The following is a 112,231-nucleotide window of genomic DNA, read 5'->3' as shown; positions in this document are numbered from 1 at the left end:
CAGGTTGAGCGACTGGAGCAATTGCCGCAGCTCTTGCCGCGCAACCAGGTGGCTGGTGCCGAGTTCGCCCAGGTGCCCCTTGTCGAGCAGGGTCAGGCCCGAAGGAAACAGTTCGCGGTAGATCACGCGTTCCGACAGGCCCTGCGCCACACGGAAACCCACGCGCTTCGACAATTCGCGAAGCGCCTGCTCGATGCGTGTCATGTTGCGCGCTTCGACGTGGCCGGTGCGGTTGCGCACGACGACCCAGTCCATTTCCCGCCGTTGCTGCTCGATCGTCGCCCGGCTGCGCTTCATCCGCGCTTCCCAGATCAGTTCGGCATAGAAGCTGAGCCGCTTTACCTTGAAGGTTTCGCCCTCGACCTGGCCGATGAGGTCGAAATCGACGAAGCTGTCGTTCATCGGCGTGACCAGCGTATCCGCCTCGGTCGCGGCGTGACGGGCCAGTTCGTCATCGCGGCCGGGCGTGTCGTAGATGATGAAATCGGCGTTCTCGCCCAGTTTCGCTGTAAGTTCTTCCAGCCCCGCAACATCGCCTTCGTAAACCGCGAAATTCGCCGAAGGCAGGTCGATACCGCGGCGCGCCGCCGTTTCAGCACGGTTCTCGAGATAGCGAGCGAAGGTGCGTTGACGCGGATCGAGGTCGATCGCCGCAACCCGCGCACCCTTGTAGGCGAGCGCCACCGCGACATGGACCGCAGTGGTCGATTTTCCGGTCCCGCCCTTTTCATTGGCGAATACGATGCGGTGGGGGCGGCTTTGCGACACGGTGATCCGGCTTTCCAATAACTTGTAACGCCCGTCATTCGCGAGCTAGGAGTGCGGCAGATTGTATCCAAGGGGCGCATGCCGTGCAAACAGCCAGCACACTCGAAATGTTGAGAAAAGAGTTAGCCGCGTTGCGCAACGAGGGCGCGACAATCGGCCTGGTGCCGACGATGGGCGCGCTCCACGAAGGGCACCTGACGCTGGTGCGCGAGGCGAAGAAGGCGTGCGATCATGTCGTTGCCTCGATCTTCGTCAACCCGACGCAGTTCGGCCCGAACGAGGATCTCGACGCCTATCCGCGGCAACTGGCAGAAGATTCCGCCATGCTGGAGGCGGAAGGCGTTTCACTGCTCTGGGCCCCGACGGTGGACGCCATGTACCCGCAGGGATTTGCCACGAGCATATCGGTCGAAGGGGTCAGCGCACATTTCTGCGGTGCTTCGCGCCCCGGCCATTTCGATGGTGTCGCGACTGTGGTGTGCAAGCTGTTCAACCAGGTCATGCCTGACAAGGCGTTCTTCGGCGAAAAGGATTACCAGCAGCTGGCCGTAATCCGCACCATGGCGCGCGACCTCGACCTCGTCAGGCCCCATGTCGATGCCATCGTCGGTGTCCCCACCGTGCGCGAAGCTGACGGGCTCGCGATGTCGAGCCGCAACCGTTACCTCTCCGCCGAGAATCGCGAACGCGCTGCCACTTTGCCGCAGGCGATGCAGGAAGCAGTCGCCCGATTCGAAGACGGGCAGAACGTCACGCGCACTCTGGCAGCACTGGAAGACGAACTGCTCGGCGCCGGCTTCGAGCGGGTCGATTACGCAGATCTTGCAGACGCCATGTCTCTAGAACCCATTGAAACACTTGGAGAAAAACCTGCACGCCTGCTCGTGGCGGCGCGGATTGGCGGCACTCGCCTGATCGATAACCTCGCGGTAGCGCCTACAGCTTAAATTGCCCGATTTGGCGGAAACCGTCGTTGCGCCTATGGTGGGGCGACGATCGAACGCAGCCATATGGTGGGCATGGACGAAGAAACGATCGACTACTGGGATGCACTGGCGCTCGCTGCGGAAGCCGACAGCGTAGTTTCCTTCAGGCGTGCCATTCACAAAATTCTCGAAGCGATCGATTTCGGCGCGGTCTATTTCCTGGCCCCCGTCGTGGCCGACAAACGCGTCGGCAGGGTGTTATGGAACGTCGGTTTCCCCAAGGATTGGGAGAAGCAGTACAATGCCGAGGACCGCGATCACGACCCGCTTCCCGGTATCGCACTGGATCGGAACGTAAGCTTCAAATGGTCCGATGCCCCACGCCTTGCCAAGCTGAGCAAGGGCGAAAGGGACTACCTCGATCGCATGGCGGATCACGGTATGGGCGAAGGGATTGCGGTCCATTGCACCGCCCCCAACGCGCGTTCGGGCTTTGTCGGGATCGGCCTGCCCGAAAATCCCGAAGCCATCGACGAGGCGGTCGTGCGCAAGGTTTCGGTTGCCGCCCAGCTCTGCTTCCAGCGGTACTGCGCGCTGGTCGGATCGTTCGGCGCGCAGCTCCCTGATCTCTCGCAGCGCGAACTCGATGTCATTCGCTGGATCGGCGAAGGAAAGAGCAATGCCGTGATAGCCGACATTCTCGGCATCTCGAAATATTCGGTCGACAGTTACGTGAAGCGGATCTTTGCCAAACTGGGTGTTTCCGACCGCACCGCGGCAGCCGTAAAAGCGGTTGCACTGGGCCTGATCGCACCTGGCCGCCATAGCAAGAAAGCGGCCCACAGACCGCGCTGGAATCCCTGAGCGCGACCCCAGCCGGTTCCCTTATCAAAAGCCCCCTCAGTTGGGGGACAAGCCAAGATTAGAGGTTGCTGATATTGGCCGCTGCAAGATTGGCTCGCTGAAGCCTTTCGGGTCACGCCGGGTGCGACGGTCAGAACCGCGCGCCCGGCACACCCGCCTTCCCTTCACTATGAATCATGAAACCAAGCGGCGGTGATCGGGCGCGAGCGGACGCGGGCGGCAACAATGCATCAAGCGGCGGTTTTCAGAGGGAAATCCTTGGAGCGGGTAAGGGGAATCGAACCCCTCTAGCTAGCTTGGAAGGCTAGAGCATTACCACTATGCTATACCCGCTCGAGGGGCGCGCAATTGCCACGGAATGCGCGCCTGCGTCAACTGGTTTGAGTTACCGAAGTTGGCCCGGCGGCTCAGTCGGCCTGTGCCTTGTCCGAAGTTGCCGCAGTCTTGTCCGTTTTCTGCGCATCGGCCTTTGTCGGTAGCCTGACGGTCACGTCCACACGGCGATTGGCAGCACGTCCCTTTTCATTGGGCGAGCCATCGGGAAGCGCGTTCGGTTCGACCGGGTTCTGCTCCCCGAATGCGATGATCGTGATGCGGTCTTCGGCAACGCCCATTTCGACCAGCCATTCCTTCACCGCCTCGGCGCGCGCGGTCGAAGCGCGCATATTGGCATCGTCGCTGCCACCGGCGTCGCTATGCCCGCGCAATTCGATCGGACCACCTTCGGCAAGCTGCGGAGATTCGCGAACCGTCGCGAGTTCGGCCAGCGCCTCTTCCGACAGCTCGCTGCCGCCATCGGCAAACGAGATTCGCGTTTCGAGCTTCATCATCTCGTCGATCTGGGGCGGCTGTTCCACGTCGGGGCGAAGGATCGAGACCGGCGTTTCGCCGCCGGTCGGCGTCGGAGTTGGCTCGGGCGCCGGCGCGTCATTGCTGCATGCAGCGAGTGCCAGTGTCCCGGTGGCGATCATGGCGGTGATGGTCTTGTTCATTTCAGCGGCCTCGAGATATTCGTGACGGTCATGCCGTTTGCGGCTTTTCGCCGCCCTTGTCGGAATTCTTCTCCGCGCTTCTTTCGGCGCGGCGAGCGGCCTTTTCGGCCGACCGGTCCTGTGGCGGGGAGAAGGAGATGATGGTGTCGCCGGGACGCGGTTCGGGGCGTGCGGCGTGGGTGAAGAAGCGCAGGCGTCCACCCGCCCTCACCAGTAGCAGCATGTGAGCGGATTCGGGCAGCTTCTGCTGCGCATCGGTGAAGTCGAATTCCTCGCTCAGCTTGGTCTTGCGGAAGATCCAGCCACGGGCCTGGCGCTCGTTGACGTCTGTCACGCCGAAACCGCTTTCGAACAGGGCGCGTCCCCTGATCGACGGAGGCAGGGCATGGCGATCGTCATCCTCGACGTTTTCGCCTAGCTGGAAGACCATGTCGCGGCCGATCTCGTGCGCGAATTCATTGCAGACCAGTGCGTTGTATGCCTCGTTGTCGGTAGCCGCGACGAGCACCTGATAGGGCGCGAGGTCGAGATTGTGTTCGGTCGCCTCGTTGAGGATCTCGCCGTGATAGAAGGGCAGGCCCTCCCGCCGTGCAGCACCCAGCCTTTGCCAGCTAGGGTCGACAATGAGGACAGGCGTCTTCAGCGCCTTCATCTCCTTCGCGAGCGCGATGGTCCAGGGCGTCGAACCGACGATCAGCAGGCCGGGGCGCGATGATCCCTTGATCCCCAGCAGCCGCGCAGCGATGTCGATGGTGAAGCCGTGTGCGACCACGGTCGCTACGACGACGGCAAAGCTCAATCCGATGAGCAATTGCCCGCCCTCGATGCCGAGATCACCGAGGCGCAATGCGAAGAGGCCGGAAATAGCCACCAGAACGATACCACGCGGGGCGACCCAGGCGATGAACAGCCGCTCGTTCCACGGCACGGAGGATCCGAGCAGGCTGAGAAGGACCGTCAACGGGCGAACGAGGAACAGCAACGCGAGCAGGAATGCCAGCGGGCGCCAGCTGGTCTGGAGATAGGCCAGCTCGTCCCATTGCAGGCTGGCCGATAGCAGAATGAAAATGCCCGAGACCAGCAGGACCGCGATGTTTTCCTTGAACGGGTGGATGCTGCGAAGGCTCGTCACGCCCATATTGGCAAGCGCCACGCCCATGACCGTCACGGCAACGAGACCGGCCTCGTGTTCGATCTTGTTCGACAGGACGAAGACGAAGATCACGCTGATGAACAGCACCGGGACCTTGAGGTATTCCGGCACCGCGCCGCGCGGGAAAAGGAATGCGATGACCCTGGCCGCGGCATAGCCGATCAGGCCGGCGAGAACGGCGGCAATGATCAGCGGCGGGACGACCTCTAGCAGCGAGGCGTCGGGGCTTTCGGTGACCTTGCGGAAATATTCGTAGGCGATGACGGCGCACAGCGCGCCCGTGGGATCGTTGACGATGGCTTCCCACTTGAGGATCGATGCGGGCCGCGTCTGCACGTTCGATTGTCGCAAAAGCGGCAGGACGACCGTCGGTCCGGTCACGATCAGGATGCCGCCGAACAGGACCGCGACCGGCCAGACGAGGCCCGCGATATAGAACCCGGCCATTGACCCGAGGGCCCACCCGATCAGCACGCCTACCGTTGCAAGACGCCAGACGGCATCGCCCGAATGACGCAACTCGCGCAGGTCGAGGCTGAGCCCGCCTTCGAACAGGATCAGCGCAACGCCGATACCGATCATCGGCTCCATCAGGTCGCCGAACGATTCTTCAGGGTTGATGAAGCCAAGCACCGGCCCGGCCATGAAGCCTGCGAACAGCATCAGCACGATCGCGGGCCAGCCAGTGCGCCACGCGACCCATTGGGCACCGATGCCCAATACGCCGATAGTGGCGATTACAAGTGCCTGCGATTCCATGAACTAGTCAGCCGTCCCCGTTTTCATGCCCAGCCATACAATGCCTGTTGCCGCAAATATATCCCGGCCCAAAGCGGAGCCCCCATAGCCGCCGCGAGTGCAAAGGTGTTCAGTCGCCCTCGAATTCCATCAGGCAATCGACCGCGATGCCAGCATCGCGCAATTTCCCTGCCCCGCCAAGGTCGGGCAGGTCGATCACGAAAAGGGCATTCTGTACCGAGGCCCCGGCCATGCGCAGCAGTTCTGCCGCAGCAAGCGCGGTGCCGCCCGTTGCGATGAGATCGTCGACGATCACGACCTTCTGCCCCTTGCCGACCGCGCCAGGGTCGATTTCGAGCCGGTCGGTCCCGTATTCGAGCGCATAATCGACGCCGATCGTTTCTATCGGCAGCTTGCCCGGCTTGCGCACGGGGAGAAAGCCCAGCCCCAATTGCACCGCCACGGCCGCGCCGAAGATGAACCCGCGCGCTTCCATACCGGCGATCGCCTCTGCCCCCACTGCGGCTGCGCGTTCGGCGAGGTGCTGCACACTCGCCTTCAGGCCCTGTTGGTGACCGATCAGGGTCGTGATGTCACGGAACTGGATACCCGGCTCGGGAAAGTCGGGAATGGTCCGGATCAGGGCGCGCAACTCTTCTGGGGTCATTTTCTCGGCCTCAAATGAAAAGCGCCCCCTCGTCCGCGTGGACGAAGGGGCGCCTTGTTGTTCGGTTATACCGGATAGCCGGTCGATCCCGCTTAGTCGTCCTTGCGCTTTGCAGCAGACCAGACCTGCTTCTTGGCGAGGAATGCAAGAACGGTCGCAAAGAGCAGGAAGCCGAGAACCGGCCAGCCCGTCTGGTTGCGCTTTTCAAGCTTCGGTTCCGCCGTCCAGGTCAGGAACGCTGCAACGTCGGCTGCCATCTGGCGGACGGTCGGTTCCGGATTGCCTTCGGCATAGGTGACCTGGCCGTCGGTGGTGAGCGGCGGTGCCATCGCGAGGTTCAGGTTCGCGAAGTACGGGTTGTAGTGCAGGCCATCGGGCGTCTTTGCTTCGGGGAATTCCTTGAGCAGTTCAGCCGGCTGCGCCTGGTAACCGGTCAGCAGCGAATAGACATATTCCGAACCGTTGTGACGCGCCTTGGTGATCAGCGAGAGATCCGGCGGGATCGCGTTGTTGTTCGCTGCGGCAGCGGCAACGGCATTCGGATAAGGCGACGGGAAACGATCGGTCGGAAGGCCGGGACGCATGGTCGCTTCGCCGGTGTTCGGATCGATACCCGGAACCTGCTTGCTGGCAGCGAAAGCCTTAACCTGGCCTTCGGAGTAGCCGAGCGCAGCGATGTCGCGGAACGAGACATACTTCAGGCTGTGGCAGGCAGCACAGACTTCGCTGTAAACCTGCAGGCCGCGCTGGAGCTGCTGCTTGTCGAATTTGCCGAACGGACCGGTGAAGCTGAAGCCTTCGTCCGGTGCGTGGGCGTGCTCGTGAAACACATGCTCTGCAGTTTCGGGCTTGAGTTCGCCGTCGGAAATCACGGTCGCAAGACCGGTGCCGAAAGCGATCAGCACTACGAGAGTGAAGCCGAGGCCGATGATGATGCTGATAAGACGGATCATTGCGCTATCTTTCTTTCGTCCTCAAACCGCAGGCTCGGCGTTTTCGCCGAGTACGGCCTTCTTGTCCGATCCGAGCACGGCCTCGGTGATCGAGAACGGCAGCGGTTCGGGCCGCTCGATCGACGAAACGATCGGCAGGATCACCAGGAAGTGCAGGAAGTAGTACGCCGTGGCGAGCTGGCTCAGCATGACGTAGGGTTCTTCGGCAGCCGCGCCGCCGCAATAGAACAGCACTGCCATGGTCGGGATCAGGCCGAACCAGAAGAACTTGCGGAACAGCGGACGGTAGTGACCGCTGCGCACCGGCGACTTGTCGAGCCAAGGCAGGAAGAACCACACCAGGATCGCGCTGAACATGGCGATCACGCCCCACAGCTTCGCCGGGAGGATGAAGTCCACGGTGAATGCACGCAGGATCGCGTAGAACGGCCAGAAGTACCATTCGGGAACGATATGCGCCGGGGTCGAGAGCGGGTTCGCCTCGATATAGTTGTCCGGGTGGCCGAGATAGTTCGGCAGGAAGAACACCATGGCGAAGAACAGCAGCAGGGCGACGCCCAGGCCGAAGCCGTCCTTTGCAGTGTAATAGGGGTGGAACGGAACCGTGTCCGATTCCTGCTTCACTTCGACGCCGGTCGGATTCGACGAACCCGGGATGTGCAGCGCCCAGATGTGGAGGATGACCACACCGGCGATCACGAACGGCAGCAGATAGTGCAGCGAGAAGAAGCGGTTCAGTGCCGCATCGTCGGGCGCATAGCCGCCGAGCAGCCAGATCTGCAGCGGTTCACCAACCAGCGGGATCGCGCCGAACAGGCCGGTAATCACCTTCGCACCCCAGAAGCTCATCTGGCCCCAGGGAAGGACGTAGCCCATGAAAGCGGTCGCCATCATGAGCAGGAAGATCACGACGCCGAGCAGCCAGATCATCTCGCGCGGGGCCTTGTACGAGCTGTAGAACAGCCCGCGGAAGATGTGCAGGTAGATGACGATGAAGAAGAAGCTGGCGCCATTGGCGTGCGTGTAACGCATCAACCAGCCCCAGTTCACATCGCGCATGATGTGCTCGACCTTGCTGAAAGCGACGGTCGCGTCGGCTGCGTAATGCATGGCCAGCACGATGCCGGTCACAATCTGCAGGACGAGGAAGAAACCGGCGAGAACGCCGAAGTTCCACATGTAGCTGAGGTTGCGCGGGACCGGATAACCGGCGCCGATCGCGTTATAGACGAGACGGGGAAGCGGAAGCTTCTCGTCCATCCACTTCATGAAACCGTTCTGCGGTTCGTACTGGCGTGCCCAGGGAAAGCTCATAGATCGTCTCTCAAACCTCAGCCGACTTGGATGACCGTGTCGGAGGTGAATTCATATTCCGGAACCTGCAGGTTCAGCGGAGCCGGACCCTTACGGATGCGGGCAGCGGTGTCGTAATGCGAACCGTGGCACGGGCAGAAATACCCGCCGAACTCGCCCTTCACTTCGCCTTCTGCAGCACCCAGCGGCACACAGCCGAGGTGGGTACAGACGCCCATGGTGACGAGCACGTCTTCGTGCCCTTCCTTGGTACGCTCTGCCAGCGTCTGCGGATCGCGCAGGCTGCCGACATCGACGTCGTTCGCGTCCTTGATTTCCTGCGGCGTCAGGCGCTTCACAAACAGCGGCTGCTTGCGGAACACTGCCTTGATCGCCTGGCCGGCTTCGATCGACGAAATATCGACTTCGGTGCTGCTTTCCGCGAGCACGTCTGCCGAAGGGGCCATTTGCGAAACCAGCGGATAGACGACCGCGAGGCCGCCTACGCCTGCCGCGCCAATCGCGGCGATATTGATGAAGTCGCGCCGCCGGACCCCGTCATCACCGTGTTCGGTGACCTCTGCGGGTACTGCGGTGCCAGTCGTTTCAGCCATCAGCCTTAACCTTGCTCGAGCCAAAAGCCCCATTGCCGGATGGCGGGGCGAGAAATGTCTGTAGCCAGCAAGGTGTTCGTAAGCCGGACCCCCTGCGTCAGCTACCCGTCGATGGGCGCCGAACGGCACCTATCCCCGGTTTGGGCGCGCTGATAGACGCAATGGGCGGTAAAGCCAACCGTGTTTTGAGAACCAACTGTGCAGTTTCATGCAAGAGCGATGATGCTCAGCTGCCTGCCGTAATTGGGTTCCCCGCGATGGGTCGCGCGGCGATAGGAGTAGAAGCGGTTTTCGAGCGCACAGGTGTCGAGCGCCGTATCCTCGATTCGCGTCAGCCCGGCCCCCTCCAATCTCGCCGCAATATAGGCCGGAAGGTCGAATTGCCAGTGACCCGCCCTGCCCGATGCGAAGAATCGCGAATCCTGTTCCTGGAATTGGTCGCGAAAGGAATCGTCGACCTCGTAACTTGGCTGCGCAATCGTCGGCCCGATGGCCGCCGCTATCCGCGATCGGTCCGCGCCCAGACGCTCCATTGCATCGAGCGTGTTTTCGAGCACGCCTCCATGCGCCCCGCGCCAACCGGCATGCGCCGCACCGACCACGCCGGCCTCGATATCGGCAAACAGGACCGGTGCGCAATCTGCGGTGACGATCCCGAGCACAAGTCCGCGAGTGTTCGTGACGACGGCGTCAGCGATCGGACGCCCTTCGACAGCATCCTCCCAGGCTTCGGATACGGAAATGACATCGGGCGAGTGGACCTGGTGGGGCGCGACGAGCGCAGCCCCTGGCACCAATGCGTCGGCCGCCAGCCAACGCAAGTCGCGGATCGCGGCCGGATCGCCCTCCCCGCCATAACCGAACTGGTGGCGCAGGCCGCCATGGCCGAGGAAGCCGTGCGGCACCCCCGACAGGTTATCCGCCGCAGCGAGGTCTAGCGCTCCGGGGATTTCCCGATCAGCCATCGAGGCTGCGGGCCACCTGCTCGTATGTGTCGCGCGACAGATTGCCTGCATCTCGAATCCGCTCGAGCTGTTCGCGCATCAACTTGCTGCGCCCCTCCTCGATCTTGCGCCAGCGGCCCAGCGAAGGGACGAAGCGGGCGGCAGTCTGCGGGTTGATCGGATCGAGCGCGAGGATCAGGTCGGCGATCATGCGATAGCCCTCGCCATCGGCACGGTGGAACGCCTGCGGGTTGCCCGCAAACGCCATGTAGAGTGAACGCACGCGGTTCGGGTTCTTCAATGTGAAGTCCGAATGATCGGCAAGCGCCTGGACATGCTCAAGCGCATGCGGGTGGAGCGACAGCGCCTGCAGGGTGAACCACTTGTCGATCACCAGCGCATTGCCGCGATAGCGATTGTAGAAATCGAGCAGCTTGTGCGTGCGTTCTGCCGTGTCGAGACCGCACAGCACCATAAGCGCGCCCTGCCGGTCGGTCATGTTATCCGCCTTGTCATATTGATAGGCAGCGAGCTCGGCGGCTTTTTCCGGATCGCTGGCGGCGGCATAGGCAAGCACCTGTGTCTTGACCTTGCGCGCACCGCGAGCCCCCTCGCCGTCGTAGGGGATTTTCTCCGCGCGGTCGTAAAGGGCGTGGAATTCGCTCGCCAGGCGCTGGCCGAGCATCGCCTTCAACCCTTCGCGTTCTTCGGAGATAGAGACCGGATCGGCTTTCTCGACCTGTTCCAGCAGATAGGTGACGCTGGGCAGGATCAGCAATTCGCCGCGCATTGCATCGTCGAGCGATGTGTCGGTCAGGATCGCGCGCATCGCCTCTGTAATTGCAGCTTCGCCTGCGGCGCGCGCTTCATCGGGAAGGTCGCCCTTCGCCGCGGCGACGAGGTGGCCGACAACCAGTTCCTGCATCGCCTCGTAACGGGCGAACGGATCGTCGTCGCGGGCGGCGAGCAGGACCAGCTCGTCGCGGTCGATCTCGCGCTGGATCGTGACCGGCGCGGTAAAGCCGCGATTGATCGACAGCACAGGCTTCGACGCGAAACCCTGGAAAGTGAAGCTCTTTTCCGCTGCATCGAGCATGACAAGCTGTTCGCCATCATGGGCGCCCGTCTCGCGGTCGAGCAAGGCGATGCGCAGCGGGATCGGCATGGGCTTCTTGTCAGGCTGGCCCGGGGTGGCGGGCACATGCTGCTTCAGGGTCAGGGTAACCGTCTCGCCTTGGTGCGTGAGCGATACCTCAACCCTGGGCGTCCCTGCCTGGCGATACCACAGCCGGAACTGTTCGAGGTCGAGCCCCGCGCCATCCTCGATCGCCTTGACGAAATCCTCGCAAGTTGCGGCCTCGCCATCGTGACGGTCGAAATAAAGGTCGGTCCCTTCGCGGAACTTCTGCGGCCCGGCCATGGTCCGCATCATGCGGATGACCTCTGCACCCTTGTTATAGACGGTAGCCGTGTAGAAGTTCGAGATCTCGCGATAGCTGTCCGGGCGGATCGGGTGCGCCAGCGGCCCCGAATCTTCCGGGAATTGCGCAGCGCGCAGGATGCGGACGTCCTCGATCCGCTTCACCGCCTCGCCCTGCATGTCCTGGCTGAACAGCTGGTCGCGCAGAACGGTGAAACCTTCCTTCAGGCTCAGCTGGAACCAGTCGCGGCAGGTAATGCGATTGCCTGACCAGTTATGGAAATACTCGTGCCCGATGACGCCTTCGATCGCGTCGAAATCGGCATCCGTCGCGGTTTCCTTGTCCGCCAACACGTATTTCGTATTGAATACGTTGAGACCCTTGTTCTCCATCGCACCCATGTTGAAGTCGGACACGGCAACGATGTTGTAGAGGTCGAGGTCATATTCGCGGCCGAAGGCTTCCTCGTCCCACTTCATCGACTTGCGCAGCGATTCCAGTGCATGGTCGGTGCGCGCAAGGTCTTCTTCCCGCACCCAGATGTTGAGAGTGACCTCGCGGCCATTCATCGTGGTGAAGGTGCCGCTGTTCGCAACCAGATCGCCAGCGACCAGCGCGAAGAGATAGCTCGGCTTGGGCCACGGATCGTGCCAGTCGGCCCAGCGCATCCCGTCATCTGTTTCGCCGCTTGCGACCTCGTTGCCGTTGCACAGCAGGACAGGGAACTGGTCCTTCGGTCCGCGCATCGAAACCGAATAGACCGACAGGACATCGGGACGGTCGGGGAAGAAGGTGATGCGGCGGAAGCCTTCTGCCTCGCACTGGGTGCAGAGCATGCCGTTCGAGGCATAGAGCCCTTCCAGCTGGGTATTGGCAGCCGGGTTGATCTTCGTCACGATCTCGAGCTCGTGATTGCTACCCGGAAGCGGAATGATCAGGTCGTCCCCGTCCATCGACCAGCTGTTGGTTGCCTCGCCATCGACCTTGATCGAAACCGGTTCCTGCCCGTCGCCGTTGAGGCGGATCGTGTCGCTGGCTGCAGCATCGGGATTGCGCTCCACCTGCATGGTCGAGGTAACCCTGGTGTCTTCCGCCCCCAGGACGAAATCGAGCGCGATTTCCGGCACCCGCCAGGCGAAGGGCTGGTAGTCCTTGCGAAAGATGATCGAAGGTTCGTGCGGGTTGGGCGCGGCATCCGCCAGTTCGGGGTTGCCTTCGGGCGTTACGGGGGTCGTTGCGATATCCATGGCTCACGATTTAGGTTGCTTTGCAGGGGTGTCCAACGGTTAGAACGCGCTGCATGCCACATTTGTTCATTTTCGGGCTCGGTTACACGGCCAGCCGCATTGCTGACGCGTTGAAGGCGCGCGGCTGGCAGGTCGATGCCACCGGCAGCGCGGGCAACATGGATTTCGGCGATTTCGACCGGGTACGCATGGCGCTCGACCATTCATCGCACATCCTTTCTTCCGTGCCGCCGGAAGATGTGACCGGTGGTGACGATGTGCTGATGACCTATGGCCACACCTTGAAGGCGGCTGCGCAAGGCGGGCGCTGGGTCGGCTACCTGTCCTCTACGGGGGTCTATGGGGACCAGAAAGGGGCCTGGGTGGACGAGAGCGCACCTACCGGGATCGGACGCCGGACCGCGCGCAGCGATGCCGATGCAGCGTGGATGGAACTCGGCGCACGGGTTTTCCGTCTGCCCGGGATTTATGGCCCGGGGCGAAGCGCGCTCGACCGGGTGCGCGAGGGAAAGGCGCGCCGGATCGATATGCCGGGCCAGGTCTTCAGCCGGGTCCATGTCGACGACATCGTTTCGGGAGTTCTTGCGGCAATCGACACCGATGCGCCTTCCGGTGCCTACAACCTTGCAGACGACCTTCCCGCGAGCGGCAATGCCGTGACCGAAGAAGCCTGCCGCATGCTCGGCCTGGAACCTCCCCCGCTCGAAACTCTTGAGGAAGCGAACCTCAGCCCGATGGCGCGCGGCTTCTATTCGGAGAACCGCCGGGTCGCGAACGGAAAGGCGAAGCGCCTGCTCGGCTGGAAGCCTGCCTATCCGACTTTCAGGCAGGGGCTGGCGAACCTGGTCTAGGCGCCCTTCGCGACCTGCCGCGCCCTCAATGCGATCACCAGCCCGATCATAGCCAGAACCGCGCCTGCGCCCGACAGGGCGGTCCAGCGATAACCTTCGAGCAGGGTCGAGATGATCATCGCGATCACCACCACGAGCACGCCGTTATACGCTGCCCGCCCTGCGCCGAGCGTTCGGACCAGGCCGTAATAGATCGGGAAGGTCACCACCGATCCGACAATCGCCAGCCAGGCGGTGCCGAACCAATAGGCCTGCGTCCGCGGAAAGACGGGCGAGCCTTCTATGCTCCATGCCAGTGCGGCGTCGATCAGCGTGCCGTAAAGCATCGACCATGCAAGCAGGGCGGTAAGCGGCACGCTCTTGCCGGTGGGTCCGGCCTGTATGACATTGGCGATTGAGGCCGCCATCATCGCGACCAGCGCCAGTCCCGCACCAAGCAGGACATTTCCGCCGAGCGGTGCGACCTGCGCCTCGTTGAGCAGCAACAGCCCGATCCCGCCGAGCGCGACAGCGCTACCCCACATGAAACGATGCGTGATCGGTTCGCCCAGCAGGAAGCGGCCGAGGATCGCGTTGGGGACCAGCATCATGCCGATCAGCAGGGCGACGATGCCCGAAGTAAGGTGGTGCTCCGACCAATAGACGAAATTGTAGTTGCCGCAGAACTGGAACAGCCCCATCGCCAGCGCCAGCAGGTGCACCCGGCCGGGCATGGCGAGGCTATGACGCAGCGCCAGGGTCAGCGCGAACATCGCCGGCGTCGCCATCGCAAAGCGCCAGGTGACCGACCACAGCACCGGTACTTCGGCGATCTGCGTCGTGATGACGAACCAGGTCGATCCCCAGATCAATGCGGTCAGGATGAAAGGGATCGCGATCTTGGGCCGCAACAAGGCATGCGGCGGAGGGGCTTCGCTCATAGGCCGGCGATCGCCTTGCCCAGAGCGACCGCATCTTCCGCTTTCGTATTCCACGCCGCGACGAACCGTGCAGCGTCGGCGCCCCAATCGTAGAAGTCGAAACCTTGCTGCCGCAAAGCCTCACGCTCTGCTGCGCTCAACCGCATGAAAACCTCGTTCGCTTCTACCGGATACATCAATCGCGCCTCTGCCGCCGAACCGATCTCGGCCGCAGCGGCATTGGCAGCGCGCGCATTTTCGAGCCACAGATCGCCATCGAGCATCGCGAGGACCTGCGCGGCGAGATAGCGCCCCTTGCACTGAAGGTGCCCGGCGCGCTTGCGGCGATATTTGACGAGCGCCGCCTGCTCAGGATCGAACAGCACCAGCGCTTCTGCGCTCATCCCGCCATTCTTGATGCAGCCGAAGCTCAAAGTATCGACGTGTCCGGCAGCCTCGACAGCCTTGCCGCCAAGGAAGGCCGCGGCATTGGCAAACCGCGCCCCGTCCATGTGGATGCCCAGCCCGCGCGCCTTCGCAAGTTCGGTAATCGCGTCGATCTCCGCCCTCCGATACGACAGGCCATATTCGCTCGCCTGGGTGATCGCGATTGCATGCGGCTGGACCTGGTGCACGTCGTCGCGGATCGGATCGACCAGCGCAGCGATGTCATCAGGCGTCAGCTTGGCGCCTTCGCCGCTTGCCAGCATGAGTTTCGCGCCATGGAGAAAAAAGCCCGGCGCGCCGCCTTCGTCCACCTCGATATGCGCTTCCTCGTGGCATACGACACCGCCGTGGGGCTGGCACAAGGTGGCAAGGCCGAGGCAGTTCGCTGCGGTCCCGGTCGCGACCCAGATCGCCGCGCATTCCCTGCCGAAAAGGTCGGAAAAACGCGCGTCGAGTTCCTGGCTCAGGGCATCGCCGTCATAGGGTATGTCGGCGCTGTCGGCAGCCTGCATCGCCTCCCAGATCTTCGGGTGGACAGGGGCCGCGTTGTCGGACAGGAATGGTTTTTGCGAATTCATCAGGGGAACGGCCTTAATGCGTGGCCATTGATTGGCAAGAAGGAGCTTTAGCGATGACTGCCGACAATCTCGATCTGACGATCACCCATCATGTCCAGGGCCAGGGCGGAAAGTACGTCGCCCATATCAAGGACGAGAGCACGACGGGCTATCTCGAATGGGAACCGGGGGACCCACGCGACGGCATGGAAGTCCGCATCGCGACCCATACCGTGGTGCCGAGGGCAATCGGCGGCCGCGGGGTTGCCGGGCATCTGGTTCGCCGGCTGGTAGAAGACGCCAAGGTCGAGGAATTCCTGATCGTGCCGCGATGTTCCTACGTCGCCGCCAAGTTCGAGGAAAATCCCCATTGGGAAGACCTCAAGGCGGGCTAGGCCAATTTCGAGAAATCGGTCGCGCTGATACTTTCCATGATCGACCGGCGAAGCTGGCGCGCGCGTTCCAGCGGCACGCCTGACATGGCAAAGGCGCCACCCGCCAGCCCGAGGTTCACGGTCGCATAGCCGCGCCGCTGCGCGATGGGCCCTTGCACGATCTCTACCGAATGCAGCTTCACGCGCGAGGCGATCTTGACCGAGGGTGACAGATAGCCGTCCGAGCTCAGCACCTGGCGCGCATCGAGTGCGTGCTTGTGGAACTGCCAGCCATAAAGATTGCCCACGATCGTAAGCGCCGCGCCAATCAGCGGGAGCAATCCGAACCACACGACCGGGGCGGCCACTGCAACCACGATTGCCACGAGAACGAAGGGCGTGGATTCTATCACCATCCTGTCGAACCGGTGACGCTTGCTGGCGCGGTGCCAGTCGAGCGAATCGGCCGGTGGCTCGAACCCGGCCGCCCTGATGATCGGCGCAATTTCCTCTGCCTGGGCGAATGGCGCGACGACATGGCTCGACGAGCCTGCATCCTGCGCGAGGCTGACGAACTTGAGCGCACGCCAGCCGAAGCGGTAGCGGATCATCTTGGTCACGATTTCGAGCGCCTGCACCCGATGCACCGGCATCACGACGTCGGTCTTCGTGAACAGCCCGCGGCGGCGACGGAAGCCGCGCGGCGTCTTTTCCAGCAGGAAGCCCCACTCACGGGTTAATGTGCGGATGATGCCGGTGGCAACTCCGACCGCTAGCAGTGAAATGCTGGCCAGCACCGCACCCACCACTTGCGCCATCGGCCCGAGGGCCGCAAGCCAGTTGCCCGGTCCGGCGAGCAGTTCCTGCCATTCGTCGAGATCCCAGATGTCGAACGGCAACAGGAAATCGAGCTGCTGCGTTATACCGAAAACCACCGCGACGACCGCCAGCGAGAATTCGAACATGCCGAACTTCAGAAGGCGCGGCGGCTTCATTTCAAACAGCGGTTCGCCCGGTTCGCTGCCCGCTGCTTCCGACTGCACCGGGTCGCTGGCATCGATGTCGCTTTCGGCAGCAGCCGGAATCGCAGCGGTTTCGCCGGCGTGGATCTCGCGCACGAGTTCGCGCAGCCGCTCGCCTTCCGCCTCGGGCAAATAAGACAGCTTCAGGTCCTCGCCGCCGCCCGATCCTGTCTCGAACTTCACTTCGACAAGGCCGAACAGGCGCGGGATCAGCGCCTGTTCCAGGCTGACGTCCTGGATCCGTTCGTAGGGGACCGAGCGTGCCGCCCGGCTGACGATGCCCTGTTCGACGCGAATATCCTCTTCACCCACGCGATAGGTGAACCGCCTCCAGCCGAGATAGGACATGAGGCTGCTGATCGACAGCACCGCGGCACCCGCCACGATGGCAGTGAACAGGCCGAAACTTGTGTCGCGCATGGCGAAGAACGCGGCGACCATCGGGAAAACCGCATTGCGCAGGCTCATCACCCCGCGGACGACGAAGCTCTTGGGGTCGGTCCGGCGAGCCTCGCCATCCTGCATGGAGAATATGCGTTTCACAGCGTCTCGCGCTTGATGTGGCTGCGGATTTCCTCGCGCATTTCCATTGCGAGTTCGTGGCCTAGCCCTGGCAGGTTGACCGAGGCATTGTGCGTGCCGGCGGTGTGGAGCGTAAGGGTGGCGATGCCGAAGAACCGCTCGATCGGGCCCTGGTTCACGTCGATGTGCTGGACCCTGCCGAAGGGTACGATCGTATCCGAACGAAACCAGATTCCGCGAACGACGCGCAGGCGGTCAATGCTCATGGCGTAACCACGTGCGAGATGGCGGCGCAGCGGCAGGCGCAGGATGGCGAGCAGCGCGACCAGCGCCACGGGCCCGACCACCACTGCCGGTGGCAAGACGTCGGCGGCCTCCACGATCAGCGCCGCGATGACGACCGGCAGGGCCGCAATCGTGGTGGTGACGCGCAGCGCCTTGATATGATTGGGGTGGAGCGGCGTCAGCGCCCCGTCTTCGTCGCTTGCGGTTGTCACCGCGGTGCCCTGTTCGTCCATAGCGTATTACATGACTAAGACGCTTAATTCCTGCAAGTCCAAATCGCGATGCGAATTGGCTGGCGCTTTGGTCGTGTGCTGCCTAGCAGTGGCGGCATGCCATTGCTGGGTGCGATCTTGGCCGGAGGACAGGCCCGCCGTTTCGGCAGCGACAAGGCGCATGCGCGCTACAACGGCTGGCGTTTGATCGACCTCGCCGCAGATGCACTTTCCGCGCAATGCGACGGGCTGGTCGTCTGCGGGCGCGAGGAAGCCGGATTCACCTGTATCCCCGACCGGCCGGGAGCCGACATGGGGCCGCTCGGCGGCATCAATGCGGCTCTTCATTATGCGGCAGCGAACGAATACGATCGGGTGCTGAGCGTGGCCTGCGACATTCCCAACATTCCCGCCGACCTCGCCAGGGCGATGGCGGGGGATGGCGCTGCGATCGTCCAGAGCCAGTCGGTCGTCGGCCTCTGGCCGGTCGAACTTGCAGGGACACTGGACGAATTTCTCGCGCAGGGCGGACGGAAGCTGTTCGACTTTGCGGGGCTCGTCGATGCGCGGCTGGTCCGGTTCGATCCGCCCCTCCTCAACATCAACAGGCCCGAAGACCTGCCGGAATAGGATGGGCCACGACCCGAACGGGCGGCGCGCCTGTCGGCGTATGTCGAATTTCGCGGGAAATGGTGCTGCTGGGGAGGATTGAACTCCCGACCTCACCCTTACCAAGGGTGCGCTCTACCACTGAGCTACAGCAGCGCCTGTATCGACGTGGCGGTCGAGGTGGCGCGCCTATCGTCATGCTCGCCCGCAATGTCAAGCAACACTTGAGCGACGGGCGTAATAGTTCCAAGGCGTTTCGCATGGGTGAAGATCACGGCAACAAAATGTCGCGCGAAGAACGGCTCGCGGCAAAACTGCGCGAAAACCTGCACCGCAGGAAGGCGCAAGGACGCGCGATGGAGACGCAATCGGGCGAATCGGGTGGAGAAGCTCTTTCCAAGCCGCGCGACGATGGCTAACGAAGCGCGCTCCTAGGATTTGCCGGAGCCAATATGCCCAAGCTCATTCTCGTCCGCCACGGCCAGAGCCAGTGGAACCTCGAAAACCGTTTCACCGGCTGGTGGGACGTCGACCTGACCGACAAGGGTGTCGAAGAGGCGATGGCCGCTGGCGTCTTGTTGAAGGAAAAGGGCGTCCTGCCGACGCGCGCCTTCACCTCGGTCCAGACCCGAGCGATCCGCACTCTGCACCTCGCGCTGCACCAGTGCAATCGGCTGTGGATCCCCGAAACCAAGGACTGGCATCTCAACGAGCGGCACTATGGCGGCCTGACCGGTCTCAACAAGCAGGAAACCCGCGACAAGCATGGCGACGAGCAGGTGCACATCTGGCGTCGCAGTTTCGATGTCCCGCCGCCCGAGCTCGAGAAGGGCAGCGAGTTCGACCTGTCGGACGACCCGCGATACGCCGGGATCGACGTGCCGCAGACTGAAAGCCTGAAACTGACGATCGAGCGCGTCCTTCCGTATTGGCAGGAAACCATCCTGCCATACGTCAATGCGGGCGAAACCGTGATGATTTCGGCCCACGGCAATTCGCTGCGCGCACTGGTGAAGCACCTGTCGGGCATTTCGGACGACGACATCACCGGCCTGGAGATTCCCACCGGCCAGCCGATCATATATGATTTCGAGAATGACGGCGTCTCCGGACTGGTGCCGGGCGAACGCTATTACCTCAAGGACAGTTGAGTAAGGACAAGGCAATGGGGGGCAAGGTAGCCATCGTAATGGGGAGCCAGTCGGACTGGCCCACCATGCAGTGCGCCGCGCAGGTGCTGGAAGAACTGGAAGTCGAGCACGAGGCGCGCATCGTTTCCGCCCACCGCACTCCCGACCGGATGAGCGCCTTTGCCAAGGGTGCAGAGGGCGAAGGGTTCGATGTGATCATTGCCGGTGCCGGCGGTGCGGCGCACCTTCCCGGCATGATCGCGGCGATGACGCATTTGCCGGTCCTCGGCGTGCCGGTTCAGTCGAAGGCGCTTTCGGGCATGGATAGCCTGCTTTCGATCGTGCAGATGCCAGCCGGCATTCCCGTGGGCACGCTGGCCATTGGCGAAGCAGGCGCAACGAACGCAGGGCTGATGGCGGCTGCCATCCTTGCCTTGCAGGACGAGGACCTGTCCGACCGCCTGCAGGACTGGCGCGCCTCGCGCACCGCCGCCGTCGACGAAAGGCCCCACGGCTGATGATCGCACCGGGCTCAACCATCGGCATTCTTGGCGGAGGGCAACTGGGACGCATGATGGCGGTTGCCGCCGCCCAGCTCGGCTACAAGGTGATCGGATACGCGCCCGCAGGCGACAATGTCGCTGCCGACCTGTGTCACGACTTCTTCGAGAACGGCTGGGGCGACAAGCCCGCCCTCGCCGCCTTTGCTGCCAAGTGCGATGTCGTGACCTGGGAATTCGAGAATGTCCCGTTGTCGGCGGTCGAGATGATCCCCGCAGGCATGCTCGCCCCCGATCCGCGTGCGCTCGAAACCGCGCAGGACCGGGTGAAGGAAAAGCGCTTCATCGAAGACATGGGCGGGCGGCCCGCGGCCTATATGGCAGTGGGTTCGGACGACGAATTCAAGCAGGCTGTCGAACGCGTCGGAGCGCCGGGCATCCTCAAGACCGCGCGAGACGGCTATGACGGCAAGGGCCAGTGGCGCGTGTCTTCGCTGCGCGATGCGGACAGCGTCCGTTTCCCCGGCAAGTCCTGCGTCTATGAAAGCATGGTCGATTTCGAGGCCGAATTTTCGGTAATCCTCGTACGCGGCACGGATGGCGAAGTCCGTTTCTGGGATTCGACCGCCAACGTCCATGAAGAGGGCATGCTCGCGACATCGACCTATCCGCCATCCGCCAGCGTATCGGCACAGATAGAAGAAGCACGCCAGCTTGCCGCGCGCGTGGCCGAAGCGCTACGCTATGTCGGCGTGCTGACGCTCGAATTCTTCGCCACCGCAAACGGCCCGGTGTTCAACGAAATGGCCCCGCGGGTGCACAATTCAGGCCACTGGACGATCGAGGGTGCAGCAACCAGCCAGTTCGAGAACCATGTCCGTGCCATTTGCGGCCTGCCACTCGGTTCGACTGCGACGCGCTTCGCCCATGTCGAGATGCGCAATATCGTGGGCGAGGATGCGCTGACCGCGCACGAGATCCTGGCCGAAGACGGAGAGGCGCACCTGCATCTCTACGGCAAGAAGGAAGCGCGCGAGGGCCGCAAGATGGGCCACGTCACCCGCGTCGGCCACGCAGCCGGTTGATCGGGGCGCAAGCCAGATGGAACCCGGCCTTTTCCTAATATACGCGCGCGCCGCCAATGGAGCGATCGGCAAGAACGGCCAGCTTCCCTGGCACCTTCCCGCAGACCTGAAGCACTTCAAGGCGATGACGATGGGCCCCGACAAGCAGGGCCTGCCGATGATCATGGGGCGCAAGACTTTCGAGAGCCTGCCCGGCCTGCTGCCTCGTCGTCGCCACATCGTCCTGACGCGGCGCGAGCGTTGGGACAGCGAAGGTGCCGAAGTGGTCCGGTCGGTCGAGGAAGCCATCGCGCTCGCCCGGTGCGACAACCCGTCGGGCAGGATCGCGGTCGTCGGCGGGGCTGCCATCTACGATGTCTTCATGGATCATGCCGAGCGGATCGAGCTGACCGAAGTTCATGCCGATTTCGACGGCGATACTTTCATGCCGCCGCTGGGCAGCGAGTGGGAAGTTTCCGCGCGCGAGGATCGCGAGGCGCAAGAGGGCCTTCCCGCCTACAGCTTCGTGACCTACAAACGGGTCGAGGGGGAATGATGCGCAAGATTTTCGGTTCGATCCTGGTGCTCGCCATCGTGGGCGCAGTGATCTTCTTCGGCTTTGCCCCGCGCTGGGCTGAGGAATCGATGAACAAGATCGATGGCCAGCCGCTGATCGAGGTAAGCGACGAGGCCAAGGCGCTGCACGCAACGCTGACCATTATCGACCTCCACTCCGACACGCTGATGTGGAACCGCGACGTGACGCAGGCCGGATCGCGCGGCCACATGGACCTGCCGCGCCTGCAGCAGGGCAACGTCGCGCTGCAGGTATTTTCCAGCGTGACCAAGACGCCCAAGAACCAGAACTACGATTCGAACAGCGCCGAGAGCGACAACATCACCCTGCTCACCATCGCGCAGATGCAGCCGATCAAGACCTGGCATTCGCTGCTGCAGCGTTCCGTCTGGCACGCGCAGAAACTGGCCAAGGCAGAGGGGGAATCGGGCGGCGAGCTGATCGGCGTGCGCAGTTCCGCCGATGTGGACGGACTGCTGGGCCAGCGCAAGGTCAAGGGGCCGCAATATGTCGGCGCGCTGCTGAGCGTAGAGGGGCTGCACGATCTCGAAGGCGACATCGACAATCTCGATGCGCTTTACGAACACGGTTTCCGCATGGCCGGCTTCACCCACTTCTTCGACAATGCGCTGGCCGGGTCGATGCATGGCGAGAAGAAATCGGGCCTGACCGAGATGGGCCGCGAGGCGGTGCGGCGGATGGAGCGCAAGGGCATGATCGTCGATATCGCCCATTGCAGCCACCAGTGCGTTGCCGAAATCCTGGCAATGGCGCGGCGCCCCGTCGTCTCCAGCCACGGCGGAGTGCAGGCGACCTGCAAGGTCAACCGCAACCTCACCGACGATGAAATTCGCGGTGTCGCACGGACCGGCGGCGTCATCGGTGTCGGCTATTGGGAGGGCGCTGTCTGCTCGACCGACCCGCGCGCCACGGCCAAGGCGATGAAGCATATTCGCGACCTCGTCGGCATAGAAACCGTCGCGCTCGGCAGCGATTACGATGGTGCTACCACCGTGAGGTTCGACACGTCGCAGCTGGTCCAGGTGACGCAGGCGCTGATGGACGAAGGTTTCACCGCGGACGAGATTCGCGCGGCGATGGGCGGCAACGCCCTGCGGGTCATCTCGCGCGGGCTGCAGCCGATGGTAGAGGGCGATGCCGTCCTTCCAGAAGATCGGCCCGGCCAGCAGGACGCCGCATCATGAGGTGGCTCGACCACCGCGAGCAGATCCCGTCTGCCCTGCGCGGCGCGGTCATCGCGCTCGGCAATTTCGACGGCTTCCACAAGGGGCACCAGGCGGTAGCGGGCGAAGCGATCCGCTGGGCGCATGAGGAAGGCCGACCTTCGATCATTGCCACTTTCGACCCGCATCCGGTGCGCTTCTTCAAGCCCGAGGTGCCGCCGTTTCGCCTGACCACGCTCGAACAGCGACAGGAACTCTACCTTGCTGCCGGGGCAACCGCGATGCTGGTGTTCCATTTCGACAAGGACCTGGCGGGGACGAGCGCGGAAGATTTCATCACCGAAATCCTGATCGAGCGATTCGGCGCACATGGCGTCGTGACGGGTGGCGATTTCACTTTCGGCAAGGGCGCGGCAGGCAATGTCGACCTGCTGAAATCGCTGGGCGGCGAACGCGGACTGCAATCGCGCGTGGTCGAAGCAGTGGAAGATGGCGGCGCGGTGGTTTCTTCCAGCCGTATCCGGGAGGCGCTGCGCGACGGCAATCCCGAGCTTGCGGCAGAACTGCTGACCCGCCCCTTCGCCATTCGCGGCATCGTCGAACATGGCGACAAGCGCGGCCGCACCATCGGCTATCCCACCGCCAATCTCTCGGTCGAGAATTACCTGCGTCCGAAATACGGGGTCTATGCCGTGACCGGCAAGATCCTCAGCACCGGGCAGCAGCTGACCGGCGCGGCCAATATCGGCGTGCGCCCGCAGTTCGAACCGCCCAAGGAATTGCTCGAACCCTATTTCTTCGACTTTTCCGGCGACCTGTATGGGCAGGAGATCGAAGTCGCCTTCCACCACTTCCTGCGTCCCGAAGCGAAGTTCGACGGGCTCGACGCGCTGATGGAGCAGATGGAGAAGGATTGCGACCGGGCGCGCACTCTACTAAGCGCGCGCCACCATGACTGAAAAGCGCGACTATAGAGATACGGTCTTCCTGCCGAAGACCGATTTTCCCATGAAGGCCGGCCTCCCGCAAAAGGAGCCGGGCATTGCTGCGCGCTGGCAGGAAATCGGCCTGTACGACAAGCTGCGCGAGAGCCGTAAGGGCCGCGAGAAGTTCATCTTCCATGACGGCCCGCCCTACGCCAATGGCGACATGCACATCGGCCACGCGCTGAACCACACGCTGAAAGACATGGTCTGCCGCACGCAGAACCTGCTCGGCAAGGATGCGCCCTATGTTCCGGGCTGGGACTGCCACGGCCTGCCGATCGAATGGAAGGTCGAGGAACAGTACCGCAAGGACAAGAAGCAAAAGCCCGTCCTGTCGGGCAAGGACCGCAACGAGGCAGAGGTAAAAGCCTTCCGCGACGAATGCCGCGCCTATGCACAGCACTGGGTCGACGTGCAGCGTGACCAGCTGAAGCGCCTTGGCGTGATGGCCGACTGGGACCACCCCTATCTCACCATGCAGAAGGAGAGCGAGGCGATCATCGTCGCCGAGCTGATGAAGCTGGCCGAGGCGGGCAATCTCTACCGCGGCTCGAAGCCGGTGATGTGGTCGCCGGTCGAGGAAACCGCGCTGGCCGAGGCGGAGGTCGAATACGAGGACATCGTCTCGACCCAGATCGACGTGGCGTTCGAGATCACCGAGAGTCCGATTGAGGAACTGGTCGGCGCACATGCAGTGATCTGGACGACAACGCCGTGGACGATCCCTGTCAACCAAGCTTTGGCGTATGGGCCGGAGGTTGAGTATGTCCACCTACGTTTGTTGGATGATGATCGCCATCCTTCGGCACAACAAGACTTGGCTGCCAAAGGACTCGGCTGGCTGAACGGCACAATTCTCGTGGCAAAGGCGCTTTTTCCCGAGTTCTATAAACGCGTTTCAGCGACTGCCGCATCGCAGGGCGTGCCGATTGTCGATTGGCCTGTCAGCGATGAAGGATTTGGTGATTACAAGATCATCAAAGGCTCCGACCTCGCCGGAACCGTCGCGCGTCACCCGATGCACAAGCTCGGCGGGTTCTACGCCAAGCCGCGCCCGTTTCTGCCAGGCGATTTCGTCACCACCGACAGCGGCACCGGGCTCGTCCACATGGCGCCCGACCATGGCGAGGACGACTTCGAACTGTGCAAGGCCAACGGCATCGAGCCGGTCTTTGCCGTCACCAATGGCGGTGTCTACCGCGACGACTGGGGTTGGCTCGGCGGGGATGACGAACGCCGCCGCAGCGTCATCAACAAGCCCTTCAATTCCCCCGAAGGCCCGATCTGCTCGGACCTGCGCGAAGCGGGCGCGCTGCTCGCCGCGAGCGAGGATTACCAGCACTCCTACCCGCACAGCTGGCGGTCCAAGGCAAAGGTCATCTTCCGCTGCACCCCGCAGTGGTTCGTGCCGATGGACAAGCCGCTCGGCACCGGAGATTTCGACGTTGCCCCGGGCAATCCGCTCGGCGCTGCGGTCGCGCCCTTCGTCAGCCAGGATCATTCGACCCTGCGCCAGCGTGCAGTGCAGGCCATCGCCGATACCCGCTTCGTGCCTGAGAAGGGCCGCAACCGCCTCGGCAGCATGGTCGAAGGGCGTCCCGACTGGGTCCTTTCTCGCCAGCGCGCATGGGGCGTGCCGATCACGCTGTTCGTCCGTCAGGACGGCAGCTATCTGCAGGACCCAGCGGTCAATGCCCGCGTCGTCGCCGCCGTGCGCGAAGAAGGCATGGACGCCTGGAACGAAGGTAACAAGGCCGCCTTCCTCGGCGCCGACCACGATCCTGCCGAATTCGAGATGGTCAGCGACATTCTCGACGTGTGGTTCGATTCGGGCTGCACCCACGCCTTCGTGCTCGAATCGGGGCGCTGGGGCGATGTGCAGTGGCCCGCCGACCTCTATCTCGAAGGCAGCGATCAGCATCGCGGCTGGTTCCAGTCCTCCCTGCTCGAAAGCTGCGCGACGCGTGGCCGTGCGCCTTACAACCAGGTGCTGACCCACGGCTTCACCATGGCGAGCGACGGGCGCAAGATGTCCAAGAGCCTCGGCAATACGGTCGATCCGCTCAAGGTCATGGAGCAATACGGTGCCGACATCATCCGCCTGTGGGCGCTAAGCGTGGACTTCACCGAAGATCACCGCATCGGCGACGAGATCCTGAAGGGCGTTGCCGACCAGTACCGCAAGCTCAGGAACACCTTCCGCTACCTCCTCGGCGCGCTCGACGGGTTCGACGGCAGCGACGTGCCTGAAATGGCCGAGTTCCCCGAACTGGAACGCTACGTCCTGACGCTGCTCAGCCAGCTCGATGCGAAACTGGCGCAGGCGATCGTCGACTACGACTTCAACACCTATACCCGTGCGCTGATCGATTTCGCGAACGAGGACCTGTCGGCCTTCTTCTTCGATATCCGCAAGGACTGCCTTTATTGCGATGGCGAAGACAGCGTCACCCGCCGCGCCTATCGCGCGACGCTGGACATCCTGTTCCAGGCGCTGGTCCGCTATGTCGCGCCGGTGCTCGTGTTCACTTCGGAAGAGGTGTGGGCGACGCGCTATCCGGCAGACATCGCGAAGGGCGGCAGCGTCCACCTGCTCGAATGGCCAAAGATTGCGCTGGCAGAGGGCCTGCGCCCCGACACCGCGCGGTGGGAAGCGCTGCGCGAACTGCGCGAGGACGTGAACGAAGCAATCGAACCGCTGCGCCGTGAAAAGACCATTCGTTCGAGCCTGGAGGCCGACGTGGTCGTCCCTGCTTCCGCCGTGCCCGAGGGCTTCAGCGATGCCGATCTTGCCGCACTGTTCATCACCGCGTCAGTCACGCGGGGCCAAGGAGACAGCGTGAGCGTCACCAAGACCACCGATCACAAGTGCGGCCGTTGCTGGCGCCTGCTTCCCGAAGTCGAGGAAGACGGCGACCTGTGCGCCCGTTGCGAGGAGGTGGTGGAATGAGCGGCCTGTTGACCCGCAACCGCGTGATCGGCCTCGTCATCGCCGGCGTAATCTTCGCCATCGACCAGTTCGTGAAGTGGCTGGTGATCGATCCGCTGCAATTGCGCGAAGTAGGCCGGATCGACCTTCTGCCGTTCTTCGACCTTACCTATACCGAGAACCGCGGCGTATCGCTCGGCCTGCTCGAAGCGACCAGCATGGAAATGCGCTGGCTGCTGGTGGCAGTGACAGCGCTCATTGCGATCATCGTACTGGTGTGGATGCTGCGCGAACGGCTGCTGGGCGATATCATCGGGCTTTCGATGATCCTCGGCGGGGCGCTCGGCAATATCGTCGACCGTTATTCGCTCGGTTACGTCATCGACTATGCCGACTTCCATATCGGGGATTTCCGCCCCTTCCTCATTTTCAATATCGCCGATGCCGCTATCACCGTGGGCGTCGTGATTATCCTTGCCCGTTCCTTCTTCGTGCGCGAAAAGGACCAGGAAATCGAACAGCCGGGCCACAGCCCCGCGGAGAGTTGAAATATGCGTATCGTGAAAACCGCCGTCCTTCTTGCTGCAACCAGCGCCATGCTTGCCGGCTGCGGTGGTGGCGGCATTCTCAACCGCGATCGTCCCGATGAATTCGCCGTGCAGCGCCAGGCGCCGCTGGTGGTTCCGCCGGACTTCAGCCTGGTCCCGCCTGCACCCGGCGCGCCGCGTCCGGCAGAGGGCAATGCGCAGGAACAGGCGCTCGATGCACTGTTCGGCGGCCCTGCCCCGCGTAGCCAGGTGGAAACCAGCGCCCTCGACCGCGCCGGTGCCGCTGCTCCTGCCATCCGCAGCCAGGTCGGCGACCCGCAGACCGCGACCGTTGCCAAGGGCAGCGTGACCCGCGACATCATCGCCGCTCCCGAAGGTGACGGCCAGGCAGCGCAGGCAGTCATCCCGGGCTGATCGCTGCTTCTATTCGATGTTACAGGAAATGGGCTCGCCGGATCGGCGGGCCTTTTTCGTTTCAGCCTGCGTCCCTGCTGACCAGCAGCTTGTCGATGCGGCGGCGGTCCATGTCGACCACTTCGAAGCGCCAGCCCTGATCGGTGAAGTATTCACCCTCTACCGGCAGTTTCTTGAAGATCGACAGCGCATAGCCTGCAGCAGTGCCGAACTCGCGGTCGTCGCCATATTCGATGTTGAGCCTGTCGGCCAGCGCATCGGCCGACATTCCGCCTGCGACCAGCAGCGACCCATCCTCGCGCTCTACCCATAACGGGCCTTCGCTCTGGTCCTGGTCGCTGGCGAATTCGCCCACGATCGCGGTCAGCAGGTCGACCGGTGTGACGATACCGTCGAAATGGCCGTATTCATCATGGACCATCGCTATGGCGATTTCGGACTGCTGGAGCACGCGGAGCGCATCCATCGCGTCGAGCTGGTCGGGAACGACCTCGGGTTTCTTCATCAGCCGCTTCAGCGACAGCTTGCGCCCGGCGACGAGCGCAGCGAGCACTTCGCGCACCTTCACTACGCCGAGGATCGTGTCGGGCGACCCGTCGGCAACAGGCAGCAAGGAGTGCGGGCTCGCCTCGATGGTCTTGCGGATCGCCTTTTCATCGGCGTTGATGTCGATCCAATCCACTTCTGTCCGCGGCGTCATCATTTCGCGCACGGGCCGTTCGGCCAGGCGCACCACGCCTGCCAGGATCTGGTGCTGTTCGACCTCGATAACCCCCGACCGCGTTGCCTCGGCAAATATCATGTGCAGTTCTTCCGCGGTGACGTTCGACTGGCCACCGGGACGCACGCCGAACAGCCGAACGAGTGCGCCCGACGAAGTGTCGAGCACCCACACCAGCGGCGCTGCGACCTTGGCAAGGAATGCCATCGGGCGTGCCATCACAAGTGCGATCGGCACCGCGCTGCGCAGGGCCAGTTGCTTGGGCACAAGCTCGCCAACGACGAGACTGAAATAGGTGGTCAGCACGATCACCAGGACAAAGCCTGCATCGCCCGAAACGTCGGCGGGCACGCCCAGCAGCTCCAGCCGTTCGCCAACCGGTCCGCCCAGGCTCGCGCCCGAGTAAGCGCCAGCAATGATGCCGACCAGCGTGATCCCGATCTGCACGGTCGAAAGGAACTTGCCCGGATCGGCCGCCAGCGACAGCGCGACCTTGGCGCTTACCGACCCCTTGTCACGCGCGGCTTTGAGGCGCGCAGTGCGCGCGGAAACGATGGCCAATTCGGACATGGCGAAGATGCCATTGAGAACGATCAGGCACGCGATGACTATCAAGTCTGTCCAGGGAAACGGCGTCACACGGTCTCGCTAGCACAAAAGCGCGGCTCTGCCAGCGCCAACGCACAGCAATTTCGGGAACAGACCGCCACGGGATGTGTTTGAGCCTTAGACGCGAGTGGGCGCGTTCCACCGGGCGTGGGCGTATCTCAATCGTTCACGACCCCCACCAGGAGGACTGAAATAATGAAAAAATCACGCATTCTTCTCTCGGGCATTGCCGCGCTCTCGCTCGTCGGCACCAGCGCCTGTGTCACCGATCCGAACACGGGTGAGAAAAAGGTTTCGCGTACCGCCATCGGCGGCGTCGGCGGTGCCGTGCTAGGCGGCCTGCTCGGCGGCGCGATCGGCGGCAAGACCGGTCGTATCATCGGCGCGGCTGGCGGTGCAGCAGCTGGCGGCTATGTCGGCTACCGGATGGACCAGCAGATCAAGGAAATCAAAGAACAGACCGACGGCTCTGGCGTTGACGTCACCGAAGTCGACGGCGGCGACGCTTTCCTCGTCAACCTGCCGGATGTGACCTTCGCGACCGGCAGCTCGTCGATCAGCCCCAGCTTCCAGGATGCGCTCGATTCGGTCGCAGCCAGCCTCGTGAAGTATCCGAACAGCATCATCGACGTGTACGGCCACACCGACACCGTCGGTTCGACCGCGTTCAACCAGCAGCTTTCGGAACAGCGCGCCCGCGCCGTTGCGAACTATCTGATCTCGCGCGGTGTCGCCTCCTCGCGTATCCGCTGGCAGGGCTTCGGCGAAACTCAGCTTCGCATCCAGACCGGCGACAATGTCAACGAACCGCTCAACCGCCGTGTCGAAATCAAGGTCATTCCTTTCGACGCAGACGATGTGGCAGCGGCCCAGGCCCAGCAGGGTTACTGATCGGACGCAACGTCACGAATTTAAGGCAAGGGGCCGGCCGCAGGGTCGGCCCTTTTCTTTTGCGACCGGCGCTACTTGGTTTGCGGGGCAAGAACCGCCGCACGATCGGACAGCCGGTCGACAGCATCGGGATGGATGCTGGGCGCACAGACCAGCAGGCCAAAGGCACGCGGATCCCGCTTGTTGTAGGCCAGCGGCTGGCCGAAGGCATCGGTCACTTCCGCACCCGCTTCGCGAGCAATCAGTGTCGAGGCACCGATGTCCCATTCGTATCCCCAGCGCAGGGTCGCGACCAGGTCGGCCTCGTCCGCAGCGACCATGGCGATCCGCAAGGCGATCGAATTGGGTTTGTCGACCACCACCAGGTCGGAATCCTCTTTCGGAAGCGCATCGGTCGGTACGCGGGCACCGGCAAAGCGCGAGCGTGTCGATGCCACCAGCCGCTCTCCGTTGCGGGTTGCGCCCTGCCCTGCCACCGCCAGCCATTCCTCACCGCGCGCAGGGGCCGCGAGCATGCCGATGAGGGGGCGACCCGAACTGATGAGCGCAACCGAAACCGCCCAGCCGCTGCGTCCGCGCAGATAATCGCGGGTCCCGTCGATCGGGTCTACGAGCCAGATCAGCCCCTTGCCCAACCGCCTGGGATCGTCCGCCGTCTCTTCCGAAAGCCAGCCCGCAGAGGGCAGCAGAGCGCCAAGTTCGCGTTTCAGGAAAGTATCGACGGCAAGGTCCGCAGCACAGACCGGGTGACCGGGAACCTTCTCCCAGCTTTCCACCTCGTGCCCGTCGCCAGGCCACGACGAATGCGCGATTCTGCCCGCTTCTTGGACGATATCACGGAGGCGCTCACTATCGATCATTTGTATAGGTGTGCCCCTGCACCCGGAATGGCTACTTTTCAAGGCGCGCAATACATGCTTAGGCGCTCCGCGACTCGATCATTGCTGAAAACCCAAGGAAGAGCTCTCCCATGAACATCCACGAATACCAGGCCAAGGAACTTCTCGCGAAATACGGCATCGCGATTCCGGCGGGCCATGCGGCGTTGACCGTGGAAGAAGCGGTCGAGGGCGCGAAGAAGCTTCCCGGACCGCTTTATGTCGTGAAGGCCCAAATCCACGCTGGCGGCCGCGGCAAGGGCAAGTTCAAGGAACTCGGCCCCGATGCAAAGGGCGGCGTTCGCCTCGCCAAGACCATCGACGACGTGAAGTCTGATGCAGAGGAAATGCTCGGCAACACGCTGGTGACGATCCAGACCGGCGATGCAGGCAAGCAGGTCAACCGCCTCTACGTGACCGACGGCGTCGACATCGCCGAAGAATACTATCTTTCCATGCTGGTCGACCGCGCATCGGGCCGCGTCGCCATGATCGTTTCGACCGAAGGCGGGATGGACATCGAAGACGTTGCCCACAACACGCCTGAAAAGATCACCACGATCACCATCGATCCGGCGCAAGGCTTCATGCCGCACCACGGCCGTGCGGTCGCCTTCGCGCTCAAGCTGACTGGCGACCTCAACAAGCAGGCGCAGAAGCTGGCGAAGCAGCTCTACACCGCGTTCATGGAACTCGACTGCGAAATGCTCGAGATCAACCCGCTGGTCGAAACCAAGGACGGCAACCTCGTTGTGCTCGACACGAAGATGAGCTTCGACGGCAACGCGCTGTTCCGTCACAAGGACGTCGAAGCGCTGCGCGACGAGACCGAGGAAGACCCGGCCGAAGTCGAAGCGAGCCAGTACGACCTCGCCTACATCAAGCTCGACGGTAACATCGGCTGCATGGTGAACGGCGCAGGCCTCGCCATGGCGACGATGGACATCATCAAGCTGAACGGCGCCTTCCCGGCAAACTTCCTCGACGTGGGCGGCGGCGCCACCACCGAGAAGGTGACGGCAGCGTTCAAGATCATCCTGAAGGACCCGGCGGTCGAGGGTATCCTCGTCAACATCTTCGGCGGCATCATGAAGTGCGACGTCATCGCCAATGGCATCGTCCAGGCGGCGAAGGACGTGAACCTTTCGGTTCCGCTGGTCGTCCGCCTCGAAGGCACGAACGTCCAGGAAGGCAAGGACATCCTCGAAAATTCGGGCCTGCCGATCGTCAGTGCCGACGACCTGGGCGACGCTGCCCGCAAGATCGTGGCTGAGGTCAAGCAGGCGGCCTAATCGCCCCTTCAAACCAGGTAGAAAGGCCGTGCCGGCTTCGTGCTGGCGCGGCCTTTTCCTTTACAGCGTGGGCTTCGGCTCGGGCAGGGCCGGCGGCGTGCTGTCCATGTAGGTGAGCCAGTTGCGCCAGATGGTCAGCGTCCGGCGGTCGGTCATGTCGATGCGGCACGCCAGCCCCATCACGCCGCGGATCGTGCCCTCTTTCCAGTCTTCGTAGACAGCGCCGCATTCCGCGTCGCGATAGGCGAGGAAAGCCGCATCGCTGGCCTCGATCTCTTTCCCCAGCTCCGGCCTGTCGGCATGCCTCTCGACCGCCTTCGCGAGATAGGCTTCGCGCCGCTCGTCAGCGCGGCCGAGCACATCGGCATAACATTGGTCCATGTCGATCGTGGTGATCGCGTCGGTGCAACGCTGCGGATGCTCGCGGCCCAGCGCTTCAAAGCGGAATACCAGCTCTCCGCCCGACTGCATGCGAACCGCCACGAGCAGGCCTTCATCAGGGAAACTGGGATTGCGGCACCTCAAGGTGAGCCCGTGGAAATATGCAGCACAATCCTCCACCGCGAGTAGGCGAAAGGTCACCATACCATCCTTGTCCTCCCAACTGGTCAGGTCGGCGTTGAAATGCTTGAGCTTCATGACCAGGCTGCCGTCCTGTTCCGTCAGGTACATATGTTCGGTGAACATGATGCCGCCTTCGCCGGTATCCTGTACGAAAGTCCCGACCATCGTGCCGCCCACCGGCGGCAGCCAGCTTTCAATGGCTGGCGCGCCCTGAATGCCCGTGCCCGCCCACTGGCCCACGAGCCAATCGACCTGCTCGAGCGTGGCGGGCGGCGATTCGAAACCCTCCTCCCCGATGCGTGTTTCCTGCGCAGCAGCAGGGCTCGAGAGCATCAGAGCCAGTGCGCTGGCCAGACCGGTCGATAGACGCATTTCCAATTTCCTCTCCATCCAGCGAAGAGAAGTAAAGCTGGCATCGGCGCCAGTAAAGCTTGGCGCGAAGGCGCTTGACCTCGACACCAAGGAACGCGAGGGCATCTGGGCCATTGGTTCGATAAGAGACGCGCCGACTCAGCTTGACGTTTACGTAAACGCAAGCTAGGCGGACGCCGAACAGTTTTTGAGAGGAAGGAACTCCCATGAAAATCCTCGTGCCCGTCAAACGGGTCATCGACTACAACGTAAAGCCTCGCGTGAAAGCGGACGGTTCGGGCGTCGATCTTGCCAACGTCAAGATGAGCATGAACCCGTTCGACGAAATCGCTGTCGAAGAAGCGATTCGCATCAAGGAAGCGGGCAAGGCGGAAGAAATCATCGCCGTGTCGGTAGGTCCGGCAAAATCGCAGGAAACGCTGCGCACCGCGCTTGCCATGGGCGCCGACCGTGCGATCCTCGTCGAGACTGACGAGGGCGTCGACGTCGAACCGCTGGCCGTTGCCAAGATCCTGAAAGCGATCGCCGACGAAGAACAGCCCGGCATCGTCATGCTCGGCAAGCAGTCGATCAGCGACGACAGCAACCAGACCGGCCAGATGCTTGCCGCCCTCATGGGCCGTCCGCAGGGCACCTTCGCCAACACCGTCGAAGTCGATGGCGACAGCGTCGTTGTTAAGCGTGAAGTCGACGGCGGCCTCGAAACCGTGAAGCTTTCGCTTCCGGCAATCGTCACCACCGACCTCCGCCTGAACGAGCCGCGCTATGCTTCGCTGCCGAACATCATGAAGGCGAAGAAGAAGCCGCTCGATACGAAGACCCCGGGTGACTACGGCGTCGACATCACGCCGCGCCTCACTACCACCAACGTTTCCGAACCGCCCGTCCGCCAGGCCGGCATCAAGGTCGCAGACGTCGATGAACTGGTCGCCAAGATCAAGGCCATGGGCATCGCCTGAGAACCCTGGACGCAGAAAGGACAACGAACATGAAAACTCTCGTCTGGGTCGAACACGACAACAGCGAAATGAAGGATGCGACGCTGGCAGCTGTCACCGCCGCTTCGAAACTGGGTGAAGTCCACCTGCTGGTAGCCGGTAGCGGCTGTGGCGGCGTGGCCGAACAGGCTGCCAAGGTTGCCGGCGTGGGCAAGGTCCATGTCGCAGACGACGCGGCCTACGCACACGCGCTGGCCGAAAACGTCGCGCCGCTGGTAGCCGACCTGATGGGCCACCATGATGCCTTCGTCGCGCCCGCTACCACCACCGGCAAGAACATCGCACCGCGCGTCGCAGCCCTGCTCGACGTCATGCAGATTTCGGACATCCTTTCGGTCGAAGGCGAAAAGACCTTCACCCGTCCGATCTATGCCGGCAACGCGATCGCAACCGTCGAATCGTCCGATGCCAAGCTGGTGATCACCGTTCGCGGCACCGCTTTCGACAAGGCGGCGACCGAAGGCGGTTCGGGCACTATCGAAGCGGTTTCGGGCGCTGGTGATGCCGGCCTGTCGAGCTTCGTCAGCGCGGAAATCGCACAGAGCGAGCGCCCCGAGCTGACCAGCGCAAAGGTCATCGTTTCGGGCGGCCGTGCGCTGAAGGATTCGGAAACTTTCGAGCAGGTCATCACCCCGCTCGCCGACAAGCTTGGTGCCGGTATCGGTGCTTCACGCGCTGCGGTCGATGCAGGTTACGTGCCCAACGATTATCAGGTCGGCCAGACCGGCAAGATCGTGGCACCGGAAGTTTACATCGCCATCGGCATTTCGGGTGCGATCCAGCACCTTGCCGGGATGAAGGATTCCAAGACCATCATCGCGATCAACAAGGACGAAGACGCGCCGATCTTCCAGGTCGCTGACATCGGCCTCGTCGCCGACCTGTTCAAGGCCGTGCCGGAGCTGACCGAAAAGCTCTGAGCAACTGCCAAAGCGAATTGAAGAAGGGTCGGGCCTCTCGGGGTCCGGCCCTTTTGTTTTGCCTCACGCAGCCAGCAGCCGGGCACAATTGCGGAAGGTGCGGCGGGTGATCTGGCGATGGCGTTCTGCCGTTGCGCGGTCGATCCGGGGCGCGCCCGCCTCGTCGAAAATTGCCCGCCTGATGATCCGCCGCTCGGCTGCTGGCGAAGCAATCCCGTCGAGCATGCGGTCGAGCCAATCCCTCGCCATCCGGTCGCTGGCCGCGCGTTCGACGCTTTCTTGGGCTTGCGCATCGACGATCTGCAACGAAGTGCCCCTGGCCTCTGCAGCAGCAATCCGCGCCTCCAGCGACACTGTCGTGATACCGGCATTGCGCGCGCTGCGGCGCTGATCGAGTCGCATCCGGTGACGCAGGCCCTGCAACTCACCCCGCATCTGCCAGATTGCATGCGTGGCGAATGCTGCCTTGGATGCATCGTAGCTTTCAACAGCACGGAACAGACCGATGCGGCAGGCCTGCTCTGCATCCTCCGCCATGTCGGTTAGCCCGAAACGCCTGATGAATTGTCGGCGTTGCGGCGCAAGGAGATCGAACAGCTTTGCGAATTCGCGGTCCCATCGCAGCGATGGCCGCCCCTGGCTGCGTTCGCGCGCATCGCGAAGACGAATGGCCATTGCACCGATATCGCAATCATATCCCATGCCCGTTCTCCCTTCCTTGACAGGGAAGAACTAGCGCGACTGTTTCTAGCGATGCTGTGCGCGGCCCTAGGGGCTAACCCCTAGCTGGACGCCGGTGTCAGAGGAATCCGTCGATGAAGTGCAGCGTCAGGCCGACCAGTCCGCCCACCAGCGTGCCGTTGATACGGATGAACTGCAGGTCGCGGCCGACAGCGCTTTCGATCCGCCCGGTGATCGTCACCGCATCCCAACGCTTCACGGTTTCGGATACGAGCTGCACGATCTGGCCGCCGTATCGTGTCGCGACGCCTACAGCCGTGCGGCGGGCGAAGCGGTTGATCTGGATCTGCAAGCGCTGGTCCTCGCGAAGGGCATTGCCAAGCTCGGCCAGCCCCTTGCGCATTTCCTCGCCCAGCGCGCTCTGCGGATCGCGGGCGCGGCGGATCAGCGAAAGGCGGATACGCTCCCATACGCCGAGCCACCATTCGGCCACGGCGGGGTTCTCCAGAAGGTCGCGCTTCATGTCTTCCACGCGTTCACGTGTCTTGGGATCGTGCTGCAAGTCGGTCGCCAGCTTGCTCAGCCCTTCCTCGATCTTGGAACGCAGCGGATGCTCCGGATCGACCAGCACTTCGGCCAGCAACTTGTAGAGACCGTCGAGGACCGATGCGGAGATACGTTCGTCGAGGCCCGTCCAGCGCAATACAGAGTTCGCGCGGGCATGGATGATCTCGCGAACCGTTTCCTCATTGTCTTCCAGCGTCAGTCCGGCCCAGCGGATGAACCCGTCCATCAATGGCATGTGGCGGTTGTCGGCAATCGCGGTTTCGAGCATCCGCCCGACCAGCGGCGATACGTCGATCTTGCCAAGCTGGCTGGCAAGCCCGCTGCGAACCTGGTTGCCCAGCCGATCCGGATCGAGCGATTCCAGCACCTCGGCCAGCAATTCGGCCGCGCCGCCGGTGATGCGCGAACGATTGTCGCCATTGGCCGAAGGTTCCGGCGGTGCAGAGAGGAAGTCGCCCAGCGCGGCGGCAACATTCATGCCCTGCATCCGGCGTGCGACGACTGCAGGTGTCAGGAAGTTTTCGCGCAAGAATTGCGCCATCGTGTCGGCGATGCGGTCCTTGTTTTCCGGGATGATCGCCGTGTGCGGGATCGGTATGCCGAGCGGATGGCGGAACAGCGCGGTAACCGCGAACCAGTCTGCCAGTCCGCCAACCATGGCCGCTTCGGCAAAGGCATTGAGGTAACCCCAACCCGGATGCACCGGCAGCAATTGCTTCGACAGGACGAACAGCCCGGCCATGACCACCAGCAGGCCGGTTGCGGTCCAGCGCATGCGGCGGGCGCTGTCGGCGGTCAGCGGCTTTCCGCCGAGAGTGTAGGCTGGTGTACGCGCGCCCGTCATATCAGTGCAACGTCACTCGGCAGGTTCTGCTCCCGGCGCTTCGCCGGCAGGCGGCGTCAGCTTCCGGTTCTCGTCGCCCGGACGGTATGTGAGGAAGCGGCTCCGCATCCAGGGTCCGATGCGCTTTTCAAAACCGTCGGCAAGGCTGAAACCGGCCGGAACGATCAACAGGGTCAGCACAGTCGAAAGGATCAGGCCGCCGATAACGACCGTGCCCATCGGTGCACGCCATGCGCCGTCACCCGATAGCGAGAGTGCGGTCGGGACCATGCCCGCCGTCATTGCGACGGTGGTCATGACAATCGGTTGGGCGCGCTTGTGCCCTGCATCGAGGATGGCGTGCAGCTTGCGCTTGCCCGTTGCCATTTCCTCGATCGCGAAATCGATCAGCAGGATCGAGTTCTTGGACACGATCCCCAGCAGCAGCAGGACACCGATCAGGACCGGCATCGAAAGCGGCTGACCGACGACCCAGACCAGGAAGATGCCGCCCAATGGCGCGAGCGCCAGCGATGTCATGTTCACCAGCGGCGACATGAAACGCTTGTACAGCAGCACCAGCACCGCAAACACGAGCAGGATGCCCGAAATGACGGCGGTCTGGAAATTCTCGACCAGTTCGGTCTGCATCTCGTCGTTCGCTGCGGCATCGCGGATCACGCCCTGCGGCAGGTTGGTCAGCGCCGGAAGTTTGTTGATTTCTTCCATCGCCGTGCCCTGCAACACGTTCTGCGCAAGGTCCGCACCGACGAAGACGCGGCGGTTCTGGTTGTAGCGCTGGATCGTCGTCGGGCCCGAACCGAACGAGATGTCGGCAACGCGGCTAAGCGGAACAGAGCCACCGGTCGAGATCGGAACCGGCAGGTTCTTGATCGTGGTGAGGTCTTCGCGCGATTCGACCGGCAGCTTTACCCGGATCGGGATCTGCCGATCGGAAAGCGAGAACTTGGCGGCATTCTGTTCGATTTCGCCCATCGTGGCGATGCGGATCGCCTGGCTCAGGGCGGCAGTCGTCACGCCCAGTTCCGCGGCAAGATCGGCACGCGGCCGGATGATGATTTCGGGACGGGGTACGTCGGCGCTGATACGCGGCGCCACCACCGTATCGAGCCCGCGCATCTCGTCTACCAGCTGGGTCGCTGCCTGGTTGAGAAGCTCGGGGTCGGAGCCTGCGAGCATGACCGTGATGTCGCGGCCGCTGCCGCTACCGCCACCGGGGCCGTTCTGGTTGTTGAAGCGAACGCGGGCGTCGGGGATCGTGGCAAAGATCGGCGCAAGATCGCGCTGGAATTCGCCCGATGTGCGCGCACGGTCGGCCTTCAATGTAATGTAGATCGTCGACGAACCTTCGTTCACACGCTCCAGCGCACGTTCGACCTCGGGCTGCTGGTACAGGATATCGGCAACCTGGTCGGCGACGCGCTCGGTCGATTCGAGCGTGGTGCCGGGCACCATCTCGATCACGACCTGGCTGTTGTCGCTGTTCACTTCCGGCTGGAACTGGAACGGCGTGTTCATGAACAGAAGGATCGTGAGCAGGAACGAGAAATAGCCGATGCCGAGCATCCACACGCGGTGGTCGTAGAAACGCGCTTCAAGGTATTTCCAGCTATTCGACAGACCTGTGCCCATCGCCCGCGTCAGCACACGCAGAACCAGGAGAAACAGGCGAACGGCGAAGAAGCCGATCACTGTCACGATAGCCAACTGCACCAGCAGCAGGATGCGGGTCACGATGAAGCCCACGCCCTCGATCGGAGAGAGGCCGAACGCGCTTGCAACCTTGGCCGGGATTTCGAGCGGCGAAATCATGCCCCAGCTCGTGAACACCGCGATGCCGGGCAGGATGATCGCACCCAGGATCACGAGGAAGAAGCTCAGGATATAGAGCCAGCGATGGCGCGGTCCGGGCAGGCCCTCGCGCCGCGCGTGCAATTTTCCGCGATCGAGCGACCAGCGCAAAATGCCCATGTAGCGGTCCATCATCGGACCTTCGCCATGGGCGGCGTGCCCCTTGGCCTTGAGGAAATAGGCCGCCATCATCGGCGTGATCATACGTGCGACGGCAAGGCTCATCAGCACGGCGACAACCACCGTCAGGCCAAAGTTCTTGAAGAACTGTCCGGTGATGCCCGGCATCAGGCCGACCGGCAGGAACACCGCGATGATACAGAACGAAGTCGCAACCACGGCGAGGCCGATTTCGTCGGCTGCGTCGATGGATGCCTGGTATGCCGTCTTGCCCATGCGCATGTGGCGCACGATGTTCTCGATCTCCACGATGGCATCGTCGACCAGCACGCCGGCCACGAGACCTAGCGCGAGCAGGGACATCTGGTTCAGGTTGAAGCCCAGAAGGTCCATGAACCAGAAGGTCGGGATTGCGGACAGCGGGATGGCGATGGCCGAGATGACCGTCGCGCGCCAGTCGCGCAGGAAGAAGAACACCACTACGACCGCCAGGATTGCGCCTTCGATCATGGCGGCGATCGAGCTTTCGTATTGGCTTTCGGTATATTTGACCGTGTTGAACAGCGGGATGAAGTGGACGTTCGGGTTTTCCGCCTCGATCTGCTCGATCATCACCTTGGCATCGTCGAACACGGTAACGTCGGAAGCGCCCTTTGCGCGCGACATGTAGAAATTGACGACTTCCTTGTCGCGCACCTTGCTGATCGAGCTGCGCTCCGAATATCCGTCACGCACGGTGGCGATGTCGGCGAGCTTGACCAGGCGACCGGCACCGATCTGGATCTGCCGCTGCGACAGCGAATAGGCGTCGTCTTCATTGCCCAATACGCGAACCGACTGGCGGGTTCCGCCGACTTCGGCGATGCCACCACCTGCATCGAGGTTGTTCTGGCGCAGCAGGCTGTTGATCTGTCCGGCCGTCACGCCGAGCGACTGGATCTTGGCCGGGTCGAGAATGACCTCGATTTCCCGGTCGACGCCGCCAAAGCGGCCCACGTCGGCCATGCCTTCGATCGACAGCAATTGCTTGGCTACGGTATCGTCGATGAACCAGCTGAGCTGTTCGATCGTCATGTCGTCGGCTTCGACCGCGTAAATGCCGAGGAAGCCGCCCGCGATTTCGACCTTGCTTACGCGCGGCTCCATGATCCCGTCGGGCAGGCTTCCGCGGACGCTGTCGACCGCGTTCTTGACCTCGGAAACGGCATCGTTCGGATCAGTGCCGACTTCGAATTCGATAAAGGTGGTCGAGCTACCTTCGCGCGCAGTCGAACTGATCTTCTGCACGCCATTGAGCGAGCGCACCGCGGATTCGACGCGCTGCGTGATCTGGTTCTCGATTTCGGTCGGGGCCGCGCCCGGCTGGGAAATGACGACGTTCACGGCCGGAAATTCGATATCCGGATTGTTCACGACGTCCATGCGCGCAAAGCTGAGCAGCCCGGCGAGAAGCAATGCCGTGAACGCAACCAGCGGGATGATCGGGTTGCGGATCGACCATGCCGAAATGTTGCGGAAGTTCATTACTTGTCTCCTGCCGCCTTCAGGAGCGACGGATTGATCGTTTCACCTTCGTTGAGGAAGCCGCCTGCACGCAGGACGACCTTTTCGGTGCCGGTAAGGCCGGATTCGACCACCACGCCTGCAGCACTGACGAAGCCCGTCTTGATCGCGCGGCGAACCACCTTGTTCTCTTCCCCGACCACGAAGACGAAGCTGCCCTCGTCATCGGAAAGGATCGCGCTTTCGGGCAGGATCGGTGCAACAACGGTGCCGCTGTTGATCGTGGCGGTGGCAAAACCACCCGGGCGAAGCTGCGGCGCGTAGGCGAGCGCGATGCGCGCGACACCCTGACGGTCCTGCGGGTCGATCACGGGCGACAGCTGCCAGACCTGGCCGGAGAATGCCTTTTCGGTTCCGGCGGGTACGACTTCCGCCGTAACGCCGACCGATAGCCCGCCGATCTGGTCTTCACTGACCCGCGCCATCAGTTCCATCTCGCCGCCCTTGGCGATGCGGAACAGGGGCGCCGAGCCGGCGCTGACGGTCTGGCCGGGCTCCACATTGCGTTCGAGCAGCAAGCCCGATGCCGGGGCGACAATGTTGAGACGCGCATTGCGGGCAAGAAGTTCGCGGTACTGGGCCTGCGCCACCTGGACGCGAGCGCGGGCGGCGTCGCGTGTCGCGGTCAGGCGGTCGACATCGGCCTTCGAAATGAAGCCGCGTTCCACCAGCTGCAGGGCGCGGTCGAGATTGTTCTGCGCCAGCTGCGCATCCGCCTTGGCCACCTCGATCTGGGCCGAAGCGCTCGACGCCTGCTGGGTCTGGACCGAACGGTCGATCACGGCGAGAACCTGCCCCTGGCGAACCCAGGCGCCGGCATCGACCGGAACGGAAATGACGCGGCCGCCCTCGCCGACGACGCCAACCGGCATCTCGCGGCGGGCCTGAAGCGTACCGGGCGCAGTGATCTTGCCTTCGACCGTGGTTGTGCCGGGCATGATTACAGTAACCGTGGGAGCGCCCGAATTGTCGTCACCGACAGGCGTTTCCTCTGCCGTCAGCAGGGCAAAGGCAACGGCAGCAATGATCAGCGCGGCGATTATGCCGGCGATGAATTTCCAGTTGCGGTAGAACGGCTTGTCCTCCGCAGCGATGCCATAATCGCCTTCCAGCGACGTGGGAGTTTCAGATACAACACCCGTTTCGTAATTCATGGCCCGTCCTTTGGCCTTCGATAGAGAGGTAGGGTGTATTATCCATATAAACCACCCTGTGCAACACCTTCTAGACCTGCCCCCCATAGGTGGCAATGCGCCACTCTATAAACGACGTTTGTTGCCGACGAGTGGCGTGCGCGGCCAGCAAGGGCCTGTTGCATAACAAAAGGGCGAGGTGGTCAGCCCACCCCGCCCGATCGTTTTGATGTTGTTTCGTTCTTAGCGAACGCGACCGCGCTGGACGAGGTTCACGATGCCGAGGAGGACGATCGCACCGACGATGGCGATCACCAGACCGACGAGCGAGAATTCCTGGACACTGCCGCCGATTCCGAGGAGCGGGCCAGCAATAAGGTTGCCGATGACCGAGCCGATGCAGCCTACGACGATATTCCAGAAGATGCCCATCGAGGCATCGCGGTTCATGACGAGGCTCGCCAGCCAACCGGCCACGCCACCCACGATAAGTGCAATAATCCAACCCATGTTCGTTACTCCTCCTGTTTATTCAGGGCATTCTACCGCTTCAAACGGTCCGCGATGCCTGCTGTTCCCGCAATTTTTTGCGAGACGGGAGGGAGCATATACGAAAAACGCGGAAGAAGCTGCCTTAGCTTCCCCCGCGTCATCAATTCGATGTGTTGGCGATCAGTACTTGAGCTGGCGCTCGTACAGATCCCGATAATGCTGGATGCGGGTGACCCGCAGGCCCTGCATCCCGGAACGGTCGACCGCACGTTGCCACGATGCAAACTCTTCAAGCGTCAGGCTGTAACGCTCCAGAACTTCGTCGATCGTAAGCAGGCCGCCATTAACTGCTGCAACGACTTCTGCCTTGCGGCGCACCACCCAGCGTTTCGTGCTGGGCGACGGAAGATCGTCGAGCGTAAGCGGCTCCCCGAGCGGGCCGATGACCTGTGCCGGTCGAATGTCTTGATTTTCGATCATTTATTTCTCTCGGTCGCCTGTTGCCGCGTTACCTTCGGTGTCAAAGCCTATGCCATCGGTTGCTTTGCCATGCCCTAAACCATCAGGGTTAACAGGGCGTTTGCTTTCATCCAGCTGGCTGAAATAGCCTGCTGCAGCATCGGAAAAGCTCGCGATGAGCATCGGGTTTTCACGCCTCAGGATACGGCGAAGATCGCGCGCGGCATTGATCCGTGCGGTCAGTTCGCCCCATCCAATGGCTTTAAGCGCAGTGCCGTCTGCACGCGCCGTTGCGGCTGTAAATTGAGTTCTGGATTCGAACATAATGAGCTGTCCTACCCCGGGCAGTCTCAAGATAGGGTAAAGCCGCAATTTACCCGGTCTTAGTAATGTCCCGAGGGACTTGGCAGGAATTGCCCGGGCCGCGAAAGGCTGGATTAGCGGCGCTTCCCGGTGTAATGGGCCGCTCGATCATGACCGCAACGACACCCCATGCAGCCCGGCTCGATGCCGAGGCACTGTTCGACCTGCCCAAACCGGCAAGCGAAAGCCGCATCGTCGTGGCGATGAGCGGCGGCGTCGATTCGTCGGTGGTGGCGGCGCTGGCGGCGCAGAGCGGGGCCGAGGTTATCGGCATCACTCTCCAGCTTTATGACTTCGGTGCTGCGACAGGGCGCAAGGGTGCCTGTTGCGCCGGAGACGACATTCGCGACGCGCGCGCGGTGGCGGACAGGCTCGGCATCGCGCACTACGTATTCGACCACGAAAGCGCCTTTCGCGAGGAAGTGGTCGAGCAATTCGCGGACGATTACCTGTCCGGCCGGACCCCGGTGCCCTGCATCCGCTGCAATATGGGTCCGAAATTTACCGACCTTTTCCGCATGGCGCGCGAACTGGGAGCGGACTGCCTTGCGACAGGACATTATGTCCGCCGCGTGATGGGAAGCGCCGGGCCCGAACTGCATCGTGCGGTCGATCCGGCGAGGGACCAGTCCTATTTCCTTTACGCCACCACCGAGGACCAGCTGGATTTCCTGCGCTTCCCGCTCGGCGGACTGCCGAAAACGCAGGTTCGCGAGCTCGCCGAAGAGGCTGGATTGCGCAATGCGGCCAAGCCCGACAGCCAGGACATCTGCTTCGTGCCGGACGGCGACTATGCGAAGATCGTCAAGTCGATGCGGCCCGAGGGCGGCGCACCCGGCGCGATCGTCCATGCCGAAACGGGTGAGGAACTCGGCCGCCACCAGGGCGTGATCCACTTCACCGTCGGCCAGCGGCGCGGTCTAGAAATCGGCGGCCAGCCCGAACCGCTCTATGTGGTCGGGCTCGATGCGGAAAGCCGCGAGGTGCGTGTCGGCCCCCGCCGGATGCTGGCGACGACAAGCGCGCGCATCATCGAAACCAACCGCATCGGGCCGATGCCCGAAATGCCTCTCACCGCGAAGGTCAGGAGCCTCGCCAAACCTGTGCCCGTAACCGTCGAGGGCGTGCTGGGAGATGGCAATGCAGTCACCCTGCACTTCGCAGCGCCCGAATACGGCGTCGCCCCGGGACAGGCAGCCGTGATCTATGCCGGTGAACGTGTCGTGGGCGGCGGCTGGATCGAAACCACAGTCGGCGCTGCGTGAGCTTCTGGCGCGGAAAACCCGGCCAGATTGCGCCGGTCGCGCTGCTCCTGCTGATCGCCTTCGCCGCGCTTCCCTTCATTCTCTATTTCATCAGCCGACCGACGGAAGCGCCCTCGGCAGAGCCTGTTGTCGTCGGCGCGCGCGATCATAACCGGGGGCAGGAACAGACATCGCCGAGCATCGGGATGACGGTCGGTGACAGCGGCTTCGGCACGGTGACAGAAGCGCCACTGAAACTGGTCGAGATGGACCAGAACGCAGTCAAAGGACCTCCCAACCTTCCTGCAATCGAACCTGCCATCGCCCGTTTCCTGCGGCCCATGCCGGAGATCGAAACTGGCGGCCCAAAGCCCGGTCCCGATGGAACCATCATGTGCACATTGGAAGGTCCGGCGGTCTGGCGGGGCCATCTCGAACTGCGCGACGGGTGCCTGCTCCTCGCCGAGGAAGGCGGCGGGGAATCTTTGCTCATGCTGCCAACCTACGCAGTCTCACGTGACGCCGAGGGCTATCTGTCGGTCGCCAGCCCGCCTTTCACGCCCGAAAACACCTTGCGCGTCGGCGAGCGCGAAGGCCGCTTCACCGGCAAGGGCTGTTCGCAGCTCAGCTACCTGCCCGCGCCTCCCGCGCTGGCCAAAACCTGCAGCGTCGACCGCGTCGTCAACGTGGCGCGCCTTGGCCGCACGCCGATCTGCTCCAATGCCGAATTACAGAGGATTGAACGCGCCAGACGCGAATATCGCGAAACCTCTGCCCGGATCAGGGCAGAACATGATCGCTGCGTCGCAGGCGGCAAACGTGCCGATCAGTGCCCGCCGCCAATGATCCCCTATCCGGTGGAGCTTGACGCGCCGGCCTGCCGCAATCCCGATGGAAAGCGGATCAGCCTTCCCACTCGCTGAGGACGCAGCCGTAACCCTTGCGGTAGGTCGCAGTGTCGCTCGAAAGCAGCGGGAAGCGCGCCGTCACGCTTTTTGCCTGTGCATCGTCGACCAGCGTGACCAGTTCCATCCCGGCCAGCTTGTCCTTCGCGCAATCCTTTAGCTCGCGTCCGGCGACGAAACGGCAAGAGCACGCGACGCGCGCGGAATAGGCTGTCGCCGCGTTCGCATATCCAGTCGCAGGTGCGCGGAAATACAGCCCCAGCGCGAACAGTCCGGCGATGACGGCGAGCAGGATCCAGAAGCCCTTAGACGATTTTTGGGATGCGGTGCGGGAGCGGGCTTTAGCCATTGCCAATCTGTGATCCTTGCGCGAGTGAGGCGACCATGAAACTGCGGTCGCTGCTCCCTATCGCCACACTTGCTCTCGTGCCAACCCTGATATCGTGCGGGGAGGCTCCGGCGAGCGAACCACCCGTGTCCGAAGAAGCGCTCGCGGCGATAACGGACGATGCCGGCGCCCCGAAGGAAGACCTTGCGCGGCAGGTCGACGAGCTGTTCACGATGGACGGCCTCGGCGAAACCCGCGCCCTCGTGGTGATGGCCGACGGCAAGATCGCAGCCGAGCGCTATGGCGAGGGTTATGGTCCCGAAACGCGCTTCGTCAGCTGGTCGATGGCCAAGACCGTAACGGCGGTCATGATCGGCATGCTGGTTGCCGATGGACGGTTGAGCCTGGATGAAAGCGCGCCTGTTCCCCATTGGCAGCGCCCTGGCGATGCCCGCGGCGAGATCACCCTGCGCCAGCTCCTCCAGATGCGTTCCGGCCTGAGGCATACCGAGGCGGGCGATCCTCCCTACGAAAGCTCTGAAGTGCGCATGCTCTTCCTCGACGGGCGCGACGACATGGCTGCCTGGGCCGAAGAACAGCCGCTGGAGGCAGAGCCGGGTTCGCAGTTCGAATATTCCTCGAACACCACTGTCATCCTCGCCGATATCGCAGCGCGCGCGCTGACCGACAGCGAGGATCCCGACATCCGCCGTGCCGCGGTGAGCGATTATCTCGAAGCGCGGCTGTTCGGTCCGCTCGGCATGAAGTCCATGGTGCCCGAATTCGACGCATCGGGGACGCTCATCGGCGGCAGCCTGATCCACGGGACCGCCCGCGACTGGGCCAAGTTCGGCGAATTCCTGCGCCGAAAGGGACGGGGTCCGGGCGGCGAGCAATTGCTGCCGCGAAGCTGGGTCGATGCGATGGTCTCCCCCAGCCCGAAAAGTCCGCAATACGGCCTGCAGACCTGGCTCAACCGTGAGTACCGCGAAGCCGGTACAGGCGAAGACCATCCGCTGTTTCCCGATCGCGCACCGCAAAGCCTGTTTTCGCTGATCGGCCACATGGGCCAATATGTCATCGTGTCGCCGAGCCAGCACCTGACGGTGGTCCGCCTGGGGCATTCCGATGCCGAGCAGCGCAAGGCGATGCTGCAGCAACTTGCCGACGTGATCGAGCTCTACCCCGAACGCTGATCGCGCACTGCGCCGCCAATATGGATCGTTCCTGCGGGGCCGATCCCGCAATCGAGCCAGCCACCCCGCTGGCTTGCCTGATATGCGGTGATGCGATCCCTCCCCAGCCGCTCGCACCAATAGGGCGCAAGCGCGGCGTGCGCCGAACCGGTCGCTGCATCTTCCTTGCCGCCGCCCGAGAAGACCCGGCTGACGATGTCTGCCCCGTCGATGTCGCCGGGTGCTGAAACGCTGACCTGCCAATTGCCGAGCGCCGCGAGCATCTGAATATCGGGAGCAATCTCGCGCACCTCCTGCGCCGTTTCGAGAATGGCCAGCACATAACCCGCTTCGTTCCAGCGGATTTGGAGCGGCGTAACCCGCAGGGCACCTGCCAATGCGTGCAGTTCTTTTGGCGCAGTGCGAATTTCGGGAAGGCCCACTTCGTAACGCCCGTCGCCGGATAGCCGCCTGACGCTAACCACCCCGCCGTCCCTGGTGCGCAGTGCTACCTTGTCGCCCTTCCCTGCGCCTATCAGCACATGGCCGACCGCCAGTGCTCCATGCCCGCAGAGAGCGATTTCGTGGTCGGGCGAGAACCACCGCACCGCGTCACTGCCATCGACGAAGGCAGTGGCGGGAGTACCGATCCGGGCTGCCTGCCGCTGCATTTCATCCTCAGGCGGGAGGTTCGGGCAGGTGACCACCGCAGCAGGATTGCCGAGCGCGCCCTTCCCGACGAAGACATCGACAATGCGCGGAAGCGAGGTTTGCGTCACTCGGGCCGTTCGGGGAGCAGTTCCTCGGCAGCGACGCCCTCTTCATCGATCAACCCTTCCGGATCGGGATGGATCAGGACTTCGACACCGGGGAAGTCCCGGGCCAGCCGGGCCTCGACCTCGTCCATCAGGTCGTGGGCCTCGACGATGGAAAGGCCCGGGTCGACCGCCATGTGGAACTGGACGAAATCGTCCATCCCGCTGGTGCGTGTGCGCAGGTCGTGCACGCCGCGAATGTCGGGGTGCTTCGCCAGAACCTGGAGGAACGCCTCGCGCCGTTCATCCGGCCATTCCTTGTCCATCAAATGGTCGATCGCCTCGGTCGCGGCATGCCATGCGCCCCATGCGAGCCAGGCTGCGATGCCGAGGCCGAACAGCGGGTCGGCCTTGGTAAAGCCGAGATACTGGTCGATCACCAGCGCCGCGATAACCGCAAGGTTGAGCAGCAGGTCCGACTGGTAATGGACATTGTCGGTCTTGATCGCGAGGCTGCCGGTGCGCCGGATGACGAAGCGCTGCCATGTCAGCAGGGCGAGCGTGGCGGCAATCGCGATCAGCGAAACGCCGATACCTTCGGCAGCTGCCGCAGTCTCGCTGCCGTTCACCAGCCGGTCGATCGCGCGATAACCGATCCCGGTTGCCGAAATAGCGATCAGCATGACCTGGAAGATCGCGGCCAGTGCCTCTGCCTTGCCATGGCCGAAGCGGTGATCTTCGTCGGCGGGCATGGAGGCGATCCATACCCCGACCAGCGTCGCAAGGCTGGCAATCAGGTCGAGCGCCGAATCGGCAAGGCTGCCGAGCATTGCCGTCGAACCGGTGCGCCATGCCGCCCATGTCTTGAGCGACACCAGCAGGACCGCAGTTGCAATGGAAGCGAAGGCGGCCTGGCGATTGAGCGAGGCGCGATTGTCGGTGTGCGTCGCGCTCATGGATACAGCAACCCATCGGACCAGCTGACGGCATCGCCCGCACCGGTCAGTGTGAAGCGGCGCCTGTCATGCAGGCGGTTGGCCCGATCGAGCCAGAACTCGATCGCCCTCGGTCGCAGGGTGAACCCGGTCCAGTGCGCCGGCCGCGGCACTTCGCCTTCTGCTGCCCACTCTGCCTCGATACTCTCGACCCGGTCGAGATAGGTCGAGCGCTGGTCGAGCGGGCGCGACTGGTCTGACGCGGCCGAACCGACCTGGCTGACGAAGGGGCGCGAATGGAAATAGGCATCGGCCTCTTGCGGGCTGACTTCGACCAGCGGCCCTTCGATCCGGACCTGGCGGCGCAGGCTTTTCCAGTGGAACAGCAATGCAGCCTGCATGTTCGCGCGAATCTCGGTGCCCTTGCGGCTTTGGGCGTTGGTGTAGAAGGTGAACCCTTCCGGCCCATGCCCCTTCAGCAGGACCATGCGCACCGAAGGAGAGCCATCGGGCGTCGCGGTCGCGAGCGCCATTGCATTGGCATCGTTCGGTTCGCTCTGTTTGGCGAGCGCAAACCACTCTTCGAAAATCGGCATCGGATCCCCCGACGGGATTTCGCTGGTCGCGAGCCGCGCAAGCTCTTCGGGTGTCGGTTCAGGCATGACCAAGTCCTACAGGATGGAACACATGGAACACAGTCCTGAAATGCAAAAACCACCGGTTTGAAACATTGATCCAGCGCAATGCCGTGACAGGCGGGAGTGCGGATAGATATCGGCAGGGCGATGCATCTTGCAGCATCCCTATTGTTTCGACGAACCGTAGGAAAGCGCGGCACCTTGCGCCAAATCACTGCTACACCTAACTAACACGCCATGGCCGATCCGTATCAGACACTTGGCGTAGCGCGCACCGCCTCCGAAGCGGAGATCAAGAGCGCCTATCGCAAGCTCGCCAAGGAACTGCATCCCGACCGCAACAAGGACAAGCCGAACGCGGCCGAGCGCTTCTCGCAAGTGACGAGCGCCTACGACCTCCTGTCCGACAAGACCAAGCGCGCCCAGTTCGACCGCGGCGAGATCGACGGCGACGGCAACCCGACCAACCCGTTCGCCGGGATGGGCGGTGGCGGCGGCTATGGTGGCCAAGGCGGGGGCCAGCGCGGTTTCCGCCCGGAAGATTTCCAGGGCTTCGGCGGCGAGGACATGGACCTTGGCGACCTGTTCGAAGGGTTGTTCGGCGGCGGTGGACGGCGCCCCGGCAATATGGGCGGCGGTTTCGGCAGCCAGCGGCGGCCACCTCCCCCACGAAAAGGGGCCGATATCAATTATCGCCTCGCCGTGTCCTTCATCGATGCCGCCACGCGCAAGGACCAGCGGATTACCCTGGCCGACGGCAAGACCATCGACCTCAAGCTTCCGGCAGGGGTCGAGGACGGCACCCAGATGCGGCTGAAGGGCAAGGGCCAGGAAGCCGCTGGCGGACCGGGCGACGGCCTCGTCATGGTCGAGGTTGGCGGGCACCCGTTCTTCAAGCGCGATGGCGACAATATCCGGATGGACCTGCCCATTACCCTCGACGAGGCGCTGGGCGGCGCGAAGGTCAAGTGCCCGACCGCCGATGGCCCTGTCATGCTGACGATCAAGCCCGGCACCAGTGGCGGCACGGTGATGCGGTTGAAAGGCAAGGGCTGGAGCACGAAGGCCGGCGGCAGGGGCGACCAGCTCGTCACGCTGGAAATCCAGATGCCGTCCGATACTTCGGAACTGGCCAAGCGGCTCGAAGGTTGGAAAGACGAAAGCAATCCGCGAGCGAAGCTCGGCGTCTAGGCCGGGTCCCCATTCTGCGCTACCGACAGGGGAGCGATGAGCAAGCCCCATATCCACCCACCCGAAGAACGGCATATCCATTCGCTTTCGCCCGAAGCGCGGCGGATGGAAGCGCGAAGCCTGCGGGGTCGCATGATCGACCAGGTCGGTCCGGGGACTCGCTTTTTCGCGATTGCCAAGCGGACCATTGTCGGCGCTTATAACGACGGCTTCATCCACGCGGGCAACCTTGCCTATCTCGCCATGCTGGCGATTTTTCCCTTCTTCATCCTCGGCGCTGCGCTGTTTTCCCTGTTCGGAGAGCCGGGCGACCGAGCCGAGATGATCCGTACGATCCTGATCGCCATGCCGCCGACGGTTGCGGACGTGATCCGGCCTGTCGCCGAAGACGTTATCGACGCGCGCCAGGGCTGGCTTTTGTGGGCAGGCGCGCTGGTTGCGCTGTGGACCGTCTCCAGCCTGATCGAGACCATTCGCGACATCCTGCGCCGTGCCTATGGCACCGAACCGACGCACGCCTTCTGGAAATATCGCCTGTTTTCCTTCGGCCTGATCATCGCGTCCGTCGTCCTGCTGATGCTCTCGCTGCTGGCGCAAGTGATGATCGGCACGGCGCAGCAGGTGATCGATGCCTATTTCCCGCAATTGCTGGGCGTGGTCGGCGACCTCCACATTTCGCGGATCGTGCCGGGTCTTGCCCTGCTCGGCTCGCTCTACCTGCTGTTCTACACCCTCACGCCCGGCGCCTATCGTTCGCGCCGCTATCCCAAATGGCCGGGGGCGATGCTGACGACGGGGTGGTGGCTGGCGGTCACCGGCATCATGCCGGCAGTGCTGCGGCAGTTCTTCGCCTACAACCTGACCTACGGCAGCCTTGCCGGGATCATGGTGGTGATGTTCTTTTTCTGGCTCGTTGGCCTCGGTATGGTTATCGGGGCCGAGTTGAATGCTGCGCTGGCCGTATCGCCCGAAGAAGAGGCGTGCGAAACCGGCGATGAAACCTAAGGAGGGAACCGCATGGGCGGTCTGATGCAGGGAAAACGCGGGCTCATCATGGGCCTTGCCAACGACAAGTCGCTCGCGTGGGGGATCGCTAAGCAACTGGCCGAACACGGGGCCGAACTGGCATTTTCCTATCAGGGCGACGCGCTGGCAAAGCGTGTGAAGCCGCTCGCCGAACAGCTCGGCAGCGATTTCCTGATCGAATGCGACGTATCCGACATGGATGCGCTCGATTCCGCCTTCGATGCGCTCAAGGCGCGGTGGGACACGCTCGACTTCGTCGTTCACGCGATCGGTTATTCGGACAAGAACGAACTGCGCGGCAAATATGTCGATACCAGCCTCGACAACTTCCTGATGACGATGAACATTTCCGCCTATTCGCTGGTCGCCGTGGCCAAGCGTGCGGCCGAAATGATGCCGCCGCTGCAGGAAGACGGATCGGGCGGCGGCTCGATCCTGACGCTGACCTATTACGGCGCGGAGAAAGTCATCCCGCATTACAACGTGATGGGCGTTGCCAAGGCGGCGCTTGAGACCAGCGTGAAGTACCTCGCCAACGATCTTGGCCCGGCTGGCATCCGCGTCAATGCGATCAGCGCCGGCCCGATCAAGACGCTCGCCGCGAGCGGGATCGGCGATTTCCGCTACATCCTGAAATGGAACGAATATAATTCGCCCATGCGCCGCAATGTCACGATCGACGATGTCGGCGGATCAGGTCTGTATTTCCTTTCCGACCTGTCATCGGGCGTGACCGGCGAAACGCATCACGTCGATGCAGGCTATCACGTGGTCGGAATGAAGCAGGAAGACGCGCCCGACATCGCCCTGGGTTGATCGGAGGGCGGCGCGGCGAAGCTCGTTGCGCCTTATTTCGCGATAGTTATGGAATCGATGGTACCGCGCAGCGGCGACCGGCCGGACCATGCGCGCGCATTGATGCCGAGCATGACGTAATCGCAGCCCGCTGGAAGGGCAGCGACCCTGAACACGTTCGTGCCAGCGCTGAAGCGTTCGTCAAGGAAGGGATCGCTGGCACCGCGGCAGCGAAGCTGCAGGCGCACGTCGCGTAGCTGGTCGGCCGGGACGATCCGGTGCTTGACCACTATGTTGAACGGTGCGGTGGACGGCTTCACCAGACGCTCGGCTACTATACCGCCCTTGCCCCCACGCACGAAAATCTCGAGCTTGTCGCCGTCCTCGATCGGCTGCGCGCGCATTCCCGCCTCTTCGCCGAGACGCCAATCGAAGGGCGCCAGATCGACTGACCAGCCAAGCGGTCCAAGACCTGCAACATTCGAGCTTTTGCCGTTGACCGACTGATAGATCCCGTTCGCTGTGTCGAGGTCCCCTTCACGTACGAGGGCCGCCACCAGCAAGCGGTCGAATTCGGGAAGGCGGCGGTTCAGCTGGCCGCGCAGGACAGCCAGATTGGCCGGTGCTATTCCCAGCCGTGCTGCCGACATGAGGAAGTTGTCATGCCATGCCGAGCTGCCGTCGAGGACGCGCGCAAAGGCTGGCACTGCCTCGCGGCGCTTGAGTGCGTCGTTGAGGATCGGAAAGAGCAGTTGGCGCTGCTCGGGATTGACCCGCAGCATCTGGTCGAGGGTCGCCATTGCGCTGTCGAAATCGTTGTCGGCGACTTCCTGCTCCAGCCTGACACCCTGAAGCAGCCGATCGCGCCCGTTAATCTGCGATGCGAGGCGGAGCATTTCAGCCTTCTTCGCTGGATCCCGCGTATTCATGATCAAGACCGCATGGCCTTCCGGGCCCAGCGGGGCGCGGCCGAATGCCTTTTCTGCCAGGGGTTCAGCCGCCTCGACTGCCTGCGCGAGTTGCTCTTCGGTGGTTACCCCTGCACGCAAACGATAGCTGATCGAACGTTGGAGCGCCTCGTTCCCGAAAGGCATCAACCGTGCCGCCAGTTCCGGATTAGGCTTGGCAAGGACGCTCGACGCTGCCTGCAAGCCGGCAAGGATCGCGAGGACCCCGCAAACCATCGCAATGACTGCCAGACGTAGCATCGATCAGTCTCGCTCGATCAAGTCTGCGGCTGTTCTGGCGGGGTGTCTCCATAGCCGTAGCCGTAACCGTAGCCATAACCGTAGCCGTAGATCGCGTTGCGCTTCTCCAGCTTGGTCACGAGAGCACCAAAGATATGTGCCCCTGCCGTACGCAGGCGTCCGATCGCATTGTCGATGCCGCGGATACTGACGCCGTTCGCCTCGATCACGAAGACTACGCCTTCTACCGCCTTGCTCACCTCGAGAGCGTCGGCAAGGCCGAGAACGGGTGCACCATCGATAAGGACGTGGTCGTATTGCTGCTTGGCCAGTTCGACGACCTCGCGCAGCGCTCCGCTGGCGAGCAACTCGACCGGATTGGGAGGGCGATGCCCGACCGGAATGAGGTCGAAACCGTTTTCTTCCGAATGGATCACGGCGGAACTGATCGTGCCGCCACCTGTGAGCAGGCCGGTCAGGCCGACCGAACCCTCGGTCGAGATCCCCACGAAATCGTGCAAGCCCGAGTGACGCAAGTCGGCGTCGATGACGAGAACCTTCTTGCCCAGCTGCGCAAAGCTGCGCGCGAGGGCCATTGTCGAAAGGCTCTTGCCCTCATTAGGCCGCGTCGAGGTAAGCATGACCGAACGCGGCGCACCATGTGTGGTGAGGAACGCCATGTTGGTCCTGGCAGAGGCATAAGCCTCGCCGACCTCGGAGCTGCGCTGCGCCAGCTCCTCGACCAGGCCAGCCTCGTCGGTTTCGATCTTCGGGATAAGGCCGAGCGTGGCGAGGCCGAGGCGGTCTCGCACATCGGCCGGATCGCGCACTGTCTGGTCGAGAGCTTCGCGAAGGAAGACAAGCAGGCCCGATGCGAAGATCGCGATACCGAGCCCGACGAACAAGTTGAACGCCAGCGACGGCGAATAGGGCGAGCGCGGCGCTTCGGCCGCGTCGATCAGAGTCATGTTGTTCTTGCCGGCACCTGCCGCCTCGAGCGACTTGAAGCGCTGGAGAAGCGCATCGTAGATCTGGCGGTTCGTCTCGACCTCACGCTTCAGGATGCCGTACTGGATCGACTGGCCCTGCTGGCCGAGGTAGGAATTCTTGGCCTGCTGCATCAGATCGCGCAGTTTCTGTTCCTGCATCAGCGCAGCATTGTATGCGGCGCGCGCATCGCGATTTTCCAGCCCGCCTTCGTTCGCAAGCGATGAACGCAAGGATTCGATTTCGGCAACCTTGGCCTGGATCGCCGGATATCCCGGCCCGAAGCGCGAACGCAATTCCGACAAATCGGCTTCGGCCGTCGCCAGCTGCTGGCGCAGGCTCGTGGTATTGGTTCCCTTGCCCGAATTCACACCGGCACGCAGGGCGGCTTCTGCCTCGATCCGCTTGCTGGTCGCTTCTGCCAGGGCCGTATTGAGCGTTTCGAGTTCGGATCCGACGAGCGACTGGCCGGCGGTTTCATAACCGCTTTCCTCGCCGCTGCCGCCGCCGCTGACAATGACGATACCATTGTCATTGGCGTAATTGATCAGCTCGCGTTCGGACTCTGCCAGCTTTTCACGCAATTCACCGATCTGTTCCTGCAGGAAATCGCGTGCCTCGATGTTGGCGCCGAAACGCTTTTCATAATTGGCAGCGAGAAACTCCTGCGCCCACAGGTTGGCGACTTTCTGCGCGACCTGCGGAGACGGGCTGGAGAAAGAAATGTCGACAAGGCCCGACTGGCGGACCGGTTCGGGGTTCACGCCCGTAAGAAGGATAGATTCAAGAGCGCGCGAATTGGGGTTGATCCCTTCATCGAGGCCATAAGCTTCGAGGAAGTTGCGATCGCGTGCGAGGTTGCCCGCATCGACCACGCGCCCGGCAAGCGAGCGCGAACGAAGCAGTTCGTACTGCGTGTTGAAATACTGGCGTTCGGATCCGGTCGCATCGGGATCGAGCGGGTCGGTATCGGTCGCGCTGACGGTGGTGCGCTGGATTTCGATGCGTGAAGTCGCCCGATAGAGATTGGTCGACAGCAGCGTCGCAATCAGCCCGCCGAGCAGGCCGAGCGCGATGATGCCGAGAATCCAGTAACGCAGGTTGACCGCTTCGGCCCACAACCGCTCGGGATCGAAATGGAAGCCCCCGATACCTTCACGGTAAGGAGTGTATTCCGCGGTGCCGTTCGGCGCGTTGTCCTTTGCAGACTCCATCAGAAACTTCTATCCACTCGATTGACCAGGATCAGCGTCGCAGAAATCGCGCCGACATAATTGAGGATGTCTTCGAACTGGCGGCGCGCAGGTGAATCGCCGACCATCACGATGTCACCAGGGAAGATCGCCGGATCGGGCGCATTGCCGCGGGAAATTTCCTTGTAGCTATAGACGCCGATGTACTCCTGCCCTTCCACGACACGCATCACGAGAATTTCGTCCCGCTTGGCATAGCGGCTGAACCCGCCAGCATTGTTGAGCGCGCGCAGCAAGGTGTATGACGAAGCGGCAGGCAATGTGCCCGACCTGCTGACCTCGCCACCGATCGAAATCGTTGCGGCTATTTCACGTTCGGGAATGACCTGTACCCGGGGATCGAGAATAAACTGCCCCCGCAAACGATCTTCGATCTTGCGCGCGACGTCCGATGGTGTGTTTCCGAGCGCATCTACCGTTCCGATCAGGGGCAACTCGAGCTTGCCATCGACGTCGGTGAGGTAAGTTCCCGTCAGCCCTTCTGCATCGGCCACGGTGATCTTGACCGTCTCCTGCGGTCCCAGTCGCAGGATCGAGCTTCCCCTGGGGGCAGGCAATGCGGTCAAATCAGTAACTTCGACGCGTGGCGACGTTCCGATGGGGCCGGGAGACGCACAGGCACTGACCGCCAGCAAGATCGCAGCGGCCGTGGAATTTTTGAATTTTATGAAATTTCCCATCACTTCCCTTACGCCCCGAGCGGGCAAGGCTTAGCCACAAGCCATCCAGAATAAAAGCGTTTTTGCCCCGCCGACGGGGTATCGCTCTGCGTCATGCGCGCACCCGATAGCGGGCCTTTTGCACGACCAGGGCGGCCGCCAACCAGCCAAGTACGAGTTGGAAGATCGGCGTTCGAAGGGGGTAATCGACGGCGCTCGCAAGCACGATAGTGGCGATGATCGCCAGCCAGAACACTGTGTGACGAAGCGCGCCATCGCCATGGTTGCGCATGGCCCACACGGCCTTCAAGAGCCAGGCAAGAGCAACGGCGAGCCACACAATCCCCGCAATGCCGCCCTCGATTGCGAATTGCAGCCAGTCATTATGCGCCTGGTTGATGTAATATGGGCTCAGCAACTCGGCCGGCTCGAACATGTGGTACACTTCCTCGAACGACCCGAAACCCGACCCCGGCAGCCAGAAGACCGAAAGCATTTCGACCAGTACGGGGAAAATGCGCACCCGCATGTCGTCGAAGTTGGCAGTTTCCGCGAAAGACCCGGCAGCAGGCGCACTGCCCATGACTGCGAAGGCGGCAATGACCGATGCCAGCGACAGCACGACGAAACCCAACAGCAATCTCGCCGAAGGTGCCGGTAGCTTTCGCAACAGCCGCGGCCGCGCGGCCGAGCTTGACCCCGCAATCGCCTGCCACAGGGTGAAGATGGTAAAAAGCACCGCCAGCATGGTGAGAAGGAAACCAGCACGCGACCCGCTGAGCAAGGCTGCGATCAGAACGAGCACGTAGAGCGCACCGATAACCGTTTTCGCCCCCGCCCCGCGCAAGCCGTGTTCGCCGCTCGTCCCGATCTGGACGAGGATCATCATGCAAAGCGCGGAAAATACTGCCGAGTGGTTCTGGTTGGCGAAAATTCCGACCGGCGTACCCTCGTTCGTTACGGCATAATAATAGAGTGCGCCCGTGCCGCCGCTCGCCACCTGGAGGATACCGAGCGAAGCATCGACAACACCGACGATCGCGATTGCCGCGAGGATCGTTACCGAGCGAAAACCGGACGACAAGGCTGCGATCAGCGCGCAAAACGGAATGGCGAGGCTCATCAGCGTGTTGAGCGTGCGCCCCGGCACCAGCGAAAGCGGTCGCCAGTTTTCTCCAAGGCCCGCAACCTTTTCGAACTCGGCAATTGTCTCGCGGCCAGGCAGCGACTGCCACACCGCCGGAGGCAACGGCAGAAGCTGGAGTGTCATCAGCGCCATCAGCGCAACCATCAGCATGATCGGCGTCCTACCGGGTCGCAGGCGTTCGCTGGTGGCGAGGTAAAGCGCCGGGATCAAAAGCAGGAATGCCAGCGGTCGCAACGCGATCAACTGGACGACATCGACACGGGAGCTTCCCCCGAGAAACGCGACCGCGGCGCCCAGAACCGCCATGACGATCCAGCCGTAGGTCAACCCCGGCATGGCATCGCTCTTGAAGACCCTCATCCCATTCCCTTTGCAGTACCGAAGCGGCGCAATGCGATGTAAAGATGTGGCATTGCCCGTCAACTTTTGTCTATCGCAGGCCATCGTGCTTGCAATCACGGGGGCTGTCGGGCAATCGCCCGCCCGCCGAAGCTGCGCCGCTCTTCGCCCGGCGCGAAGTTTTCCAAGGGAAACAAGACAATGTCCCGAGACCTGACCGCTGGCGAAAAGCTGAAGGCCGTCCTGCACGAATGCGAGATGCGCCCTTTGCCCGGTCTTGCGCGGACTATGCTGAACCGTATTGCGCCCGATCCTTTCTCCCGCGAGGGCACCCTGCCCGATGGCCGCAAGGTGATCTTCATCCATGTGCCGAAAACAGGCGGCACTTCACACGCATCCGCACTGGGTCTGCGCTATGGACACATCCCGGTCACCAGGTACCTCACGCGTGACGAGGGTAGGTTCCGATCGGCCTACAGCTTTGCCTTCAAACGCAATCCGTGGCGGCGTCTTTATTCGGCGTTCAATTATTTGCGGGCAGCTGTCGGCATCAACAATTCGCCAGATGTGCGGTGGGCCGAGGCGAACCTTGCACGATATTCGTCGTTCGAGGAATTCGTGCATGCGCTGGAACAGCCGGAAAACGCAAAGCCCATCATGCGCTACAAGCATTTCCGTTCCCAGGCGGACTGGATCGCCCAGCCGGGCAGCAACCGGATCGAAGTCGATTTTCTCGGACGGTTCGAGAACCTGGCCGAGGAAACGCATACGCTTTCACAGCGACTTGGAATTGAAATCGAACTACCGCATCTGCGAAAACCGCAGGCCTATCGCGAGGAATTGCGGTTCACGCCCCGGATGAATGAAATTATTGCGCGCCTGTATCGCCGCGATATCGAGATTTTAGGCTATCGTGCGCCGGACGATGCCGGAATCGAAACAGTGGCGAGGGGCCGCTAACATGATGAATTGGAAACGGACCGCATGACTTCGGAAAAACTTGCTGTCATCGGACTCGGCTATGTCGGGCTGCCGCTGGCGGTCGAATTCGGCAAGCGCCGCGCGGTGGTCGGCTTCGACATCAATGAGGGTCGTATTGCCGAGCTTCGCGAAGGCAAGGACAGTACGCAGGAAGTCGAGCCTGCCGAACTGGCCGAGGCAGCGCATCTCTCCTTCACCTGTGACCCCGCAGACATTGCAGATTGCCGCATCTACATCGTTACGGTGCCAACGCCGATCGACGCGCACAAGCGGCCCGACCTGACCCCGCTGATCAAGGCGTCGGAAACCGTCGGCAAGGTGCTGAAGCGCGGCGATATCGTGATTTACGAAAGCACGGTCTATCCCGGCGCGACCGAGGAAGACTGCGTTCCTGTGCTGGAGCGCGTGTCGGGCCTGACGTTCAACGAAGACTTTTTCTGCGGTTACAGCCCCGAACGCATCAACCCGGGCGACAAGGAACACCGCCTGCCGACGATCAGGAAAGTGACGTCCGGCTCCACCCCCGAAGTCGCCGATACTGTCGATGCGCTTTATGGCGAAATCATCACCGCCGGCACGCACAAGGCGCCGTCGATCAAGGTCGCCGAAGCTGCCAAGGTGATCGAGAATACGCAGCGCGACCTCAATATCGCGCTCATCAACGAGCTGGCGATCATCTTCAACAAGATGGGTATCGATACGCTGTCGGTCCTGGAAGCGGCCGGTACTAAGTGGAACTTCCTGCCGTTCCGCCCGGGCCTCGTCGGAGGGCACTGCATCGGCGTCGATCCCTATTACCTGACGCACAAGGCAGAGGCGATCGGATACCACCCGCACGTGATCCTTGCCGGTCGCCGCATCAATGACGGCATGGGGCAGTTCGTGGCCGATACGCTGGTCAGGGAAATGCTGAAGCGCCGCCTGCCGGTCAATGGTGCGCGGGTCCTTATGTTGGGCCTGACATTCAAGGAAAACTGCCCCGACCTGCGCAATACGCGGGTGGTCGACGTGATCGCCGCGCTGGAAGATTACGGTGTCGAGGTGGACGTATTCGACCCCTGGGCCGATGGGGCACAGGCGCATGAGGAATACCGGATCGACCTCGTCAAGGCGCCGGAACCGGGCGCATATGACGCGATCATCGGCGCCGTTGCCCACCGCGAGTTCGCCTCGATGAGCGCCGGTGACCTGTCGGCGCTCGGCAAGGATCGCTCGATCATCTACGACCTCAAGGCAGTACTGCCTGCCGAAATAGTGGATTTGCGGCTCTAGGCCCGAAAGCTGGGATCGTGGCAAAGTTCGTTCAGAGACAGCTCTCGAGGCTCATGGGGGAAAGCCTGACGGCCAGCCTCATGCGTGGCGGAAGCACCGTTATGGGGACGTTCCTTGCGAACAAGGCGCTTACGCTGATCAGCGCCGTCCTGCTGGCACGTCTGCTTGGAACCGAAGGTTACGGCAAATACGCATTCGCGATCGCGATACTGAACCTGATCACGATCCCCGCGCAAATGGGCGTTCCCCGCCTTTCCATGCGCGAAATCGCGAGAAGCTGCGCAAGATCGGAGTGGGCCCTGCTACGTGGATTCCGCCGCCGCGCCCTGCAGATGTCACTCATCTCGACAATTGTCGGAGCTGTCGTGATCGGTGGCGGGATCTTCGTTTTCTCCGATGGCCTTGAGGCATTCGACGCGATGACCTTCGCCGCGGCGCTTTTCCTCCTGCCTTTGTTCGTCGGGCTGGCGCTGGCGTCGAGCTTCCTCAGGGGGCTGCGCAAGGTCGTTCACGGCAACTGGCCGAACAATGTCCTGCAGCCTGCGCTGTTCGTCGTTTTCCTTTTCGCGATGGCCCAGGGGCTTTCGGCACCCTCCGCCGTGTTGCTCAACGCCTTGTCGAACGCGGCCGCACTGGGCGTCACGATTTGGCTGCTTGTGAAATACTGGCCGCGGGAGACTTCCGCAGTCGAGCCCGAGTACCGGACTAGCGACTGGGCCAAGAGCCTGCTGCCGTTCTCGCTGCTCGCCGGCGCACGTCTCATCACGCAGAAATCCGACATCATCATGCTGGGGGCGATGACCTCTGCCGCAAGCGTCGGCATATACAATATTGCAATCCAGGCAGCTGCGCTGGTCGCCATTCCCCTTTCCGCCTCGAACGCTGTCCTGGCACCGAACATTGCCCGCTTGCATGCGCTCGGCGACATGCGCGGGTTGCAGCGTTTGCTGACCAACACGACGATGGTCGTCTCGGGACTTTCGCTGATCGGGTGCATCATTCTCGTCGGCCTGGGCCAGTGGCTCCTGCAGCTGTTCTTTGGAAATGATTTCATCGGAGCATACGGCGCAATGGCTGTTCTTGCCGTGGGGCAAGTCATCAACGCGTCGGCCGGGTCGATCGGCCAGTTCCTGAGCATGACGGGACATGAAAAGGACACCGTCAAGGTGATCGGCGGGTCCGCGATCCTCAATATTGTCCTCAACGCCATCCTGATCCCGCCCTACGGGATCCTCGGCGCCGCGATTGCGACTTCGGCCAGCCTCGCGACGTGGAACATCGCGCTCAGCATCCTGCTTTATCGCAGGCTCGGTCTCATCGCCGGCCCGGTCGGCAAATTCCTCGCCAAGCGTGCATAGCGCGGATAAGGGCGTCTCAGTTCAGTTGGATATGATGCAGCAGCAAACGATTTTCATTCACGCCGGTTTCCCGAAGACCGCGACCACCTTTCTCCAGAAACATGTCTTCCCGCAGCTTTCAGGGATTACCTATTCCGGCCGCAATTACCCGGTCGAGGAACGCGTCGAAGATGACACCAAGCTGTCGAAATCGTTCCGCGTCACCCGTTCGATGGACGAGCAGGAACGCGCGCGACTTCGCGACCTTGGCGCCACGCTCCTAGGCCGTTCCAAAGCGGCCTCGCAGAACAGCGTGTTCTTTTCCGGCGAAGGGATCATCGGCCAATGCATGGCGCCCATTCCCAATCCGCATGACAAGAACAAGCCATATGCTTCGCCCACGGCCCGGCAAGCGCTCGAACATGCTAGGGACATGGGACTGGAGGGCGGATTTGCGTCTCCCAAGTTGATCCTGACGCTGCGGAAGCAGACCGATTTGCTGACATCCTTCTTTGCCGAGGCATACGGAGGCAGGCTGGCACGCGTGCCCCAGACCGATACTTTCGAAAAATACGCGGACGAAGTCATGTCGGGCTCCTTGGGACTGCTCGACACGGTCGTTCTTGAATTCGACAAGCTGTACGACCTGTCATGCGAGATCTTCGGGGCCAAGAATGTCCTTCTTCTCGATTATGGTTCGATCAAGGGCGATCCGCCGCGCTTTGCCGAAAGGTTCAGCAATTTCCTCGGGGTCGATGCCGGTGAGTTCCTCGACCTGCTGACCTCAAAGGGGGAAGAAAACGTCCGCCGCTCCAAGTCCGGAAAATCGCAGCTCAAGATGCGACGCAAGACTGCCGTTTCCAAGCTCGACGATCTCAAGGCACGCTTCTTTCCGAAGCGCAGTCTAGGCATCGGACGCCTGCTCGCTCCGTTCCTGAAGAAGTTCGAAAGCGGCGAAACCAGCTTCGTACCGCCCGAGGCAAAGCTCGAAGAAATCCGAGCGCACTATGCGGCCAGCAACCGCCGGTTGGCCGCGCGCTTCCCCGAATTCGACCTGCCCTGCTAGAAGCAGGTCGATTGCCCCTTCCCGGAGATGCTGGTCGGCCCATGGAACTGCTGTTTGTCACCCAATTCCTGCCCTCGCCATCGGCGAAGGGACAGACAGGTGGCACCATCAGCAATCGCAATCTGCTGACAGCCCTTGCCGAACGCTGGGATGTGGTTGTGCTCAGCTTCGATCCGGCCACCGATATGGCGGTCTTCGCAAGCGAACCATACCGCGTGATCAGAGCGGTACCGCCGCGGTGGCGCGCACCCGGCCTGTTCCTGCACTGGCTCGATTTCGTGCGCACCGAAGTTCGCCAGTTGATTGGCGAAGAGGGCGCCCCCAGACTTTGCCTCGCTACGACATCGACGCTGGCCGCCTTCGACGCAGTTCCTGAAGAATGCGCCACTGCGGCGATCATCCAGGCGTACGAGAACTTCGGCTTTGCATGTCCGCATGTACCGCTGGCAAAGCGCGTCGCGCTGGCGAAGCAGTCCGTGATCCGGAAGAACCAGGATGGCCGTCTCCTGCGCGAAGCAGACGGCATACTGACCAACAGCGAATTCATGGCTCAGGCTCTGCACGACCGCTTCGGCATCGATCGCAGTGCCATGAATATCGTGCCGCAGGCTTGCGATGTTACGCCTTCGGCTGAGGCAGCTCCCGCAAATACGGTTGGCTTTGTCCATCGTGGGCCGGACAAGAATATCGCGTTCGTCGTCGAACTTGCGAAGCGTTCGCCCGAATTGACCTATCTTGTATATGGTCACGATGGCGACCTGCCCGCCGAAATTCCCCCGAACATGAAATTGTGCGGCTGGGCGTCCAACCGCGAAGCCATGTTCGCCTCCGCCAAGCTCTGGCTAGCCCCCTCGCTCTGGGCAGAACCGTTCGGTCGGGTATCGATCGAGGCTCAGGCATGCGACCGTGCAGTGCTGGTGGTTGATCGGGGCGGCCTGCCCGAAACCGTCATGGACGATCGCTTCAAAATCGATGGATTCGACGCCGGGCGGTGGCTAGAGCGCATGCAAGCCTTGCTGGCGCTGCCTCGCGACGAATTGCTCGCCAACGGAAAACTGATCCGTGAAGCTTTTTCGCAGCAGCGACACGATGCCAGCGCGATCGAAGCTGCGGCCGCGATCATCGAAAAATCACAGGAGACACATTTTGACTAATCGAATTCGAGCGATCCCGCGCAAGCTCGTGAACACGACGCGGGCAATGCTCGATGACGACACGGTGATCCTGCGCTGGGCTACCGAGGGTGTGATCGCGATCAACTGGGGAGACAAGCTGAACCCGTGGCTGGCGGAAAAGATTTCGGGCAAGAAGGTCGTTCATCGCGCAGATGTCTATCCGGTGACGGGCAAGCCTGTGCACTACTGGATCGGCAGCCATCTCGGTTCTGCATGTGGCGACCCGAACGCGATTGTCTGGGGTGCCGGCTTCATATCGGCTGACATCCCGATCACCGGAAGGCCGCGCGAGATCCATGCCGTTCGTGGCTGGCTTTCCAACGAACGCCTCGCCAAGGAAGGCATCACGCCCCCGGGCGTCGTCGGCGATGCGGCGCTCCTTCTACCCCGTTTCCACCAGCCCGACACGTCTCTCGAACGCAAGCCGCTGGGCATCATCCCGCACTGTTTCGAATGGGACGAACCCTTTTTCAGGGCCGCACGAGAGTGGGACGACGTTCGCGTCATCGATATATGTGGCGGCATCGAGGAGGTGACCGACCAGATCGTGGCGTGCGACAGGATCGTTTCGTCCTCCCTGCATGGCATCATATGCGCAGATGCCTATGGCGTGCCGAGCCTGTGGCTCCACGCTTCGGACAAGCCCGTCGGCGACGGGTTCAAGTTCCGCGATTATTTCTCGTCGGTTGGTCGCCCAGACACCCTTCCCATCAATGTCGACGAGAAGACCGAAAAGGCTTTCCTGCTCGACCAGTTCTTCGACTATACGATCGATATAGATCTTGATGCGCTGTGGGATGTCTGCCCGTTGAGGCCGGGCAAGTAGGCGGCGCTACATTTGCCTGAGGGGGTGCAGGACAGACCGATGCGCGTCCTCCATCTGATCGAGACACTGGGGCGCGGCGGCGCGGAAAGGCTGCTCGTCACGCTGCTGCCTGCGCTCGCCAAGCAGGGTGTCGAGCCGGTCGTCGGCGTGCTCAAACCGCCGCTTGACCTTGCCCCGGAGCTCGAGGCTCGCGGGGTGCGCGTGGTCACACTTCCGCAGGCGCACAAGTGGAACCTGCCCGCCAAGGTCGGCGCTCTGCGTGAACTTTGCCGCACGGAACGCATCGAACTGGTTCATGCCCACCTCTATTTCCCTGGCATTTACGCGGCACTCCTCGCCAGTCGCGGCGGGCCGCCGATGATCGAGACCTTTCACAACCAGGCCTATGCCGGCGCCAATCGCGGCGGGTTGAAGCTCGAATTGCACCGGTTGGTGCGGAGCGCACTGCTGCGGCGCGGCGGTTCGCGCTTTTATGGCGTGTCGAAGGCGGTCGCCGATCATTACCGCGAGGCCCTCTCGCTGGCGCAGGTCGCAGTCATGCCCAATGCCATCGACATGGAAGCAATCGAAACGGCGCGCGCGACCTCACCAGCCCATGAAGACAACCGCCTGCACATCGTACTGCCGGGCAGGCTGGTCCATGAAAAAGGGCACGCAGACCTCATTGCCGCGCTGGAAGGCGCGAACCTACCGCCCCACCGGGTCAGCTTCCTTGGAGGCGGTCCGCTGGAGGGAAGGCTGCACGAGCTCGGTAAAGATGCTGGGCTGGACCTCGATATCGTGACCGGTCTCGATCACCCCGATTTCCTTTCAAAGCTTGGAACCGCCGACATCGTCGTCGCCCCTTCGCGCTTCGAGGGTTTCGGCATTGCCGCCGCCGAGGCGATGGCCCTTGGAAAGCCGGTGATCGCGAGCGACGCCGGGGGATTGCCCGAAGTCATCGGCGATGCCGGCGAAATGTTTCCCGCAGGAGACACCGATGCACTGCGCTCCGCGCTGGAGGAACTCGCGGGTGATAGCGGTCGACAGGCGGAACTCGGGCGGCTAGGCGCAATTCGGGCCGCAAGCGAATTCTCTTCCGATGCGATCGCTGACAGGCTGGCCTCCGAATACAAGGAAGTTATCGCAGCTCGATCGCAATGACGCGCGTTCTCTACATCTCTTACACCGGCCTGCTCGACCCCCTGGGTGAAAGCCAGGTCCTACAATACCTCCGCGAACTGTCGCGGAAGCATTCGATCACCCTCCTGACATTCGAAAAGCCGGATAATCTCGCTGACAGGGCGGCGCTGTCCGCGATGAAGCGCAAATGCAGTGATGCCGGTATCGACTGGCACACGCGCACCTGGCACCAGCGTCCCGCGCTTCCGGCGACGGCGTGGGACATCGCCTGGGGTAGCCGCGAGGCGATACGGCTGGCACGACAATGCAATGCGGAAGTCGTTCATTGCCGGTCCTATGTCGGTTCGCTGATGGGGCTGAACGTAAAGAAGGCGACCGGTGCGAAGCTGATCTTCGACATGCGCGGGTTCTGGGGTGACGAGCGGGTCGATGCAGGGCGCTGGAGCCGCGACGGTCTTCCCTACCGCATGGTCAAGCGGCTGGAACGGACGCTGTTCGAGAATGCCGATCACGTCGTGTCGCTGACGCGCAAGGGTGTCGAGACTTTCGAAGCATTCGACTATCTGGCCGGCAATCCTCCGCCGAGCAGCGTCATCCCGACCTGCACCAATCTCGACCTGTTTCAGCCCGCACCCAAGCCCGCCCAGCCGTTTACGCTGGGTTATGTCGGCTCGGTCGGCAGCTGGTACCTGTTCGACCAGGTCGCCGAAGTCGTCGCGCGGTTGTTCCAGCGCGATCCGGACGCCCGCTTCCTGGTGATCAACAAGGGCGGCCACGATACCGTTCGCGCCGCTCTCGAAAAGGCCGGGGTCGATCTCGGCCGCGTCGAAATCCGCGCTTGCGGCTTCGACGAAGTGGGCGGACAAGTCGCCCGCATGCACGCCGGCGTATTCTTCATCATGCCCGCCTGGTCAAAGCGGGCATCCTGCCCGACCCGCATGGGCGAATTCCTGGCCAGCGGCGTGCCGTGCCTCGCCAATGGCGAAGTCGGCGACGTGGCCGAGGACTTCGCCTCGAGCGGGACAGGAGTCGTGCTGCCGGTCACTGCGGAGGGACGCGTCGAGCTTGGCGATGTCGATGAGGCAATCGACGCGCTGCTGGCGCTCGCCCGCGAAGATGGCATCGCCGCGCGCTGCCGGAAGGCCGCCGAAGATCTCTTCTCTCTCCAAGGCGGTGTCGCTGAGTACGACCGCATCTACCGGCGCCTGTCGGGTGGAGAGGCAGCGTGAGCGAAAGGCCCCTCTCCGTCCTCTTCCTGACGCGTTATCCCGAAGAAGGCGCCTCGAGCCGCTACCGCGTGTTCCAGTACATCCCCTATCTCGAGAAGCTGGGCGTGACCTGTCACGTTCAGAGCTTCATGGACCAGAGCATGTACCGCGCATCGATGTCCCAAGGGGCAACCGGCCGCAAGATGCTGATGACCGTCAGTGCGGCCATCCGCCGCCTGCGCACCCTGCTGAAACATCGGCGTTACGACGTCGTCTACATGCAGCGCGAATTGCTGCCTTTCGGACCGCCGCTGATTGAAAACGCGCTGAAGCGCAGCGGGACCGTGCTCGTTTTCGACTACGACGATGCGCTCTTCATCAAGCAGCCGAGCCGCTACAATCCGCTCGCCACGCTGTTCCGCTCGCCTGAAAAAACGATCGAGATCTTGCGTCTCGTCGATTGCACCGTGGCGGGCAACGACTGGCTGCGCGACAGCGCGGTCAAGGTCGGAGGGAAAGCCGAAACGATCGAGGTTGCCGAAGACACCGCGCGCTTTGCGGGACCTGAAGAGAAGTTCGGCGAAGATCGCGGCCCGGTTACCATCGGCTGGCTCGGATCGCCTTCGACGTCGAAATATCTCAACGAGATCGCCGATGTCCTGCGCGAGGTCGCAAGCGCCCATCCGGAGGTGCGCTTCGAAATCATGGGCGGCGGCGAGTTCGCCATGGACGACGTTCCCTGGCGGCTGGAAGACTGGTCGCTGGAGGCGGAACGCGAGGCGCTGAAGCGATACGACATCGGATTGATGCCGCTTCCCGACCAGGATTGGTCGCGCGGCAAGTCTGGCGGCAAGGCCCGGACCTACATGGCTTCCACCGTCGTGCCCGTGGTCAGCGCCATCGGTTATAACAACGAACTGCTGCGCCATGGCGAAACGGGTTTTCTCTGCAAGACTAAGGACGACTGGCGCGACGCGCTGGAAAAGCTGATCACCGATAAGGCTCTGCGTGAGAGAATGGCGCGGGCGGCACGCAAGGATGTCGAGGAACGGTTCGATCCGGCAGGCCAGGCAGCCAAGATCGCAGCGCTCCTTCGTCGTTTGGTCGATGACAAGGTGGCGGCATGAGCGTGCCCGCCCCTGCAATCGTTCTGGGCCTATCGCCGACCGGGCTCCACGTCGTGCGCGCCATTGCGGCAACCGGTGCCGAGGTCATTGGCGTCGCAGAAGGTTTGCAGGCAGGCCGCGCATCGCGGGCGCTGGCTGGCATCATCGACGACACCGGCGATGACGCAGCATTGCTCGACAATCTCCTGGCGCAAGCGGCAGCCTGGCGGAGCCGCGCAATGCCGCGCGCAGTCCTGATCCCGAGTTCGGACAGGCATGTCGAATTCATTGCTGCGCACAGTGGGCGGCTTGCCGAACATTTTGCATTCCAGCCGAGTTATTCCGACGGTCTGGCACTGAAGATCATGGCGAAGGACAGCTTTGCCGAACTTTGCCGCGATGCAGGGATAGCCGCGCCGCAGACGGTGGAGGCAACCCGCGAAAGTTTGGGAGAAGCGCCGCCAACGCTACCTTTTCCATGGATGATCAAGCCTGCAGAGATCCACCGGATCAAGGGCGAGATGTCCGGGCAAAAGGGATGGACGGTGCGCGACCGTGCTGAGCTTGACCGCATTGTCGGGCAGATACCTGACCATGCCGGTACCCTCCTGGTGCAGGAAATCGTTCCCGGACCGGAAAGCGAGATTGCGCTGGCTTGCTGCTATGTCGACGACGATGGCAGTTTCCGCCAGATGTTCACTGCTCGCAAGCTGCGCCAGTTTCCTCCCGGGTTCGGCTCGGCAAGCCTGGTGCAAAGTTGCCCGGATGACGAGGCGGAACGCCTCACCAGAAAGCTACTCTCCCATATCGGCTATCGCGGGATCGCCGCGGCGGAGTTCAAGCGCGACCCGGCAAGCGGAATCCTCAAGATCATCGAGGTCAACGTGCGCCCGTCCCTGTGGTTCTCCGTCTCGCAAGAGGCGGGCAGGCCCGTCGTCGAGGAAGCCTATCGCGCCATGGCTGGGCTTCCACCGCTGAAGCAGGCTCCGCAGCAAAACGGCGTCCGGTGGCGGTATGGGCTGAAGGACATGTATTCGGCAGCTTTCTACAAGGCGAAGTCCGACTTCATCCTGCCCGCGCCCGCCCTTGACGCTGTCGGCCCGGCAAGGCGCACCGTCAGCCCCGTCTTCGATGCCGCCGACATGGGTCCCAGCCTTGCCGAAGCCCGCAATTTTCTCCAGAAAGCAACAAGTCGCGCGTTTCGCCGCGGATCGAAGGACGCCGCCTGATGCCCGGTAAACTCGTCATTTCCCTCGACTTCGAGTTGATGTGGGGCGTGAGGGACCACCGTTCCGTCGCCGAATATGGCGATGCCGTGATCGGCGTGCGCACGGCGCTGCCGATGATGCTCGAACGGTTCGATGCAGCAGGCATAAGGGCAACCTGGGCGACGGTCGGGCTGCTGTTTGCTGGCACCCGCGACGAAGTGATGGACCATCGCCCCGCGCTCCAGCCGAGTTACACCAACCGGTCGCTCTCGCCATATGCCTTCATCGAGAACGGTCTCGGAAAGGACGAGGCAAGCGATCCGCATAATTTCGGCAAGTCGCTGGTGGATCGCATCCTCGATACCGAAGGGCAGGAACTCGCCTGCCACACCTTTTCGCATTACTTCTGCCTCGAACCAGGGCAGACGCTGGACGAATTTCGCGCCGATCTCGAAGCAGCGCGGTCGATCGCCTCGGTGCGCGGCGTGGACTACAAGAGCATCGTTTTCCCGCGCAACCAGTGGACCGAGGCCCATGTCGCCGCCGCCGGCGAAATCGGCATCGAAACGTTCCGCGGCGATCCCCCCGGCATCATGTACCGTTCGCGGCCGGGAGAGAAGAACACGCTGTTCGTGCGCGGCCTCCGGCTCGCCGACAGCATCGTTCCCGTGGCCGAGCGGAACGACCGCGCCGCAATGGATGTGATCGCCGGTTTGACCGATGTCACCGCTTCCCGCTTCCTTCGCACATCACGCAGGCTGGCGGGATTGGTCGGCGATCTCCAGATGCGCCGCGTCCTGTCGGAAATGACGCGGGCGGCAATCGATGGCCGCACCTATCACCTGTGGTGGCACCCGCATAACTTCGGGCGGAATATCGAGGCCAACATGGCGCGGCTCGACCGGATCATTGCGCATTTCCGCAGCTTGCATGACAAGCACGGTATGGAAAGCGCGACCATGAGCGATTGGGGCAAGGGTTCGATCCGACCTGCCGCTTCAGATGTGAAGCAGGCCGGATAGACCGATGTACACCGCAATCTACGGGATTTTCGTCCTGCTCGGCTTGTTCATCCGGGAGCGGCGCGCCGAACTCATCGCGCTCCTGCTCGCACTCGGCTTCCTGCTGTTGTTCATGGGTACACGCTATTACGTCGGTTGCGACTACAGCGGTTATCTGAGCCGTTACGACAATACACCCGTCGATGCAGACTGGCTTTATGCCTTCGAAAATCCCGAACCGGGCTTCAACCTGATCATGATCGGGGTGGTTTCTTCCGGACTCGACTATATGTGGGTCAACCTGATCTGCTCTGCGATCATGGTGCTTTGCTGGTATCGCTTCCTGAGACATCACGACCACCAGCTGATGATCCTGGCGCTACTGTTTCCGATCATCGTAATGCAGCTGGGCATGTCCGGGCTGCGTCAGGCGATCGCAGTATCGATGATCATGGCGGCGTCGGTGCCGTTTTCGGAAGGCAAGAAGTTCCAGACCTTCCTTTGGGTATTGCTCGCCGCGCAATTCCATACATCGGCCTATGTTTTTCTCCCGCTTGGTGCGCTCGCCGGTGTGAATGTGAGTTTCGGACGAGTCACATGGGCTGCGTTGGCACTGCTGCCGCTGGGCCTGTGGCTGCTGTCCGACCGGCTCGAGCTTTACCAGGACCGCTATATCGAGCAGGTTTACGGCGATCAGTCATCCGGGGGCGCGGTCTTCCGCTACTTCCTGATGATCCCGGCGACAGTGTTGTTCTTCTCGAAGATGCAGACATTCGAGAAGTGGTATCCGAAACATTTCAATTCGCTGAAATTCTGGAATCTCGCGATCGCGGCACTTTTCCCGCTTGTCTTCCTGTCGAGCTTCGCCTTGCACCGGTTCAACTATTACGTGATGCCGTTCAGCATCGTGACCTTCGTCCTCGTCGCGCAACTCCTGTTCCTGCGCCGCTTCCATTTCGTTGCGGTCCTGTTGCCACCGTTGTTCTACGGCATTTATACCATCGGCTGGCAGGCCATGTCCTCGCACTTCCGATCCTGCTACGAGCCTTACCAGAGCGTGCTGTTCTGAGGGGCAGCGCCCATCAAACGAAAGCTGCAATGCAAGTCAGACAGACCCCTATCGACGGATTGCTGATGATCGAACCTGCACGGTTCGGGGATGATCGGGGATGGTTTGAGGAAACCTGGAACGCGCAGCGCTATGCGGCTGCCGGCATCGGGTGCGATTGGGTGCAGGACAACCATTCGATGTCGAGTGCCGTCGGCACACTGCGCGGCCTTCACTACCAGAAACCGCCGAATGCGCAGGCAAAGCTGGTCCGTTGCACGCGCGGCAAGATATGGGATGTGGCGGTCGATTACCGGCCGCAGTCACCCACGTACCTGAAGTATTTCGGAATCGAACTGGACCCGCAAAGCGGGACCCAGCTGTTCATTCCATCCGGCTTCCTGCATGGCTTCGTCACGCTCGAACCGAATAGCGAGCTTCAGTACAAATGCAGTGCGCCCTACGCGCCGGAATCCGATGGTGCGATCAGGTGGAACGATCCTGACATTGGCATCGACTGGCCGCTTGAAGGCGATCCGGTCCTGTCCGCCAAGGACGAGGCAGCCCCTCTAACCAGCGACGTCGCGTCGCCATTCTGACCAATGCAAGAGTTGCTATGAAAATCCTCGTTACCGGCGGTGCCGGGTTTATCGGATCGGCCCTCGTTCGCCAGGCTGTAGAGGCAGGCCATGAGGTGGTGAACCTCGACGCCCTGACCTATGCCGCAAACCTCGAAAATGTGGCGCCGGTGGCCGGCAATCCCAACTACGCCTTTGCCAAGGCGGACATTCGCGATCGCGAGGCGCTGGACCGCGTATTTGCAGAACACGAACCCGATGCCGTCATGCATCTTGCTGCCGAAAGCCATGTCGACCGTTCGATCGACGGGCCGGGCGATTTCATCGCGACCAACATCACCGGTACGTACAACATGCTGGAAGCAGCGCGCGCCTTTTGGACGCGTCGCGACAAGCCGGAAGGCTTCCGCTTCCTCCACATCTCTACCGACGAAGTGTACGGCAGCCTCGGTGATACGGGGCTGTTCACCGAAGAGACCCCTTACGATCCGCGCTCGCCCTATTCGGCATCGAAGGCATCGTCCGACCATCTGGTGCGCGCCTGGCACGAAACCTACGGCCTGCCGGTATTGCTGACCAATTGTTCGAACAACTACGGGCCTTACCACTTCCCGGAAAAGCTGATTCCGGTGATCATCATCAACGCGCTCGAGGGCAATCCGATACCGGTTTACGGCAAGGGCGAGAATGTCCGCGACTGGCTTTATGTCGAAGACCATGTCGAAGCGCTGCTGACTGTCCTCGGCAAGGGCAAGGTTGGTCGCAGCTACAATGTGGGCGGCAATAACGAGCGCCAGAATATCGAGCTGGTACGCGAAGTCTGCCGGATCCTCGACGAGATGAAGCCGGGAGCGGCACCATACAGCGAGCAGATCACCTATGTGACCGATCGCCCGGGTCATGACATGCGCTATGCCATTGACGCCAGCCGCATTCGCGACGAGCTGGGATGGGAGCCATCGGTAACGGTCGAGGAAGGCCTTCAGAAAACGGTCCGCTGGTATCTCGACAATGAAGCCTGGTGGCGCCCCTTGTGGGAAGCGGGCGCCGGCAAGAGGCACGGTACCAAATCGTGAGGCTGCTGGTCTTCGGTTCGACCGGCCAGGTTGCGCGCGAATTGAAACGTGCCTGCCCGCAGGAATGGGAGACGCACTTTCTCTCTCGAGAAGAAGCAGACCTGTCGGATCCCGAAGCCTGCGCCAGCGCGGTCTGTGACGTCCAGCCCGACGTCGTCATCAATGCCGCCGCTTATACCGCCGTCGATCGTGCCGAGGAAGAAGAGCAGCTCGCCACCCTGATCAATGGCGCTGCACCAGCGTCCATTGCGAAAGCCTGTGCCGATCTAGGCATTCCCTTGCTCCACGTGTCGACCGATTATGTGTTCGACGGCAGCGGCGAAACTGCGTTCTCGCCCGATCACGATACGGCGCCTCTTGGCGCCTATGGCCGGAGCAAGCTGGCTGGAGAGAAAGCGATCGCACAAGCAGGCGGTAACTGGCTGGTGCTCCGGACCAGCTGGGTGTTCAGCGCCCACGGCAACAACTTCGTCAAGACGATGCTGCGCCTCGGCAAAGAACGGGAGAGCCTCGGCGTGGTCGACGACCAGGTCGGAGGTCCGACCTCGGCTGCATCCATCGCGGCAGCGCTGTTGACCTGTGCGAAGAGCATGGTCGCAGGCAAGACAGGCGGCATCTATCACTTTGCCGGCACACCCGATGTCAGCTGGGCCGGGTTTGCAGAAGCGATCATGGATCGCGCCGGACTGGACTGCCGGGTCGACAAGATCACCACTGCCGACTATCCGACCCCCGCACGCCGTCCTGCCAATTCGCGCCTCGACTGCAGCGCCATCGAGCGGGACTTCGGCATATCCCGCCCCGACTGGCGGAACGATCTCGATGCCGTGCTTATGGAGCTCAACTTGTGACGGGTCGTAAAGGAATCATTCTCGCAGGCGGATCGGGCACACGCCTATGGCCGATCACCATGTCGGTATCGAAGCAATTGCTGCCGATCTACGACAAGCCGATGATCTATTACCCGCTTTCGGTGCTGATGCTTGCCGGTATTCGCGAGATTGCAATCATCACCACGCCCGAGGACCAGGGCCAGTTCATGCGCGCGCTGGGCGACGGGTCGCAATGGGGCCTGCGGTTCGAATTCATAACCCAGCCTTCGCCCGATGGCCTTGCCCAGGCTTATCTCCTTGCAGAGGATTTCCTCGACGGAGCCCCGTCGGCGATGGTTCTGGGCGACAATATCTTTTACGGTCACGGCCTTCCCGAACAGCTTCGCGCGGCCGACGCACAAACGACCGGCGGGACCGTGTTCGGATATCACGTGGCAGACCCGGAACGCTATGGCGTCGTCGGCTTCGACGCCGATGGCAAGGTCAATCAGATCATCGAAAAGCCGGCCAATCCGCCATCCAACTACGCGGTGACAGGCCTCTATTTCCTCGACGGAAAGGCGAGCGAACGCGCGCGGCAGGTAAAGCCATCGGCTCGCGGCGAGCTCGAGATTACGAGCCTCCTCGAAATGTATCTCGACGCTGGCGAACTGGGTATCGAAACGCTCGGGCGTGGGTATGCCTGGCTCGACACCGGGACACATGGCTCGCTGCTCGATGCCGGTAATTTCGTCCGCACGCTCAGCGAACGACAGGGCTACCAGGTCGGTTCGCCGGACGAGATTGCTTTCACCCAGGGCTGGATCGATGCCGGGCAATTGCGCGCACGCGCGAAAACCTTTGGCAAGAACGCCTATGGCGCCTATCTGATGGCGCTGCTTGCAGACGACTGAGGCGGCGACAGGGCCGATGGCGGCGGCGCGATCCTTGCACATGGTGCTCACCGTCAATGCGGCGTGGAACATCTGGAACTTTCGCAAGCCGCTGGTCCAGGCATTGCTCGATGACGGGCACAGGGTAACCGTCCTTGCGCCACACGACGAGACGGTTCCGTTGCTGGAAGGTCTCGGCTGCACCTTCGTGCCGCTTGAAATGGAGCGCAAGGGGCTGAACCCGTTGAGCGATCTTGTTCTGATGCGCCGATTCCGGAATCATTTTGGCGAACTTGCCCCCGATCTGGTGCTGAGCTTCACCATCAAGAACAATTTGTTCGGCGCAATGGCCGCGCGCTCAGCAAAGATCGCGTTCATTCCAAATGTCACGGGACTCGGAACGGCGTTCCTCGGCGGCAGGTGGCTGCAAGCGGTTGCGGAAAAGCTATATCGCACGGCATTTCGCAGATTGCCGCTGGTCTTCTTTCAGAATGCGGATGACCGCGACCTGTTCGTCCGAAGAAAGCTTGTGAAACCGGCACAGGCAAGCCTTCTTCCCGGGTCGGGCATCGATCTTGAGCAATTCGCGGAAGCGCCCTTCCCCTGCGCAGGAGGCCCAACGCGCTTCCTGATGATCGCCCGCCTTATCCGCGACAAGGGCGTATTCGAATACATCGAGGCAGCACGCAAATTGCGGACAGAGGGCGTTGCAGCAGAGTTTCACCTCCTCGGCCCGCTCGGAGCAGAGAACCGCACCGCCATCGATGCAGGGCAATTGCGCGAATGGCAGGCCGAAGGGATCATCGAATACCACGGTACAACCGAAGATGTCCGTCCCTTCATCACCGATGCACATTGCGTGGTACTGCCATCCTATCGCGAAGGTGCGCCGCGAACCCTGATCGAAGGTGCGGCGCTAGGACGACCAGCCGTTGCCAGCGACGTGACCGGGTGCAATTCGGTGGTCGAAGAGGGCGTCACCGGGCTGCTCTGCAATGTTCGCGATGCGCTGGATCTGGCAGAGAAGCTCCGCGATTTCGCCGCGCTTACGCGAGAGGCACAGGCCGCGATGGGCGGTGCGGCACGATCGAGGATGGAACGCGAATTCTCCGTCGATGTCGTCATCCAGGCTTATCGAGACGCGATCGATACTCTCGGCGTTTGACCACCGAAGCAATTGAACCGGCCGCCCCACGATGCTTGCCAGCCATCCGGTCACGGGATAGGGCGGGTTCCTGAACCGCGGGCAAGGCGTCGCAACCCGGGACGGAGTAAGCAATGCACGTGCAGCAGGTCCAACCACAGGCGGTGGCGCGTAGACGTTTGCTCGCGCGCCGCGATGTGCGCCTGCTTACCTACCTGCTTTTCGGCCTGGTCCTGCCGGTCATTGTCTGGAACGCGATCATGCGTCCGACAATCGAACTCCCCTACTGGCACAACACGGTCTACACGCTGTTCGTCGCGACATTCGCTTCCTGGTATGCGCTTGACCGGCTGCGGCAGTATGCAAAGGCGCGGCAGCTTTCCTACGTCGTTCCGGTCAACCTGTTCGCGTTTGGCGCAATGCTCGGTTTCATCGGGCTCGCCCGCATACCTTATTCGATCTCGCTTTTCCTGCTCGGCATGGCTGCCACTCTGGCAACAAGTTATCTGGTTGTCGCCAAGACCCGCCATGCCCGTCGCCCGCAGATCGTCGTGCCGGGCGGACGGGTGGAGGAATTGTTGCTGAGGCCGAGTTTTATTGCGGCCCCTCCACTTGCCGAACTGGAGAGACAGGTCGCACACGGCCGTATCGATGGGGCAATCATTGCCGATCTCCATTTCGACCATGCCCCCGAATGGGAACGCCTTTTTGCCAATGCGGCACTAAAGGGCATTCCTGTGTACCATTTCCGCCAGATCATGGAACTGCAGACCGGTCAGGTCCGGATCGACCACCTTGCCGAGAACGACCTCGGATCACTGATCCCCAACCTTCCCTACATGACGGCAAAGCGGCTGTTCGACATCGTCTCGGTCATCGCGCTTTCGCCTCTGCTCCTCGTCCTGCTCACGCTGACCGCTCTTGCGATCAGGCTCGATTCCAAGGGTTCGATCCTGTTCTTCCAGCAGCGGATGGGCTTTCGCGGCAAGCCCTTCCGCATGGTCAAGTTTCGCACCATGCGCGAGCGTGAGATAGTCGAAACGGCCGACGGCCGACGCGACGATGCCATGACCCGCGACGACGACGATCGTATCACGCGGATCGGTCGTTTCCTGCGCAAGACCCGTCTCGACGAACTGCCGCAAGCGTGGAACGTGCTGGGCGGCGACATGAGCTGGATCGGGCCACGCCCGGAAGCGATCGAGCTTTCCGAGTGGTACGAGAGCGAAATCCCTTTCTACAGCTATCGCCACATCGTCCGGCCCGGGATCACCGGCTGGGCGCAGGTGAACCAGGGACATGTAACCGATCTCAACTCGGTGAATGCCAAGCTCCGCTACGATTTCTACTACGTGAAGAATATCTCGCTCTGGCTCGACATATTGATCGCCCTCAAGACGGTTCGCGTCATCTTCGGCGGGCTCGGCGCACGCTGACCACGCATCACCTAATCACAGGATTATCGATACAATCATGCGCAAGGTACTGGTCACCGGCACAGCCGGCTTCATCGGCTTCCACCTTTCGAAACTCCTGCTGGAAGAAGGCTTCGCGGTCGTCGGCTATGACGGGATGACCGACTATTACGATGTGCGGATCAAGGAACGCCGCCACCAGATGCTGCTGCAGAACCAGCACTTCAGCGCGCATATCGGGATGCTGGAGGATTTCGACCGGCTTCACGCGTTGGCGATGGAAGAAAAACCGGACGTCATCGTCCACCTCGCAGCACAAGCAGGTGTGCGCTACAGCCTCGAGAACCCCCGCGCCTATATCGACGCGAACATCGTCGGGACGTTCAATGTGATGGAATGCGCGCGCGAACTGGGGGTCGATCACCTGCTGATGGCATCGACCAGTTCGGTCTATGGCGCGAACGAGGACATGCCCTTCGATGAACGCGAGCGGGTTGAAACCCAGCTGACCCTCTATGCCGCGACCAAGAAGGCGAACGAGTCGATGGCGCACAGCTACGCCCATCTGTGGAACCTGCCGACGACCATGTTCCGCTTCTTCACGGTCTATGGCCCTTGGGGCCGGCCGGACATGGCGCTGTTCAAGTTCACCAAGGGGATCCTCGAAGGGACCCCGATCGACATCTACAATAATGGTGACATGTACCGCGACTTCACCTTTGTGACCGATCTGGTGCGCGGCATCCGCCTGTTGATCGATACACCGCCGGTGCGGCCCGAAAGCGCAGAGGACATCGCGCCCTACGACAGCCTGTCGCCGGTGGCGCCGTTCCGCGTCGTCAACATCGGCAATAGCGACAAGGTGCGCCTGATGGACTTCATCGAAGAAATCGAGAAGCAGTGCGGGCGCGAAGCGGTCAAGAACTTCATGCCGATGCAGAAGGGCGACGTGCCGGCCACCTGGGCCGATGCGACCTTGCTGAAGGAGCTAACCGGTTACCAGCCGCAGACCGACGTGAAGGAAGGTATCCGCCAGTTCGTCGCCTGGTATCGCGATTATTTCGAAGTCTAGGGTGATCGCGGGTGCTGTCAGGCACCCGGTTCCATTGCCGGCGGGGCCGCGTCGAGAGGCACCTGCTCTTCATCGCCATCGTCGAACGGCCCTTCCTTGGAAGGTTCGACGGGCGGCTGGCGGTTCGCACTATCCACGATCGGCGGCGGGCTTGTATCTTCTTCGCCCGGTACAGTCTGGCTCCGCTCACGCTCGAGCCGTTCCATGTACTCGCGCTCGATCTGCTCGACGCGCGCCTGTTCGGCCGTTGCATCGGCGTCGATCGTCGAAAGGCGTTCCTCGCGAACAGCCGCGATAAGCTGGCTGAAGCGGACGTCGGACCCTTCCGCCTTGTCCTTGTAAGCGGCATCGATCATCTGCTGGGTACAGCCCAGGAACCCGCCTGCACCTGCCGGATCGCACGACATGATACCGAAGTCGCCGATCATCTCGTAGCTTTCGACTTTCTTGGTCCACGAAGTGTTTTCCATGCTGTCGCTGGTGCGCAAGGCCTTGGGGATGCGATAGCGCTCGTTCTCCGACTTGCGTGCGCACACCGTAATTTCACCGGCTTGCGGAGGCGGGCACTGGTCCGCACCATAGACGATGACCATGTTGACCCGGTCGCCCGCATCCTCTTGCGCGGCAGCAGGAATGGCGAAAGCCGAGGCGGCAAAAGCGAGCGCGGCAGGGGCGAGAAGGCGTTTCATGGCAATATCCATCCGTGTCGTATGTGCCCCGCGAATTTTCCCGAGGCGGCGTGAACTCTATATGAAGCGCATAGCAGTCCCAAGCGGTTCCGCCTTGCGCAGGGTCAAATCCGCTCTGCCAACCTGATCGCAACGCGGCAGCCGAGGCGGATTGCACCGGAAAGCAGGGGATAGGCCGGGGCGCGCTCTGCACCTGCAGCAAGCGCTGCATCGCGATGTTCGCGCTCGTCCTCGCGGAACTGCTCGATCATGGAAGCAAGTTCGGGATCTGCATCGCTTTCGGCGAGCTGGTCGAGCTGGTCGGAATAATGCTTGTCGATTTCCGTTTCAACGGCAGCGGTGCAGGCCATCGCCGCTTCGGGGCCGATCAGCGCGGTGGCGGCGCCGAGCGCGTAGCCGGCCACCGACCAGAACGGCTGCAGCGCGGTCGGGCGCACACCGCGCTCCGCCATCAGCGCATCGAATTTCTCGCGATGTTCCCGCTCCTGTTCGGCCATGTGCGCGATGTCCTGCGCATGCGGGCCGCGATCGCCCATGACCGCGAGCTGGCCGGCATAGATCCGGGTCGCCCCGAATTCTCCCGCCTGGTCGACGCGTATCATACGGTGGAGTTCGTCCTTGGTCATGCACCCTTCTTTCGCGCGACCAGCCACAGGATGGCAAGTCCGGAGACCGTCGAGATCAGGAAATTCCATCCAGCGAGCGAGATGCCGAAAAGATCCCATGGCGCCGCATCGCACCGGACCAGCGGTGCATTGAGGATCGCGTCCATCGCATTCGCGCCGGGCTCGATCGTGCTGGCGCAGGCGGTGATGCCTTCCCACCAGCCATATTCGACCCCGGCATGGAATCCGCCGATAAGCCCCGAAGCAAGGATGCAGAGCGCCGCGAGCACCACCCACACATTGCGTGGCGGAACGAGGAAAGACACCAAGCCAAATCCCACGGCCGCGAAATGCGGATAGCGCTGCCACCAGCACATTTCGCACGGGTACAGGTCGAAACCGAATTGCCCCAGATAAGCGCCGCCGAGGAGCAACAGGGGAATGCCGAGCGCGAGGCGCTGGGCCAACGGTGCGGTCCTGATTGCTTCCATTACTTGCGCAGGGCCACCGCGCTCGGTGTCGTGCGCCGCAGGGTCTCGAGCGCGTAGTGCAGCTGGAAATCCTCGACGCCCTGCTTTTCCAGCTCTGCTGCGGTCAGCTTGAAGCGTGGATCTTCGGCCTTGTCGGTTTCGAGTGCTTCGTCCTTGAGTCCCAGTTCATTGACAAGGTGCCCGCGAAGGTCGCTTTCCCGCATGATGAACTTCTGCCGCTTGGCGAGGTCCGGATCGGACAGCTGCGGCACGGCAATATCAGGCTTGATCCCGCCTTCCTGCACGGAGTGTCCCGACGGGGTGTAATAGCGCGCCGTTGTCAGCTTCAGCGCGGCATCGCGGCCAAGCGGGATCAGCGACTGGACGCTGCCCTTGCCGAAGCTGCGCTCGCCCATGACGAGGGCGCGGCGGTGATCCTGCAGCGCCCCGGCAACGATTTCCGAGGCCGAAGCCGAACCTGCGTCGATCAGCACGATCACGGGAACACCCTGCGCGATGTCGCCGCGGAACACGGTCTCTGCATCATAGAGAAGGGTTTCGCCGCGAGCGCGGCCACGCTGCGAGACGATGCGTCCCTTGTCCAGGAACAGGTCAGACAGGGCCACAGCCTCGTCCAGCGAACCGCCTGGGTTAGAACGAAGGTCAAGGACAAGGCCGTTCAGGCGACCGCTCGCCTGCTTCTTCAGGTCGTTCCATGCGGCGAAGACATCGCTGCCGACATCGGCAGAGAATTCATTGACCGAGATAACGCCGATATTGCCGTTCTCGAGCTTGCTGGTTACCGGCTCCAGCTCAATCACGCCGCGTGTGACGCTGACGTCGAAAGGCTCTTCCCGGCCCGGGCGGAATACGGTCAGCTTGATCGAGGTGCCGGCCTTGCCGCGCATGCGCGCAACCGCATCGTCGAGATCGCCGCCGTAAATGAGGTCGCCATCGAGATGGGTGATGAGATCGCCTGCCTTGAGACCGGCCTTTTCGGCCGGGCTGCCGCGGAACGGCGAGATGATCTTCACCGCACCGTCATCCATGATGACAGAAAGGCCGAGGCCCGAATAATTGCCGTCGATCATGGTTTCGAGGCGCTGCAGGTCGGAACCGTCGATATAGGCCGAATGCGGATCGAGCGAGGCCAGCATTCCGTCGATAGCGCCGCGGATCAGCTTTTCGTCGTCGACAGGCTCGACATAATTAGCCTTCACCCGCTGATAAGTCGCAAACAGCTTGGCAAATTCCGGTCCGACCCGCCCGTCGACCTGCGCCATGCCGGCAGTGGTCGCCGGGATGAGCGCCACCGCGGTGACGAGGGCTGCACTGCGCATAAGACCGGCAATTTTCATATCAATCAGGCTCCTTGGCGCACCTTTTATCGCGCATCGGGCATGAACGCCAGATGAGAGGAAGGGCCGCGTCCCGCATCGGGGCATCAGGGGCCTAGCGTGTGAAGCGATCGCTGGCACGCGGCGATCTGCCAGCGTGCAACCTCAATCCATGTATTGCAGGGGATTGCGGGCGCTGCCTTCCCGGCGCAGTTCGAGAGTGATCGCAGGGTTTGCCGATGGCGCAACACCCAGCGGACTTCCGCCAACGACATCGTCGCCAGCCTGCACGTCGGTCCGCCCCAGGCCCGTCACAAGACTGGTCCAGCCATTGGGGTGCTCGACGATCACGATCTGCCCGTAACCACGATAGCGACCGGCAAAGGCGATCCGTCCGCGCCCCGGCGACACGACCTGCGCGCCCGGTCTCGGCGCAATAGAGATTCCGGTAGCGCGGAGGCCCGCATCACCCATTTCGCCATAGCCCGTGATCGTCCGGCCCTGCACGGGGAGGCGAAGATCCGACGGTGCCGCCGTGGAGCTAGGGATAGGGCGAGGGCCAGCAGGCTCGACAACTTCCGATTCGCCGGGCCGCGGCGGGCGCATGATTGGCCCAGGCAAGGCGGCAAGCTCGCGGCGGAGCCGGGATGCGGTGTCGAGCTGTCCGACAAGGGCGTCGAGATCGCGCGCCTCCTCAGCAAGAGCCAGCGCCCTGTCATTCTCGCGCTTTGCAGACCCGGTCGCATTGCGCGAGGTGGTCCTCTGGCGCGCCGCCAGCGCCGACAATTCGGACCGCCGCGTGGTCAGCCGGCTTTGGCTTTCCCGCAGGCTTTGAAGTGCAATGGCAGCTTCGCGCTCCAGCGCCTTGCCCCTAGCCAGTTCGGCACGGAGCGAGGCCGTGCGCGAACGTACTTCGGGTATCGCGCTGCCCAGGACGGCGCGGACATAGACTGTGTCCCTCAGCGACCCGGGCTTGAGCGCCGAAAGCGCGAGCGGGCGACGCGACATGTTCTGTAGCGCCGCAGTCAGCCGCACGATCGGCCCCTGGCGCCTTGCCAATTGCCGGTCGAGCACGCGGCGCTGGTCTTTGATCAGTGCGAGCCGTGCCTCGGCCTCGGTCGAATTGGCCTCTGCCAATTGGATCTGCGCCGCGAGCGCTGCCGCTTCGCGGGTCGCCTTTTCAGCGGCCACGCCAGCCTCGCGCGCCTGCCTTGAAAGGGTGGCTGCACGTTCTTCCGCCTCGCGGGCAGCCTTCTGCGCCCGGTCGAGCGAAGCACGCGCTTCACGCGGCGTCGCATAGGCCGATGCGCCCTGTGCCTCTGCGCGGAAATCAAGCGCCGCCAAGCCGGTCAGGCCGAGCGCCGCAATCAGACAGAGCAGGAAGGATGGCGTACGAGGCAGCATTCGCGCTACCCTGCGCGATGATAGGGGTGGCCTGCAAGTATCGTCGTCACGCGATAGAGCTGTTCCATCAGCATCGCGCGCGCCAGAAGATGCGGCCAGGTCGCTTTGCCGAAGGCGATCAGCAGGTCGGCCTCTGCCCGCTCTTCGCGCGAGTGGCCGTCGGCCGCGCCGAGGACGAAACGTGCCTCGCGAATGCCATCATCGCGCCAGCGACCGAGGATTTCCGCCAGTTCTTCGGAAGAAAGATTCTTGCCGCGCTCGTCCAGCAGGACGGTCTTGAAGGGTGATTGCGGATCGGGGACCCGTCCGCCGGTTTCGGGCAATTCGGTCAGCTTGACCGGCCAGGTCAGCCGCTTCTCGTAACGTGCGACCAGTTCCGCCTCGGGCGAACGTGCGATCTTGCCGCGAGCGATCACGTGGAAGAGAATGGCACCACCTCAATCAAAGCGCGGCAGGGCAGACATCGCCCTGCCTGTCGCTGCCACTAACGTGGCTAGCTTACAGCGTCGAGCGCGCCCGCACCGCAGTGCGAGCGTCGGACGATCACGCCGTGCCGGTTGCCGGCTCGTTATCGCCAAAGGCCCACATGCGCTCCAGATTATAGAAGCTGCGAACCTCGGGGCGGAACAGGTGGACGACGACGTCGCCGGCATCGATCAGCACCCAGTCGGCGGCCGGAAGGCCTTCGACACGGGCAAAGCCATAGCCCTCGCGCTTGATCCGTTCGGCGAGTTTCTGCGCCATCGCGGCGACCTGCCTGGTCGAGCGGCCCGAAGCGATCACCATGTGATCTGCAATCGAGCTCTTGCCTTCCAGCGGGATCGAAACGATTTCCTGCGCCTGGTCGTCATCCAGTTGCGCCATCACGAGTTCGTGAAGCGCATCGGCGGTTTTTTCAGCCTTGGCCATGGCAGGTGCCTTGGCCGCGGTGTCGGCCGCAGCCGACTGTGTATGCGCCTGATTCATAGGCGGATTCACATCTCCTGATGATGGGGCAAAATCGCATGGAAAAAGAAACGCTTGGTTCGCGCCTCATGTTCCCTCCGATGTCTGGATAAGCCGATGCGTAACCGCATCCCTGACCGGCTGACCTGAACTGCGCGATGCCCAATCCGGATCGGCGCGGCGAATGGCCGTGGCCGAGCGTGGATCAGGATCGAAACGCAATAACACCAGTGCCGGCGCGCTCCATCTGCCCCGGGTTTTAAAGCTGGCGGCAGGTACCCGGTAGCGCCTGAGCCAGGCCATGGCAGGGCTCGCCATAGCGTCATCATCATAACCGGGGCGGGCGATTACCGCAATCGGCATCGTCCGGGCTACTCCGCGCCAGTCGCGCCAGCGATGAAACTGTGACAAATTGTCCGCACCCATCAGCCACACGAACTGGCGCATCGGATAGCGGCGCTTCAACGCCTTCAGCGTGTCCACGGTATAACGGGTGCCGATTTGCGCCTCTATCGCGGTCGGGCGAATGGGTGCCCGCCGCGCCTGATCATGCGCGGATCGCAGCCTTGCTGCGAGCGGTGCCATCCCCTTGCGCGGTTTTAACGGATTGCCCGGAGAAACCAGCCACCAGGCCTCGTCCAGGCCCAGCGCCTCCATGGCGAACAGGGTGATCCGCCGGTGTCCGCCATGCGCAGGATTGAAACTGCCGCCGAGCAGGCCGGTCTTCATTCGCCGGTCTCGCTCAGGGCCGTGCCTGTCCCGAACCGCGCACCAGCCATTTGTAGGTGGTCAGCCCTTCGAGAGCGACCGGCCCGCGCGCATGAAGCCTGCCGGTTGCGATGCCGATTTCGGCGCCGAGGCCGAATTCCCCGCCATCGGCGAATTGCGAAGAGGCATTGTGCATCACGATGGCGCTGTCGACCGAGGCGAGGAAGCGCTCTGCCACCGTTTCGTCATCGGTGACGATCGCATCCGTATGGTGCGAGGAATGGCGGGCGATATGGTCCATCGCTGCCCCCAGCCCGTCGACACACGCGACCGAAAGCACCGCGTCGAGATATTCGGTGTCCCAGTCATTGGCGCTCGCCGGAATGACGCGTTCGTCGAGCGCGCAAATCCGCCCGTCACCGCGAAGTTCGCAGCCCGCGTCCGCCAGCGATGCGACCAGCCGTGCAGCCTCGGGATAGGTCGCGTCGATCAGCAAGGTTTCCATCGCGCCGCAGATGCCGGTGCGCCTCAGCTTGGCGTTGAGCGCTATTCTTTCGGCCATTTCGGGATCGGCTGCCGAATGGACATAGGTGTGGCAGATGCCGTCGAGATGGGCGAGCACGGGGACGCGCGCATCGGCCTGCACCCGCGCAACCAACCCCTTCCCGCCGCGAGGGACGATCATGTCGATCATTCCGGCCGCAGTCAGCATGGCGCCGACAGCGGCACGGTCCTGGGTCGGCATCAATTGCACGGCAGCTTCGGGCACACCACCCTCTGCTAGCCCGCGGACCATAGCGGCATGGATCGCCCGGTTGGAATGAACCGCTTCGCTCCCGCCGCGCAAGAGGGCCGCATTGCCGGCCCGAACACATAGCGCCGCCGCATCGGCTGTGACGTTGGGACGCGATTCGTAGATCATCCCGATCAGCCCGATGGGAACGCGAACCCGGCTGAGCTTCAGCCCGTTGGGAGGTTCGGATGTCCCGATAACCTCGCCCACCGGATCGGGCAGGCTGGCGACGGCATCCACACCGGACGCTATGCCTTCGAGGCGGGCCTCGTCGAGGCGCAATCGGTCCAGCATTGCACCTGATAGGCCGTTCGCTTCGCCTGCTGAAATATCGCGCGCATTGGCAGCCAGGATTGCCTCGGCATCGGCGCGCAACGCAGTGGCGGCAAGATGCAGTGCGCGCTCTTTTTCTGGCGACGTCATGCCAGCAAGAACATGCTGCGCGGCGCGGCCGGCAAGTGCGATTTCCCGTACGAGTTCTTCGGGATTTTCGGTGCGGTCTTCTGCAAGTGTAGCCATGGTTTGGCATCCTATCATCGGTCGTCGGACCTGTCAGTCAGCGATTCGCAAACGCCATTTGTCCCTCAATCGGGGGGCGGCAAACACGCAAGAAAGTGAATCGTTCCCGCTCGAATATTAATCTTTCGCCGCGCTTAAACGATTCATCGCGGGAGTCATTCCATTCGCCCCTTTGCCGGGAACCCGGATTCGACCTTTAAGGATTCGGCTGTTAGCGATCTCACCGGGTCAAAATACGACGGGTCAAACGACACTAATGTCGAGAGGGGTCGCTTTGTTTCAAAAAATTTCTGCCAGCGGGTGGGGGAACCGCTTGCGTGAATGGTTTCCGGATCGCGAATTCTTCATGCGATCGCAGGGCCAGGTACGCTTCATCAAGGTTTCTTCCCGCATCCAGATGGGTGCTGCCGCACTGGCTGTCGCGCTCCTGCTGGGCTGGGGCGTGTCGATGGGCGCAATGGCATGGGCCAAGTACCGTGCCGACGCCGATCGCAGCTCGCTACTGCAGCGTGAAGCCAAGGTAGCCAAGAGCGAAGAGCGTTTCGCCGCCTATAGCGACGGGCTCGAAGAGGTCGCCGACGACCTCAACCGCCGCCAGCAGTTCATCGAAGACATGGTTTCCGCACTCCCCGCCGATGCGCGCGAAGGCGAGACGGTAACCGACTCCTCTTCCGAGGCCGCCGACACGATCGAGAAGGTCAGCGCCGCGTTCCCCGAAGCAGCCGAACTCGCGCGCATCGAAGCGCGCCAAATCGCCTTTGTCGAACGCCTGACGCGTTTCGCCGACCGCCGCGCACAGCGAGCCGAAGCCGCAATCCGCAAGCTCGGCCTTGATCCGCGCGCCATGGTTCGTTCGGCCGACAAGCAGGCGATGGGTGGTCCGCTCGAAATTCTCGCGACCTCGTCGAACGGAGAGATCGACCCGCGTTTCGAACGCCTCGGCCTCAGCCTTGCACGGATGGCTGCGCTCGAACGCGGGCTTGAAAGCATTCCGCAGGTCGCCCCCGCGCATGTTGAAATGGTTAGCTCGAGCTTCGGCTATCGCCGCGATCCGTTCACGGGCCGCGCCGCCATGCACAAGGGTCTCGATTTTCGTGGCCCGACCGGCGCACCGATCTATGCCGCTGCCAAGGGCCGTATCAGCTTCGTCGGTCGCAAGTCCGGTTACGGCAATGTTGTCGAGATCAGCCACGGTAACGGGCTGATGACGCGCTATGCGCATATGTCGAAATTCGCTGCCAAAGTGGGACAAAAGGTCGATGCCGGCGATGTAATCGGCGCCATCGGCAGCACTGGTCGTTCGACCGGTCCGCACCTTCATTTCGAAGTGCGCATCAATGACCGCGCGGTCAATCCGCGCCCCTTGCTGGAGACCGCACCCGATGTTCTCAAAGAAGTCCGACGAGTCCCAGAACTCGCGCGTCGCTAATATTCCGGAGAGACCCATGGCCAGCCGTGGCAACAATTCTACCTTTTCCGTGATCGGTTCCGACGTCGTCATCAAAGGCGACATCTCGGCCTCTGCCGATCTCCACGTCGATGGCACCGTCGAAGGCGACATCAAGTGCGCTTCGCTCGTTCAGGGCGAAACCAGCGTGGTGTCGGGTGGTATCGAAGCGCAGAGCGCGCGCCTTGCCGGCAAGGTTGTCGGGTCGATCCGCGCCCGCGAACTGGTCGTGCTGAAAAGCGCCCGCATCGAAGGTGACGTCCAGTATGACGCGCTGACCATCGAACAGGGCGCCCATGTCGAAGGCCGTTTCGCCCACAGCCGCCCCAATCAGGGCCAGGCCAAGGCACCTGCGGCAGCTGGCGACAAGCCGGGTTCGCCTGACAAGCCCGAGCTCACGCTCGCCGGCTGAGGCTCGCCTATACCGATTTCCCTTGGACGGGATTGAAGGGACGCAGCCGCAAGGCCCGCGTCCCTTTTTCATTGCCGAAACGCCTTCAGGCTCCGGCTTGGCCTAGCAATTCCGCCTTCAGAGTCTTGCGATCGAGTTTGCCCACCATGGTCTTGGGCAGGCTGTCGCGAATGCCGATGTGTTCGAGCCGCTCATGCTTGCCGAGCCGTTCGTTCGCCCAGCCCATGATCTCTGCCTCCGTGATATCGACGCCTTCCAGCACGGTGACGTAACCGTTCACGCTTTCGCCGCGGTACGGGTCAGGCAGGCCGAGGACGAGCGCCTCCTTCACAGCCGGATGCTGGAGCAGGACTTTCTCGACCTCGCTCGGGAAAACCTTGAAGCCGCCGACTGCGATCATGTCCTTGATGCGGTCGACAATCTCTATGAAGCCATCATGATCCTGCGTCGCCACATCACCGGTGCGCAGCCAGCGCTTGCCGTCATGCTCGATGAAGGTTTCGGCGGCGGTTTCCGGCCGGTTCCAGTAACCCTGCATGATCTGGGGCCCGTGAATCGCCAGTTCGCCCGGCTCGCCATCCTCGGCGAGTTTCGTCGGGTCCTCCTTGTCGAGCAGGAGGATTTCGGTGCCCGCAACCACTTGCCCGATAGTCCCCGGCTTCCGCTCCCCGACATAAGGGTTGGCCGAAACCACGCCCGAACTTTCGGTGAGCCCGTATCCCTCAACGAGGCGCACCCCGGTCCGGCTTTCCCATTGTTCGCGCACGGGTGCAGGCAGCGGCGCCCCACCCGAAATGCATACCTTGAGCGACGATAGATTGGTCGAATCGAGATCCGGGTGATCGAGCAGGGCCTGGAACATCGTCGGCACGCCGGGAAAACCGGTTGCATGGTATTTCTCGATCGTTTCGAGCACCTGCTTGGCATCGAAACGGGGGACCATCGCGATCGAGGCCCCGCTCGCAACGGCATGATTCAGCAGGGCCGTGTTGGCGAACACGTGGAACATCGGCAGCGCGCCCATGAAGACTTCGCTCTCCGGCACTCCGAAGGGATTGATCCCACATACCTGCTGCGCATTGATCGACAGGTTTGCATGGCTGAGCATTGCACCTTTGGGTGTTCCTGTAGTGCCGCCTGTATATTGCAGCAGTGCGACGCCCGAAGGATCGAGCGGCATGGGCTCGAAACCATTCGCCGGCTGTTTGCCCAGCAAGTCCCCCCAGCGCAGGATGTCCGGACTGCTCGCGAGCTTCGCAATCTTGCTGCGCGCGAAAAGCTTCATTCCAATGCGCTTGGTCATGGGCAGCATGGCGGCAAGCTCGCCAACGACCAGCGTTTCAAGCCCGGAACCGTGCAGGACCTTTTCGGCCGTGCCGTAAAGTTCGGGCACGTCGACGGTGACCAACAGGCGCGTGCCGCTGTCAGCCACCTGCTGTGCCAGTTCGTGCACGGTATAGAGCGGCGAGAAATTGACGACGATCGCGCCAGCCATCATCGCGCCGTAGTAAGCAGCCACGTAGATCGGGACGTTGGGAAGGAACAACCCGACCCGGTCGCCCTTCGCAATACCTCGATCGGCGAGCGCCGAAGCGAACCGCCGGGCATCCTCGAACAATTCGGAATAGCTGTATTCGCGCCCCAGGAAATGGATCAGCGGCGCTTCGGCGCGCAGGCGGCTCGTGCGCGCGAACATGTCCGGCAAGGACAGCGCTTCGAACTGCGTGTCCCACGGCGTGGGATGATGGTAACCCGAGTTATTTACAGCCATGTCAGTAGCATGACGCAAGCCATGCCACTCGACAAGTATTATCCGCTGCTAGGTCGCTGAACGCGAAGGATTACTCGCCAGCGTCGGGGCCGTTTACGCCCATCTCGGCCTGTTCGGCCTCGCGGCGTGCAGCCAGCCATGCTTCTGCTTCTGCTTCCTGGGCCGCTTCTGCAGCAGCCTTGGCCGATGCATCGCGTTCGGCGCGCAGTTCCTCGATCAGCTTTTCCTTGTCGCTTCGATCGTCGCCCAGAACAGCTTCACCTTCGGTAATGCCGGCGCGCTTGGCAGCCTTGGCGACCACGGCGTCGAGTTCGCGCTGCGAACACAGGCCGAGCGTGACCGGATCCTTCGGCTGGATGTTCTGGATGTTCCAGTGGGTGCGATCGCGGATCGCGCCGATGGTGTTGCGGGTGGTGCCGATCAGCTTCGAGATCTGCGCGTCCGAAACTTCGGGGTGGCTGCGCAGGATCCAGGCGATGCCGTCGGGCTTGTCCTGGCGCTTGGAAACCGGCGTGTAGCGCGGACCCTTGGTGCGGGTCACTTCGACCGGCGCCTTCTGCATCTTCAACCGGTATTCGGAATCTTCCTGCCCGCGGCCGATCTCTGCCAGCGTCAGCTCGCCAGAGTGCACCGGATCGCGTCCGGTGTACTTGCTGCCAGCAAGATCGTCGGCCATCGCCTGGACTTCGAGAATGTGCAGGCCGCAGAATTCAGCGATCTGTTCGAAGGACAGCGAGGTGTTGTCGACCAGCCAGGTGGCGGTGGCGTGGGGCATCAGCGGGGTGGGCTGGGCCATGGGAAAACTCCGTTCAAAATAGAAGGGCCGCCCCTTGCGGAGCGGCCGTTGCACCGGAACAGATAGGCGACTTGGCCGGATTCGGCAAGCGCGAAGGACGAGGGGCGCCGCCGCGTGCCGAAGGTGTCAGTCCATCGGGATAAAACCGGGCAGAGATTGCATCTGCCCGATCCAGTCCTTGATCGCAGGATAATCGTCGAGCCCGAAGCCGCCCTCTTCCGCGACATGGGTGTAGGGGAACAGGGCAATGTCGGCGAGCGTCACTGCACCGCCTGCCATCCAGCGCGCGGATTTGAGGTGTTCCTCCATCACGTTCAGCGCGTCGATCCCAGCGGCGCGCTTTGCCGGCAGCATCTGTTTCTGCTGTTCACTGAGGTTCCCCTCGCCGACGAAGCGCAGCCAGAAACGCAATGTCGCGACGTTGGGTTCATGGTTGTATTGTTCAAAAAACATCCAGCGAAGCATGTCGGCCTGGGCGAATTTTCCTTCCGGAATCAGCGCACTAACGCTGGCGAGATACCAGCATGCGGCATTGCTTTCGGGCAGGAAGCGCGTCTGCTCGCCTTCCTCGATCTGGAGCACGGGGATTCGTCCATTGCGATTCACATTGGCGAGAAATTCGGGCGTCCGCGTTTCCCCGGCCATGATATCGTATTGCCTGGTTTCGAGCCGGATACCGAGCAGTGCCGCCGTCAGCTTGATCTTGTAACAGTTTCCGCTGCGCGGATCCTCGTGCAAAGTGTAGCGCTCGGTCATCATGGCCCCTGTTCATCGTCGCCCCACCGACGACACAGGCAACCTGTCATGAAACGGCCTGATGCCAAAGCCGATTATGGCGAGTGCTGAACGACCAATTCCTTCGCTGGCGAAAGATTCGGTTCTTGTTCCCAAGCGGGCCAGCTTCAGCCGCCTGCAACCTCGAGCACGATCTTGCCGATGTGATCGCCCGCTTCCATCCGCCGGTGGGCGGCCGCAGCCTCTGCCAGCGGGAAGGTCCGGTCCATGACCGGCTTCAGCTCGCCAGAGGTGAACAGCGGCCAGGCGTTCTGGGCAATCTCGTCTGCCAGCGCGGTCTTGAACGCATCGGAACGGGGGCGGAGCGTCGATCCGGTCAGCGTCAGGCGCCGGCTCATGATAACAGCCATGTTCAGTGTCGCCTGCATTCCGCCAAGCACGGCGATGGTGACGTGGCGCCCGTCTTCCGCCAGGCACTTGAGATTGCGCGGCACATAGTCGCCCGACACCATGTCGAGTACGACGTTGACGCCTGCACCGCCCGTGTAATCCTTGATCGCCTCGACGAAGTCCTGATCGCGATAATTGATCGCCAGATCGGCGCCGAGTTCGCGCGCGGCCTCGCATTTGGCTTCGTCGCCACAGGTCACGATAACCTCGATCCCGAATGCCTTGGCAAGCATGATCGCCATGGTCCCGATGCCGCTGGTCCCGCCGTGGATGAGCAGGCGGTCGCCTTCTGCCGCCATCCCGCGCTCGAAGACATTGTGCCAGACCGTGAACAGCGTTTCCGGAATGGCCGCCGCTTCCTTCAGCGACATACCGTCAGGCACAGGAAGGCAGTGCCCCCAGGGCGCCGTGCAAAATTCGGCATATCCGCCACCGGGCGTCAGTGCAGCGACTTCCTGCCCGACGAGTTCAGGTGGAACGTTATCGCCGACGGCCACGACCTTGCCCGCAACCTCGAGCCCGAGAATGGGCGATGCGCCGGGAGGAGCCGGATAATGGCCCGCACGCTGGATGCAATCGGGACGGTTCACGCCGGCATAGGCGACCTCGATCAACACATCGCCGGGGCCGGGCGTCGGCTTTTGCACCTCCGAAATGGCAAGGACGTCCGGCGCACCGGGCGTTTCGAAATGGATAGCCCGCATATTCTCGCGGCTGTTCTGCATCGTTTCGGTCCCTGTATGCCCCGCCCGGAACTGTGCATTGTCGCAACACATCGCCGGTAAAGTGATGAAAACATCGATTTCGGACGCGGACCTACCCTCTGGCCGGATTGACAGCAAGGCAGCTTGCTTGCGAATGTGCGTTCAGATGGAAGAAGACGATCGCCCCCGCCCCAGAGGCGACGCCGCGAGCAAGCTCGCTGCGGAGGATTTGTCTCCCTATTCGGTTGACGAACTGGAGACGCGGATCGCCCTGCTCAAGGCTGAAATCGCCCGGGTGGAAAGTCATCGCCTCAAATCCGCTGCCCATCGCGACGCTGCGGAAATGCTTTTCAGGAAGCCCGGAACATGAGGCTGCCAGCCTAATGCCCGGTCGCTCCCCCGAGATTCGCAATCGCGGCGGGAGCGCCCATATAGCTTTTAACCAAGCTCCTTCATGCTCTCTTTCAAGAGGGCGGTCGCAGGCTCACGTTAGATAACCAGAAGACCCACAAGAGAACCATCGCATGCCAAGCTTTGCCCAGAACCTCGAAAGAACGCTGCACAACGCTCTCGCCAATGCATCCGAGCGTCGGCACGAATATGCCACGCTGGAACACCTGCTGCTGGCGTTGATCGATGACGAGGATGCAGCGCAAGTGATGGGCGCATGCGGGGTCGATCTTGCCGAACTGGGCGAGGTGGTGAAGCAGTACCTCGACCAGGAATACCAGTCGCTCAAGACAGAGGATGGGTCGGATCCGCAGCCGACCGCCGGCTTCCAGCGAGTGATCCAGCGCGCCATCCTGCACGTTCAGTCGTCGGGCAAGGATACGGTGACTGGCGCCAACGTGCTGGTGGCTCTGTTTTCGGAGCGTGACAGCTATGCCGTCTACTTCCTGCAGCAGCAGGACATGAGCCGCCTCGATGCGGTGAGCTACATCAGCCACGGTATCGGCAAGGGCGGGCGCCAGCTCGAATCGAAGGGGCCGCAGGGCGCCGAGGATGGCCAGCCCGAAGCTGCCGAACAGACCAAGGAAGCGGCAAAGAAGGAAACCGCGCTCGACCAGTTTACGGTCAACCTCAATGCCAAAGCGGAAGCGGGCAAGGTCGATCCGCTGATCGGCCGCGGCCCCGAGGTCGATCGTACCGTCCAGATCCTCTGCCGTCGCAGCAAGAATAACCCGCTCTATGTGGGCGATCCCGGCGTAGGCAAGACCGCCATTGCAGAAGGCCTGGCACGCAAGATCGTCGAAGGCGACGTGCCCGAAGTGCTGCAGGACGCGGTCATCTATTCGCTCGACATGGGCGCGCTGCTGGCCGGAACCCGTTATCGCGGCGATTTCGAAGAGCGTCTGAAGCAGGTCGTCAACGAACTGGAGCAGATGCCCGACGCGATCCTGTTCATCGATGAAATCCACACCGTCATCGGGGCTGGTGCCACGAGCGGCGGCGCGATGGACGCTTCCAACCTGCTCAAGCCGGCGCTGTCCGGGGGTACGATCCGCTGCATCGGTTCGACCACCTACAAGGAATTCCGCAATCACTTCGAAAAGGATCGCGCGCTGCTGCGCCGGTTCCAGAAAATCGACGTCAACGAGCCGACGATCGACGATACGGTGAAGATCCTGCAGGGTCTGCGCAGTGCGTTCGAGGAACACCACAAGGTCAAGTACACGCCCGACGCGATCAAGACAGCAGTCGAGCTGTCGGCGCGCTACATCAACGACCGCAAGCTGCCGGACAAGGCGATCGACGTGATCGACGAGGTCGGCGCGATGCAGATGCTGGTCCCGCCCAGCCGCCGCAAGAAGAAGATCACCGCCAGGGAAATCGAGGCCGTGATCGCGACGATGGCACGCATCCCGCCGAAAACCGTCAGCAAGGACGACAAGAAGGCGCTCGAGAACCTCGAACGCGACCTCAAGCACGTCGTCTTCGGCCAGGACGAGGCGATCCATCGCCTTTCGACCGCGATGAAGCTCAGCCGTGCAGGCCTGCGCGATCCGGACAAGCCGATCGGTTCGTTCCTGTTCAGCGGCCCCACCGGCGTCGGCAAGACGGAAGTCGCGCGACAGCTGGCCAGCATCATGGGCATCGAGCTGAAGCGCTTCGACATGTCCGAATACATGGAGCGCCACTCGGTAAGTCGCCTGATTGGCGCACCTCCGGGTTATGTTGGTTATGACCAGGGTGGACTTTTAACCGATGCGGTTGATCAGAACCCGCACTGCGTGCTCCTGCTCGACGAAATCGAGAAGGCGCATCCCGACCTCTTCAACATCCTGCTGCAGGTGATGGATAACGGCCGCCTGACCGATCATCACGGCAAGACGGTCGACTTCCGCAATGTGGTGCTGATCATGACGACCAATGCCGGTGCATCCGACATGGCGCGCCAGGGCATTGGCTTCGGCGATGTGTCGAAGGAAGATGCTGGTGAAGAGGCGGTGAAGAAGATGTTCACCCCCGAATTCCGCAACCGCCTCGATGCGATCGTGCCCTTCGCCTATCTCGGCAAGAGCACTGTTGCGCGCGTGGTGGACAAGTTCATCCTCCAGCTCGAACTGCAGCTCGCAGAACAGAACGTCCACATCCAGTTCGACAAGGATGCCCGCGACTGGCTGGCCGACAAGGGCTATGACAAGCTCTACGGTGCAAGGCCGATGGGCCGCCTGATCCAGGAAAAGATCAAGCAGCCGCTGGCCGAAGAACTGCTGTTCGGCAAGCTGTCCGACGGCGGCGAGGTCCATGTCAGCGTCAAGGACGGCAAGCCGAACTTCGAGCTGACCCCTGCCCCGCCAAAGGCGAAGCCCAAGCGCAAGGCTGCGGCCAAGAAAAAGCCGGCGGCGAAGAAGGCTCCGCCCAGCGGCGCGCCCGGAAATCCCGATGCGGAAGCTGGCGAAGGCAAGGGCGACAGCGAAAGCTGAGCTTGCAGCGCTAGCTTAAACTGCGCGAATGTGATTGAACCTCCCCTGTCCTTCAGGGGAGGTTTTTTCATGCGCTTTTCGACTTTCGCCGCTCTGTTGCTTGCAGGCACCGCCACGCAAGCTGCCGCGCAGGAACCGCCGGTACCGGCAGAGAGCCTGCCCCCGCTAAGCCCGTTCACCGCCGATAGCGGTGCACCCCTTAGCGTTGCGCAGGCGGCGACCGATCTCCCCCGCCTCGATCTTGCGATCAGGATCGATCCTGCAAACAAGGCGATCTCGGGCGAAGCGGACTATATCATTCGCGCCAATGCCCCGGTCGAGATGGCCGAATTCGACCTCGATCCGCGGTTTTCGGTAACTTCGATCACGGTCGATGGAAACGAAACCCGCTACGAAAGCGCCGACGGGCAGCTTTCAATTCCGCTCGGCCGGACGCTCGCCGCTGGCGAAACCGCCAGGGTCTCGATTGCCTGGAACGGCAAACCCTGGGTGGCCAAGCGCGCGCCATGGGACGGCGGCTTCGTCTGGAGCGAAACGCCCGAGGGCAAACCCTGGGTTGCGACCGCCGTCCAGATGGAAGGGTGCGACATGTTCTGGCCCTGTATCGACCATCCGACCAAGGAGGTCGAACGGCTGAACAGCGCGATTACCGTGCCGGAAGGCCTCGTCGCTGCGGGCAACGGAACGCTTCTGGGTCATGACACGGCAGACGGCTGGACGACATGGCGCTGGAGCACGCGCAATCCAAATACTTATGCCATTGCCATCAATGTCGGGCCCTACGAGCTTGCGAGCGCAAGTTTCGAAAGCCGGTTCGGCAACACGATCCCGCTGAAATTCTGGCACCTGCCGGGCCACGCTCCACAAGCCGCGGCCCTGCTCGATGAAATGAAGACCTATCTCGATTTCTTCGAGGAAATGATCGGCCCCTACCCCTTTGGCGACGAAAAGGTGGGCCTGGCAGAGACCCCTCACCTTGGTATGGAGCACCAGACGATCAATGCCTATGGCAACGAGTTTAAGCCGTCGCCGCAAGGATACGACGGTCTGGCCCAGCACGAGTTTGCGCACGAATGGTTCGCCAACCAACTGACCAATTCAAGCAATAACGACATGTGGCTGCAGGAAGGCCTGGGCACATACATGCAGCCGCTGTTCCAGCAGTGGCGCGATGGCGAGGCGGCCTATCTCGCAGCGCTATCGAGCCAGCGGCTCGCTCTGCTCAATCGTACGCCGGTCGTTCCCTCGTCCCCGATCACGTCGAACTATTATCTCGACACCGATGCAGGCTGGGGGAAGGACATCTATTCGAAGGGCAGCCAGATTTCGCACACGCTTCGCCAACTGATCGGCGACGAGGCCTTCTTCACTTCGATCCGCCGCCTGGTTTACGGCCGCGCCGATCCCAAGCCCGGTAATTTCGTCCCGCAATTTCGCAGCACCGCCGATTTCCAGCGCATAGCGGAAGAAGAAAGCGGCAAGGACCTGGGATGGTTCTTCGACACCTACCTGCGCGAGGCGGCTTTGCCTGTCCTCAAGCAGAACCGGGTCGGCGACAGGCTGGAACTCGAATGGGTACGCGAGAGCGGCAAGCCCTTCCCCATGCCGGTGGAGGTGCAGTTCGGCGGGCGCGTGGTCTCTGTCCCGATGACAGGCGGCAAAGGTAGCGTGAACCTCGGCTCGGAGAGGATGCACTATGTGATCGATCCGTTGGCCAAGGTCCTCCGCTACAGCGCCACTGTCGAACGCTGGCAGGCGTGGGTCGCCGAACAGCAGGAAAAGGCAAAAAAAGCAAAGTCCGGAACCTAAGTCGGCGCGATCCTGTTGAAGGAGCAATGTCTGCGCCCTTCTCCTGGATCAGGCCCGAGCCGTGGGGCATCCATATCGTTCCTGCGGACGTGTGGGTCGATCCCGGCCGCGCGGCGGACCGGGCGCTCGTCACCCACGGCCATGCCGATCATGCGCGCGGGGGGCATGGCACGGCCGTCGCCACGCCTGAAACGCTGGCCATCATGGATCTGCGCTACAACACGCGTGAAGGCGCCACGCCGGTCGAATATGGAGAGACGATCCGGCTGAAGGGCGGGGTCGATGCGACCTACATCCCGGCAGGGCACGTGCTTGGCAGTGCGCAGATCCTTCTCGAACACGCAGGCGAACGCGTCATCGTGACCGGCGATTACAAGCGGCGCGCCGATCCGACCTGCAAGCCGTTCGAAGTGACGCCCTGCGACATCTTCATTACTGAAGCGACCTTTGGCCTGCCGGTGTTCTGCCATCCCCCGATCGAGGAAGAGATGGCAAAATTGCTGGACCGGCTGGCCGCGCATCCCGATCGCTGCGTGCTTGTCGGCGCCTATGCCCTGGGCAAGGCGCAGCGGGTGATCGCGGAGCTCCGCCGCGCCGGACACAAGGACCCGATCTACCTCCACGGTGCGATGGAGAAGATGTGCCGCCTCTATGAAGAGCACGGCGTCGACCTTGGCGAATTGCGCCTCGTTTCCGATTATTCGAAGGACGACATGCGCGGCGCTATCGTCGTGTGTCCGCCCAGCGCCTTGAACGATCGCTGGAGCAGGAGGCTGCCCGATCCGATTACCGCGATGGCGAGCGGCTGGATGCGCGTTCGCCAGCGCGCCCGTCAGCGCAATGTGGAATTGCCGCTGGTCATTTCCGACCATGCCGACTGGGACGAGCTTACCCGTACGATCGAGGAAGTCGGTGCGCAGGAGAACTGGATTACCCACGGCCGCGAGGTTGCGCTGCTGAGGTGGTGCCAGCTCAACCAGCGCCGGGCACGGGCTCTGGCGCTGGTCGGCTACGAGGATGAAGATGACTAGGGGGACCGGCTAGTCGTGGAAGAGTTCGCCGCCCTGGTCGATGCGCTGGTCTATACCCGCAGCCGGAACGAGAAGCTCCGGCTGATTGCGGAATACCTGCGCGAAACGCCCGACCCCGACCGGGGCTGGGCCCTTGCCGCGCTGAGCGACGGCCTCGATTTTCCCGCGGTCAAAAGCTCGACCATCCGAAACCTGCTCAAGGATCGCATCGATCCCGTGCTATGGACGCTAAGCCGCGATTTCGTGGGGGACACGGCGGAAACGGCGAGCCTGTTGTGGCCCGCCCCGGATAACGAACCGACCCCGCCGACTGTCAGCGAAGCCGTCGAGTTGCTTTCCGCGATGAGCCGTAAAAGCGTGCTCAGCGAACTTCCCAAATTGCTCGATCGGCTCGATTCGTCGGGACGTTACGCCCTCCTGAAGCTGGCGACGGGCGGTATGCGCATCGGCGTTTCGAGCCGCCTGGCCAAGACCGCTTTCGCCCAGGCCTTCGAAGTGTCTGTCGACGAGGTGGAGGAGTATTGGCACGGGATCGACCCGCCCTATTCCGCCCTGTTCGATTGGGCGGCGGCCGGTGCCGATCCGCCCGACACGAAGAGCCTGCCGACGTTCCGCCCCTTCATGCTGGCTCACCCGCTGGAAGAAACGGTCGTCAGCCTCGAAGACTATGCTGCCGAATGGAAGTGGGACGGCATCCGCGTCCAGCTGGTGCATGCAGGTGGCGAAACACGTCTCTACTCGCGCAGTGGCGACGACATCAGCCAGACCTTTCCCGAACTGCTCGGCGCGCTCGATTTCCGGGCGGTCCTCGACGGCGAACTGCTGGTCCGCGGTGCGCATCAGGGCGGAGAAGAAGGCGGTGCCGCTAGCTTCAACGCCTTGCAGCAACGCCTGGGACGCAAGACCGTGAGCAAGAAGATGCTCGCCGAATATCCTGCCTTCGTGCGGCTTTACGACGCGCTGATCGTCGATGGAGAGGATTTACGCGAGAAACCCTGGCGCGAACGGCGCAAACGGTTGGAGAAGTTGGTCGAACGCCTCTCCGACCAGCACTTCGACCTGTCACAGGTGATCGACGCCAAAGATTTCGAGCATCTGGCTCAGATTCGGGAAGGTGCGCGAGACGATTCGATCGAAGGCGTCATGCTCAAACTACGCGACAGCCCCTATATCGCGGGCCGCAAGACGGGCCTGTGGTACAAGTGGAAGCGCGATCCGCTGCTGATCGACTGCGTGCTGATGTATGCCCAGCGCGGGAGCGGCAAACGCTCGAGTTTCTATTCCGATTACACCTTCGGCTGCTGGGATGGCGATCCCGACAAGGGCGCAGAACTGCTTCCGGTGGGCAAGGCGTACTCAGGGTTCACGGACGAGGAATTGAAAAAACTGGATCGGCACGTTCGCACCAATACGATTAACCGATTTGGCCCTGTTCGCGAGACCGACAAGAGCCTCGTGTTCGAAGTCGCTTTCGACAGCGTGCACGACAGCAAGCGGCATAAAAGCGGCCTTGCCATGCGGTTCCCGCGTATTCACCGCATCAGGTGGGACAAGCCCGCTCACGAAGCCGACCGCATCGAAAGTCTGCGGGCACTGATCCGGGATTGAGTTTCGCACGCCAGCCGTCATTGTTTGCGGAATGCACCGCTACGATCCCGGTCGCCAGAAGCTGGCTCTCGGCCTTGCCTTCCTGGCGGGGCAGACCGATGCAATCGGGTTTATTGTCGCGGGCGGTTATTTCACGTCTTTCATGTCGGGCAATACCACCAGGCTGGGCGTCGACCTCATCGAAAATCCCGCAGTTGCCTACCTCCCCGTGGTGCTGATCGCGAGCTTCCTCGGCGGTGTCGTCGCGGGATCGCTGGTGATCGGGAAATGGCAGCGGCGGCGCAAGACAGTCCTTCTGACGATTGTCGCATCGGTTCTCGGCGCGGCCGCAATTGCCGCAGCATGCGGTCTTCAGCTGGTATTCCTGACGCTGGCTGCAGCGGCGATGGGAGCCGCCAACAACAGCTTTTCCCGCGACGGAGAAGTCACCGTCGGCGTGACATATATGACAGGTGCACTCGTCAGGTTCGGACAGGGAATTGCAGCAAGACTTTCCGGTCGGTCGACAGGCACGATGCGCGGGTATGGCGCATTGTGGGCCGCTCTCGCAGCCGGAGCCGCATCGGGAGCAGGCCTTCATTCGCTTTCGCCGACGGGCGCGCCCGCCGCCTGTTTTGTGATCGCTGTCCTTCTGTGCCTTGGCGCCTACAGGGTCGAACGGAATGACAGCTAGAGCAGCTGCAACAGCTTCTCGCGAGACGTTTCGCCGCGCACGATGGTCAGCTTCGATGGTGCTTCGCCCAGTGCCTTTGCAACATGCCGGATGACGGCTTCGTTGGCCGCGCCATCCTGCGGCTTCGCGCGGACTTTCACGGTCAATACGCCGTCGCTGATTTCGAGAGCTTCATGGCGAGCGCCGGGAGTGACGCGAACCATCAACCTGCCTTCCGCGCTCAACAAGGCGCGGATCGATTCGGCCGACGGATAGTCAGCCTTAGGTCGCGCCATTTGCGATCGCCTGCGCCACCGCATCGGCATGGTGCTTCGCGTTTTCGGCATAGTGCGCAACGCCCAGCTTCATGCCCATCACGGCCATATCGTCGAGATCGCGCATCTTGCGGGCCGGGCGCCCTCCCCACAGCTCGCGCTCACCCATAACCTTGCCTTCGGTTAGCATGGCGCCGGCCGCCAGCATGGCATCGCTGGCAATGACAGCGCGGTTCATGGCGATCGCGCCGAGGCCGACGAAACCGCGATCCTCGATGATGCAGCCGTGGACCATGGCCATGTGTCCGATCAACACGTCGTCCCCGATGATGAGCGGGCACCCTTCCGGATATTGCGGGCTGGGCCCGTCGCAATGGAGGACGCTGCCGTCCTGCACATTTGTCCGTTCGCCGATGACGATGCTGCTGACATCGGCACGCAGCACGCAATTGTACCAGATCGAACTGCCCGCGCCGACCGTGACGTCGCCGACGATCGTCGTGCCCGGGGCGATGAAGGCAGTTTCGTGGATTTGCGGCACCTTGCCGTGGATTGGTACGAGGTTCACGCCGGGGCGGCTTGTCGTCATTTCTGGCTCTCCCATGCCTGCGCGGTGAGTGAATATTGTATCGTCGGATTGTCTTCCGCCGGATAATTCGGATCGGAAAAGTCGAGGTCCTTGCGCCTCTCCATGCCCAGCTTTTCCATGAGTTTCCAGCTTCCGACATTGGCTTCGCTCGTCAGCGCAACCAGGTGGGGCGCGCCGATGCTGGTGAAAGCCCAGTCGATAACGGCGCGCATGGCCTCTTCGGCATAGCCGCGCCGCCAGCGGTCCTGCCGCACGAGCCAGCCGATCTCGTGATCGCCGACGTTGCTGGCCAGGGGATTATCGACCCGCTTCATGCCGCAATGGCCCACCAGTTCGCCGGTGTCCTTCTCTATCATGAAGAGGAAGCTGAAGCCTTCACGCGCGTAAAGCGCCATGGACTTGGCGTGCTTTGCCTCGATCTCGTGCAGTTCAAGCGTTCCGCCGAGCCGTGCCATCACTTCGGGCGTATTGAGCACGCGGTCGTGTTCGGCAGCATCGCCCTCGCCGATCGTGCGCAGGATCAGGCGGTCCGTTTCGGCTATGATGTCAGGCATCGCGGGCCTGCCAGTCGCCGCGCGTGAGGCGATAAACCTTGGTCGGGTTTTCCTCTGCCGGATAGGCGGGATCGTCGTAATCGAGGTGCCCGGCCCGCTCCATGCCGAGCCTTTCCATCACGCGCCACGATCCGCGATTGGCCTCCGATGTTTGCGAGAACATGGTCTCGACCCCAAAGCGCTCGAACGCCACCTTCAAGGCGCAGTTCGCCGCTTCGGTCGCATAGCCATGCCCCCAACAGTCGGGGCGCAGCCCCCAACCGATCTCATGCTCCCCGCGCAGGCCATCCGGGGCGCATTCGGTCTGGATCGGTCCAAAACCGCAATATCCGAGAAAGGTGCCGTCGTCGGCACGTTCGATCGCGAGCCAGCCGCCGGTTTCCTCGTCCCAGCTGGCGGCCTGCCGGCGAAAACGCGCCTCGCTTTCCTCGACCGTGCCCACTCCGCCGAGATGTTTGCGCGCCTCGGCCGTATTCATGTGCCGGTGCCAGTCCTCAAGATCGCTTTCGCGGAAGCGGCGTAGCGCAACGCGTTCGCCCCGCGCTATTGCTTCGAAGCCGTCGCCTTCAGCCATTGAGCAACCGCGCTGCATGGGCGGCATGGTAGGTGAGCACGCCGCTGCATCCCGCACGCTTGAAAGCCATCAGGGTTTCGAGCACCAGCGCGTCGCGGTCGCCCGCCCCGGCGGCCGCTGCAGCCTCGATCATCGCGTATTCGCCGCTCACCTGGTAGGCGAACACAGGCACATCGAAGCGCTCGCGTACGCGCCTCACGATGTCGAGATAGGCGAGACCCGGCTTCACCATGACGCTGTCGGCGCCCTCGTTCAGGTCGAGCTCGACCTCGCGCAGGGCCTCGAGCGCGTTGCCCGGATCCATCTGGTAGGTCTTCTTGTCGCCCTTTAGCAGACCGCGCGAACCGACAGCATCGCGGAAAGGTCCGTAGAAAGCCGAGGCGTATTTCGCCGCATAGGACATGATCTGCACATTGGGGTGGCCGTTCATTTCCAGCGCCATGCGGATCACGTGAACGCGGCCATCCATCATGTCCGACGGGGCAATGATATCCGCCCCCGCCTCGGCCTGGTTCAATGCCTGGTCGACCAGTACGCCGACGGTGTCATCGTTGAGGACATAGCCGCCATCGTCGACCAGCCCGTCCTGTCCATGGCTGGTATAGGGGTCGAGCGCGACGTCGGTCAGGATACCGATATCGCTGCCGCAGGCATCGCGGATTGCGCGGATCGCACGGCACATGAGATTATCGGGATTGAGCGCCTCTGCCCCGTCCTCGTTCCGCTTGTCGGCAGGCGTATTGGGGAACAGCGCGATGCAGGGGATACCCAGCTCGACAGCCTCTTTCGCCCGGGCAGCGATGCCATCGACCGACCAGCGCGAGACACCGGGAAGCGTTGCAATGGGCTCCTCGACGCCCTTTCCTTCGGTCACGAAAACCGGCCAGATCAGGTCGGCAGGCGTCAGCATGGTTTCGCGATGGAGCGCTCGGCTCCACGCGGCGGCGCGGGTCCGGCGCAGGCGCAGATTGGGATAGCTAGAAGTCATAGGCGGGGTTGTTGCCCCCAAACCGTCGCACTTGCAATCGCGCACGGCTTGCCGCGTCAGCCGATCTCGCGTTTCATGTCGAGTTTCTCGATCTCGCGCTTGGGTTCTTCGACTTCGGAAGCACGCGGGGCGAGGTCTTCAAGCGCTGCGCCCGGTTGCACTTCCTTAAGGCGTCGCAGGGTTGCGCGGAATTCCATCAGCTCGCGCCCTTCCAGCTGCGCGCGCGTGACGAAGCTGACGGTGCGCGGATTGATCGCCCTGCCACCGCGATACATCTCGTAATGGAGATGGGCGCCGGTCGATAGGCCGGTCGAACCGACATAGCCGATAACCTGGCCCCGGCGAACGCTCTGCCCCGCGCTCACGGCGATACGGCTCATATGGCAATAGCGGGTCGAGAGGTTGCCGCCATGAGCAAGCTTTACCGCATTGCCGCAGCCGCCGGCCCTGCCCGCACTAGAAACCCGGCCATCGGTCACGGCAACGATGGGCGTTCCGTGACGGGCGCGGAAATCCATGCCTGAATGCATGCGGCGATAACCGAGGATCGGATGGCGCCGCATCCCGAAATTCGAGCTGATCGAACCGGGTACCGGGGCAACGAGCCCGTTGCGCTGTTCGCCAACGCCAGACGCCTCGAAGAATCGGCCTTCATTGCCCCAGCGCATGAGCTGGGTACGGGGCGTGTCGCCGCGGTCGATCCCTGCATAAAGCAGCTTGCCGGCCTGCCGTTCGCCAGTCGCGGCACGGCGATAGGAAACGATCATGTCGAACGTGTCGGTCGCCGCAACCGACCGATCGAGATCGATCTGCCCGTCGAGCGCCTTGATATATTCCTGTACCGCGCTGGCCGGAGCGCCAGCCGCACGCATCGAACGATAGAGGCTCTGCCCGACGGTGCCTCGGATGCGCAGCGGCGTATCGTCGACGCGGATGACGTTACGCTTCAGCGACAGCTCGCCTGCATCATTGCGGAAAACTTCCAGCTCGAGATCGAAACGGGCACGAAAGGCCAGCTTGTCGAGCGGACGCGCTGCACCGGGTTCGGGCCTGCGACCGAGCACGATGTCGACCCGTGTCCCGGAATCGATATCCGAGAGAGGAACAGCGCCCGAAACCATCGAATTGACGCGGTCTGCATCGCCAGATCCGACCCCGGCGCGCTGCAGCATGCGCATGAAGCTGTCGCCGGACGAAAGCGTGGCGACAAATTCGATCTGGGGGCGTTCCGGCGCCGATTTGAGAGGGATGACCTGTGGCGATGCGCTCATGTGGCGGCCGCTGTCGGCCCCCAGTGCGAGCGGGGTGATCATCTGGCTGCGGAATTCGTCGCGCGCCGTCTGGTCGAGATTGATGGAATTGCGTGCTTCCAGCGGGGCGAAGTCGGGCCAGAAAGCCAGCGCCACCGCGCCGAGACCGAGCATCGTACCAAGTCCGCGGAACCAGCGCTTGCTGCCGATTTCCTGGGCGAGATCAGGCGCAAGGTCGATTTCTTCCAGTTTGGACGAGGCAGTTTCGCGCCATCCGTCATACCGGGCGCGCATGACCATCGCGCGCGATGACACGCCATCGAACCAGCCACCTGCGCTCGCGGCAAACCTGCTGAACGCGCGCGCCTTCGGTTTCGGAGACTCCTGAGTCCCGAAATCGAATGACAGTTCGTCTTCGCTGGTTTCGATGTGCCCGTTCATTTCCCGCGCTTGGTTCAAGCGTTTGTCCCACGAGGCGCCAGTGATCCCGCACTGCGCGCCTGCGCCGGTTACTTGGCGGATTTCTCTGGCCAAACAAAGTTAATTCACGGTGAAGAATCGGCCAGCCGAGTCCCCTGCGCGGCCAGTTGTGCATCATCTGCCCGGGCCATTGCCGCCATCGGGTCAATTGTGTCAGAGATCGGGGTGTGAACGGCAAAACCAATCGCGACAGCCAGTTGAAGGCCGTCCTGGGTCCGACGAATACCGGCAAGACGCATCTCGCGATCGAGCGGATGTGCGGCCATTCGAGCGGCATGATCGGCTTTCCGCTGCGATTGCTGGCTCGCGAAGTGTACGACCGCGTCTGCGCCATCAAGGGCGAGAAAGCCGTCGCGCTGATTACCGGCGAAGAGCGCATCGAGCCCGAAAACGCGCGATATTTCTGCTGCACGGTCGAGGCGATGGACCGGCTTGGCGGTGGTCACGCCTTCGTCGCACTCGACGAAGCACAATTGTCGGCAGACCCTGAGCGCGGGCATATCTTCACCGACCGCCTGCTCAACGCCAGGGGCCGCGAAGAGACGATGCTGCTGGGATCCGCGACGCTCGAACCGCTCGTCCGCAACCTCATGCCGGAAGCCGAACTGGTCGAGCGGCCCCGATTCTCCACCCTGCGACACGCCGGATCGACGAAACTTTCCCGCTTGCCTCCACGAAGTGCAGTCGTCGCCTTCAGTTCCGAGCAGGTTTACGCTGTGGCCGAGGCATTGCGTCGCTTCAGGGGCGGTGCGGCCGTGGTGATGGGCGCGCTTTCACCTGAAACACGAAACAAGCAGGTCGAATTGTTCCAGAATGGTGAGGTTGATTATATCGTTGCGACCGATGCGATCGGGATGGGTCTCAATCTCGACCTCAACCATGTCGCCTTCGGAGCGCTCTCCAAATTCGATGGCCGGCGCAAGCGGCGCCTGACACCCGCCGAAATGGCGCAAATTGCCGGTCGCGCAGGTCGCCACCAGCGCGACGGCACCTTTGGCACCGTGTCGGGAATGCGGGGCGGCAGTGCGCAGCCGCCCGAATTCACCGAAGAAGAAATCTACGCGATCGAAGAGCATCGTTTCGCGCCCCTCACCCATCTCTTCTGGCGCGAGGCGGAGCCGCGTTTCGACAGCCTGCCGGTCCTGATTGCAGATCTCGAGCGGTCGCCGGACCAGCCGGAGCTTCGCGCCGCGCCCGAGGCTATCGATCTCGCCGTGCTCAAGAGGCTGGCCGAAGAACCTTTCGCACAGGATATCAGGGGCGCGGGTAAGGTGCGGCGCTTCTGGGAGGTCTGTTCGCTGCCCGATTTCCGCAGCATCGGGGTCGAATCGCATGCGCGTTTTGTCGCGAGACTGTGGCAGGACCTGCAAAAAGGTTATATCGGCGCCGACTTCGTTGCCGCGCGCATCGCCGAACTCGACCGGGTCCAGGGCGACATCGACACGCTGCAAGGCAGGATAGCCGCGATCCGTTCGTGGGCCTATATCTGCCAGCGACCGGACTGGGTTCTGGCGCGGGACGAAATGGCAGCGCGTGCGCGCGGGGTTGAAGCAAAATTGTCGGACGCGCTCCATGCGCGGCTGACCGAGAGATTCGTAAACCGAAGGACTGCAATCTTGATGAAATCACTGGGCCAGGACGGGAGCGCCTTGCCGGTTACGCTGGAAGACGACGGAGCGCTGACGGTCGAAGGGGAATCGATCGGCCGGCTCGAGGGCTTTCGCTTCGTGGTCGACCCGCAGGCTGCGCATAGCGATCGCAAGATGCTGCTCGCGGCCGGTGAAAAGGCGCTTCCGGGCATCCTGTCTAAGCGCGCCGAATGGTTGCTGTCGGGCGGATTGGACGAGCTCGAACTCGCCAATGGCGCGATCAACTGGCGTGGAAGCCGCCTGGCGACGATCGAGATGCCCGATGATTTCGCCAAGCCGCGCCTGGTGCTGGCGCGCGAGGTCTCGATCCTGCCGGAAGCCCCGCGAAAGGCGCTCGAGGCGGGCCTTCTGGCATGGCTCGAAGCGAAGATCGAACCGCTCGCCCCCCTGCGACAGCTGGCAGAGGCAGCGCGCGACCCCTCCGCAGGATCGGAAGCGCGCGCCCTGTTGCACACGCTGATCGATGGTCACGGTGTCGTCAGCCGCGAGAATGCCGGGCTGCAGCACCTGCCAAAGGAACTGCGTCCCTATTTGCGCAAGCTGGGGGTCGTGTTTGGCGCTCTCGACATTTTCGCCCATGCGCTGCTCAAGCCTGCGCCGCGCCAGCTTTTACATGCCCTCGGGATCGACCAGCGGCCGCTCCAGGATGCGATGCTGCCGGTTATCGCCGAACAGAAGCGGCTGCCCGCAGGCTATCGCCCGGCCGGCAGCCAGGCGATCCGCGTCGATCTGGCCGAGAAGATCCTGCGTGCAGCGTTCGAGGCCCGGGCAAAGAAGCAGGGACCGGACAAGAAGCCGCCCCAGCGTTTCCATCTCGACATAGCCCTGCCGATTTCGATCGGGCTTGAAGAGGCAAACATTGCCCGCCTCCTCGGCGCGGCAGGTTTCCGCCAGTTCAAGGCGAAGCCCCTGGCAGAGGGTGCATTCGGCCCGGAAGCCCCGGATAGCTGGGGTTGGCGCCCGCGCCAGGCGGGCGAACGCCGCGATGGCCGAAAGGGACACAAGGGCACTCAAAAGGGGCAGAATGACAGGGGGCGCGGTGCAAAGCGTCACGACAAGCGCGGCAAACCGGGCGGTCCACAACGTGCCGCCGGCAAACCGCCGCGCAAGACCGGCGGTGCCTTCGATGGGCTGGCAGACCTGCTGGGACCGGGTCGCATTGGCTGAGGTCGATCCAGCGCCGAACGAGTCGATGCGGCTCGACCGGCTGCTGGTCTATCTTCGCCTTGCCCGGACCCGGAGCCGCGCCTGCGCTTTCATCGAAGAAGGGCACATCCGGCTCAACGGGAGGCATGTCCGGCGCGCCAAGGAGGAAATCGGCATTGGCGATATCCTGGTGCTGCCCTGGGGTGACGGGGTGCGGATCATCGAGATCCTCTCGCTTCCCGATCGCCGCGGACCGCCCGGAATGGCACGATCGCACTATCGCGAACTTGACCGCAGCGCACAAAGCGCCATAGCACCAAACCAAACCGATGATTGAGAAGGACACTCATCCATGACCTACGTCGTCACCGACGCCTGCATCCGCTGCAAATATACCGACTGCGTCGAGGTCTGCCCGGTCGATTGCTTCTACGAAGGCGAGAACATGCTCGTCATCAATCCCAGCGAATGCATCGACTGCGGTGTGTGCGAGCCTGAGTGCCCGGCCGAAGCGATCCTGCCCGATACCGAAGACGGTCTCGAAAAATGGCTCGAGCTGAACACCAAGTTCAGCGCCGAATGGCCAAACATCACGAGCCAGAAGGAACCGCCTGCGGACGCCGACGAGCACAAGGGTGAAGAGGGCAAGTTCGAAAAGTACTTCACGCCCGAACCCGGCGAAGGCGACTGATCCAGCCTTCCTGGCACGCGCCGTAGCGCCGCTGACAGGCCTTTGCCTCAGCGCCCTATTCCTGCTTCCCGGCGCCTTCTGCATCGCCCTGCAGAACCCCTTGGCACGCGATTGAAGCAAGACTCGCAATTTTGTTGCGAATGTGTTATATAATAGACCAAGCCTGCCGGTTTGGTCCCGGCATGTGCGCGTAAGAAGAAAGGCTAAGGACCAGCAGCACCAATCGTCGGACGTTCGCGGTGCCTGCCCGTGCAGGTGCCAAAGGGGGGTCTGACTGTCTGCTGGAAGCCGGGTCGACAGAAAGGATTTTGCATGGCCAGCAAGGCTCCTGCGTTCACCGTTGGCGACTATGTCGTCTATCCCAAGCACGGCGTTGGCCGTGTCATCGAGCTCCAGAACGAAGAAATCGCGGGCATGCAGCTCGAACTCTACGTCCTGCGGTTCGAAAAAGAGCGCATGACCCTGCGCGTTCCCACCAACAAGGTCGAATCGATCGGCATGCGCAAGCTGTCGAGCGACAAGACGCTGAAGGAAGCGATGGAAACGCTCAAGGGCAAGCCCAAGGTAAAGCGCACCATGTGGTCGCGCCGCGCTCAGGAATACGAAGCCAAGATCAACTCCGGTGAAATCGTGCTGATCGCAGAAGTCACCCGCGACCTGTTCCGTCCGGAAGACCAGCCGGAACAGAGCTATTCGGAACGCCAGATCTTCGAAGCGGCATCGAGCCGCCTCGCCCGCGAACTCGCGGCGATGGAAGAAACCGACGAGCCGACCGCACTCGAGAAGATTCTCAACGTGCTGCGCGAACACGCACCGCAATATTACGAGAACACCGAAGAAGCCTGATCGACAGGCGACCTTTCGGGATCGATGAAGGGCTGCCCTGCGGGGCGGCCCTTTTTGTTTGGCGCTTGATGCCTGCCCCTTGGTGTATTATATCAGCAATACGCATTCACGAGGAGGAGTAGGCTTCATGTTTCACAAGATCATCAAGGGAATCGCCCCGATCGCGGGAATCGCGCTGGCGGCCGCAATCGCCGGTTGCGGCGACATGGACGTGACCATCGACGGCGAAAAGGGTGTCGCCCTGGCCGAGCTAGACATGTCGGGCGATGCGCCCGAAAGCCTGGTCCTCGCCAGTTCCGACACGGTCATCATCAAGGATGGCAGCAAGCTCGACATCGACGTGACGGGCGACAGCGATGCTGTCGGCCTGGTTCGCTTCACCCTGAAGGACGGGACCCTCGGCGTGCTTCGTGCAAAGACCGACGACAAGGTTTCGGGCACCGCCATCGTAAATGTGACCATGCCTTCGCCCCGCTCGCTGACGATCGCCGGTTCCGGCACGATCGAAGCCGAAAGCATGTCGGACAAGGCGGATATCAACGTGCTTGGCGCCGGGAATGTCAGCGTGGCAAAAGTCACCGCCACCAGCGCAGACGTGAACATCGCCGGATCGGGCATGCTGACCGCGGCGGGTAGTGCCGAATCGCTCGACCTCAACGTCATGGGTTCGGGCAGCGCCGACATGAGCGGGTTCAAGGTCGAGACAGCCGATGTGACGGTCGCGGGATCGGGCGAGGCTTCCTTCGCTTCGGATGGCAAGGTCGAAGCCAGCATCGTCGGTTCGGGCACCGTCACGGTCATCGGCCGCGCCAAGTGCGAGGTGAGCTCGATGGGATCGGGCAAGCTGGTCTGCGAAACACCTGCAGAAGAGTCTGCGGAAGAGGCTGCCCCTGCCGACAAGCAGGCAGCCAAGAAGAGCGCCGCGACCAAGAAGAAGATCGCCAAGAAGTCCTCCGCGAAAAAGTCCCGCAAGGCTTGATATCTTAATCACTTCGGAAAGGGCCGCCTCCGCCAATCGGAGCGCGGCCTTTTCTATACGTCAGCCACCTCCCGTCGTCGGATGGCGTCGTGGCAGCCAATCAGGCTGCGGCGCGGCGCAGCCTGTCGTTGATGGCCCTGCCCACGCCCTGGTCCGGAACGGGTGCAACCGCCATGCGCGGCTTGCCGCTCGCCGCCCCCTGGTGGAGACAATCGTAGAGGCGAGAGGCGGCTTCGGCGAGGTCACCGCTAGCGGACAATGTGCAATCGCCTGCAATCGGTCCGAAACCGATCATGAATTCGTCGACGGCCGCATCTGCAGCATTCAGGCGAAGCGGCTTGCCCGGGGCGTAATGGCTCGCAAGCTGGCCCGGAGCTTCGATGGTCCCCTCAACCGGCTTGCCAGCGGCAGGAGCAGCAGCTGCGCGGTAGCTGTTGCGCAGGCTGCCGACATCGACAGGCCCGGGCCGAAGCTCGTCCCAGCGCCCGTCGCTGCGAATGGCAAGGATCGTCGATTCCACCCCGCCTTCGCAAGCGCCCCCGTCGAGCACCATGTCGATCCTCCCGTCGAGCGAGGCCAGCACGTGTCCGGGTGTCGTCGGGCTGATGAAGCCGCTGCGATTGGCGGATGGCGCGGCGAGCGGAAAATCGATTTCCTGCAGAAGGCTGCGCATCGCCGGATGCGCCGGACAGCGCAACGCAACTGTGTCGAGCCCTGCGGTGACGGCCGACGCCAATCCGGCATCCGCGCGCAAAGGCAGGACAAGAGTGAGCGGCCCCGGCCACTCCGTCTGCGCCAGTTCCAGCGCCGCGCCCGAAAGCTCCGCATATCGTGCAGCCTGCCCGGCATCGCGCACATGGACGATCAGCGGGTTGAAGCTGGGCCGCCCCTTGGCCTCGTAAATCCTTGCCACCGCTTCATCGCTGTCGGCCCTTGCGGCAAGACCATAGACCGTCTCCGTCGGGACGGCGACCAGCCCTCCTTCGCGCAGCGCTTCAGCCGCCCTAAGAATTCCTTTTCGGTCCGCGCCGATGATTTCCGTAGCGTTCTTGCCGCGCATAGCGGCGCGCTATAGGTGAGTGCCGAAATTGCCAAGCGATTTACCGCAAAGGAAAGACCTGCCGTGACTTCTTATTCCCCAGCCACCCAGGACCAGCTGCTCGCCATCCGCGTCAACGCGGGGATCGAAACCCTTGCCGATAGCGAGCGCTTCGCTGCTGCCGAACCCGACTTGGTCGAGGCCATCGTCGAAGGTGTCGGCCAGTTCGCCGCTGGCGAATTTGCGCCGCTCAACCGCATTGGCGATCTTGAAGGCGCAAAGCTCGAAAACGGAGTCGTCCGCCTGCCCGACGGTTTCAAGGAAGCCTACGACGCCTATGTCGAACAGGGCTGGAACGCCATTGCCTCGCCCGAGGCATTTGGCGGCCAGGGCCTGCCCTTCACCCTGGCCTGCAACGTGCTCGAAAACCTTGGCACCGCCAACATGGCCTTCAACCTGTTGCCTATGCTGAGCGTCGGCGCGATCGAGGCGCTCGAACATCACGGTTCGGATGCGCAGAAGGAAAAATACCTGCCCAATCTCGTCAGCGGGGCATGGTCGGGCACTATGAACCTGACCGAACCGCAGGCCGGATCCGATGTCGGCGCGCTGCGCGCGACCGCAACCCCGATCGAAACCGGCGAGCATGCCGGGAAGTACCTGATCCAGGGCCAGAAGATCTACATCACCTGGGGCGAACACGAGCTCGCCGGCAATATCATCCACCTGGTCCTGGCGCGCCTTCCCGATGCGCCCGAGGGGACACGCGGCATCTCGCTTTTCATCGTGCCAAAGTACCATGTGAAGGAGGATGGATCGCTCGGCCCGAAGAACGATCTTCGCTGCGTCAGCCTCGAACACAAGCTGGGCATCAATGCATCGCCCACCTGCGTCATGTCCTATGGCGACAATGGCGAATGCATCGGCGAGCTGGTCGGTGCGGAAAACCGCGGCCTGATGGCGATGTTCACGATGATGAACAACGCGCGCATCAATGTCGGCAACCAGGGCGTGCAGATCGGCGAGCGGGCAACGCAGCAGGCGTTCTACTACGCGCAGGAACGGGTCCAGTCGGCCCGCGCAGGATCGCCCGACAAGAACCCGGTTGCGATCATCGAGCATGCCGACGTGCGCCGCATGCTGCTGCGCATGAAGGCGCTGACCGAGGGTGCGCGTGCGCTGCTCTATTTTTGTGCCGGACAGGTCGATCGCGGAACGATCGGCGATGCCGCCGCCAAATCGCGGGCCGAGGTTCTCGTACCGCTGGTCAAGGCGTGGGGCACCGATATCGGCGTCGAAGTCGCAGGCATCGGCGTGCAGATCCACGGGGGAATGGGCTTCATCGAGGAAACCGGCGCCGCCCAGCACTGGCGCGATTCGAAGATCGCCCCGATCTATGAAGGCACGAACGGCATCCAAGCCGCAGACCTCGTGACCCGCAAGCTCG

Annotated in this window: 109 protein-coding genes and 2 tRNA genes (2 of these 111 cut by a window edge); 58 read left to right on the top strand and 53 right to left on the bottom strand. The window is 62.5% G+C overall.

Annotated features, from left to right (window positions below; all coding sequences use genetic code 11):
- Positions 1-786, bottom strand: partial view of a division plane positioning ATPase MipZ gene (locus tag AMC99_RS13040; protein ID WP_420805551.1) — the 5' portion only. The gene continues 42 nt to the left of window position 1, outside the view; only the first 786 of its 828 coding nucleotides appear in the window; its start codon is at positions 784-786; the stop codon falls past the left edge of the window.
- A gap of 65 nt (positions 787-851) precedes the next feature.
- Between AMC99_RS13040 and panC the strand changes: the two genes are divergently transcribed.
- Together panC and AMC99_RS13030 are read left to right on the top strand one after the other, a co-directional pair.
- Positions 852-1,715, top strand: a complete 864-nt coding sequence (gene panC, locus AMC99_RS13035) for a pantoate--beta-alanine ligase (RefSeq protein ID WP_061927186.1) — start codon at positions 852-854, stop codon at positions 1,713-1,715.
- Positions 1,716-1,787: 72 nt separating this feature from the next.
- Complete coding sequence (locus AMC99_RS13030) at positions 1,788-2,558, top strand: helix-turn-helix transcriptional regulator (protein WP_198143535.1); 771 nt, start codon at positions 1,788-1,790, stop codon at positions 2,556-2,558.
- 259 nt (positions 2,559-2,817) lie between these two features.
- On the opposite strand, the gene AMC99_RS13025 is transcribed toward AMC99_RS13030, so the two are convergent.
- The 9 genes from AMC99_RS13025 to pepN all read right to left on the bottom strand — a co-directional run bounded on the left by AMC99_RS13025 (position 2,818) and on the right by pepN (position 12,580).
- A tRNA-Gly gene (locus tag AMC99_RS13025) sits at positions 2,818-2,891 on the bottom strand.
- A 74-nt stretch (positions 2,892-2,965) separates the two neighbouring features.
- Positions 2,966-3,550 (bottom strand): OmpA family protein, encoded by a 585-nt coding sequence (locus AMC99_RS13020; protein ID WP_061927182.1) that lies wholly within the window; start codon positions 3,548-3,550, stop codon positions 2,966-2,968.
- Positions 3,551-3,578: 28 nt separating this feature from the next.
- Complete coding sequence (locus tag AMC99_RS13015; protein ID WP_061927180.1) at positions 3,579-5,462, bottom strand: cation:proton antiporter; 1,884 nt, start codon at positions 5,460-5,462, stop codon at positions 3,579-3,581.
- Between the two features lie 109 nt (positions 5,463-5,571).
- Positions 5,572-6,108 (bottom strand): adenine phosphoribosyltransferase, encoded by a 537-nt coding sequence (locus AMC99_RS13010; protein WP_061927178.1) that lies wholly within the window; start codon positions 6,106-6,108, stop codon positions 5,572-5,574.
- A gap of 92 nt (positions 6,109-6,200) precedes the next feature.
- Complete coding sequence (locus AMC99_RS13005) at positions 6,201-7,061, bottom strand: cytochrome c1 (protein ID WP_061927176.1); 861 nt, start codon at positions 7,059-7,061, stop codon at positions 6,201-6,203.
- A 21-nt stretch (positions 7,062-7,082) separates the two neighbouring features.
- Complete coding sequence (locus tag AMC99_RS13000; protein WP_061927174.1) at positions 7,083-8,375, bottom strand: cytochrome b; 1,293 nt, start codon at positions 8,373-8,375, stop codon at positions 7,083-7,085.
- Between the two features lie 17 nt (positions 8,376-8,392).
- On the bottom strand, positions 8,393-8,968 hold the full coding sequence (gene petA, locus AMC99_RS12995; protein WP_061927172.1) for a ubiquinol-cytochrome c reductase iron-sulfur subunit: 576 nt from the start codon (positions 8,966-8,968) through the stop codon (positions 8,393-8,395).
- 206 nt (positions 8,969-9,174) lie between these two features.
- On the bottom strand, positions 9,175-9,933 hold the full coding sequence (gene pgeF / locus AMC99_RS12990) for a peptidoglycan editing factor PgeF (RefSeq protein WP_061927170.1): 759 nt from the start codon (positions 9,931-9,933) through the stop codon (positions 9,175-9,177).
- Positions 9,926-12,580, bottom strand: a complete 2,655-nt coding sequence (gene pepN, locus AMC99_RS12985) for an aminopeptidase N (RefSeq protein WP_061927168.1) — start codon at positions 12,578-12,580, stop codon at positions 9,926-9,928. Before pepN ends, pgeF begins: the two co-directional genes overlap by 8 nt.
- 53 nt (positions 12,581-12,633) lie before the next feature.
- On the opposite strand from pepN, the gene AMC99_RS12980 reads away from it, so the two are divergent.
- On the top strand, positions 12,634-13,431 hold the full coding sequence (locus AMC99_RS12980) for a Rossmann-fold NAD(P)-binding domain-containing protein (protein ID WP_061927166.1): 798 nt from the start codon (positions 12,634-12,636) through the stop codon (positions 13,429-13,431).
- Here AMC99_RS12980 and AMC99_RS12975 read toward each other — a convergent pair.
- Both AMC99_RS12975 and AMC99_RS12970 read right to left on the bottom strand, forming a co-directional pair.
- Positions 13,428-14,351: a DMT family transporter gene (locus AMC99_RS12975; protein ID WP_061927164.1), complete on the bottom strand. Its 924-nt coding sequence runs from the start codon at positions 14,349-14,351 to the stop codon at positions 13,428-13,430. The genes AMC99_RS12980 and AMC99_RS12975 overlap by 4 nt on opposite strands.
- Positions 14,348-15,355, bottom strand: a complete 1,008-nt coding sequence (locus tag AMC99_RS12970; protein ID WP_061927162.1) for a threonine aldolase family protein — start codon at positions 15,353-15,355, stop codon at positions 14,348-14,350. Before AMC99_RS12970 ends, AMC99_RS12975 begins: the two co-directional genes overlap by 4 nt.
- A gap of 53 nt (positions 15,356-15,408) precedes the next feature.
- Between AMC99_RS12970 and AMC99_RS12965 the strand changes: the two genes are divergently transcribed.
- Positions 15,409-15,729, top strand: a complete 321-nt coding sequence (locus tag AMC99_RS12965) for a GNAT family N-acetyltransferase (protein ID WP_061927160.1) — start codon at positions 15,409-15,411, stop codon at positions 15,727-15,729.
- Here the strand turns inward: AMC99_RS12965 and AMC99_RS12960 are convergent.
- Together AMC99_RS12960 and AMC99_RS12955 are read right to left on the bottom strand one after the other, a co-directional pair.
- Complete coding sequence (locus tag AMC99_RS12960; protein ID WP_232301428.1) at positions 15,726-17,273, bottom strand: PH domain-containing protein; 1,548 nt, start codon at positions 17,271-17,273, stop codon at positions 15,726-15,728. The two genes, AMC99_RS12965 and AMC99_RS12960, sit on opposite strands and share 4 nt — an antisense overlap.
- Positions 17,270-17,770, bottom strand: coding sequence for a PH domain-containing protein (locus AMC99_RS12955; protein ID WP_061927158.1), 501 nt, complete (start codon positions 17,768-17,770; stop codon positions 17,270-17,272). The genes AMC99_RS12960 and AMC99_RS12955 overlap by 4 nt, the downstream gene beginning before the upstream one ends.
- Positions 17,771-17,866: 96 nt before the next feature.
- Between AMC99_RS12955 and mobA the strand changes: the two genes are divergently transcribed.
- Entirely contained in the window at positions 17,867-18,379 is a 513-nt protein-coding gene (gene mobA / locus AMC99_RS12950; protein WP_061928046.1) for a molybdenum cofactor guanylyltransferase, read from the top strand.
- A gap of 60 nt (positions 18,380-18,439) precedes the next feature.
- Here mobA and AMC99_RS12945 read toward each other — a convergent pair.
- Positions 18,440-18,514, bottom strand: a tRNA-Thr gene (locus AMC99_RS12945).
- Between the two features lie 104 nt (positions 18,515-18,618).
- On the opposite strand from AMC99_RS12945, the gene AMC99_RS14180 reads away from it, so the two are divergent.
- The 10 genes from AMC99_RS14180 to AMC99_RS12900 are packed head-to-tail and all read left to right on the top strand — an operon-like array spanning position 18,619 to position 27,690.
- The gene (locus AMC99_RS14180) at positions 18,619-18,777 is read left to right on the top strand and encodes a hypothetical protein (RefSeq protein ID WP_198143534.1); all 159 of its coding nucleotides are present in this window, start codon (positions 18,619-18,621) and stop codon (positions 18,775-18,777) included.
- 33 nt (positions 18,778-18,810) lie between these two features.
- Positions 18,811-19,509, top strand: a complete 699-nt coding sequence (gene gpmA, locus AMC99_RS12940; protein ID WP_061927156.1) for a 2,3-diphosphoglycerate-dependent phosphoglycerate mutase — start codon at positions 18,811-18,813, stop codon at positions 19,507-19,509.
- A 14-nt stretch (positions 19,510-19,523) separates the two neighbouring features.
- The gene (gene purE, locus AMC99_RS12935; protein ID WP_061927154.1) at positions 19,524-20,006 is read left to right on the top strand and encodes a 5-(carboxyamino)imidazole ribonucleotide mutase; all 483 of its coding nucleotides are present in this window, start codon (positions 19,524-19,526) and stop codon (positions 20,004-20,006) included.
- Positions 20,006-21,073 carry a 5-(carboxyamino)imidazole ribonucleotide synthase gene (locus AMC99_RS12930; RefSeq protein ID WP_061927152.1) on the top strand — a complete coding sequence of 356 codons (1,068 nt, stop codon included), beginning with the start codon at positions 20,006-20,008 and terminating at the stop codon, positions 21,071-21,073. The genes purE and AMC99_RS12930 overlap by 1 nt, the downstream gene beginning before the upstream one ends.
- A gap of 16 nt (positions 21,074-21,089) precedes the next feature.
- Positions 21,090-21,608 (top strand): dihydrofolate reductase, encoded by a 519-nt coding sequence (locus tag AMC99_RS12925; protein ID WP_061927150.1) that lies wholly within the window; start codon positions 21,090-21,092, stop codon positions 21,606-21,608.
- Positions 21,608-22,834 (top strand): dipeptidase, encoded by a 1,227-nt coding sequence (locus AMC99_RS12920; RefSeq protein ID WP_061927148.1) that lies wholly within the window; start codon positions 21,608-21,610, stop codon positions 22,832-22,834. The genes AMC99_RS12925 and AMC99_RS12920 overlap by 1 nt, the downstream gene beginning before the upstream one ends.
- Positions 22,831-23,772 carry a bifunctional riboflavin kinase/FAD synthetase gene (locus tag AMC99_RS12915; protein WP_061927146.1) on the top strand — a complete coding sequence of 314 codons (942 nt, stop codon included), beginning with the start codon at positions 22,831-22,833 and terminating at the stop codon, positions 23,770-23,772. Before AMC99_RS12920 ends, AMC99_RS12915 begins: the two co-directional genes overlap by 4 nt.
- Entirely contained in the window at positions 23,765-26,749 is a 2,985-nt protein-coding gene (locus AMC99_RS12910) for an isoleucine--tRNA ligase (RefSeq protein WP_061927144.1), read from the top strand. The genes AMC99_RS12915 and AMC99_RS12910 overlap by 8 nt, the downstream gene beginning before the upstream one ends.
- The gene (gene lspA, locus AMC99_RS12905) at positions 26,746-27,276 is read left to right on the top strand and encodes a signal peptidase II (protein ID WP_061927142.1); all 531 of its coding nucleotides are present in this window, start codon (positions 26,746-26,748) and stop codon (positions 27,274-27,276) included. The genes AMC99_RS12910 and lspA overlap by 4 nt, the downstream gene beginning before the upstream one ends.
- Positions 27,277-27,279: 3 nt before the next feature.
- Entirely contained in the window at positions 27,280-27,690 is a 411-nt protein-coding gene (locus AMC99_RS12900; protein ID WP_061927140.1) for a DUF3035 domain-containing protein, read from the top strand.
- 61 nt (positions 27,691-27,751) lie between these two features.
- Here AMC99_RS12900 and AMC99_RS12895 read toward each other — a convergent pair whose 3' ends face one another.
- Entirely contained in the window at positions 27,752-29,050 is a 1,299-nt protein-coding gene (locus tag AMC99_RS12895) for a hemolysin family protein (protein ID WP_061927138.1), read from the bottom strand.
- Between the two features lie 165 nt (positions 29,051-29,215).
- On the opposite strand from AMC99_RS12895, the gene AMC99_RS12890 reads away from it, so the two are divergent.
- Positions 29,216-29,911, top strand: a complete 696-nt coding sequence (locus AMC99_RS12890) for a YiaD family glycine zipper/OmpA-like lipoprotein (protein WP_061927136.1) — start codon at positions 29,216-29,218, stop codon at positions 29,909-29,911.
- Positions 29,912-29,982: 71 nt separating this feature from the next.
- Here AMC99_RS12890 and AMC99_RS12885 read toward each other — a convergent pair whose 3' ends face one another.
- Positions 29,983-30,771: a 3'(2'),5'-bisphosphate nucleotidase CysQ gene (locus AMC99_RS12885; RefSeq protein ID WP_061927134.1), complete on the bottom strand. Its 789-nt coding sequence runs from the start codon at positions 30,769-30,771 to the stop codon at positions 29,983-29,985.
- A gap of 110 nt (positions 30,772-30,881) precedes the next feature.
- Between AMC99_RS12885 and sucC the strand changes: the two genes are divergently transcribed.
- Positions 30,882-32,081 carry an ADP-forming succinate--CoA ligase subunit beta gene (gene sucC / locus AMC99_RS12880; RefSeq protein WP_061927132.1) on the top strand — a complete coding sequence of 400 codons (1,200 nt, stop codon included), beginning with the start codon at positions 30,882-30,884 and terminating at the stop codon, positions 32,079-32,081.
- Between the two features lie 60 nt (positions 32,082-32,141).
- On the opposite strand, the gene AMC99_RS14175 is transcribed toward sucC, so the two are convergent.
- Positions 32,142-33,017, bottom strand: a complete 876-nt coding sequence (locus tag AMC99_RS14175; protein ID WP_232301426.1) for a DUF6265 family protein — start codon at positions 33,015-33,017, stop codon at positions 32,142-32,144.
- A gap of 206 nt (positions 33,018-33,223) precedes the next feature.
- Here AMC99_RS14175 and AMC99_RS12870 point away from each other — a divergent pair, with 206 nt between their 5' ends.
- Both AMC99_RS12870 and AMC99_RS12865 read left to right on the top strand, forming a co-directional pair.
- Positions 33,224-33,976 (top strand): electron transfer flavoprotein subunit beta/FixA family protein, encoded by a 753-nt coding sequence (locus AMC99_RS12870; protein WP_061927130.1) that lies wholly within the window; start codon positions 33,224-33,226, stop codon positions 33,974-33,976.
- A 29-nt stretch (positions 33,977-34,005) separates the two neighbouring features.
- Positions 34,006-34,935, top strand: a complete 930-nt coding sequence (locus AMC99_RS12865; RefSeq protein ID WP_061927128.1) for an electron transfer flavoprotein subunit alpha/FixB family protein — start codon at positions 34,006-34,008, stop codon at positions 34,933-34,935.
- A gap of 63 nt (positions 34,936-34,998) precedes the next feature.
- Here AMC99_RS12865 and AMC99_RS12860 read toward each other — a convergent pair whose 3' ends face one another.
- The 7 genes from AMC99_RS12860 to AMC99_RS12830 form a co-directional block, all read right to left on the bottom strand.
- The gene (locus AMC99_RS12860; protein WP_198143532.1) at positions 34,999-35,610 is read right to left on the bottom strand and encodes a sigma factor; all 612 of its coding nucleotides are present in this window, start codon (positions 35,608-35,610) and stop codon (positions 34,999-35,001) included.
- A gap of 124 nt (positions 35,611-35,734) precedes the next feature.
- Positions 35,735-37,027: a DUF445 domain-containing protein gene (locus AMC99_RS12855; protein WP_083440175.1), complete on the bottom strand. Its 1,293-nt coding sequence runs from the start codon at positions 37,025-37,027 to the stop codon at positions 35,735-35,737.
- Positions 37,028-37,039: 12 nt separating this feature from the next.
- Positions 37,040-40,522 carry an efflux RND transporter permease subunit gene (locus tag AMC99_RS12850; RefSeq protein ID WP_061927124.1) on the bottom strand — a complete coding sequence of 1,161 codons (3,483 nt, stop codon included), beginning with the start codon at positions 40,520-40,522 and terminating at the stop codon, positions 37,040-37,042.
- On the bottom strand, positions 40,522-41,715 hold the full coding sequence (locus AMC99_RS12845; protein ID WP_061927122.1) for an efflux RND transporter periplasmic adaptor subunit: 1,194 nt from the start codon (positions 41,713-41,715) through the stop codon (positions 40,522-40,524). Before AMC99_RS12845 ends, AMC99_RS12850 begins: the two co-directional genes overlap by 1 nt.
- A gap of 222 nt (positions 41,716-41,937) precedes the next feature.
- A complete protein-coding gene (locus tag AMC99_RS12840) occupies positions 41,938-42,204 on the bottom strand; it encodes a GlsB/YeaQ/YmgE family stress response membrane protein (protein WP_061927120.1) in 267 nt (88 codons plus the stop codon).
- 162 nt (positions 42,205-42,366) lie between these two features.
- Complete coding sequence (sciP, locus tag AMC99_RS12835) at positions 42,367-42,666, bottom strand: CtrA inhibitor SciP (RefSeq protein WP_061927118.1); 300 nt, start codon at positions 42,664-42,666, stop codon at positions 42,367-42,369.
- Positions 42,667-42,969 carry a hypothetical protein gene (locus AMC99_RS12830; protein WP_061927116.1) on the bottom strand — a complete coding sequence of 101 codons (303 nt, stop codon included), beginning with the start codon at positions 42,967-42,969 and terminating at the stop codon, positions 42,667-42,669.
- 149 nt (positions 42,970-43,118) lie between these two features.
- On the opposite strand from AMC99_RS12830, the gene mnmA reads away from it, so the two are divergent.
- Together mnmA and AMC99_RS12820 are read left to right on the top strand one after the other, a co-directional pair.
- Positions 43,119-44,273 (top strand): tRNA 2-thiouridine(34) synthase MnmA, encoded by a 1,155-nt coding sequence (gene mnmA, locus AMC99_RS12825; protein ID WP_061928042.1) that lies wholly within the window; start codon positions 43,119-43,121, stop codon positions 44,271-44,273.
- The gene (locus AMC99_RS12820) at positions 44,270-45,175 is read left to right on the top strand and encodes a hypothetical protein (RefSeq protein ID WP_061927114.1); all 906 of its coding nucleotides are present in this window, start codon (positions 44,270-44,272) and stop codon (positions 45,173-45,175) included. Before mnmA ends, AMC99_RS12820 begins: the two co-directional genes overlap by 4 nt.
- On the opposite strand, the gene AMC99_RS12815 is transcribed toward AMC99_RS12820, so the two are convergent.
- Positions 45,156-45,506, bottom strand: coding sequence for a hypothetical protein (locus AMC99_RS12815; protein ID WP_061927112.1), 351 nt, complete (start codon positions 45,504-45,506; stop codon positions 45,156-45,158). The two genes, AMC99_RS12820 and AMC99_RS12815, sit on opposite strands and share 20 nt — an antisense overlap.
- A 35-nt stretch (positions 45,507-45,541) precedes the next feature.
- On the opposite strand from AMC99_RS12815, the gene AMC99_RS12810 reads away from it, so the two are divergent.
- Positions 45,542-46,681 carry a serine hydrolase domain-containing protein gene (locus AMC99_RS12810; RefSeq protein WP_061927110.1) on the top strand — a complete coding sequence of 380 codons (1,140 nt, stop codon included), beginning with the start codon at positions 45,542-45,544 and terminating at the stop codon, positions 46,679-46,681.
- Here AMC99_RS12810 and AMC99_RS12805 read toward each other — a convergent pair.
- The 3 genes from AMC99_RS12805 to pdxH are packed head-to-tail and all read right to left on the bottom strand — an operon-like array spanning position 46,666 to position 49,012.
- The gene (locus AMC99_RS12805) at positions 46,666-47,439 is read right to left on the bottom strand and encodes a PhzF family phenazine biosynthesis protein (RefSeq protein WP_061927108.1); all 774 of its coding nucleotides are present in this window, start codon (positions 47,437-47,439) and stop codon (positions 46,666-46,668) included. The two genes, AMC99_RS12810 and AMC99_RS12805, sit on opposite strands and share 16 nt — an antisense overlap.
- Complete coding sequence (locus AMC99_RS12800; RefSeq protein WP_061927106.1) at positions 47,436-48,371, bottom strand: cation diffusion facilitator family transporter; 936 nt, start codon at positions 48,369-48,371, stop codon at positions 47,436-47,438. Before AMC99_RS12800 ends, AMC99_RS12805 begins: the two co-directional genes overlap by 4 nt.
- On the bottom strand, positions 48,368-49,012 hold the full coding sequence (gene pdxH, locus AMC99_RS12795) for a pyridoxamine 5'-phosphate oxidase (RefSeq protein WP_061927104.1): 645 nt from the start codon (positions 49,010-49,012) through the stop codon (positions 48,368-48,370). Before pdxH ends, AMC99_RS12800 begins: the two co-directional genes overlap by 4 nt.
- Positions 49,013-49,225: 213 nt before the next feature.
- On the opposite strand from pdxH, the gene AMC99_RS12790 reads away from it, so the two are divergent.
- Genes AMC99_RS12790 through fabI form a run of 3 tightly spaced genes read left to right on the top strand, consistent with a single transcriptional unit; the run spans position 49,226 to position 52,021 of the window.
- The gene (locus tag AMC99_RS12790; protein WP_061927102.1) at positions 49,226-50,179 is read left to right on the top strand and encodes a DnaJ C-terminal domain-containing protein; all 954 of its coding nucleotides are present in this window, start codon (positions 49,226-49,228) and stop codon (positions 50,177-50,179) included.
- Between the two features lie 36 nt (positions 50,180-50,215).
- Positions 50,216-51,184, top strand: a complete 969-nt coding sequence (locus AMC99_RS12785; protein WP_083440174.1) for a YihY/virulence factor BrkB family protein — start codon at positions 50,216-50,218, stop codon at positions 51,182-51,184.
- Positions 51,185-51,196: 12 nt separating this feature from the next.
- Positions 51,197-52,021, top strand: coding sequence for an enoyl-ACP reductase FabI (gene fabI, locus AMC99_RS12780; RefSeq protein WP_061927101.1), 825 nt, complete (start codon positions 51,197-51,199; stop codon positions 52,019-52,021).
- 32 nt (positions 52,022-52,053) lie between these two features.
- On the opposite strand, the gene AMC99_RS12775 is transcribed toward fabI, so the two are convergent.
- The 4 genes from AMC99_RS12775 to AMC99_RS12760 form a co-directional block, all read right to left on the bottom strand.
- Positions 52,054-53,208 (bottom strand): hypothetical protein, encoded by a 1,155-nt coding sequence (locus AMC99_RS12775; protein WP_061927100.1) that lies wholly within the window; start codon positions 53,206-53,208, stop codon positions 52,054-52,056.
- 17 nt (positions 53,209-53,225) lie between these two features.
- The gene (locus AMC99_RS12770) at positions 53,226-55,388 is read right to left on the bottom strand and encodes a GumC family protein (RefSeq protein ID WP_061927099.1); all 2,163 of its coding nucleotides are present in this window, start codon (positions 55,386-55,388) and stop codon (positions 53,226-53,228) included.
- Positions 55,388-55,984, bottom strand: a complete 597-nt coding sequence (locus tag AMC99_RS12765; RefSeq protein WP_198143531.1) for a polysaccharide biosynthesis/export family protein — start codon at positions 55,982-55,984, stop codon at positions 55,388-55,390. The genes AMC99_RS12770 and AMC99_RS12765 overlap by 1 nt, the downstream gene beginning before the upstream one ends.
- A 214-nt stretch (positions 55,985-56,198) precedes the next feature.
- Positions 56,199-57,593, bottom strand: a complete 1,395-nt coding sequence (locus AMC99_RS12760; RefSeq protein WP_061927097.1) for an O-antigen ligase family protein — start codon at positions 57,591-57,593, stop codon at positions 56,199-56,201.
- Between the two features lie 180 nt (positions 57,594-57,773).
- Between AMC99_RS12760 and AMC99_RS12755 the strand changes: the two genes are divergently transcribed.
- The 19 genes from AMC99_RS12755 (at position 57,774) to AMC99_RS12665 (ending at position 77,912) form a co-directional block, all read left to right on the top strand.
- Positions 57,774-58,532, top strand: coding sequence for a sulfotransferase family 2 domain-containing protein (locus AMC99_RS12755; protein ID WP_061927096.1), 759 nt, complete (start codon positions 57,774-57,776; stop codon positions 58,530-58,532).
- Positions 58,533-58,556: 24 nt separating this feature from the next.
- The gene (gene tviB, locus AMC99_RS12750; protein ID WP_061928038.1) at positions 58,557-59,825 is read left to right on the top strand and encodes a Vi polysaccharide biosynthesis UDP-N-acetylglucosamine C-6 dehydrogenase TviB; all 1,269 of its coding nucleotides are present in this window, start codon (positions 58,557-58,559) and stop codon (positions 59,823-59,825) included.
- Between the two features lie 17 nt (positions 59,826-59,842).
- Positions 59,843-61,183 (top strand): flippase, encoded by a 1,341-nt coding sequence (locus AMC99_RS12745; protein WP_198143530.1) that lies wholly within the window; start codon positions 59,843-59,845, stop codon positions 61,181-61,183.
- A gap of 31 nt (positions 61,184-61,214) precedes the next feature.
- On the top strand, positions 61,215-62,228 hold the full coding sequence (locus tag AMC99_RS12740) for a sulfotransferase domain-containing protein (protein ID WP_061927092.1): 1,014 nt from the start codon (positions 61,215-61,217) through the stop codon (positions 62,226-62,228).
- Positions 62,229-62,269: 41 nt separating this feature from the next.
- Positions 62,270-63,382 carry a glycosyltransferase family 4 protein gene (locus AMC99_RS12735; protein ID WP_061927090.1) on the top strand — a complete coding sequence of 371 codons (1,113 nt, stop codon included), beginning with the start codon at positions 62,270-62,272 and terminating at the stop codon, positions 63,380-63,382.
- A complete protein-coding gene (locus AMC99_RS12730; RefSeq protein ID WP_198143529.1) occupies positions 63,375-64,229 on the top strand; it encodes a polysaccharide pyruvyl transferase family protein in 855 nt (284 codons plus the stop codon). Before AMC99_RS12735 ends, AMC99_RS12730 begins: the two co-directional genes overlap by 8 nt.
- A 39-nt stretch (positions 64,230-64,268) precedes the next feature.
- Positions 64,269-65,372, top strand: coding sequence for a glycosyltransferase family 4 protein (locus tag AMC99_RS12725; RefSeq protein WP_061927086.1), 1,104 nt, complete (start codon positions 64,269-64,271; stop codon positions 65,370-65,372).
- Positions 65,369-66,580 carry a glycosyltransferase gene (locus tag AMC99_RS12720; RefSeq protein ID WP_061927084.1) on the top strand — a complete coding sequence of 404 codons (1,212 nt, stop codon included), beginning with the start codon at positions 65,369-65,371 and terminating at the stop codon, positions 66,578-66,580. Before AMC99_RS12725 ends, AMC99_RS12720 begins: the two co-directional genes overlap by 4 nt.
- A complete protein-coding gene (locus AMC99_RS12715) occupies positions 66,577-67,686 on the top strand; it encodes a glycosyltransferase family 4 protein (RefSeq protein ID WP_061927082.1) in 1,110 nt (369 codons plus the stop codon). The genes AMC99_RS12720 and AMC99_RS12715 overlap by 4 nt, the downstream gene beginning before the upstream one ends.
- Positions 67,683-68,894: a carboxylate--amine ligase gene (locus tag AMC99_RS12710; RefSeq protein WP_061927080.1), complete on the top strand. Its 1,212-nt coding sequence runs from the start codon at positions 67,683-67,685 to the stop codon at positions 68,892-68,894. Before AMC99_RS12715 ends, AMC99_RS12710 begins: the two co-directional genes overlap by 4 nt.
- Positions 68,894-69,895 (top strand): polysaccharide deacetylase family protein, encoded by a 1,002-nt coding sequence (locus tag AMC99_RS12705; RefSeq protein ID WP_061927078.1) that lies wholly within the window; start codon positions 68,894-68,896, stop codon positions 69,893-69,895. The genes AMC99_RS12710 and AMC99_RS12705 overlap by 1 nt, the downstream gene beginning before the upstream one ends.
- A gap of 4 nt (positions 69,896-69,899) precedes the next feature.
- Positions 69,900-70,943 (top strand): EpsG family protein, encoded by a 1,044-nt coding sequence (locus tag AMC99_RS12700; protein WP_061927076.1) that lies wholly within the window; start codon positions 69,900-69,902, stop codon positions 70,941-70,943.
- A gap of 65 nt (positions 70,944-71,008) precedes the next feature.
- On the top strand, positions 71,009-71,521 hold the full coding sequence (rfbC, locus tag AMC99_RS12695; protein WP_232301423.1) for a dTDP-4-dehydrorhamnose 3,5-epimerase: 513 nt from the start codon (positions 71,009-71,011) through the stop codon (positions 71,519-71,521).
- A 17-nt stretch (positions 71,522-71,538) separates the two neighbouring features.
- On the top strand, positions 71,539-72,576 hold the full coding sequence (gene rfbB / locus AMC99_RS12690; protein ID WP_061927073.1) for a dTDP-glucose 4,6-dehydratase: 1,038 nt from the start codon (positions 71,539-71,541) through the stop codon (positions 72,574-72,576).
- Positions 72,573-73,427, top strand: a complete 855-nt coding sequence (rfbD, locus tag AMC99_RS12685; protein ID WP_061927071.1) for a dTDP-4-dehydrorhamnose reductase — start codon at positions 72,573-72,575, stop codon at positions 73,425-73,427. The genes rfbB and rfbD overlap by 4 nt, the downstream gene beginning before the upstream one ends.
- 59 nt (positions 73,428-73,486) lie before the next feature.
- Positions 73,487-74,302: a glucose-1-phosphate thymidylyltransferase RfbA gene (gene rfbA, locus AMC99_RS12680; protein WP_232301554.1), complete on the top strand. Its 816-nt coding sequence runs from the start codon at positions 73,487-73,489 to the stop codon at positions 74,300-74,302.
- Positions 74,289-75,446 (top strand): glycosyltransferase family 4 protein, encoded by a 1,158-nt coding sequence (locus AMC99_RS12675; protein ID WP_232301421.1) that lies wholly within the window; start codon positions 74,289-74,291, stop codon positions 75,444-75,446. The genes rfbA and AMC99_RS12675 overlap by 14 nt, the downstream gene beginning before the upstream one ends.
- Positions 75,447-75,559: 113 nt before the next feature.
- A complete protein-coding gene (locus AMC99_RS12670; RefSeq protein WP_061927066.1) occupies positions 75,560-76,861 on the top strand; it encodes an exopolysaccharide biosynthesis polyprenyl glycosylphosphotransferase in 1,302 nt (433 codons plus the stop codon).
- 37 nt (positions 76,862-76,898) lie between these two features.
- Positions 76,899-77,912 carry a GDP-mannose 4,6-dehydratase gene (locus tag AMC99_RS12665; protein ID WP_061927064.1) on the top strand — a complete coding sequence of 338 codons (1,014 nt, stop codon included), beginning with the start codon at positions 76,899-76,901 and terminating at the stop codon, positions 77,910-77,912.
- A 17-nt stretch (positions 77,913-77,929) separates the two neighbouring features.
- Here the strand turns inward: AMC99_RS12665 and AMC99_RS12660 are convergent, their stop codons facing one another.
- From AMC99_RS12660 to AMC99_RS12620, 9 genes are all read right to left on the bottom strand, one after another.
- Complete coding sequence (locus tag AMC99_RS12660) at positions 77,930-78,601, bottom strand: hypothetical protein (RefSeq protein ID WP_338021446.1); 672 nt, start codon at positions 78,599-78,601, stop codon at positions 77,930-77,932.
- Positions 78,602-78,705: 104 nt separating this feature from the next.
- Positions 78,706-79,227 carry a demethoxyubiquinone hydroxylase family protein gene (locus AMC99_RS12655; protein ID WP_061927062.1) on the bottom strand — a complete coding sequence of 174 codons (522 nt, stop codon included), beginning with the start codon at positions 79,225-79,227 and terminating at the stop codon, positions 78,706-78,708.
- Positions 79,224-79,697: a disulfide bond formation protein B gene (locus AMC99_RS12650; protein ID WP_061927060.1), complete on the bottom strand. Its 474-nt coding sequence runs from the start codon at positions 79,695-79,697 to the stop codon at positions 79,224-79,226. Before AMC99_RS12650 ends, AMC99_RS12655 begins: the two co-directional genes overlap by 4 nt.
- The gene (locus tag AMC99_RS12645; RefSeq protein ID WP_061927058.1) at positions 79,697-81,034 is read right to left on the bottom strand and encodes a S41 family peptidase; all 1,338 of its coding nucleotides are present in this window, start codon (positions 81,032-81,034) and stop codon (positions 79,697-79,699) included. Before AMC99_RS12645 ends, AMC99_RS12650 begins: the two co-directional genes overlap by 1 nt.
- A gap of 144 nt (positions 81,035-81,178) precedes the next feature.
- On the bottom strand, positions 81,179-82,417 hold the full coding sequence (locus AMC99_RS12640; protein WP_061927056.1) for a murein hydrolase activator EnvC family protein: 1,239 nt from the start codon (positions 82,415-82,417) through the stop codon (positions 81,179-81,181).
- Between the two features lie 5 nt (positions 82,418-82,422).
- Positions 82,423-82,845 carry a 23S rRNA (pseudouridine(1915)-N(3))-methyltransferase RlmH gene (locus AMC99_RS12635; RefSeq protein WP_061927054.1) on the bottom strand — a complete coding sequence of 141 codons (423 nt, stop codon included), beginning with the start codon at positions 82,843-82,845 and terminating at the stop codon, positions 82,423-82,425.
- A gap of 115 nt (positions 82,846-82,960) precedes the next feature.
- Complete coding sequence (gene rsfS / locus AMC99_RS12630; protein WP_061927052.1) at positions 82,961-83,383, bottom strand: ribosome silencing factor; 423 nt, start codon at positions 83,381-83,383, stop codon at positions 82,961-82,963.
- A gap of 66 nt (positions 83,384-83,449) precedes the next feature.
- A complete protein-coding gene (locus AMC99_RS12625) occupies positions 83,450-84,091 on the bottom strand; it encodes a nicotinate-nucleotide adenylyltransferase (protein ID WP_061927050.1) in 642 nt (213 codons plus the stop codon).
- A 13-nt stretch (positions 84,092-84,104) separates the two neighbouring features.
- Positions 84,105-85,382 (bottom strand): glutamate-5-semialdehyde dehydrogenase, encoded by a 1,278-nt coding sequence (locus AMC99_RS12620; protein ID WP_083440170.1) that lies wholly within the window; start codon positions 85,380-85,382, stop codon positions 84,105-84,107.
- Between the two features lie 346 nt (positions 85,383-85,728).
- On the opposite strand from AMC99_RS12620, the gene AMC99_RS12615 reads away from it, so the two are divergent.
- Positions 85,729-86,811: a M23 family metallopeptidase gene (locus AMC99_RS12615; protein ID WP_083440246.1), complete on the top strand. Its 1,083-nt coding sequence runs from the start codon at positions 85,729-85,731 to the stop codon at positions 86,809-86,811.
- A gap of 16 nt (positions 86,812-86,827) precedes the next feature.
- Positions 86,828-87,241: a bactofilin family protein gene (locus AMC99_RS12610; protein WP_061927044.1), complete on the top strand. Its 414-nt coding sequence runs from the start codon at positions 86,828-86,830 to the stop codon at positions 87,239-87,241.
- A gap of 85 nt (positions 87,242-87,326) precedes the next feature.
- Here AMC99_RS12610 and AMC99_RS12605 read toward each other — a convergent pair whose 3' ends face one another.
- The 4 genes from AMC99_RS12605 to AMC99_RS12590 form a co-directional block, all read right to left on the bottom strand.
- Positions 87,327-89,012 (bottom strand): long-chain-fatty-acid--CoA ligase, encoded by a 1,686-nt coding sequence (locus tag AMC99_RS12605; RefSeq protein ID WP_061927042.1) that lies wholly within the window; start codon positions 89,010-89,012, stop codon positions 87,327-87,329.
- A gap of 70 nt (positions 89,013-89,082) precedes the next feature.
- Complete coding sequence (locus tag AMC99_RS12600; protein WP_061927039.1) at positions 89,083-89,808, bottom strand: DUF1013 domain-containing protein; 726 nt, start codon at positions 89,806-89,808, stop codon at positions 89,083-89,085.
- Between the two features lie 126 nt (positions 89,809-89,934).
- The gene (locus tag AMC99_RS12595; protein ID WP_061928036.1) at positions 89,935-90,564 is read right to left on the bottom strand and encodes a glutathione S-transferase family protein; all 630 of its coding nucleotides are present in this window, start codon (positions 90,562-90,564) and stop codon (positions 89,935-89,937) included.
- A gap of 146 nt (positions 90,565-90,710) precedes the next feature.
- Complete coding sequence (locus AMC99_RS12590; RefSeq protein ID WP_232301419.1) at positions 90,711-91,718, bottom strand: NAD(P)H-quinone oxidoreductase; 1,008 nt, start codon at positions 91,716-91,718, stop codon at positions 90,711-90,713.
- 145 nt (positions 91,719-91,863) lie between these two features.
- On the opposite strand from AMC99_RS12590, the gene AMC99_RS14040 reads away from it, so the two are divergent.
- The 6 genes from AMC99_RS14040 (at position 91,864) to AMC99_RS12560 (ending at position 99,745) form a co-directional block, all read left to right on the top strand.
- On the top strand, positions 91,864-92,067 hold the full coding sequence (locus tag AMC99_RS14040) for a DUF1192 domain-containing protein (RefSeq protein WP_061927037.1): 204 nt from the start codon (positions 91,864-91,866) through the stop codon (positions 92,065-92,067).
- Positions 92,068-92,221: 154 nt separating this feature from the next.
- On the top strand, positions 92,222-94,624 hold the full coding sequence (clpA, locus tag AMC99_RS12580; protein WP_061927035.1) for an ATP-dependent Clp protease ATP-binding subunit ClpA: 2,403 nt from the start codon (positions 92,222-92,224) through the stop codon (positions 94,622-94,624).
- A 69-nt stretch (positions 94,625-94,693) separates the two neighbouring features.
- On the top strand, positions 94,694-96,433 hold the full coding sequence (locus AMC99_RS12575) for a M1 family metallopeptidase (RefSeq protein WP_061927033.1): 1,740 nt from the start codon (positions 94,694-94,696) through the stop codon (positions 96,431-96,433).
- 26 nt (positions 96,434-96,459) lie between these two features.
- Positions 96,460-97,464, top strand: coding sequence for a ligase-associated DNA damage response exonuclease (locus tag AMC99_RS12570; protein WP_061927031.1), 1,005 nt, complete (start codon positions 96,460-96,462; stop codon positions 97,462-97,464).
- Positions 97,465-97,479: 15 nt separating this feature from the next.
- Positions 97,480-99,072: a cisplatin damage response ATP-dependent DNA ligase gene (locus tag AMC99_RS12565; protein ID WP_061927029.1), complete on the top strand. Its 1,593-nt coding sequence runs from the start codon at positions 97,480-97,482 to the stop codon at positions 99,070-99,072.
- Between the two features lie 31 nt (positions 99,073-99,103).
- Positions 99,104-99,745: a YoaK family protein gene (locus tag AMC99_RS12560; protein WP_061927027.1), complete on the top strand. Its 642-nt coding sequence runs from the start codon at positions 99,104-99,106 to the stop codon at positions 99,743-99,745.
- Here AMC99_RS12560 and AMC99_RS12555 read toward each other — a convergent pair.
- The 6 genes from AMC99_RS12555 to AMC99_RS12530 are packed head-to-tail and all read right to left on the bottom strand — an operon-like array spanning position 99,742 to position 104,395.
- Positions 99,742-100,020 carry a DUF167 domain-containing protein gene (locus tag AMC99_RS12555; RefSeq protein WP_061927025.1) on the bottom strand — a complete coding sequence of 93 codons (279 nt, stop codon included), beginning with the start codon at positions 100,018-100,020 and terminating at the stop codon, positions 99,742-99,744. The two genes, AMC99_RS12560 and AMC99_RS12555, sit on opposite strands and share 4 nt — an antisense overlap.
- Entirely contained in the window at positions 100,007-100,588 is a 582-nt protein-coding gene (locus AMC99_RS12550) for a gamma carbonic anhydrase family protein (RefSeq protein ID WP_061927023.1), read from the bottom strand. The genes AMC99_RS12555 and AMC99_RS12550 overlap by 14 nt, the downstream gene beginning before the upstream one ends.
- Complete coding sequence (locus tag AMC99_RS12545) at positions 100,585-101,142, bottom strand: GNAT family N-acetyltransferase (protein ID WP_061927021.1); 558 nt, start codon at positions 101,140-101,142, stop codon at positions 100,585-100,587. The genes AMC99_RS12550 and AMC99_RS12545 overlap by 4 nt, the downstream gene beginning before the upstream one ends.
- Positions 101,135-101,716 carry a GNAT family N-acetyltransferase gene (locus tag AMC99_RS12540; protein WP_061927019.1) on the bottom strand — a complete coding sequence of 194 codons (582 nt, stop codon included), beginning with the start codon at positions 101,714-101,716 and terminating at the stop codon, positions 101,135-101,137. The genes AMC99_RS12545 and AMC99_RS12540 overlap by 8 nt, the downstream gene beginning before the upstream one ends.
- The gene (hemB, locus tag AMC99_RS12535; protein ID WP_061927017.1) at positions 101,709-102,704 is read right to left on the bottom strand and encodes a porphobilinogen synthase; all 996 of its coding nucleotides are present in this window, start codon (positions 102,702-102,704) and stop codon (positions 101,709-101,711) included. The genes AMC99_RS12540 and hemB overlap by 8 nt, the downstream gene beginning before the upstream one ends.
- A gap of 56 nt (positions 102,705-102,760) precedes the next feature.
- Positions 102,761-104,395, bottom strand: coding sequence for a M23 family metallopeptidase (locus AMC99_RS12530; RefSeq protein ID WP_083440167.1), 1,635 nt, complete (start codon positions 104,393-104,395; stop codon positions 102,761-102,763).
- A 293-nt stretch (positions 104,396-104,688) separates the two neighbouring features.
- Between AMC99_RS12530 and AMC99_RS12525 the strand changes: the two genes are divergently transcribed.
- The 5 genes from AMC99_RS12525 (at position 104,689) to AMC99_RS12505 (ending at position 109,745) form a co-directional block, all read left to right on the top strand.
- Positions 104,689-107,250 carry a helicase-related protein gene (locus AMC99_RS12525; protein ID WP_083440245.1) on the top strand — a complete coding sequence of 854 codons (2,562 nt, stop codon included), beginning with the start codon at positions 104,689-104,691 and terminating at the stop codon, positions 107,248-107,250.
- Complete coding sequence (locus AMC99_RS12520; protein ID WP_232301418.1) at positions 107,210-107,566, top strand: S4 domain-containing protein; 357 nt, start codon at positions 107,210-107,212, stop codon at positions 107,564-107,566. The genes AMC99_RS12525 and AMC99_RS12520 overlap by 41 nt, the downstream gene beginning before the upstream one ends.
- Positions 107,567-107,581: 15 nt before the next feature.
- Positions 107,582-107,920, top strand: coding sequence for a ferredoxin FdxA (gene fdxA / locus AMC99_RS12515; RefSeq protein WP_061927013.1), 339 nt, complete (start codon positions 107,582-107,584; stop codon positions 107,918-107,920).
- Positions 107,921-108,232: 312 nt separating this feature from the next.
- Positions 108,233-108,766, top strand: a complete 534-nt coding sequence (locus AMC99_RS12510; protein ID WP_061927011.1) for a CarD family transcriptional regulator — start codon at positions 108,233-108,235, stop codon at positions 108,764-108,766.
- Between the two features lie 127 nt (positions 108,767-108,893).
- Positions 108,894-109,745: a head GIN domain-containing protein gene (locus AMC99_RS12505; RefSeq protein ID WP_061927009.1), complete on the top strand. Its 852-nt coding sequence runs from the start codon at positions 108,894-108,896 to the stop codon at positions 109,743-109,745.
- A gap of 100 nt (positions 109,746-109,845) precedes the next feature.
- Here the strand turns inward: AMC99_RS12505 and AMC99_RS12500 are convergent, their stop codons facing one another.
- Complete coding sequence (locus AMC99_RS12500; protein WP_061927008.1) at positions 109,846-110,805, bottom strand: L-threonylcarbamoyladenylate synthase; 960 nt, start codon at positions 110,803-110,805, stop codon at positions 109,846-109,848.
- Between the two features lie 63 nt (positions 110,806-110,868).
- Here AMC99_RS12500 and AMC99_RS12495 point away from each other — a divergent pair, with 63 nt between their 5' ends.
- Positions 110,869-112,231, top strand: the 5' portion of a protein-coding gene (locus AMC99_RS12495) for an acyl-CoA dehydrogenase family protein (protein ID WP_061928028.1). The gene runs 380 nt beyond the window's last position; only the first 1,363 of its 1,743 coding nucleotides appear in the window; its start codon is at positions 110,869-110,871; the stop codon falls past the right edge of the window.

Source organism: Altererythrobacter epoxidivorans, from assembly GCF_001281485.1.
GTDB lineage: Bacteria > Pseudomonadota > Alphaproteobacteria > Sphingomonadales > Sphingomonadaceae > Erythrobacter > Erythrobacter epoxidivorans.
This window is presented reverse-complemented; position numbering and strand designations above follow the sequence as displayed.

Excerpts from the sequence above, each read along its gene's own strand:
- purE (WP_061927154.1), top strand. The coding sequence starts at position 19,524 with ATGGGGGGCAAGGTAGCCATCGTAATGGGGAGCCAGTCGGACTGGCCC.
- AMC99_RS12640 (WP_061927056.1), bottom strand. The coding sequence starts at position 82,417 with ATGCTGCCTCGTACGCCATCCTTCCTGCTCTGTCTGATTGCGGCGCTC.
- AMC99_RS12610 (WP_061927044.1), top strand. The coding sequence starts at position 86,828 with ATGGCCAGCCGTGGCAACAATTCTACCTTTTCCGTGATCGGTTCCGAC.
- AMC99_RS12870 (WP_061927130.1), top strand. The coding sequence starts at position 33,224 with ATGAAAATCCTCGTGCCCGTCAAACGGGTCATCGACTACAACGTAAAG.
- AMC99_RS12955 (WP_061927158.1), bottom strand. The coding sequence starts at position 17,770 with ATGGACGAACAGGGCACCGCGGTGACAACCGCAAGCGACGAAGACGGG.
- AMC99_RS12540 (WP_061927019.1), bottom strand. The coding sequence starts at position 101,716 with ATGGCTGAAGGCGACGGCTTCGAAGCAATAGCGCGGGGCGAACGCGTT.
- AMC99_RS14040 (WP_061927037.1), top strand. The coding sequence starts at position 91,864 with ATGGAAGAAGACGATCGCCCCCGCCCCAGAGGCGACGCCGCGAGCAAG.
- AMC99_RS12740 (WP_061927092.1), top strand. The coding sequence starts at position 61,215 with ATGATGCAGCAGCAAACGATTTTCATTCACGCCGGTTTCCCGAAGACC.
- pgeF (WP_061927170.1), bottom strand. The coding sequence starts at position 9,933 with ATGGCTGATCGGGAAATCCCCGGAGCGCTAGACCTCGCTGCGGCGGAT.
- rfbC (WP_232301423.1), top strand. The coding sequence starts at position 71,009 with ATGATCGAACCTGCACGGTTCGGGGATGATCGGGGATGGTTTGAGGAA.
- AMC99_RS12655 (WP_061927062.1), bottom strand. The coding sequence starts at position 79,227 with ATGACCAAGGACGAACTCCACCGTATGATACGCGTCGACCAGGCGGGA.
- AMC99_RS14180 (WP_198143534.1), top strand. The coding sequence starts at position 18,619 with ATGGGTGAAGATCACGGCAACAAAATGTCGCGCGAAGAACGGCTCGCG.
- AMC99_RS12720 (WP_061927084.1), top strand. The coding sequence starts at position 65,369 with ATGACGCGCGTTCTCTACATCTCTTACACCGGCCTGCTCGACCCCCTG.
- AMC99_RS13030 (WP_198143535.1), top strand. The coding sequence starts at position 1,788 with ATGGACGAAGAAACGATCGACTACTGGGATGCACTGGCGCTCGCTGCG.
- AMC99_RS12545 (WP_061927021.1), bottom strand. The coding sequence starts at position 101,142 with ATGCCTGACATCATAGCCGAAACGGACCGCCTGATCCTGCGCACGATC.
- AMC99_RS12705 (WP_061927078.1), top strand. The coding sequence starts at position 68,894 with ATGCCCGGTAAACTCGTCATTTCCCTCGACTTCGAGTTGATGTGGGGC.
- rsfS (WP_061927052.1), bottom strand. The coding sequence starts at position 83,383 with ATGAATCAGGCGCATACACAGTCGGCTGCGGCCGACACCGCGGCCAAG.
- AMC99_RS12735 (WP_061927090.1), top strand. The coding sequence starts at position 62,270 with ATGGAACTGCTGTTTGTCACCCAATTCCTGCCCTCGCCATCGGCGAAG.
- AMC99_RS12510 (WP_061927011.1), top strand. The coding sequence starts at position 108,233 with ATGGCCAGCAAGGCTCCTGCGTTCACCGTTGGCGACTATGTCGTCTAT.
- AMC99_RS12925 (WP_061927150.1), top strand. The coding sequence starts at position 21,090 with ATGGAACCCGGCCTTTTCCTAATATACGCGCGCGCCGCCAATGGAGCG.
- AMC99_RS13010 (WP_061927178.1), bottom strand. The coding sequence starts at position 6,108 with ATGACCCCAGAAGAGTTGCGCGCCCTGATCCGGACCATTCCCGACTTT.
- AMC99_RS13005 (WP_061927176.1), bottom strand. The coding sequence starts at position 7,061 with ATGATCCGTCTTATCAGCATCATCATCGGCCTCGGCTTCACTCTCGTA.
- AMC99_RS12785 (WP_083440174.1), top strand. The coding sequence starts at position 50,216 with ATGAGCAAGCCCCATATCCACCCACCCGAAGAACGGCATATCCATTCG.
- AMC99_RS12570 (WP_061927031.1), top strand. The coding sequence starts at position 96,460 with ATGTCTGCGCCCTTCTCCTGGATCAGGCCCGAGCCGTGGGGCATCCAT.
- AMC99_RS12920 (WP_061927148.1), top strand. The coding sequence starts at position 21,608 with ATGCGCAAGATTTTCGGTTCGATCCTGGTGCTCGCCATCGTGGGCGCA.
- AMC99_RS12965 (WP_061927160.1), top strand. The coding sequence starts at position 15,409 with ATGACTGCCGACAATCTCGATCTGACGATCACCCATCATGTCCAGGGC.
- pepN (WP_061927168.1), bottom strand. The coding sequence starts at position 12,580 with ATGGATATCGCAACGACCCCCGTAACGCCCGAAGGCAACCCCGAACTG.
- AMC99_RS12915 (WP_061927146.1), top strand. The coding sequence starts at position 22,831 with ATGAGGTGGCTCGACCACCGCGAGCAGATCCCGTCTGCCCTGCGCGGC.
- AMC99_RS12700 (WP_061927076.1), top strand. The coding sequence starts at position 69,900 with ATGTACACCGCAATCTACGGGATTTTCGTCCTGCTCGGCTTGTTCATC.
- AMC99_RS12555 (WP_061927025.1), bottom strand. The coding sequence starts at position 100,020 with ATGGCGCGACCTAAGGCTGACTATCCGTCGGCCGAATCGATCCGCGCC.
- AMC99_RS13000 (WP_061927174.1), bottom strand. The coding sequence starts at position 8,375 with ATGAGCTTTCCCTGGGCACGCCAGTACGAACCGCAGAACGGTTTCATG.
- AMC99_RS12815 (WP_061927112.1), bottom strand. The coding sequence starts at position 45,506 with ATGGCTAAAGCCCGCTCCCGCACCGCATCCCAAAAATCGTCTAAGGGC.
- AMC99_RS12645 (WP_061927058.1), bottom strand. The coding sequence starts at position 81,034 with ATGAAAATTGCCGGTCTTATGCGCAGTGCAGCCCTCGTCACCGCGGTG.
- AMC99_RS12930 (WP_061927152.1), top strand. The coding sequence starts at position 20,006 with ATGATCGCACCGGGCTCAACCATCGGCATTCTTGGCGGAGGGCAACTG.
- AMC99_RS12845 (WP_061927122.1), bottom strand. The coding sequence starts at position 41,715 with ATGAATTACGAAACGGGTGTTGTATCTGAAACTCCCACGTCGCTGGAA.
- AMC99_RS12760 (WP_061927097.1), bottom strand. The coding sequence starts at position 57,593 with ATGAGGGTCTTCAAGAGCGATGCCATGCCGGGGTTGACCTACGGCTGG.
- AMC99_RS12590 (WP_232301419.1), bottom strand. The coding sequence starts at position 91,718 with ATGCAGAACAGCCGCGAGAATATGCGGGCTATCCATTTCGAAACGCCC.
- AMC99_RS12625 (WP_061927050.1), bottom strand. The coding sequence starts at position 84,091 with ATGAAGACCGGCCTGCTCGGCGGCAGTTTCAATCCTGCGCATGGCGGA.
- clpA (WP_061927035.1), top strand. The coding sequence starts at position 92,222 with ATGCCAAGCTTTGCCCAGAACCTCGAAAGAACGCTGCACAACGCTCTC.
- AMC99_RS12650 (WP_061927060.1), bottom strand. The coding sequence starts at position 79,697 with ATGGAAGCAATCAGGACCGCACCGTTGGCCCAGCGCCTCGCGCTCGGC.
- AMC99_RS12620 (WP_083440170.1), bottom strand. The coding sequence starts at position 85,382 with ATGGCTACACTTGCAGAAGACCGCACCGAAAATCCCGAAGAACTCGTA.
- fabI (WP_061927101.1), top strand. The coding sequence starts at position 51,197 with ATGGGCGGTCTGATGCAGGGAAAACGCGGGCTCATCATGGGCCTTGCC.
- AMC99_RS12810 (WP_061927110.1), top strand. The coding sequence starts at position 45,542 with ATGAAACTGCGGTCGCTGCTCCCTATCGCCACACTTGCTCTCGTGCCA.
- sucC (WP_061927132.1), top strand. The coding sequence starts at position 30,882 with ATGAACATCCACGAATACCAGGCCAAGGAACTTCTCGCGAAATACGGC.
- AMC99_RS12525 (WP_083440245.1), top strand. The coding sequence starts at position 104,689 with ATGTGCGGCCATTCGAGCGGCATGATCGGCTTTCCGCTGCGATTGCTG.
- AMC99_RS12850 (WP_061927124.1), bottom strand. The coding sequence starts at position 40,522 with ATGAACTTCCGCAACATTTCGGCATGGTCGATCCGCAACCCGATCATC.
- petA (WP_061927172.1), bottom strand. The coding sequence starts at position 8,968 with ATGGCTGAAACGACTGGCACCGCAGTACCCGCAGAGGTCACCGAACAC.
- AMC99_RS13015 (WP_061927180.1), bottom strand. The coding sequence starts at position 5,462 with ATGGAATCGCAGGCACTTGTAATCGCCACTATCGGCGTATTGGGCATC.
- AMC99_RS12665 (WP_061927064.1), top strand. The coding sequence starts at position 76,899 with ATGCGCAAGGTACTGGTCACCGGCACAGCCGGCTTCATCGGCTTCCAC.
- AMC99_RS12830 (WP_061927116.1), bottom strand. The coding sequence starts at position 42,969 with ATGTTCGAATCCAGAACTCAATTTACAGCCGCAACGGCGCGTGCAGAC.
- AMC99_RS12550 (WP_061927023.1), bottom strand. The coding sequence starts at position 100,588 with ATGACGACAAGCCGCCCCGGCGTGAACCTCGTACCAATCCACGGCAAG.
- gpmA (WP_061927156.1), top strand. The coding sequence starts at position 18,811 with ATGCCCAAGCTCATTCTCGTCCGCCACGGCCAGAGCCAGTGGAACCTC.
- AMC99_RS12530 (WP_083440167.1), bottom strand. The coding sequence starts at position 104,395 with ATGAACGGGCACATCGAAACCAGCGAAGACGAACTGTCATTCGATTTC.
- AMC99_RS12855 (WP_083440175.1), bottom strand. The coding sequence starts at position 37,027 with ATGACGGGCGCGCGTACACCAGCCTACACTCTCGGCGGAAAGCCGCTG.
- AMC99_RS12800 (WP_061927106.1), bottom strand. The coding sequence starts at position 48,371 with ATGAGCGCGACGCACACCGACAATCGCGCCTCGCTCAATCGCCAGGCC.
- AMC99_RS12605 (WP_061927042.1), bottom strand. The coding sequence starts at position 89,012 with ATGGCTGTAAATAACTCGGGTTACCATCATCCCACGCCGTGGGACACG.
- AMC99_RS12790 (WP_061927102.1), top strand. The coding sequence starts at position 49,226 with ATGGCCGATCCGTATCAGACACTTGGCGTAGCGCGCACCGCCTCCGAA.
- AMC99_RS12725 (WP_061927086.1), top strand. The coding sequence starts at position 64,269 with ATGCGCGTCCTCCATCTGATCGAGACACTGGGGCGCGGCGGCGCGGAA.
- AMC99_RS12970 (WP_061927162.1), bottom strand. The coding sequence starts at position 15,355 with ATGAATTCGCAAAAACCATTCCTGTCCGACAACGCGGCCCCTGTCCAC.
- AMC99_RS12755 (WP_061927096.1), top strand. The coding sequence starts at position 57,774 with ATGTCCCGAGACCTGACCGCTGGCGAAAAGCTGAAGGCCGTCCTGCAC.
- lspA (WP_061927142.1), top strand. The coding sequence starts at position 26,746 with ATGAGCGGCCTGTTGACCCGCAACCGCGTGATCGGCCTCGTCATCGCC.
- AMC99_RS12600 (WP_061927039.1), bottom strand. The coding sequence starts at position 89,808 with ATGGCCCAGCCCACCCCGCTGATGCCCCACGCCACCGCCACCTGGCTG.
- tviB (WP_061928038.1), top strand. The coding sequence starts at position 58,557 with ATGACTTCGGAAAAACTTGCTGTCATCGGACTCGGCTATGTCGGGCTG.
- AMC99_RS12910 (WP_061927144.1), top strand. The coding sequence starts at position 23,765 with ATGACTGAAAAGCGCGACTATAGAGATACGGTCTTCCTGCCGAAGACC.
- AMC99_RS12500 (WP_061927008.1), bottom strand. The coding sequence starts at position 110,805 with ATGCGCGGCAAGAACGCTACGGAAATCATCGGCGCGGACCGAAAAGGA.
- AMC99_RS12865 (WP_061927128.1), top strand. The coding sequence starts at position 34,006 with ATGAAAACTCTCGTCTGGGTCGAACACGACAACAGCGAAATGAAGGAT.
- AMC99_RS12505 (WP_061927009.1), top strand. The coding sequence starts at position 108,894 with ATGTTTCACAAGATCATCAAGGGAATCGCCCCGATCGCGGGAATCGCG.
- AMC99_RS12560 (WP_061927027.1), top strand. The coding sequence starts at position 99,104 with ATGCACCGCTACGATCCCGGTCGCCAGAAGCTGGCTCTCGGCCTTGCC.
- AMC99_RS12775 (WP_061927100.1), bottom strand. The coding sequence starts at position 53,208 with ATGCTACGTCTGGCAGTCATTGCGATGGTTTGCGGGGTCCTCGCGATC.
- fdxA (WP_061927013.1), top strand. The coding sequence starts at position 107,582 with ATGACCTACGTCGTCACCGACGCCTGCATCCGCTGCAAATATACCGAC.
- sciP (WP_061927118.1), bottom strand. The coding sequence starts at position 42,666 with ATGATCGAAAATCAAGACATTCGACCGGCACAGGTCATCGGCCCGCTC.
- AMC99_RS12595 (WP_061928036.1), bottom strand. The coding sequence starts at position 90,564 with ATGACCGAGCGCTACACTTTGCACGAGGATCCGCGCAGCGGAAACTGT.
- AMC99_RS14175 (WP_232301426.1), bottom strand. The coding sequence starts at position 33,017 with ATGCGTCTATCGACCGGTCTGGCCAGCGCACTGGCTCTGATGCTCTCG.
- pdxH (WP_061927104.1), bottom strand. The coding sequence starts at position 49,012 with ATGCCTGAACCGACACCCGAAGAGCTTGCGCGGCTCGCGACCAGCGAA.
- rfbB (WP_061927073.1), top strand. The coding sequence starts at position 71,539 with ATGAAAATCCTCGTTACCGGCGGTGCCGGGTTTATCGGATCGGCCCTC.
- mobA (WP_061928046.1), top strand. The coding sequence starts at position 17,867 with ATGCCATTGCTGGGTGCGATCTTGGCCGGAGGACAGGCCCGCCGTTTC.
- AMC99_RS13020 (WP_061927182.1), bottom strand. The coding sequence starts at position 3,550 with ATGAACAAGACCATCACCGCCATGATCGCCACCGGGACACTGGCACTC.
- AMC99_RS12900 (WP_061927140.1), top strand. The coding sequence starts at position 27,280 with ATGCGTATCGTGAAAACCGCCGTCCTTCTTGCTGCAACCAGCGCCATG.
- AMC99_RS12660 (WP_338021446.1), bottom strand. The coding sequence starts at position 78,601 with ATGAAACGCCTTCTCGCCCCTGCCGCGCTCGCTTTTGCCGCCTCGGCT.
- AMC99_RS12980 (WP_061927166.1), top strand. The coding sequence starts at position 12,634 with ATGCCACATTTGTTCATTTTCGGGCTCGGTTACACGGCCAGCCGCATT.
- rfbA (WP_232301554.1), top strand. The coding sequence starts at position 73,487 with ATGTCGGTATCGAAGCAATTGCTGCCGATCTACGACAAGCCGATGATC.
- AMC99_RS12890 (WP_061927136.1), top strand. The coding sequence starts at position 29,216 with ATGAAAAAATCACGCATTCTTCTCTCGGGCATTGCCGCGCTCTCGCTC.
- hemB (WP_061927017.1), bottom strand. The coding sequence starts at position 102,704 with ATGACTTCTAGCTATCCCAATCTGCGCCTGCGCCGGACCCGCGCCGCC.
- AMC99_RS12710 (WP_061927080.1), top strand. The coding sequence starts at position 67,683 with ATGAGCGTGCCCGCCCCTGCAATCGTTCTGGGCCTATCGCCGACCGGG.
- AMC99_RS12975 (WP_061927164.1), bottom strand. The coding sequence starts at position 14,351 with ATGAGCGAAGCCCCTCCGCCGCATGCCTTGTTGCGGCCCAAGATCGCG.
- AMC99_RS12885 (WP_061927134.1), bottom strand. The coding sequence starts at position 30,771 with ATGATCGATAGTGAGCGCCTCCGTGATATCGTCCAAGAAGCGGGCAGA.
- AMC99_RS12615 (WP_083440246.1), top strand. The coding sequence starts at position 85,729 with ATGCGATCGCAGGGCCAGGTACGCTTCATCAAGGTTTCTTCCCGCATC.
- AMC99_RS12860 (WP_198143532.1), bottom strand. The coding sequence starts at position 35,610 with ATGGCCATTCGTCTTCGCGATGCGCGCGAACGCAGCCAGGGGCGGCCA.
- AMC99_RS12770 (WP_061927099.1), bottom strand. The coding sequence starts at position 55,388 with ATGGAGTCTGCAAAGGACAACGCGCCGAACGGCACCGCGGAATACACT.
- AMC99_RS12575 (WP_061927033.1), top strand. The coding sequence starts at position 94,694 with ATGCGCTTTTCGACTTTCGCCGCTCTGTTGCTTGCAGGCACCGCCACG.
- mnmA (WP_061928042.1), top strand. The coding sequence starts at position 43,119 with ATGACCGCAACGACACCCCATGCAGCCCGGCTCGATGCCGAGGCACTG.
- AMC99_RS12670 (WP_061927066.1), top strand. The coding sequence starts at position 75,560 with ATGCACGTGCAGCAGGTCCAACCACAGGCGGTGGCGCGTAGACGTTTG.
- AMC99_RS12520 (WP_232301418.1), top strand. The coding sequence starts at position 107,210 with ATGGGCTGGCAGACCTGCTGGGACCGGGTCGCATTGGCTGAGGTCGAT.
- AMC99_RS12840 (WP_061927120.1), bottom strand. The coding sequence starts at position 42,204 with ATGGGTTGGATTATTGCACTTATCGTGGGTGGCGTGGCCGGTTGGCTG.